Origin of the sequence: Microbacterium testaceum StLB037 (assembly GCF_900104345.1) — a bacterium.
GTDB lineage: Bacteria > Actinomycetota > Actinomycetes > Actinomycetales > Microbacteriaceae > Microbacterium > Microbacterium testaceum_A.
Genome location: NZ_FNJN01000003.1, coordinates 1 through 115343, shown reverse-complemented (window position 1 = coordinate 115343; position 115343 = coordinate 1). Strand labels below are relative to the sequence as shown.

Annotated in this window: 99 protein-coding genes; 49 read left to right on the top strand and 50 right to left on the bottom strand. The window is 70.1% G+C overall.

What is annotated here, in order from left to right; translation table 11 throughout:
- The first annotated feature begins 306 nt into the window (after positions 1-306).
- The 9 genes from BLS25_RS16860 to BLS25_RS06705 all read left to right on the top strand — a co-directional run bounded on the left by BLS25_RS16860 (position 307) and on the right by BLS25_RS06705 (position 13561).
- A complete protein-coding gene (locus tag BLS25_RS16860) occupies positions 307-477 on the top strand; it encodes an FDLD family class I lanthipeptide (RefSeq protein ID WP_176786333.1) in 171 nt (56 codons plus the stop codon).
- Positions 478-542: 65 nt separating this feature from the next.
- Complete coding sequence (locus tag BLS25_RS06735; protein WP_074694891.1) at positions 543-1853, top strand: lanthionine synthetase LanC family protein; 1311 nt, start codon at positions 543-545, stop codon at positions 1851-1853.
- Positions 1854-1914: 61 nt separating this feature from the next.
- On the top strand, positions 1915-5043 hold the full coding sequence (locus tag BLS25_RS06730; RefSeq protein WP_176786332.1) for a lantibiotic dehydratase: 3129 nt from the start codon (positions 1915-1917) through the stop codon (positions 5041-5043).
- Positions 5040-6803, top strand: coding sequence for an ABC transporter ATP-binding protein (locus tag BLS25_RS06725; RefSeq protein ID WP_074694889.1), 1764 nt, complete (start codon positions 5040-5042; stop codon positions 6801-6803). Before BLS25_RS06730 ends, BLS25_RS06725 begins: the two co-directional genes overlap by 4 nt.
- Complete coding sequence (locus BLS25_RS06720; RefSeq protein WP_074694888.1) at positions 6793-7203, top strand: hypothetical protein; 411 nt, start codon at positions 6793-6795, stop codon at positions 7201-7203. Before BLS25_RS06725 ends, BLS25_RS06720 begins: the two co-directional genes overlap by 11 nt.
- Complete coding sequence (locus tag BLS25_RS16855) at positions 7200-7364, top strand: hypothetical protein (protein WP_176786331.1); 165 nt, start codon at positions 7200-7202, stop codon at positions 7362-7364. The genes BLS25_RS06720 and BLS25_RS16855 overlap by 4 nt, the downstream gene beginning before the upstream one ends.
- Positions 7331-8659, top strand: a complete 1329-nt coding sequence (locus BLS25_RS06715) for a lanthionine synthetase LanC family protein (protein WP_074694887.1) — start codon at positions 7331-7333, stop codon at positions 8657-8659. The genes BLS25_RS16855 and BLS25_RS06715 overlap by 34 nt, the downstream gene beginning before the upstream one ends.
- Positions 8652-11711, top strand: coding sequence for a lantibiotic dehydratase (locus BLS25_RS06710; protein ID WP_074694886.1), 3060 nt, complete (start codon positions 8652-8654; stop codon positions 11709-11711). Before BLS25_RS06715 ends, BLS25_RS06710 begins: the two co-directional genes overlap by 8 nt.
- A gap of 65 nt (positions 11712-11776) precedes the next feature.
- The gene (locus tag BLS25_RS06705; RefSeq protein ID WP_143017848.1) at positions 11777-13561 is read left to right on the top strand and encodes an ATP-binding cassette domain-containing protein; all 1785 of its coding nucleotides are present in this window, start codon (positions 11777-11779) and stop codon (positions 13559-13561) included.
- A gap of 13 nt (positions 13562-13574) precedes the next feature.
- Here the strand turns inward: BLS25_RS06705 and BLS25_RS06700 are convergent, their stop codons facing one another.
- On the bottom strand, positions 13575-14753 hold the full coding sequence (locus tag BLS25_RS06700; RefSeq protein ID WP_074694884.1) for a sensor histidine kinase: 1179 nt from the start codon (positions 14751-14753) through the stop codon (positions 13575-13577).
- A 253-nt stretch (positions 14754-15006) separates the two neighbouring features.
- Between BLS25_RS06700 and BLS25_RS06695 the strand changes: the two genes are divergently transcribed.
- Together BLS25_RS06695 and BLS25_RS06690 are read left to right on the top strand one after the other, a co-directional pair.
- A complete protein-coding gene (locus tag BLS25_RS06695; RefSeq protein ID WP_074694883.1) occupies positions 15007-15714 on the top strand; it encodes a response regulator in 708 nt (235 codons plus the stop codon).
- 89 nt (positions 15715-15803) lie between these two features.
- The gene (locus BLS25_RS06690) at positions 15804-16850 is read left to right on the top strand and encodes an isopenicillin N synthase family dioxygenase (RefSeq protein ID WP_074694882.1); all 1047 of its coding nucleotides are present in this window, start codon (positions 15804-15806) and stop codon (positions 16848-16850) included.
- 169 nt (positions 16851-17019) lie between these two features.
- On the opposite strand, the gene BLS25_RS06685 is transcribed toward BLS25_RS06690, so the two are convergent.
- Positions 17020-18099, bottom strand: coding sequence for a VIT1/CCC1 transporter family protein (locus tag BLS25_RS06685; protein WP_056231992.1), 1080 nt, complete (start codon positions 18097-18099; stop codon positions 17020-17022).
- A gap of 202 nt (positions 18100-18301) precedes the next feature.
- On the bottom strand, positions 18302-20461 hold the full coding sequence (locus BLS25_RS06680) for a DEAD/DEAH box helicase family protein (protein WP_256335551.1): 2160 nt from the start codon (positions 20459-20461) through the stop codon (positions 18302-18304).
- Positions 20462-20810: 349 nt separating this feature from the next.
- Here BLS25_RS06680 and BLS25_RS06675 point away from each other — a divergent pair, with 349 nt between their 5' ends.
- Both BLS25_RS06675 and BLS25_RS06670 read left to right on the top strand, forming a co-directional pair.
- On the top strand, positions 20811-21671 hold the full coding sequence (locus BLS25_RS06675; protein ID WP_074694881.1) for an SGNH/GDSL hydrolase family protein: 861 nt from the start codon (positions 20811-20813) through the stop codon (positions 21669-21671).
- Positions 21668-22348 (top strand): hypothetical protein, encoded by a 681-nt coding sequence (locus BLS25_RS06670; RefSeq protein WP_074694880.1) that lies wholly within the window; start codon positions 21668-21670, stop codon positions 22346-22348. Before BLS25_RS06675 ends, BLS25_RS06670 begins: the two co-directional genes overlap by 4 nt.
- 21 nt (positions 22349-22369) lie before the next feature.
- Here the strand turns inward: BLS25_RS06670 and BLS25_RS06665 are convergent, their stop codons facing one another.
- Positions 22370-23179: a TrmH family RNA methyltransferase gene (locus BLS25_RS06665; RefSeq protein WP_074694879.1), complete on the bottom strand. Its 810-nt coding sequence runs from the start codon at positions 23177-23179 to the stop codon at positions 22370-22372.
- A gap of 34 nt (positions 23180-23213) precedes the next feature.
- On the bottom strand, positions 23214-24416 hold the full coding sequence (locus tag BLS25_RS06660; RefSeq protein WP_074694878.1) for an amidohydrolase family protein: 1203 nt from the start codon (positions 24414-24416) through the stop codon (positions 23214-23216).
- Positions 24417-24541: 125 nt separating this feature from the next.
- Here BLS25_RS06660 and BLS25_RS06655 point away from each other — a divergent pair, with 125 nt between their 5' ends.
- The 3 genes from BLS25_RS06655 to BLS25_RS06645 all read left to right on the top strand — a co-directional run bounded on the left by BLS25_RS06655 (position 24542) and on the right by BLS25_RS06645 (position 26590).
- Positions 24542-25390: a Sir2 family NAD-dependent protein deacetylase gene (locus BLS25_RS06655; protein WP_056232018.1), complete on the top strand. Its 849-nt coding sequence runs from the start codon at positions 24542-24544 to the stop codon at positions 25388-25390.
- Between the two features lie 73 nt (positions 25391-25463).
- Positions 25464-26006, top strand: coding sequence for a hypothetical protein (locus tag BLS25_RS06650; protein ID WP_074694877.1), 543 nt, complete (start codon positions 25464-25466; stop codon positions 26004-26006).
- Positions 26003-26590, top strand: coding sequence for a histidine phosphatase family protein (locus BLS25_RS06645; protein WP_074694876.1), 588 nt, complete (start codon positions 26003-26005; stop codon positions 26588-26590). Before BLS25_RS06650 ends, BLS25_RS06645 begins: the two co-directional genes overlap by 4 nt.
- Here the strand turns inward: BLS25_RS06645 and BLS25_RS06640 are convergent.
- The 5 genes from BLS25_RS06640 to BLS25_RS06620 all read right to left on the bottom strand — a co-directional run bounded on the left by BLS25_RS06640 (position 26587) and on the right by BLS25_RS06620 (position 32677).
- Positions 26587-27402: an HpcH/HpaI aldolase/citrate lyase family protein gene (locus tag BLS25_RS06640; protein ID WP_074695151.1), complete on the bottom strand. Its 816-nt coding sequence runs from the start codon at positions 27400-27402 to the stop codon at positions 26587-26589. The two genes, BLS25_RS06645 and BLS25_RS06640, sit on opposite strands and share 4 nt — an antisense overlap.
- Positions 27403-27481: 79 nt before the next feature.
- Positions 27482-27949, bottom strand: coding sequence for a MaoC family dehydratase (locus BLS25_RS06635; protein ID WP_056232031.1), 468 nt, complete (start codon positions 27947-27949; stop codon positions 27482-27484).
- Positions 27946-29124 carry an acyl-CoA dehydrogenase family protein gene (locus BLS25_RS06630; RefSeq protein WP_056232034.1) on the bottom strand — a complete coding sequence of 393 codons (1179 nt, stop codon included), beginning with the start codon at positions 29122-29124 and terminating at the stop codon, positions 27946-27948. The genes BLS25_RS06635 and BLS25_RS06630 overlap by 4 nt, the downstream gene beginning before the upstream one ends.
- Positions 29121-31058: an acetyl/propionyl/methylcrotonyl-CoA carboxylase subunit alpha gene (locus BLS25_RS06625; RefSeq protein WP_074694875.1), complete on the bottom strand. Its 1938-nt coding sequence runs from the start codon at positions 31056-31058 to the stop codon at positions 29121-29123. Before BLS25_RS06625 ends, BLS25_RS06630 begins: the two co-directional genes overlap by 4 nt.
- A gap of 2 nt (positions 31059-31060) precedes the next feature.
- Entirely contained in the window at positions 31061-32677 is a 1617-nt protein-coding gene (locus BLS25_RS06620) for a carboxyl transferase domain-containing protein (protein ID WP_074694874.1), read from the bottom strand.
- Positions 32678-33047: 370 nt separating this feature from the next.
- On the opposite strand from BLS25_RS06620, the gene BLS25_RS17145 reads away from it, so the two are divergent.
- A complete protein-coding gene (locus tag BLS25_RS17145) occupies positions 33048-33698 on the top strand; it encodes a TetR/AcrR family transcriptional regulator (RefSeq protein WP_442586994.1) in 651 nt (216 codons plus the stop codon).
- A gap of 127 nt (positions 33699-33825) precedes the next feature.
- Here BLS25_RS17145 and BLS25_RS06610 read toward each other — a convergent pair whose 3' ends face one another.
- The 3 genes from BLS25_RS06610 to pdhA are packed head-to-tail and all read right to left on the bottom strand — an operon-like array spanning position 33826 to position 37489.
- The gene (locus BLS25_RS06610) at positions 33826-35316 is read right to left on the bottom strand and encodes a dihydrolipoamide acetyltransferase family protein (RefSeq protein WP_074694873.1); all 1491 of its coding nucleotides are present in this window, start codon (positions 35314-35316) and stop codon (positions 33826-33828) included.
- Positions 35313-36356: an alpha-ketoacid dehydrogenase subunit beta gene (locus tag BLS25_RS06605; protein WP_056232049.1), complete on the bottom strand. Its 1044-nt coding sequence runs from the start codon at positions 36354-36356 to the stop codon at positions 35313-35315. The genes BLS25_RS06610 and BLS25_RS06605 overlap by 4 nt, the downstream gene beginning before the upstream one ends.
- Positions 36353-37489, bottom strand: a complete 1137-nt coding sequence (gene pdhA, locus BLS25_RS06600) for a pyruvate dehydrogenase (acetyl-transferring) E1 component subunit alpha (RefSeq protein ID WP_056232422.1) — start codon at positions 37487-37489, stop codon at positions 36353-36355. Before pdhA ends, BLS25_RS06605 begins: the two co-directional genes overlap by 4 nt.
- 174 nt (positions 37490-37663) lie before the next feature.
- On the opposite strand from pdhA, the gene BLS25_RS06595 reads away from it, so the two are divergent.
- Positions 37664-38137: an Lrp/AsnC family transcriptional regulator gene (locus BLS25_RS06595; RefSeq protein ID WP_056232426.1), complete on the top strand. Its 474-nt coding sequence runs from the start codon at positions 37664-37666 to the stop codon at positions 38135-38137.
- 15 nt (positions 38138-38152) lie between these two features.
- Here the strand turns inward: BLS25_RS06595 and BLS25_RS06590 are convergent, their stop codons facing one another.
- On the bottom strand, positions 38153-39145 hold the full coding sequence (locus BLS25_RS06590) for an EamA family transporter (protein WP_074694872.1): 993 nt from the start codon (positions 39143-39145) through the stop codon (positions 38153-38155).
- Positions 39146-39216: 71 nt separating this feature from the next.
- Between BLS25_RS06590 and BLS25_RS06585 the strand changes: the two genes are divergently transcribed.
- Positions 39217-39771 carry a CGNR zinc finger domain-containing protein gene (locus BLS25_RS06585; RefSeq protein WP_056232055.1) on the top strand — a complete coding sequence of 185 codons (555 nt, stop codon included), beginning with the start codon at positions 39217-39219 and terminating at the stop codon, positions 39769-39771.
- On the opposite strand, the gene BLS25_RS06580 is transcribed toward BLS25_RS06585, so the two are convergent.
- A complete protein-coding gene (locus tag BLS25_RS06580; RefSeq protein ID WP_056232059.1) occupies positions 39768-40640 on the bottom strand; it encodes an alpha/beta fold hydrolase in 873 nt (290 codons plus the stop codon). The genes BLS25_RS06585 and BLS25_RS06580 overlap by 4 nt on opposite strands.
- A 247-nt stretch (positions 40641-40887) precedes the next feature.
- On the opposite strand from BLS25_RS06580, the gene BLS25_RS06575 reads away from it, so the two are divergent.
- The 3 genes from BLS25_RS06575 to BLS25_RS17140 all read left to right on the top strand — a co-directional run bounded on the left by BLS25_RS06575 (position 40888) and on the right by BLS25_RS17140 (position 46005).
- Positions 40888-41622 (top strand): exonuclease domain-containing protein, encoded by a 735-nt coding sequence (locus tag BLS25_RS06575; protein WP_074694871.1) that lies wholly within the window; start codon positions 40888-40890, stop codon positions 41620-41622.
- A 344-nt stretch (positions 41623-41966) separates the two neighbouring features.
- Entirely contained in the window at positions 41967-44261 is a 2295-nt protein-coding gene (locus tag BLS25_RS06570; RefSeq protein ID WP_176786330.1) for a M1 family metallopeptidase, read from the top strand.
- Between the two features lie 412 nt (positions 44262-44673).
- On the top strand, positions 44674-46005 hold the full coding sequence (locus BLS25_RS17140; RefSeq protein ID WP_256335549.1) for a carbon-nitrogen hydrolase family protein: 1332 nt from the start codon (positions 44674-44676) through the stop codon (positions 46003-46005).
- A gap of 75 nt (positions 46006-46080) precedes the next feature.
- On the opposite strand, the gene BLS25_RS06560 is transcribed toward BLS25_RS17140, so the two are convergent.
- The 3 genes from BLS25_RS06560 to glgA form a co-directional block, all read right to left on the bottom strand.
- Positions 46081-46332 (bottom strand): type B 50S ribosomal protein L31, encoded by a 252-nt coding sequence (locus BLS25_RS06560; protein ID WP_013586710.1) that lies wholly within the window; start codon positions 46330-46332, stop codon positions 46081-46083.
- Between the two features lie 135 nt (positions 46333-46467).
- A complete protein-coding gene (locus tag BLS25_RS06555; RefSeq protein WP_056232080.1) occupies positions 46468-47250 on the bottom strand; it encodes an ABC transporter ATP-binding protein in 783 nt (260 codons plus the stop codon).
- A gap of 148 nt (positions 47251-47398) precedes the next feature.
- Entirely contained in the window at positions 47399-48589 is a 1191-nt protein-coding gene (gene glgA / locus BLS25_RS06550; RefSeq protein WP_074694869.1) for a glycogen synthase, read from the bottom strand.
- Positions 48590-48665: 76 nt separating this feature from the next.
- Here glgA and glgC point away from each other — a divergent pair, with 76 nt between their 5' ends.
- A complete protein-coding gene (glgC, locus tag BLS25_RS06545; RefSeq protein ID WP_056232086.1) occupies positions 48666-49910 on the top strand; it encodes a glucose-1-phosphate adenylyltransferase in 1245 nt (414 codons plus the stop codon).
- A gap of 83 nt (positions 49911-49993) precedes the next feature.
- Here glgC and BLS25_RS06540 read toward each other — a convergent pair whose 3' ends face one another.
- Positions 49994-50467: an S-ribosylhomocysteine lyase gene (locus BLS25_RS06540; RefSeq protein ID WP_056232089.1), complete on the bottom strand. Its 474-nt coding sequence runs from the start codon at positions 50465-50467 to the stop codon at positions 49994-49996.
- Between the two features lie 327 nt (positions 50468-50794).
- On the opposite strand from BLS25_RS06540, the gene serB reads away from it, so the two are divergent.
- Both serB and BLS25_RS06530 read left to right on the top strand, forming a co-directional pair.
- Positions 50795-51436 carry a phosphoserine phosphatase SerB gene (gene serB, locus BLS25_RS06535; protein WP_074694868.1) on the top strand — a complete coding sequence of 214 codons (642 nt, stop codon included), beginning with the start codon at positions 50795-50797 and terminating at the stop codon, positions 51434-51436.
- A gap of 95 nt (positions 51437-51531) precedes the next feature.
- Complete coding sequence (locus tag BLS25_RS06530; RefSeq protein WP_074694867.1) at positions 51532-52209, top strand: alpha/beta fold hydrolase; 678 nt, start codon at positions 51532-51534, stop codon at positions 52207-52209.
- A gap of 299 nt (positions 52210-52508) precedes the next feature.
- Here BLS25_RS06530 and fabG read toward each other — a convergent pair whose 3' ends face one another.
- Complete coding sequence (gene fabG / locus BLS25_RS06525; RefSeq protein WP_056232098.1) at positions 52509-53219, bottom strand: 3-oxoacyl-ACP reductase FabG; 711 nt, start codon at positions 53217-53219, stop codon at positions 52509-52511.
- 135 nt (positions 53220-53354) lie between these two features.
- Between fabG and BLS25_RS06520 the strand changes: the two genes are divergently transcribed.
- The 4 genes from BLS25_RS06520 to BLS25_RS06505 all read left to right on the top strand — a co-directional run bounded on the left by BLS25_RS06520 (position 53355) and on the right by BLS25_RS06505 (position 55776).
- Positions 53355-54068, top strand: coding sequence for a DUF4190 domain-containing protein (locus tag BLS25_RS06520; RefSeq protein ID WP_081349721.1), 714 nt, complete (start codon positions 53355-53357; stop codon positions 54066-54068).
- A gap of 128 nt (positions 54069-54196) precedes the next feature.
- A complete protein-coding gene (locus BLS25_RS06515) occupies positions 54197-54565 on the top strand; it encodes a DUF3099 domain-containing protein (RefSeq protein WP_074694866.1) in 369 nt (122 codons plus the stop codon).
- Positions 54562-54768, top strand: a complete 207-nt coding sequence (locus tag BLS25_RS06510) for a hypothetical protein (RefSeq protein ID WP_056232102.1) — start codon at positions 54562-54564, stop codon at positions 54766-54768. The genes BLS25_RS06515 and BLS25_RS06510 overlap by 4 nt, the downstream gene beginning before the upstream one ends.
- 123 nt (positions 54769-54891) lie before the next feature.
- Positions 54892-55776 carry an SURF1 family cytochrome oxidase biogenesis protein gene (locus BLS25_RS06505; protein WP_074695149.1) on the top strand — a complete coding sequence of 295 codons (885 nt, stop codon included), beginning with the start codon at positions 54892-54894 and terminating at the stop codon, positions 55774-55776.
- Positions 55777-55924: 148 nt separating this feature from the next.
- Here the strand turns inward: BLS25_RS06505 and BLS25_RS06500 are convergent, their stop codons facing one another.
- A complete protein-coding gene (locus tag BLS25_RS06500; protein WP_056232437.1) occupies positions 55925-57523 on the bottom strand; it encodes an ABC-F family ATP-binding cassette domain-containing protein in 1599 nt (532 codons plus the stop codon).
- 267 nt (positions 57524-57790) lie between these two features.
- On the opposite strand from BLS25_RS06500, the gene BLS25_RS06495 reads away from it, so the two are divergent.
- The 4 genes from BLS25_RS06495 to BLS25_RS06480 all read left to right on the top strand — a co-directional run bounded on the left by BLS25_RS06495 (position 57791) and on the right by BLS25_RS06480 (position 61934).
- The gene (locus BLS25_RS06495; RefSeq protein WP_056232106.1) at positions 57791-58828 is read left to right on the top strand and encodes an iron-siderophore ABC transporter substrate-binding protein; all 1038 of its coding nucleotides are present in this window, start codon (positions 57791-57793) and stop codon (positions 58826-58828) included.
- A gap of 100 nt (positions 58829-58928) precedes the next feature.
- Positions 58929-59975, top strand: coding sequence for a FecCD family ABC transporter permease (locus BLS25_RS06490; protein ID WP_074694865.1), 1047 nt, complete (start codon positions 58929-58931; stop codon positions 59973-59975).
- Positions 59972-61048 carry a FecCD family ABC transporter permease gene (locus BLS25_RS06485; protein WP_176786329.1) on the top strand — a complete coding sequence of 359 codons (1077 nt, stop codon included), beginning with the start codon at positions 59972-59974 and terminating at the stop codon, positions 61046-61048. The genes BLS25_RS06490 and BLS25_RS06485 overlap by 4 nt, the downstream gene beginning before the upstream one ends.
- A 52-nt stretch (positions 61049-61100) precedes the next feature.
- Entirely contained in the window at positions 61101-61934 is an 834-nt protein-coding gene (locus BLS25_RS06480) for an ABC transporter ATP-binding protein (protein WP_056232114.1), read from the top strand.
- Between the two features lie 67 nt (positions 61935-62001).
- Here the strand turns inward: BLS25_RS06480 and BLS25_RS06475 are convergent, their stop codons facing one another.
- From BLS25_RS06475 to sufB, 7 genes are all read right to left on the bottom strand, one after another.
- Entirely contained in the window at positions 62002-62931 is a 930-nt protein-coding gene (locus BLS25_RS06475; RefSeq protein WP_074694864.1) for a siderophore-interacting protein, read from the bottom strand.
- 70 nt (positions 62932-63001) lie between these two features.
- Positions 63002-64165 (bottom strand): MalY/PatB family protein, encoded by a 1164-nt coding sequence (locus BLS25_RS06470; RefSeq protein WP_074694863.1) that lies wholly within the window; start codon positions 64163-64165, stop codon positions 63002-63004.
- 143 nt (positions 64166-64308) lie between these two features.
- Positions 64309-64638, bottom strand: a complete 330-nt coding sequence (locus tag BLS25_RS06465; protein WP_056232125.1) for a metal-sulfur cluster assembly factor — start codon at positions 64636-64638, stop codon at positions 64309-64311.
- 9 nt (positions 64639-64647) lie between these two features.
- Positions 64648-65418: a Fe-S cluster assembly ATPase SufC gene (sufC, locus tag BLS25_RS06460; RefSeq protein WP_056232130.1), complete on the bottom strand. Its 771-nt coding sequence runs from the start codon at positions 65416-65418 to the stop codon at positions 64648-64650.
- Positions 65419-65469: 51 nt separating this feature from the next.
- Positions 65470-65799 carry a non-heme iron oxygenase ferredoxin subunit gene (locus tag BLS25_RS06455; protein WP_056232135.1) on the bottom strand — a complete coding sequence of 110 codons (330 nt, stop codon included), beginning with the start codon at positions 65797-65799 and terminating at the stop codon, positions 65470-65472.
- On the bottom strand, positions 65796-67001 hold the full coding sequence (gene sufD / locus BLS25_RS06450) for a Fe-S cluster assembly protein SufD (protein ID WP_074694862.1): 1206 nt from the start codon (positions 66999-67001) through the stop codon (positions 65796-65798). Before sufD ends, BLS25_RS06455 begins: the two co-directional genes overlap by 4 nt.
- On the bottom strand, positions 67002-68420 hold the full coding sequence (sufB, locus tag BLS25_RS06445) for a Fe-S cluster assembly protein SufB (protein WP_056232442.1): 1419 nt from the start codon (positions 68418-68420) through the stop codon (positions 67002-67004).
- Between the two features lie 249 nt (positions 68421-68669).
- Here sufB and BLS25_RS06440 point away from each other — a divergent pair, with 249 nt between their 5' ends.
- Together BLS25_RS06440 and BLS25_RS06435 are read left to right on the top strand one after the other, a co-directional pair.
- The gene (locus BLS25_RS06440) at positions 68670-69656 is read left to right on the top strand and encodes a COX15/CtaA family protein (protein WP_074694861.1); all 987 of its coding nucleotides are present in this window, start codon (positions 68670-68672) and stop codon (positions 69654-69656) included.
- Positions 69657-69885: 229 nt separating this feature from the next.
- Positions 69886-70374, top strand: a complete 489-nt coding sequence (locus tag BLS25_RS06435; protein ID WP_074694860.1) for a hypothetical protein — start codon at positions 69886-69888, stop codon at positions 70372-70374.
- Positions 70375-70783: 409 nt separating this feature from the next.
- Here BLS25_RS06435 and BLS25_RS06430 read toward each other — a convergent pair whose 3' ends face one another.
- The gene (locus BLS25_RS06430; protein ID WP_074694859.1) at positions 70784-71710 is read right to left on the bottom strand and encodes a heme o synthase; all 927 of its coding nucleotides are present in this window, start codon (positions 71708-71710) and stop codon (positions 70784-70786) included.
- Positions 71711-71940: 230 nt separating this feature from the next.
- Here BLS25_RS06430 and tkt point away from each other — a divergent pair, with 230 nt between their 5' ends.
- The 7 genes from tkt (at position 71941) to BLS25_RS06395 (ending at position 82887) form a co-directional block, all read left to right on the top strand.
- A complete protein-coding gene (gene tkt / locus BLS25_RS06425) occupies positions 71941-74040 on the top strand; it encodes a transketolase (protein WP_074694858.1) in 2100 nt (699 codons plus the stop codon).
- Between the two features lie 19 nt (positions 74041-74059).
- The gene (gene tal, locus BLS25_RS06420; RefSeq protein WP_056232154.1) at positions 74060-75181 is read left to right on the top strand and encodes a transaldolase; all 1122 of its coding nucleotides are present in this window, start codon (positions 74060-74062) and stop codon (positions 75179-75181) included.
- Complete coding sequence (locus tag BLS25_RS06415) at positions 75178-76803, top strand: glucose-6-phosphate isomerase (RefSeq protein ID WP_074694857.1); 1626 nt, start codon at positions 75178-75180, stop codon at positions 76801-76803. The genes tal and BLS25_RS06415 overlap by 4 nt, the downstream gene beginning before the upstream one ends.
- Positions 76804-76806: 3 nt before the next feature.
- Positions 76807-78357 (top strand): glucose-6-phosphate dehydrogenase, encoded by a 1551-nt coding sequence (gene zwf / locus BLS25_RS06410; protein WP_056232160.1) that lies wholly within the window; start codon positions 76807-76809, stop codon positions 78355-78357.
- A complete protein-coding gene (locus BLS25_RS06405; protein WP_056232163.1) occupies positions 78354-79301 on the top strand; it encodes a glucose-6-phosphate dehydrogenase assembly protein OpcA in 948 nt (315 codons plus the stop codon). Before zwf ends, BLS25_RS06405 begins: the two co-directional genes overlap by 4 nt.
- Positions 79298-80089 (top strand): 6-phosphogluconolactonase, encoded by a 792-nt coding sequence (gene pgl, locus BLS25_RS06400; RefSeq protein WP_056232168.1) that lies wholly within the window; start codon positions 79298-79300, stop codon positions 80087-80089. Before BLS25_RS06405 ends, pgl begins: the two co-directional genes overlap by 4 nt.
- A gap of 254 nt (positions 80090-80343) precedes the next feature.
- On the top strand, positions 80344-82887 hold the full coding sequence (locus BLS25_RS06395) for a helix-turn-helix transcriptional regulator (protein WP_176786328.1): 2544 nt from the start codon (positions 80344-80346) through the stop codon (positions 82885-82887).
- On the opposite strand, the gene BLS25_RS06390 is transcribed toward BLS25_RS06395, so the two are convergent.
- Positions 82838-84172: a glycosyltransferase family 2 protein gene (locus BLS25_RS06390; RefSeq protein WP_074694855.1), complete on the bottom strand. Its 1335-nt coding sequence runs from the start codon at positions 84170-84172 to the stop codon at positions 82838-82840. The two genes, BLS25_RS06395 and BLS25_RS06390, sit on opposite strands and share 50 nt — an antisense overlap.
- Before the next feature lie 328 nt (positions 84173-84500).
- On the opposite strand from BLS25_RS06390, the gene BLS25_RS06385 reads away from it, so the two are divergent.
- The 5 genes from BLS25_RS06385 to BLS25_RS06365 all read left to right on the top strand — a co-directional run bounded on the left by BLS25_RS06385 (position 84501) and on the right by BLS25_RS06365 (position 90985).
- On the top strand, positions 84501-85832 hold the full coding sequence (locus BLS25_RS06385) for a nucleotide sugar dehydrogenase (protein WP_081349718.1): 1332 nt from the start codon (positions 84501-84503) through the stop codon (positions 85830-85832).
- Positions 85829-86893 carry an NAD-dependent epimerase/dehydratase family protein gene (locus BLS25_RS06380; RefSeq protein ID WP_235557019.1) on the top strand — a complete coding sequence of 355 codons (1065 nt, stop codon included), beginning with the start codon at positions 85829-85831 and terminating at the stop codon, positions 86891-86893. The genes BLS25_RS06385 and BLS25_RS06380 overlap by 4 nt, the downstream gene beginning before the upstream one ends.
- Positions 86893-88707: a glutamine--fructose-6-phosphate transaminase (isomerizing) gene (glmS, locus tag BLS25_RS06375; protein ID WP_056232178.1), complete on the top strand. Its 1815-nt coding sequence runs from the start codon at positions 86893-86895 to the stop codon at positions 88705-88707. The genes BLS25_RS06380 and glmS overlap by 1 nt, the downstream gene beginning before the upstream one ends.
- 80 nt (positions 88708-88787) lie before the next feature.
- On the top strand, positions 88788-90239 hold the full coding sequence (locus BLS25_RS06370; protein WP_056232181.1) for a polysaccharide deacetylase family protein: 1452 nt from the start codon (positions 88788-88790) through the stop codon (positions 90237-90239).
- Positions 90236-90985: a hypothetical protein gene (locus BLS25_RS06365; RefSeq protein WP_056232185.1), complete on the top strand. Its 750-nt coding sequence runs from the start codon at positions 90236-90238 to the stop codon at positions 90983-90985. The genes BLS25_RS06370 and BLS25_RS06365 overlap by 4 nt, the downstream gene beginning before the upstream one ends.
- Before the next feature lie 116 nt (positions 90986-91101).
- Here BLS25_RS06365 and BLS25_RS06360 read toward each other — a convergent pair whose 3' ends face one another.
- The 11 genes from BLS25_RS06360 to BLS25_RS06310 all read right to left on the bottom strand — a co-directional run bounded on the left by BLS25_RS06360 (position 91102) and on the right by BLS25_RS06310 (position 103309).
- Positions 91102-91455: an RNA polymerase-binding protein RbpA gene (locus BLS25_RS06360; protein ID WP_055955187.1), complete on the bottom strand. Its 354-nt coding sequence runs from the start codon at positions 91453-91455 to the stop codon at positions 91102-91104.
- A gap of 1 nt (position 91456) precedes the next feature.
- Positions 91457-91705 (bottom strand): preprotein translocase subunit SecG, encoded by a 249-nt coding sequence (gene secG / locus BLS25_RS06355; protein WP_056232190.1) that lies wholly within the window; start codon positions 91703-91705, stop codon positions 91457-91459.
- A 113-nt stretch (positions 91706-91818) separates the two neighbouring features.
- Positions 91819-92607, bottom strand: a complete 789-nt coding sequence (tpiA, locus tag BLS25_RS06350; protein WP_056232195.1) for a triose-phosphate isomerase — start codon at positions 92605-92607, stop codon at positions 91819-91821.
- On the bottom strand, positions 92598-93812 hold the full coding sequence (locus tag BLS25_RS06345) for a phosphoglycerate kinase (protein ID WP_056232199.1): 1215 nt from the start codon (positions 93810-93812) through the stop codon (positions 92598-92600). Before BLS25_RS06345 ends, tpiA begins: the two co-directional genes overlap by 10 nt.
- Before the next feature lie 6 nt (positions 93813-93818).
- Positions 93819-94829, bottom strand: coding sequence for a type I glyceraldehyde-3-phosphate dehydrogenase (gene gap / locus BLS25_RS06340; protein WP_056232202.1), 1011 nt, complete (start codon positions 94827-94829; stop codon positions 93819-93821).
- A gap of 103 nt (positions 94830-94932) precedes the next feature.
- Positions 94933-95559: a superoxide dismutase gene (locus BLS25_RS06335; protein ID WP_074695146.1), complete on the bottom strand. Its 627-nt coding sequence runs from the start codon at positions 95557-95559 to the stop codon at positions 94933-94935.
- Between the two features lie 351 nt (positions 95560-95910).
- Complete coding sequence (gene whiA / locus BLS25_RS06330) at positions 95911-96888, bottom strand: DNA-binding protein WhiA (RefSeq protein ID WP_074694854.1); 978 nt, start codon at positions 96886-96888, stop codon at positions 95911-95913.
- Positions 96889-96928: 40 nt separating this feature from the next.
- The gene (rapZ, locus tag BLS25_RS06325; RefSeq protein ID WP_056232207.1) at positions 96929-97810 is read right to left on the bottom strand and encodes an RNase adapter RapZ; all 882 of its coding nucleotides are present in this window, start codon (positions 97808-97810) and stop codon (positions 96929-96931) included.
- A 31-nt stretch (positions 97811-97841) separates the two neighbouring features.
- Positions 97842-99785, bottom strand: coding sequence for an excinuclease ABC subunit UvrC (gene uvrC, locus BLS25_RS06320; RefSeq protein WP_056232210.1), 1944 nt, complete (start codon positions 99783-99785; stop codon positions 97842-97844).
- A gap of 2 nt (positions 99786-99787) precedes the next feature.
- The gene (uvrA, locus tag BLS25_RS06315; RefSeq protein WP_074694853.1) at positions 99788-102757 is read right to left on the bottom strand and encodes an excinuclease ABC subunit UvrA; all 2970 of its coding nucleotides are present in this window, start codon (positions 102755-102757) and stop codon (positions 99788-99790) included.
- A 123-nt stretch (positions 102758-102880) separates the two neighbouring features.
- Positions 102881-103309, bottom strand: coding sequence for a MarR family winged helix-turn-helix transcriptional regulator (locus tag BLS25_RS06310; protein WP_074694852.1), 429 nt, complete (start codon positions 103307-103309; stop codon positions 102881-102883).
- A 36-nt stretch (positions 103310-103345) separates the two neighbouring features.
- On the opposite strand from BLS25_RS06310, the gene BLS25_RS06305 reads away from it, so the two are divergent.
- Positions 103346-103582, top strand: coding sequence for a hypothetical protein (locus tag BLS25_RS06305; protein ID WP_074694851.1), 237 nt, complete (start codon positions 103346-103348; stop codon positions 103580-103582).
- Positions 103583-103601: 19 nt separating this feature from the next.
- On the opposite strand, the gene BLS25_RS06300 is transcribed toward BLS25_RS06305, so the two are convergent.
- From BLS25_RS06300 to coaE, 3 genes are all read right to left on the bottom strand, one after another.
- Positions 103602-104027 (bottom strand): VOC family protein, encoded by a 426-nt coding sequence (locus BLS25_RS06300; RefSeq protein WP_074694850.1) that lies wholly within the window; start codon positions 104025-104027, stop codon positions 103602-103604.
- 31 nt (positions 104028-104058) lie between these two features.
- On the bottom strand, positions 104059-106128 hold the full coding sequence (uvrB, locus tag BLS25_RS06295) for an excinuclease ABC subunit UvrB (protein ID WP_074694849.1): 2070 nt from the start codon (positions 106126-106128) through the stop codon (positions 104059-104061).
- An 82-nt stretch (positions 106129-106210) separates the two neighbouring features.
- Positions 106211-106813, bottom strand: a complete 603-nt coding sequence (coaE, locus tag BLS25_RS06290) for a dephospho-CoA kinase (protein ID WP_074694848.1) — start codon at positions 106811-106813, stop codon at positions 106211-106213.
- Between the two features lie 112 nt (positions 106814-106925).
- Between coaE and BLS25_RS06285 the strand changes: the two genes are divergently transcribed.
- Positions 106926-107300, top strand: a complete 375-nt coding sequence (locus tag BLS25_RS06285; protein WP_081349717.1) for a response regulator transcription factor — start codon at positions 106926-106928, stop codon at positions 107298-107300.
- 8 nt (positions 107301-107308) lie between these two features.
- Here the strand turns inward: BLS25_RS06285 and BLS25_RS06280 are convergent, their stop codons facing one another.
- From BLS25_RS06280 to BLS25_RS06255, 6 genes are all read right to left on the bottom strand, one after another.
- Entirely contained in the window at positions 107309-108466 is a 1158-nt protein-coding gene (locus tag BLS25_RS06280) for a diguanylate cyclase domain-containing protein (protein ID WP_074694846.1), read from the bottom strand.
- Positions 108463-110082, bottom strand: coding sequence for a sensor histidine kinase (locus tag BLS25_RS06275; RefSeq protein WP_176786327.1), 1620 nt, complete (start codon positions 110080-110082; stop codon positions 108463-108465). Before BLS25_RS06275 ends, BLS25_RS06280 begins: the two co-directional genes overlap by 4 nt.
- A 90-nt stretch (positions 110083-110172) precedes the next feature.
- Positions 110173-110850: a hypothetical protein gene (locus tag BLS25_RS06270; RefSeq protein ID WP_074694844.1), complete on the bottom strand. Its 678-nt coding sequence runs from the start codon at positions 110848-110850 to the stop codon at positions 110173-110175.
- Positions 110851-110967: 117 nt separating this feature from the next.
- The gene (locus BLS25_RS06265) at positions 110968-111519 is read right to left on the bottom strand and encodes a GIY-YIG nuclease family protein (protein ID WP_056232249.1); all 552 of its coding nucleotides are present in this window, start codon (positions 111517-111519) and stop codon (positions 110968-110970) included.
- 34 nt (positions 111520-111553) lie between these two features.
- Complete coding sequence (treS, locus tag BLS25_RS06260) at positions 111554-113827, bottom strand: maltose alpha-D-glucosyltransferase (protein ID WP_074695145.1); 2274 nt, start codon at positions 113825-113827, stop codon at positions 111554-111556.
- A gap of 143 nt (positions 113828-113970) precedes the next feature.
- Positions 113971-115185 (bottom strand): MFS transporter, encoded by a 1215-nt coding sequence (locus BLS25_RS06255; protein ID WP_143017847.1) that lies wholly within the window; start codon positions 115183-115185, stop codon positions 113971-113973.
- Between the last annotated feature and the right edge of the window lie 158 nt (positions 115186-115343).

The following is a 115343-nucleotide window of genomic DNA, read 5'->3' as shown; positions in this document are numbered from 1 at the left end:
TTTGGTCGCGGTCTTCCTCGCCTGGGTCGCTTATCGAAATCAGGCGGGACAGTCCCTCTTCGGGATGGACACGGTCGCTGGCTGGGTCGGTCACGGCGCTGCGATCCTCGTCCTTCTCGCGGGCCTGGCTCTTCTCGCTCGCGGAATTTTCCTCCGTCCCGAGAAAAGGGATGCCGCGGATCACGAATCATTCGATTGACTATCGATGCGATACAAAAGAACCGATTGACCATTGAATTCCTTGATCAATAACGTCGCGATTGCTTGCATGTGCTCACAACGAGCAGCAACCGAAAGGGAATTCAAATGAACGCATTCACCATCGATGTCCGCGTGCAGTCCAACTCGGCGAGCGCGGACGTCGAACCCGCCTCGCTGGGATTGGTCACTCGAGCCATCTGCACCCGTGTGACCTGTAAGGCCACCTGCGGCTGCACGCCGCTCTGCATCACGCAGAGCCCGCTCGCCTGCTGGTGAGTCACCCGATCGCCCGCCCGCAGAGACGCGGGTGGGCGATCCCCGGAACGGAGAGGAGACGAGGCGTGCCGCTGACACTCAGCAGTGATCTCACCGTCGAGGCCATCGCCCGCCGTCTCGCGGACCCTGAGACGGTGCGATCGTCTCGACGACAGGTGCGGCAGACGGCGAGGTTCCCCACGGGCTGGAACCCGCAGTCCGTCGCCATGGGGCCACTGGGAAGCGCCCTCGTGTTCGAGGAGCTCACCGCCGCCTCGGATTCAGACGCCGACGAATGGTCGCTCCGCGCGGATGCCATCCTCGAGGAGTGCCACGACCCCGTCGCCGCAGCGGCCGGTGAGGACGCCTCGCTCTTCGGTGGCACTCCAGGCGCGGTGCTGGCCTATCTCTCGGCCGCCCGTCGAGACCCTCGACGTTGGCACGCGCGGGCGTCGGCCCTCGCCGACGAGGTGGCGGAACAGGCTCTCAGCGCCGAGCTCCTTCCCGCGGTCGATGACGTCGCGGACGCTGACTACGACATCATCAGCGGTCGCGCCGGGGTGTTGATGGCGTTGACGGCGATTCGCAGCGCCCTACCCGAGGTGGAGGCCGTCGGCGCCGCCATCAATCGAGTGTTCGACGATCTGCACGAGCTCCTGCGTCGGGGTGAGCTCGTGGGAGACGGCGCCATGATCTCCCCCCGTCACTACCCTCTCCCCGAATACGCGGAGGAGTTCCCGCTGGGCTACCTCAACACGGGACTCGCCCACGGTCTGCCCGGAGTGCTGCTGGCGCTATCCTCGGTCGAAACGGCGGGTGGACGCGACGAGAAGAGGCGATCGCTCGTCAAGGATCTGTCCGCCCGCATCCTCGACGTCGCCGATCGCGACCGTTTCGGTCTGATCTGGTCGACGGGCATCCCCCGTTCGACGTCCTCCCCCGGTCCTCGACCGCGGCACAGGGCTCGCGCTCCGCACGCCTGGTGCTATGGGGCGCCGGGTGTCGCTCTCGCGCTTCACCGCGCGGGCGCATCCGTGCGGGAACCCGCTCTGGTCGCGCAGGCCCGAGAGATCATGCGGGGCGCCCTCGATCGCCACCCGCAACCGAGCGAGGTCCTCAGTCCGTCGATCTGCCACGGGGTAGCCGGAATTCTGGCATGTGCCGACACCGTGCTCGGCGTGTGCCGGGATCCGGAGAGCACCCATGCCGCCCTGCGACGCGACCTGCTCGAGAGGGGCGACGTCGACGCTCCGCTGCTCTATCGCGACGTCGAAGAACCTGCCCAGGAGTTGGACGACCCGTCCGTCATCCAGGGAGCTGCGGGCATCGCCCTCGTGCTGGCTGCCGGTGGGGGACGCGCCCCGCGCTCACCGTGGCGACACCTGTTCGGATTCTGAGAGGAACACCATGATCGCACCGCGACCGACGCACGGATATCGGGCACATGACCGATTCGTCGTGAGGACTCCTCTCTGGAGCCGGAGCCGGTTCTCCGCGCTCTCCTCCTACGAGTCGTTGAGGGCGGCGATTCCGCAGCTCCTCTCGGATGATCGCATCGTCGCCGCGCTGTCGACGGCGAGTCCTCGTCTGGTCGATCAGCTCCGCCGACTCCATGAAGCCGCTCCTTTCTCGAGCGACGAGCGGAAAGAACTCGGTGCTCTGCGCAGCCTGCGCAAGTACCTCTTGCGGATGTCGAACCGTCCGACGCCCTTCGGGCTCTTCGCGGGAGTGGCGTTGGGGACCTTCGGTGCGCACACGGATCTGCGCCTCGAGGACGACCCCATCGGCAGAGTGGAAGCCTTCGCGGACTTCGCCTGGCTGATGGCCTTCGCCACGTCGCTGTCGACCGGCGGTGGAGCCCGGCGGCTGCCGCTCGCCGTGAACCCCTACGCCCAGCAGATCGCGGGCCGCCTGGACGTCGCGCAGTCGAACGTGTTCGGCACCTCGGTGAGCAACCACGTCGACCTCCTGGTGACGACCCCCGTGCAGCAGGCTCTGACTGCTGCGGCAGAGGGCGCGAGCGCGGACGAGGTCGTCGAACTGCTGCGCGCCGCCCACCCCGGCATCGCGCCCGAGACCATCGAGGGACTTGTGGACACTCTGTTGACCCAGGGTGTGCTGTACCCGGCCGTCGTGCCGAGCCTCATTCCGGGGAACGAGGGCGTACCGATACTCGACGCCCTGACCCGGGGCGGAGCCGAATTCCGGGTCGAGCGCGGCGAACTGGATCGCATCCTCTCCTCCCTGTCCGCCGTCCGGGACATCGAGGGCCTGAACGCCACGCTGCCGACCGCGAGAAGCAGCCAGAGCGCCCTGCTCTCCGATTTCTCCGACTCGACCGTGACGGTGAACGCCGGACTCGCGCTGGCCTCGGCGACGCTCTCCGAGAAAGTGGCACGTCGTGTCGAAGACGTCGCCGACGTCCTCGTGCGCACGAGCTTCTTCCCGCCGCGTCCCGCCTCCATCGTCGAGTACGAGCAGCACTTCCTCGAGCGCTACGGCGTCGGCGGCGAGGTCCCCGTTCTCGAGCTCCTAAGCGCGAGCCGGGGACTCGAGGCGCCCGCGGGCTACCAGCTCCCCCTTCGTACCTACCCCCTTCCCGGCTTCCCCGCCCCCACGGACTCCGCGGGCGCTTCGGCCCTCCTGGGGGCCTACACGGCTGCTCTTCTGTCCGGCACGCCCCTGGAGCTCACCGACGACATCCTGACCGCCTACGAGACGGAGGACACGCGGCCCCCGTCCGCCTCCTTCGATCTGTTCGTCCGTGTCCTCGCGCGCTCGGCGGCACACGTGGACCGCGGCGACTTCGATCTCGCCGTCCTGCCGGAGGGCCTCGCGCTCGGCGGACGTTCGACGGGGCGCTTCACGGGTGTGCTCGACGACGCGGCCGACCTCGTCGACGCGATGCTCGCGAGGGAGTCACGCCACAGCGCGCCCGATACGCGCCTCGTCCTGCTGCGCTACCTGCCGGACAAAGCGCGGATGGCCAACGTCGCCCGTACGTCCGCGCCCTCTCTGGACGTCCTCGACGTCGGCGTGGCATCCGACACATCGACGGGGATGAGCCTCGCGGACGTGCTGGTCGGTAACGACGGCTCGTCGTTCTACCTCGTGGACCGGCGCCGTGGTGACCGCGTGAGATTCGTGGAGAATCACATGCTGTCGCCCCTGTCGGCGCCGAACGTCATCCGGCTGCTCATCGAGTTGTCCAGGGACGGCCTCCGGGGCTTCAACATCTTCGACTGGGGCCGTCTCTCCGGCGCTCCCTACCTCCCGCGGGTCGTTCGGAACCGGGTCATCTTCAGCCCCGCGCGGTGGAACATCCATCCCGCCCTCCTCGCCGCGGCGGAAGGTTCGGTGGGCTTCGCCTCCACCTTGCGCGCGACGCGCGACGAGCTACGGATGCCGGCTCGCGTGACCCTCGTGCGCGACGACAACCGACTGCCGCTGGATCTGGACGCGGAGATCGACGTCGCCATCCTCGCCGAGGAGCAGTCCCGCGCGCTCACGAGTGGGACAGCGCTCGTCTTCGAAGAATCACTGGACGCGGATGAGGATGACCGGGACGGCGGGCATCCGGGCCTGGTCACCGATCCCGCAGGAGCGTCGTTCGCTCACGAACTCGTCGTCTCGGTGGCCCTCCCCGCGCCCGAGGAGTCGGAGTCCCCTCACCGGCACCCGAGTGCGAGGCGCACGGCTCCGGCGGGGATCCGCACCAGCCAGGAATGGGACCCGCGGTGGGTGTGCATCGATGTCCAGGCGAGCCTCGCCGACCTCGAACTCGTCCTCTCCTCGCATCTCGGTCTGCTTCTCGAGGCCACGCGTTCGCTTCGAGACCGATGGTTCTTCGTGCGATACCCCCTCCCGGGCCATGCGCTTCGCATCCGGTTGCGTGCTCGCACCCCCCGTCACCTCGATCGGCTGCGCACTGCCGTCGCCCGATGGGCGGATGCTCTGGTCGCACAGCGCGTCGTGCGGGAAAGCTCACTCACCGGCTACGTCCCGGAGTTCCAGCGTTATGGAGGCGAGGCGCTGTACGTCAAAGCCCTTCCCGTCTTCGAAGCCACGTCGCGCCTCGCCATCGCGCTCGCTGCGGCCAGGGCGACGGCCACCCCGTCGGAGGCGAGCGACGATGTGGTGGGAGTCGCGCTGCTCGCCCACCTGCACGAGGCGATCGGCGTGTCGCACTCCGCGCTCGGTGTCGAGCCGAGCACGGATGCCTCCTTCCGGCGCTTCTACCGCGAGAACCGTCCGGCGCTCCTTTCGGCCCTTCGCGACCCGGGCGAGGCTCTCCGCAGCGTCGGATTCGCCGAGACCGCGGAACTCCGTCTGGCGCTCGACGAGTGCCGGGCGACGCTGCGCGCGTTCGCGGAGGCCTTCCGGCGCGAGCACGGTGTCGACGACCTCGCGGCAGCTGCGGCCACGATCATGCACATGACCTTCAACCGGGTCTACCCGATCGGTAATGCGATCGAACCCCGGGCGCTCGGGCTCTGGGCGCTGACGGCAGAAGCCGCCGCGAGACGCGAGCGGGCCTTCGCCGACATCGAGCCCCCGCACACCGACACGAGGGAGAGCGTCCGATGAACAACTGGTCTCGCGTGCTGCGACTCGTGTGGGAGACGAACCCGCGCGGCGTCCTCGGCATTCTGCTGACCACTGCCTGTGACGCCGTGATCCCCGTCGCGCAGGTGGTTCTGCTCGGCCTCACGGTGAACGCCGTGCAGTCGGCGACGGACCCGTCCTCGCTGCTGATCTATCCCGCACTGTTCGCGGGTCTCGCCCTGCTCGGACTGATCCTCACGACTCTTCAGGGGTACTGGCAGGCGGCTCTCGAACAACGGGTCTCGAATGCCTTCAACGTGCGCCTGATGGAGAAATCGGGGACGCTTTCGCTCCGTGATTTCGAGAACCCCGACGTCTACAACCGTCTCCAACTGGCGACCCGCGAAGCAACCGGACGACCGTATCAATTCTTCGCCCAACTGATCGCGGCGGTATCGGGCGCCGTCTCGCTCGTGCTCCTCATGGGCGTGCTCGTGACATGGAGTCCACTGGTCGCGCTCTTCGTCCTTCTCGCCCCGATCCTTCCGGTCGTCGCCAATCAGATCTTCGTCCGAAGATTGTGGGCCGTCGAGCGGGATCGTTCGGAGGAACGGCGGAGGGGCCAATATCTGCTGGCACTCGTGACGAACGACAAGACCTACAAAGAGACCCGCCTCTTCGGCCTGGTGACGCACTTCATCGATTCTTATCGCGCGATGCTCGGGCGGTTCTACACGGTCGACATGGCGATCGAACGACGCCGGAGCCGGGCCACGGCACTCTCCGGTCTGGCGGGAGTCGCGGTGACCGCCGTGGCCGTCTTCCTCGCGATCGGCGACGCCTTCAACGCCGGTGACCTGGGACGACTCGCCGCCTACATCGGGGCGATCGGTGCGGTGACCGTTGCGGCGCAGATGCTGATCGGCGGACTGGGGCAGCTCGTGGAGCACACCCTGTTCCTCGGGAACCTGTTCGCCTTCCTGGACCTGCCCGTGACGGATGCGGCTCCTGCCGGACCGGGGCAGGTCGACGTGCCGGATTCACCCGCCCACGAGATCGTCTTCGAGGACGTGACGTTCGCCTACCCCGGGCAGCAACAGCCCGCCCTGAACGGATTCTCCGCCACGATCGCCGCCGGGCGCACCGTCGCGCTGGTCGGAGAGAACGGAGCCGGCAAGTCGACCATCGTCAAGCTCCTCGCGCGGCTGTACGAGCCCACGTCCGGACGAATCCTGCTCGACGGAGTCGACATTCGGACCTTCGACCGCGACCAGTACCGGGATCACCTCACCGTGCTCTTCCAGGACTTCATCCAGTACGAAGCGTCCGTCCGCCACAACGTCGCCTTCGGCAGGATCTCGAGGGCCGACGACGACGAGGGCGTCCGCGAAGCGCTCCATCGCGCGGAGATGACCTCGACGGTCCGTACCCTCGAGCACGGGATCGATACGCAGCTCGGCAAATGGTTCGCCGACGGCAAGCAACTCTCCGGCGGGCAGTGGCAGCGGATCGCACTGGCTCGCGCGCTGTTCCGACGCTCCCCGGTCATCGTCTTGGACGAGCCCACCGCCTCTCTGGATGCGCGCGCGGAGGAGGCCGTCTTCTCCCGACTCACCGAAGAGAGCCACCTTGCGACGAAGATCCTGATCTCGCACCGGTTCTCGACGGTTCGCACCGCCGACGAGGTCCTGGTGCTGCAGGGCGGCCAGCTCGTGGAGAAAGGCGATCACCACTCCCTCATGGACGACAACGGTCTCTATGCCCAGATGTTCCGGCTGCAGGCGAGTGGTTATGTCAACTGAGAACGATCGGACCCTCCGCAGAGGCTTCGCCCTTGCCGACGGTCTCTTCGTCGCGGCGATCGTCCTCCTGACGACGACCATCACGCCGTCCTTCACGCCGGGGACCACCGCGACGGGCGGCGCCCTGCTGCTGATCTCGGGCGCTGGTCTGGCGATCCTGCACGTCAGGGCGCGCGCGCGATCACGCGAAGCCGGCGCGCGCCCTCGCGCAGGAGGCCGAGTGGTCGCGCAATGGTCGGCCGAGCTCGTGGTCGTCGCCGGTGCCGTCGCGATCATCCTCGGGGGCGTCCCGGCCGTGTGGGCGGCCGTGGGAGCAGCGCTCGTCGGGGCTTGGGTGTCCTACGCCGTCTTTGGCGCCGGGACCGACAGAAACACAGAGAAAGTGGGGAAACTGACATGACGGACGCACTGGAGGATTTCGACCTCGACCCGCAGCTCGGTGCCCGTGGCGCCGCGGTCCAACCCGCATCCACGCCGGTCATCCGATTGAGCCGGATCATCTGCAAGACGATCCTGATCACCGGGGCGTGCGGGTCGACGCAGACGACGGGGCGGTGCTGACCCCGCCGTCGCCCGCGGGGCTCCCCGGTCACGACCGGGGAGCCCTCGCGACCTCGGGGGACGCGTCCACGGAACCGATCCTCGACGTCGACCGAGAGGCGATCTCCTCGTGCCTGGACCGTCTCTCCGACGCACCAGCGGTGTCGGACCTCGTATCGCGTGGACTCGCCTCAGGCGCCGAGGTGTCCTGGGATGCTCGGACCCTCGGCAACGGGTTCGCGGGCATCGCGTACGCTCACCTCCTCCTGCAGCGTGGCCCGACCGGGGTGGGCTCAGCGGCGCACGAGCTGTTGTCCGCCGCCATCGGCGCGACGAAGGTGCACCCGCTGACATCACTGGGGCTCTACGACGGAGCCAGCGGAGTGGACCGCGTGCTCGCAGCCTTCGCCGCGCGCGATGACCGCTACGCCGCGGCATCCGTGCGATTCCGCGATCGGGTTCGAGCATCGATGCTCGAGGACGTCAGGAGGCGGCCACCCTCTCACGAGTCCGATATCGACGTCATCTCGGGGCGTGCAGGCTGGCTGCTCCATCTGAGCTCAGCGGCGGCCGGCGGCGATTCGTCGGCACGGGAGGTCGCGCGCGCGGTGAGCAGCGACCTGGGGGCGATCGTGCGGAGGTCCTCGAGACCCATCCACGTCCTGCACGCCCGGACGCCGACCCGTCAGGACACGCCCGGCGAGGTCGTCGATCGGCTGGGGATCGCCCACGGAGCCGCCGGCATCCTCCTCGCCCTCTCGACCTCGGTGATCGCCGAAGTCGGCGACGGCGCGGTGCGCGAACAGGTGGCACGACTGACACACGAAGTGTTCGCGGTGCGCGTCGGCGAGGGGCTCTCCGCGGACGAGACCGCACGTCCCGGGACGCCCGCGTGGTGCACAGGCGACGCGGGGGTGGATCTGGCCGTGATCCGCGCGGGAGAGGCGCTCGGCGATGGTCGGCTCCGCGACCACGCCGCGGCATCCCTCCTCGCCCGTCTCGAACGGCTCGCGTCCGCGGCACCCGACACCGCGAACGATGCGAGCCTCTGCCACGGGAGCGCGGGTCTCCTGGCCCTGGCGCGGGCCGCACGGCCCTACGTCCATCCGGACAGGTGGGCTGCCCTGCATCTCACCCTCACCCGACGCCTTCTCCGGTCTTTCGACCCGGACGCGCCGCTCGGCTTCTCCCTCGCCTCGCACGACGACCCGGCGTTCCTGATGGGGGCCGCAGGAGCTCTGGTGATGCTGGGAGGCGACGACCGTGCGCGGGGAGCCTGTACGGAGCTCCTGACGGGCGGCGCGGTCCATGGCTGAGCCGAGATATCTCTACCGCTCGGCGGATCGATTCCTCCTGCGCGTGAACCGATGGCGATCCGGCCTCGCCACGCCGGAGCCACCGGATACGCCCTCGAAGATCCTCGCCGACCCCGACCTCGATCTCGCCGTCCTCCACGCCGCACCGGGGCTGCACGCATGGGCGCGCCGTTCGACGAAGACGGCGTCCCCGGACCCGGCGAAGCTCCTGAGCCTTCAGCGCTACTACGTCCGCGCGCACACGCGACCGACACCCTTCGGCCTGTTCTCGGCGGTGGGTGCGGGGATCTTCGCCGACACCACGGACCTCGCCGCGATGGTCCCACGATCAGAGCGAACCCGCATCCACATACGCCCCGATCTCGGCCTGGTGGCCGCGATCGCCCGAGAGACGGACACGGGTGCGGGGAGCTATCGGGCGAACGATCTGATCCGTCGCGAAGCCGACCGCTTCATCCTTCCCGGCGTCTTCGCCCTGGGCCGGCACGAGGATCGCGAAGCGCGCGTGCGTGTGACGGACGCGGTCGCCCTCCTGATCGAGCGTGCCCGGACATCTCCGCGCACGCTCGCGGATCTCGAGAGCTTCATCGGCACGCGATATCCGACTGTCGACCCCGCACGTATCCGTCGGACGATCCAGGATCTCGTCGATCTCGGGTTCCTCATCCCGAACGCCCAGGTACGGCTCTCGCACCGGGGATCGCCCCCGGTGGAGCTCGCCCCCGCCGCCGCCGAGATCCTGCAGTCGTTGACCTCCGACGTCGCGGCGGCGGATCGGGGGAGGCTCGCCGACGCCCTGGGCGTGGGGAACCGCACCGCGCGAGAGCACTCTCACGACGGCGACGCGGTCGAGATGCACGTCGGTCTCACCGGCACGGCGGGCATCCTTCCGAGGAGGATCGGCGCCGCGATCGCCGACGCCGCCACCTTCCTCACGGCCGTCGCCCCCGGTGCGGGCGACGGAGCCCTGTCGAACCGGGAGGCGATGATCGAGTATCACCGCCTCTTCCTCGAACGCTTCGGGTTCGGGTCCGCCGTGCGCCTCGCCGACCTCCTCGATCCCGTGCGGGGTCTCGGGAGCGTGGCGCAGGCGATCGATGCAACGGGGCGCACCGCGCGCGAGCTCACGCCGTACGAATGGGTCCTCCACGATCTGCTGACCTCCGCTCTCCACGACGGCGCGGCGGAGATCCGCATCACGGCCGACGTCGAGGCACGGCTCGTGGCGGCCGTCCCGACCGTGGACACCGATCCTCCTCAGCCGAGCATCGATGTCTTCGCCCAGATCGCGGAGGACGACACGGCCATCGAGGGATTCCGGGTCATCCTGAACCACGCCCCCGTCGCCGAGGGCGGGACGACGTTCGGCCGTTTCGCGCACCTGCTCGACCCGGACTTCCGGGCGGAGATCCTCGGTCTGCGCAGGTATGCCGTGACCGCACCGCCCGATACGGCACGCGAGGTGCAGTTCTCGTACCTGCCACGCGATGCTCGAGCCGGAAATGTCGCCGTCGCTCCGACGACCGGCGATCACCTGCTGGCCATCAACGCGCCGCTCGGGACGGAGACGACGTCGCCGATGGGTCTGGACGACCTCTGGGTCGTCGCCGACTACGAGCGCCTCCGGATCTGGTCACGGAGCCTGGGGGAGGAAGTCCATCCGACGCAATCCCACTTGCTGACCGCGCAGTTGGCTCCCGACATCGTGCAGGTGGCCCTGCAGATCGGCGCGGTGCGACGCCGTCCCCTCGGAGGATTCTCGTGGGGGCCGTTCGAGCGGAGCCTGAGACTCCCCCGGGTCGTCCGCGGAGATGTCGTGATCCGATCCGCGGAGTGGACGATCACCGTCCCCGAACACCTCGATCCTTCGGACGCGCTGACGTTTCGACGTTCCCTGGATGAATGGCGGCGGACCTTCGACGTTCCGGCCCACGTCTACGACGTTCAGGATGACAACCGCCTTCTCCTCGATCTCGACTCGGAGTTCGCCGAACGGCATCTGCGGTCGGAGGCGCGGCGTCGCACGGTGATCCGCCTCCAAGAGGCGCTCCCTCATCCGGAGCAGCACGTGGTCACGGACGAACGGGGCGGACGGTACGCAGCGGAGTTCGTCGTGCCGGTCCGATTGGCGCAGTCCTCGCGCCGACGAGGAACGCTGCGGTACGACGCTCCTGCCGCATCGGCGGCCGTCCACGCCCCCTTCTTCGTCGACGACACGCTGGCTACACGAGACGGATGGATGTCCTTCCACCTGTACACCCCGGCCCGGGTCGGCGACGCGGTACTGGGCCGCCTGGCAGGGGCCATGACCGCGGATCCGCGGCTCCGCTCGTCTGTGGACCGCTGGTATTTCGTGCGGTATCGCGATCAGCGCAGCCACCTCCGCCTCCGCCTCCGGGTTCGACCGGGCCGAGAGAACGACGTGCGCGCGGCAGTGCGGGACCTTCACGAAGAGCTCCGTCGACGCGGCATGAGTTCGGACGTGCTCGAGATGCCGTACCGCCCGGAATACGGCCGCTATGCGACCCCCGAGCACTTCGATCGCTTCGAAACCCTCTTCTGCCTCGAGTCCGCCATGGTCGCCGGACCCGCCACCTCCTTCGGCACGGGGGATCGCCGCGTGCTCGCCCTCGGCCTCATGGCGCTCTACGTGCGTGCGCTCGTCCCGGATGCCGACGAAGCGGAGTCGTTCCTTTCCCGCCTGCGCTCCGAAGAAATCCGTTCGTCGGATCGCGGCTATGTGCGGGCGAACATGCCGCTGCTCACCCGGGCTCTCGCCGCAGACGCAACACTCGATGAGGACGGGCCCCTCGGAGCGCTCGCTGGTGCCGCGCCCTCGCTGCAGGACGCGATGGACGACGTCGTCGCCTCGTGCGGTCTCGGGCGCAGCGGCCTCGACGACCGAGCGGAGGGGATCCTGCGCAGCGTCCTCCACATGACCTGCAACCGCCTGCTCCCGCCCGACGGCGACGAGGAAGGGCGCGTGTACGACATCTGGTGGTTGACAGCGCGACGGTTGCGCGGCGTCGACGCCCACGCGCGGCGATCGTGAAGCCCATCGGACGGGTATGGCGCGTCTGGCGTCTGGACCCCCTGCGCCATTCGATCGGAGCGGTCGTGAGCTGGATCGCTGCTCTCGTCCCGGGCGCGCAGGTCCTGTTCACCGCCGCCGTCGTGAATGCCGCCGCCGGCTTGCTCACCGGCGCCGTCTCCGCGGATCGGGCGCTGCTCACCGTCGGTGCGCCGCTGGCGGCCCTTCTGGCCGCGCAGGTGATCGGGCGCGGGATGACCGCTGTCGCGCAATATGTGCTGTCGCGCGCCGAATTGCAGGTGCGGCAACGTCTCGCCGACGACACCATGGGCGCGGGACTGTCGATGTCGCAGTGCGACTACGAGGACGCTGATCATTACAACCGTGCGAAACGCGCGCTGCAGGAGGTGCAGTCCGGACGCGTGTCGGCCCTCCCCGGCGACGCCGTCGAACTCGTCGCGTCGGTCGTGTCGATCGCCGCGGTGGCGGGAGCGTTGATCGCCTGGATGCCGATCGCCGCTCTTCTCATCCTGGTCTCCCCCGTTCCGGGGGCCATCGCGGCCGCGGTGTACGGACGCAAGCGATGGGATCTCGACATCCGCCAGTCCGAACGGCGACGTTTCTCGGCCTACCTGCAAGCGCTCACGATGAGCGATCACTCTCACAAGGAGATCGCGCACTATCGCCTCGGGGACGTTCTGCGAGGGCGGTTCCGCCGTGTGCTCGAAGATCTCCTGCAGCAGGACGCGGCAGCATTGCGGAAGAACCACCTCGCCGTGGCGAGTGCGGACGTCTTCGGCATCGTCCTCACCTGCGTCGCATTGGGCCTCGTGGTGGTGGCCGTTGCACACGATCCCGCCGGGAACAGCCTCGGCGTGCTCACCGGATTCGTTCAGGGGATGAACACCCTGTACGGCATCACTCTCTCCACCCTCGGGGGGATCGCTGCGGTGTACCAGAGCTCGCTCTATGCGGGCAACGTCTTCGGGTACCTCGATTCGGCGTCGCGTCCCCACGCCGCCCCGACCTCGCACCGAGCCCTCGGGCAGGCTCCCGAGATCCACTGCGAGGCCGTGAGCTTCACGTACCCCGGGACCGATCGCGTGGTGTTGAGCGACGTCGACGTGGTCTTTCCCGCCGGCCTCTGCTCGGTGGTCGTCGGAGCGAACGGCAGCGGGAAGTCCACCCTGCTGAAGCTGGTGGCCGGGGTATACGCACCCACGGGCGGGGCGGTGCGATTCGACGGCGCCCCCGCGGACGAGTTCGACAGCGCTGAGCTGAATGCGTCCATCGGCGTGGTCTTCCAGGACTACGTGAAGTACGAACTGCCCGCATACGACAACGTGGCGTTCGGACGAATCGAACAGTTCGACGATCAGATCGCCGTGCGGGAGGCGCTGCGATCGGTGGAGATGGACGACCACGTGCGGTCTCTGTCACGGGGATGGAACACCCGCCTCGGTCGCCGGTTCGCCGGGGCGGAGCAACTGTCCATCGGCCAGTGGCAACGTCTCGCGTTCGCGCGAGCGTTTCGCGGCGCCCCGTCCGTGCTCCTGGCGGACGAGCCCGCGGCATCCCTCGACGCCGAAGGTGAGCACGCCGTCCTCCGCGCCATCGAGGAGCGACGTGGGCGGATGACGACGATCCTGATCTCGCACAGCCTCGCCGCGATCCATGCGGCCGACAGGATCGTCTACGTGGATGCCGAGCACGGAACGGTCCACGGACCGGCGCCCCACGACGTGCTGCTCTCCTGCTCGACGGGGTACGCCTCGATGTACCGGCGACTGCGGACCAATGCGGCATCCGAGGGAGCTCCCGTATCGGCCGTCCCCTTCACGGACCGGTTTCGTGAGGTCGGACGTCGGTGAAGGCGCGACAGCCTCACCGGAGCGGGAGGTGGACGCGGAGAACCCAGGACCCCGAGCGCGACTCGGACACGAGCTGACCATCGAGGAGCGTGACCCGCTCGCGCAACCGATCCAGACCGTATCCGGACGATGGCACGTACGGCGCTCGTGCGACGTCACCGACGGTGTTCGTCAGCTCGACGCGGATCTCGTCGTCGACGGTCTCGACGACGACGGACACCACAGGAGCCCCCGCACCATGCTTCGCGATGTTGGTGGCGCCCTCTCGGAGGACGTGAACGATCGTCTGCTCGATCGCAGCCGACATCTCCGCCGCGAGGCGCGCGCGCACGGTCACCTGGGCGCCCAGACGACGCAGGGCCGACGTGACCTCGTCGAGAGCACTCGCCACGCTGGCGTGAGCGCCGTGATCCGCCGGGGTGCCCGGCCGGTCGTCACGGACGATACGCAGCATCCGCCGGATATCGGCGAGAGCCTGGTCCGCACTGGAGCGGATGGCTCTGATGGACTGTTCGCGCAGGGCCTGATCGTCGACACGTTCGAGCACCCGGGCGTGCATCGACACCAGCGTGACGTCGTGGGCGATGATGTCGTGCAGCTCGTCGGCGATCCGCTCGCGTTCGACGTGGATCGCCTCCCGGCGCGCCTGCTCGAGCTGCTCGATGTCTCTGGCGAACCGACGCACGCGTCGGTGGGCTGTGCGCAACGCCCAACCGATGCCGGCGGACACGACCATCACCATGGCCAGCACGGGCAGAGCCGCACTCGAGAAAGCACCCGGAACCGTCGCCGTGAGTCCCGCGAGGGCGACGGTGCACACGACATAGGCGCCGATGAACCACCCGGGACAGGTGTAGACGACCAGGCCGGCGACGACCACGAGATGGAGCAGCTGCGGTCCGCCCTCGTTCGTCGCGGTCTCCAGGAGGGCGGTCAGCGACAACATCACGACCGCCGCCGGCGGCCACCAGGCGAAGAGCGCGGTGGCGAGCGTGGCCGCGAGACCGAGCGCGATGCTCCGCCACGTCTGGTCCGGTTCGCTCAGGTAGAGGGAGACATCGACGACCAGGACGAGCCCCAGCAGGACGAGCAGGGCGTTGCGCCCCCGTCGAGGAAGACGCGTGAACCCGGAGACCCTCTCTGCCGGTGACCGCGCACGATCGTGGGACGCGCCCGGTGCAGTGGTGTTCACCGTCCCATCATGACCGCTCCGATCGACGGATCAGGCGCAGATACGCAAGAACCTGCAGAGCTCCGTCATGATCGGCCCGGCCGGGGCCACGTGCGAAGCGAACAGGGTGAAGACGTCGAACATGGTTCCTCCTCGGTGCGAATGCCCCGTCCACACTCGCCGAGCAGCCCCGATCGCGCCGCAGACGAAGGGATACCGAGAGGGATACTTTCGTATCGTCTCGGCCGCGGGCCCGCCGTCTAGAGTGGTCGAAATGCAAGCGATCCGAGTGCTCATCGCCGACGACGAGAAGCTCGTCCGCCACGCGCTGCGAATCTTCGTCGACACGAGCGGTGACATGGAGGTCGTCGGGGAAGCCACGGACGGCGACGAAGCGGTCGCCCTCGCCGCACAATTGCTTCCCGACGTGGTCCTCATGGATCTGCAGATGCCGCGGGTATCGGGCATCGAAGCGACCCGTCGCATCATGCGTGTCACCTCCGAGGTCCGAGTGCTGGCTGTCACCACCTTCTCGACGGAGCGGCACGTGGTACCCGCCCTGCGGGCCGGAGCATCCGGCTATCTGGTGAAGGACACCGATCCCGACGACATCCTGAACGCCATCAGAGAAGTGGCCGCAGGGCGTTCGGCGATGTCGCCGCGCCTCACGCGAGACCTGATCCTCTCCCTCCGCGACAACCCCGCTGAGGAATCGGTCACGGTCGCACGCCCCGAGCCCCTCACCCCGCGCGAGCTCTCGATCGTGAAGGCCATCGCCCACGGCCGCTCGAACGCCGAGATCGCGCGGGAACTGCATCTCGCCGAGCCGACGGTCAAGGCGAACCTCGGTCGCGTGATGTCGAAGTGGGGGGTGCGAGATCGCGTGCAGGTCTTGATCTACGCCATCACGAACAACCTCGTCGAGCTGGGATCGCTCGACTCCTGCGGCCACCGTGGACACGGCCCCGCCGATCGGGAGTGACGGTCCGGGATGCCGGGATGCCGGTGCCGTCGCGCATCCCGTGACCCCGCGGTAATACGAGCGTGACATCGGCCGCTTAGCGTCGGAGCATGCCCGCATTCTCCGTCCCGACGATCGACATGTCCGCCTGGGTGGGTCCCGGCTCCCCCGACGCGCGAGCGGCCGTGGTCGCCGCCGTCGACCACGCCTGTCGCACCGTGGGCTTCATGCAAGTGGTGGGGCACGGCATCCCGGATGCCGTGATGCATGATCTCGAAGACGCGCTCGACGAGTTCTTCGCCCTGCCCCTCGAGGCGAAGAAGGCGTACGTGCGACCCGCGTCCGAGAACCGCGGCTACAGCCCGCCCAAGAGCGAGTCGCTGAGCTACAGCCTCGGCGTGGACCCGGTGACGCGTATGAACGACTTCTTCGAGGCGTTCAACGTGGGCGCCTCGGCCGCCGAGTACCCCGGCAGCACGGCGACGGCCGCCGACTACGCCGAGAACACCTGGCCCCGCGAGACGAGGGTCTTCGAGCCGTCGGTCCGCTCGTACTACGACGAGGCCCGGCGCGTCGCCCATACCCTCACACGCATCTTCGCGGCCGCCCTGCGCGTGCGCGACGACTTCTTCGACGACGTCACGGATCACTCGATCGACGTGCTGCGCCTGAACAACTACGCCCTTCCGCCCGGAGAGATCGAGCTCGGCGCCGAGCTCACGGGGATGGGCGAGCACACCGACTTCGGTCTGGTCACCGTCCTGTGGGCCGATCAGGTCGCGGGTCTCCAGGTCCTCGGGCTCGACGGCTCGTGGAACGACGTCTCGCCCGCCCGCGGGGCACTGCTCGTCAACCTCGGCGACGTCGCGGCCCGCCTGACCAACGACCGGTGGATGTCGACCCTGCACCGGGTGAAGCCGCCCGTGATCGACGGAACGATCGAGCGCCGCCGCTCGGCGGCGTTCTTCCACGACGGCAACGCCGACGCGGTGATCGCCCCGCTGCCGCACTTCGTCTCGGCCGACTCTCCCGCGCTGTACGACCCCGTGACGGTGAGCGAGCACATCGCCGCGAAGCTCGCCGGATCACGTGCGGGACGCAAGAACGTCAGCGCGGAACGCGAAGCGGCGCGCGTCGCCGCGGCGAGCCGGGGCTGACGGCCGCGCGCGCGGCGCGGCGCGCGCGGTTGCCGGGCCCGGCCGTGCGCGGCTCCCCCGCCTTCCGCGGCGCACCGGCCCATCCGCCCGCCGTGCCCCGGCCCGGCCCGGCCGCACAAGGCCTGAACCGCGCCCGGCACCGCGCCGGCGCGCGATGCATGCTCGCGCGTCAGCCCGCCGACACGCCGAACAACAGACCCAGCACGTAGGTGACCGCGGCCGCGCCGAAACCGATCGCGAGCTGGCGGAGTCCGCGCTTGATCGGCGAGGCGCCGGAGAGCAGACCGACCATGGCGCCGGTCCCGATCAGCGCGATGCCGACGAGACCCAGGGCGAGGGCCACGGCCGGGAAGCCGGCCATGCCGAAGATCCACGGCAGCACCGGGATGATCGCGCCCGAGGCGAAGAACAGGAAGCTCGACAGGGCCGCACCCCAGGCGCTGCCGACGACCTCGTGCGACGACTCCCCCGGTGCGGCCGCGGCGGGTGCGGTACCGGCCTGCGCCGCGGTGACCACGTCGCGGGCCTTGTCGAGAGCGGCATCCGGGTCCATACCGCGCGTGCGGTAGACGAGCGCGAGCTCGTTGGCATCCAGGTCGAGGTGAGGAAGAGCGGAGTCGGCGAAGTCGCTCTCCTCGGTGGCTTCGAGCAGCTCGCGCTGCGACCGCACCGAGACGAACTCCCCCGCGCCCATCGACAGGGCGCCGGCGAGCAGGCCCGCGATACCGCTGAAGAGCACGAAGCTGGGGGCCACGCCGGTCGCCCCGACGCCCATCACCAGGGCGAGGTTCGACACGAGACCGTCGTTCGCACCGAAGACGGCGGCGCGGAAGGTGCCCGAGAGGCGTCGGCGCCCGCGCGCGGCGAGACCGCGGACGACTTCGTGGTGCACGCGTTCGTCGGCGGCCATCGCGGGGGTCGCGTAGGGCTCGTCGGCGTAGGGCGAGCGGGCCTCGGCGTTCTGCGCGAGGGCGAGCACGAAGATCGAGCCGAAGCGGCGGGCCATCCACGCCAGGAGGCGGGTGCCGATGCCCGGCGCGGGCAGGCGCTTGGGCGCTTCGCCGAGGAGATCGACCCAGTGCTGCTCGTGGCGGCCCTCGGCCTCGGCGAGGGCGAGCAGGATGTCGCGTTCCTCCCCGGTGCGGCGCGAGGCGAGCTCGCGGTACACGCGCGCCTCGGCGCGTTCGTCGACGAGATAGCGCGCCCAGCGGCGGCGATCGCGGGCGGTGGGTGTGGCGGGGGTCGTCACGGGTGCTCCTTCGGGTCGTCCCCACCGTAGTGAGGCGGGTTCACCCCCTCGGGCGCGTCGGCCCACACTGACAGCATTTCGGCCCCCCGAAGGCCGGAAAGACGCGGATGCCGAGGGCTCGGTGCCAGCATTTCGGGGTCGCGAAACCGGGGGTCGCGGGCGGCGGGGAGGCGGGGCGGGGCCGAGCCGTTCCGGATCCGGGTCAGGAGTGCACGCGCTTGCGCAGCACGTCGATGCGCGCCTGCAGCTGCGCGACCGTCGCGTGCGAGACGGCGGGGCCGCCGCAGATGCGGCGGAGCTCGGCGTGCACCAGGCCGTGCGGCTCGCCGCTCTGGCGGGCGTACAGACCGACCATCGTGTTGAGCAACTGGCGCTGCTCCTTGAGGGTGCGGTGCAGAGGCGCCGGGAGCCCGCCGTCGTCGACCGAGGGCGGCTCACCGCTCTCCTTCTCGGTCGCCTCGCGGGTGGAGCGGTGGCGCGACTGCCGCGTCGCCCGCGACATGAGCACCTCGTGCACCTGTTCGGGTTCGAGAAGACCCGGGATGCCGAGGAACTCCTCCTCCTCGATGGTTCCCGGAACCGCGAGCTGGCCGAACTCCTGCCCGTCGAACAGCACGCGGTCGAAGTGCGCGAGCGAGCCGAGCGCCTGGTACTCGAATTCCTGCTCGAGCGCGTCGGAGGCTTTGTCCTCTCGCTCGGCGGCATCCATCATGTCTTCTTCGGCGTTCCACTGGTCTTCCGCGTCGCTGTCACGGTCGAGGGCGTGGTCGCGCTGCGCCTCCATCTCGCCGGCGAGGGCGAGCAGCTGCGGGACGTTCGGCAGGAACACGCTCGCGGTCTCACCGCGGCGGCGTGCGCGCACGAAACGGCCGATGGCCTGGGCGAAGAACAGCGGCGTCGACGCGCTCGTGGCGTACACGCCGACGGCGAGGCGCGGGACGTCGACGCCCTCGGACACCATGCGCACGGCGACCATCCAGCGGCTCGTGCCCTTCGAGAACGTCTCGATGCGTCCCGATGCTTCGGCCTCGTCCGAGAGCACGATGGTGACCTTCTCACCGCTGATGTCCTCGAGGATGGCGGCGTAGGCGCGCGCGGCGGTCTGATCCGTCGCGATGACCAGGCCACCGGCATCCGGAACCGTCTCGCGTACCTCGGTGAGGCGGCGGTCGGCGGAGCGCAGGACCGCGGGGATCCAGTCGCCGTTCGGATCGAGCGCCGTGCGCCAGGCCTGCGAGGTGATGTCCTTGGTGTTGTCCTGGCCGAGCTGGGCCTCCATCTCCTCGCCCGCCTTGGTGCGCCAGCGCATCTGACCGGCATAGACGAGGAAGAAGACGGGGCGCACGACCCCGTCGTCGAGGGCACGGCGGTAGCCGTAGGCGTAGTCGGTGCGCGAGAGGCGGATGCCCTTCGAGTTCGGGTGGTACTCCACGAACGGGATGGGCGCGGTGTCGCTGCGGAACGGGGTTCCCGACAGCAGCAGGCGGCGCGTCGCGCGGTTGTAGGCCTCGCGCAGGGCGTCGCCCCAGCTGAGCGCGTCGCCACCGTGGTGCACCTCGTCGAGGATCACGAGGGTCCGGGCATCCATGGTGAGGCGCTGGTGCACCTCGGCCTTCACCGCGACCTGCGCGTACGTGACCGCGACGCCGTGGTACTGCCGCGAGGGCGTGGCGTGCCGGTTGGAGAAGAACGGATCGAGCCGGATGCCGACACGCGCGGCCGCCTCGGCCCACTGGGTCTTGAGGTGCTCGGTGGGGGCGACGACGACGATGCGGTCGACCACGCGACGACGCATGAGCTCGGACGCGAGACGAAGGGCGAAGGTCGTCTTACCGGCGCCCGGGGTGGCCGCCGCGAGGAAGTCGCGCGGACCCTTGCCGACGCCGTCGGGCCCGTCGGAGCCGAAGTACTGATCCAGCGCCTCGGCCTGCCAGGCGCGCAGGCGCTGCGCGGTTCCCCACGGCGCGCGCTGCGGGAACGACGGCGAGAGGTGCTCGGCGGCGAAGGAGCCGAAGTGCGGCTCGACCCCGTCGAGAGCAGGGTCGGGAATCGCCCCGGGCGCCGGTTCGTCGGCGACGGGCGCGGTCGCGTGGGACGGGTCGACGACGGGGGCCGCGTCGGCGGGCGCGGATGCCGGGACGGCGGGCGCGGAGGAGCTCGTGACTGGACCGGGAGTGGCAACCGGACCGGGGTTGGCGACGGGACCCGGGCTGGCAACGGGACCCGGGCTGGCAACGGGACCCGGGCTGGCAACCGGGCCGGGGCTCGCGACCGGGCCGGGAGAGGCGATGCGCGGAGTCACCGCTTCGGCGGCCGGGCTCGTGTGCGGGAGGGCCGAGGTGCGGGCTTCTTCTTCCAGCATCGAACCTCCATCCTTCGCGAGCGCGAACATCCACGATAGGCGACAGCGGAGCCCGCCACGCCCGACCCGGAGGCGGATACGTCGCACCACCGGCCATAAACGCGATTCGTACCGAGAAACGCGTGCAGACGGCGTTTATCCGACGAAATCGCGTTTATGGATGTCCCCCGGGAGGCCGGACGCCGGTGGGTCGCGCGGGGACGTGACCCGCGCACGCTCACGCGAGGAGCACTCGTTCACGCGACGGGATCGCGTTCCTGCGCGACCGGCCACGCGGATGCCGCTACCTCGCGCGCCCGCTCTCTCGCGGTGTCGGAGGCCGGGGGTACCGTGGAAGCCGGAGGTTTCGATGACACTCGATCCGCATTCGCCCCGCACCCCGTCCGCGTCCGACAACCCCGGCCCCCACCCCTGGCGGCGCTACGTCGCCCTCGGCGACTCGTTCACCGAGGGAATCGGCGACCCACTGCCCGACGGCGGTCACCGCGGGTGGGCCGACCGGGTCGCCGAGGTCCTCGGCGCGCAGGTCGACGATTTCGCCTACGCCAACCTCGCGGTGCGCGGAAAGCTCATCGCGCAGATCGTCGCCGACCAGATCGAGCCGGCGCTCGCGCTCAAACCCGACCTCATCACCATCTCCGCGGGCGGAAATGACGTCATCCGCCCGGGCAGCGATCCCGATGCCGTGTCGCGGCAATTCGAAGACGCCGTCGCGCGTCTGCGCGCCAGCGGGGCCACCATCGTCGTCTTCACGGCGATCGACACCGAGTTCACGCCGGTGTTCCGCGGCATCCGGGGCAAGGTCGCGATCTACAACGAGAACATCCGCTCGATCGCCGACCGCTACGACTGCGTGGTCGCCGACCAGTGGGGCCTCAAAGAGGTGCAGGACATGCGCTTCTTCGACGACGATCGCCTGCACTACAACTCCCTCGGTCATCACGAGGTCGCCCGCATGGTGTTGCGGGCCCTCAACGTGCCCAACGACCTCGAGCCGATGAAGGCCGAGACCAGGGCGATCACGACGTGGCGCGCCGCCCGCGAGAAGGACTTCGTGTGGGCGCGCGAGTACCTCGTGCCCTGGGTGCTGCGGCGTCTGCGACACCAGTCGTCCGGCGACCACATCCAGCCCAAGCGTCCCGAGCCGCTTCCGGTGGTGACCCTCGCCCCGGGTCGGGATGCCGCGGGCTCCCGCGAGACGCAGGCGTGACGCCCGTGCACGCCCTTCCCGACGCGGTCGTCGCCCTGCTGCGCGTGGCCGACGCCGACACCCTCCTGCGAGACGCCGATGCGCTCGCCGAGACCCTCGCCGACACCGGGTGGGCGCCCGAGGTCGAAAGCGGTCGCTTCAGCGCCGCGGGGTGGGATGTCGTGTCGTCGGCGTGGCCGCCGAACCTGTCGGTGTTCCGCGACGGGGAGCTTTCCGACGTGCGCCGCGACGCGCTCGCGATCGCCGAGACGCTCAACGCCGAGCCGCAACGATGGGCCTTCGACACCGAGGGGCCGGACTGGTCGGGCTGGAACGCCGACGACCCGCGGTGGGACGACGAGCAGATCGACTGGCTCGAGTGGCGCGGCCGGGGTGTCGTCGTGCAACTGTTCACGGCGCCGGAGGCGCAGATCGGCCCCGACGCGCTCCCTCCGCATCTGCACCTCGCGATCGAACGGGAGGATTCCCCGCCCGAGGGCCTGCCGCGCGACGCCGCCCGCGACCGCCGCGTCGCCGCGGACGGAAGCGTCGTCGAGAGGTGGTTCCTGGTCGGCGAGAGCGATCTGCCCGACGATCTGCTCGCGGCGCTTGGCGCCGACCCCGACCAGCGCGTGAGCGCCGCTGCCGCGTCGGAGCTCCGCATGCGTGCGGGCGGGTTCGATGACCCGACCGGCTGAGCCGGTTCGAAATCCCCCGCCTCAGGCCCGGCGTCCCCGTCCAAGTTCCCACAGCGCCACCGCGCTCGCCGCGGCGACGTTGAGCGAGTCCACTCCCCCGGCCATCGGGATCGTCACGACGGTGTCCGCCGCGGCGAGCGCGCCCCGGCTGAGTCCATCGCCCTCGGATCCCATCAGCAGGGCGACGCGCTCGTGCCCCGCGGCAGAGAAGGCGTCGAGGGTCACCGCGTCGTCCGACAACGCGAGTGCGGCGAGGTGGAATCCGGCGTCGTGCAGCAGGGGGGCGGCATCCGACCACTCCGGCAGTCGCGTCCACGGCACCTGGAACACGGTGCCCATGCTGACGCGGACGCTGCGTCGGTACAGCGGGTCGGCGCAGCGCGGGGTGACGAGCACCGCGTCGGCGCCGAGGGCCGCCGCCGAACGGAACGCCGCTCCGATGTTGGTGTGATCGACCACGTCTTCGAGAACGACGACGAGCCGGGCGTCGCGCACGACTTCTTCGACGGATGCCAGCGCGGGGCGATGCATGGACGCCAGGAGCCCCCGGTGCACGGTGTATCCGGTCACCCGTTCGGCGACCTCGGCCGGGACGACGTAGACCTCGGCGTCCTCACCGACGAGCGCGAGCGCATCGGCGAGGAACTTCTCCTGCACGAGGACGGAGCGCGGCCGGTGCCCCGCGCGAAGGGCGCGATCGAGGACCTTCGAGGACTCGGCGATGTAGAGCCCGCCAGCCGGCTCCGACACCCGCCGCAGCGACACGTCGGTGAGATCGCGATAGTCGGCGAGGCGCGGGTCGGCGGCGGAGTCGAGGGGGATGACGGGCATCCCCCCATGGTGCCAGCAGCCCGCGCGCCAGACCTCACGCCACGTGCAGCGCCCGACCCCCGGCGATCACCAGGGCCCGCTCGGGCTGACGCACGAGCGCATCCATGGGGTTCTCGGCATCCACGAGGACGATGTCTGCGCGGGCTCCCTGGACGAGGTCGTGCACCTCTCGACCGACCGCCCACGCACCCGCGCGGGTAGCGAGCTCGACGACGCGGAGCAGCTCCTCGTCGCGCACGAGCCCTCCCGCGCGGGCGTACTGCCAGGCGATGCCGAGCGTGTCGCCGGTGCCGAAGGGGCTCCAGAGATCCCGGATGCCGTCGGTGCCGAGCCCCAGCCGGACACCGGCCGCGTCGAGCTCGGCGAGGGGAAGCTGCGCCAGCCGCAGCGGGGCGACGGTGGTCATCGATACGCCGGCCGCGCCCATCGCGGCGAGGAGGTCGCGCCGGCGGGCGGGGTCGAGCTGGGCGACGGCGAACCCGTGGGCGATGTTCACCCGTCCGCCGAGTCCCAGGCGCTGCGTGCGCTCGATGAGCAGCTCGATCTGGAACGCGCCGAGCTCGGCCGCGTCGTGCAGGTGGATGTCGAGGTCGACCCCGGTGTCGGCGGCGAGCGCGGTCAGGGCGTCGATCTGTCCCACCGGGTCGCGGTCGATCGACGCGGGGTCGAGACCGCCGATCCCCGTGACGCTGTCGCGGCCTGCGGCCTCGCGCAGCAGCTCGAGGACACCCGGGCGTCGAAGCACCCCATCCTGCGGGAAGGCCACGATCTGCACGTCGAGGGCGCCCCCGTAGGCGGCGGCGGCTTCTTCGACCGCCTCGATCCCGCGCAGGCCCACCCCGTTGTCGACGTCGACGTGGGTGCGGATCGCGGTCGTTCCCTGGCGGACGAGCTCGCGGAGCACGAACGCGGAGCGCTCGAGCGAGGGGATGCCGAGCGCCTCGCGCTGCTCCCGTTCGTGTCGGATGCGCCCCTCGGTCGACCCCTCGCCGCCGTACGACTGCCACGGCAGTCCCCACCACGACTTGTCCACGTGCGCGTGGGCGTTCACGAGCCCCGGCAGGGCGAGCAGCCCGCGTCCGTCGAATTCCCGGATGCCGATGGGGTCGGCGGCGGCGGGGGTGATCGCGGTGATCCGTCCCCCGTCGATGGCGATGTCGACGAGATCACCGCCCCAGGGACGCACGCGGCGGAGGGAGGTGACGTCGAGCATGGCGGGCCGGGGGAAGGAGCTCATTCCCCCAGTCTCCCTTTCGCGCGCTCCTCCCCGCGACACGGACCCGTCGACGGGACGGGAGGAGGGGCTGCCGGCGCGAGCCGGTGTCGGCGCCCCGCCATAGACTCGACGGGACGGAGGTGTGCATGACCGACACGACGCAGGACGCCGAGTTCTCGGCATCCATCGATCGCGCCGTCGAGGTCCTCGCCGGGCGCAAGATCGCCGTCCTCACGGGCGCGGGCGTGTCGACCGATTCGGGGATACCCGACTATCGGGGCAAGGGGGCGCCGACGCGCACGCCCATGACGGCTCAGCAGTTCCTCTCGAGTGCCGACGCGCGCCGCCGCTACTGGGTGGGCAGCCACCTGGGGTGGAAGGTGTTCGCCGCCGCGCAGCCGAACGACGGTCATCGCGCCCTCGCCGATCTCGAGTCCGCCGGAGTCGCCAACGGCGTGATCACGCAGAACGTCGACGGTCTGCACGTACGGGCCGGCAGCGGACGCGTCGTCGAGTTGCACGGCACGATGCGCCGCGTCGGCTGTCTGCAGTGCGGGCAGGTGTTCGACCGCCGCGACCTGGCCGAACGCGTCGAGGCCGACAACCCCTGGATCTCGCTCCCCGAGAATGTCGAGCTCGGCCCCGACGGCGATGTCACCCCGGCGAGCGCCGACGGTTTCGTCGTGCCGGTGTGCTCGGTGTGCGAGGGCACGCTCAAGCCCGATGTCGTGTTCTTCGGCGAGTACATCCCGGTCGAGAAGTTCCGCGAGGCGGAGCAGCTCGTGCACACCAGCGATGCGCTGGTCGTCGCCGGCTCGTCCCTGGTGGTCAACTCGGGCATCCGGCTCGTCGAGCGGGCGCGACGCAAGCGCCTCCCCGTGGTCATCGTCAATCGCGGCGAGACGCGCGCCGACCAGCGCGCGGCGGTCAAGATCGACGGGGGCACGACACACGTGCTGCGGGCGTTCGCCGATCGGCTGCCGGGGCTGCTCTGATGACTCGCGCTCCGGCTCGTCGTCGGGGCGTCGGGTCGTGACCGCGCCCAGGAAACCCCGGCAGGCGACGCCGGTGGGCCGTCCGCGCCGGAAGGTCGTCCTGCTGCTCGTCGCTCTCGCGACCGTGATCGCCGTGGGACGCCTCGTCGGCGAACCACCCGGCGTCCTCGAGGACGAGGAGGCGGCGGGCTTCGCCGACCACGGCCTGTTGACGGCGATCTCGGTCACCGCCATCGCACCCGACCGCATGGACGCGGTGTCGGCGGCGCTGCAGCAGGGTGTCATCGCGGGGAGGGCGAACGAGAGCCCGTATGGATGGTCGCTCCTCTCGGCAACGGACGACGCGATCTCGGTCGCGGCGTACTACCACTGGGGGAAGGGCGGTCCCCTGGATCTCACCGCCCGCCCCGATTGGGGACGCGCCTGCCGCGTCTACGATCTCGGCACGAAACCCGTGATCGTGCACCCGATCGACTGCCCCGAGGACGCCCCCGACCACCCCTCGGGTGATCGGGCCCGGCCCCGTCCGGAACGACAGGGTCTCGCACGGCCCCGTCGCGCGCGGGCGCCGCCGTGGGGGCTGGCTCCGCCCCCGCCGGTTAGGCTCGACGCGTGACGATTCTGACTCTGGTGCGGCATGGCGAGACGGCGTGGAACTACGAGGGACGCATTCAGGGGTCGACCGACATCCCCCTGAACGACACCGGTCGTCTGCAAGCACGCGGCATCGCCGAGACCCTCGCCGCGGAGTACGCCGGCCGTGAGGTCGTCGTCGTCTCGAGCGACCTGGGTCGCGCGGCCGAGACGGCCGACATCATCGCTGCGGCCCTGGGCATGTCGGTGACCCTGCGCCTCCCCGGCCTGCAGGAGCGCTCGTACGGCGAGGCTGAGGGCATGGACGCGCCCACGTTCTCCGACACCTACGGCCCCTGGCACGCGGCCGATGTGCCCGGCGCCGAGACCTGGCCGGTCGTGCGCGAGCGCGCGCTGGCCGCGCTCGCCGAGGCCGTGGCATCCGCCCACGACGGCGTCGACGTGATCGCCGTCGCGCACGGGGCGCTCATCCGCGAGGTCATCATGTTCGCCACCGACGGCGAGTTCCCCCGCGAGGGCGAGCGTCTGCCGAACTGCTCGGCGACGACGTTCCGACTCGACGGCGACCGCTGGGAGATGCTGGCCTACGCCGGCGTCGCCAGCTAAGAGGTTTCCGCCCGCGCGACGAGCGACCGGGCGTGGCGCAGGATCGGCTCATCGATCATGCGCCCCTCGAAACGGAACACTCCCCGCTTCCCCTCGGCCGCAGCGAGCACCCCACGCGCCCACGCGACCTGCTCGGCGGGTGGCGCGTACGCCTCGCGAATGGTCGCGACCTGCCCCGGGTGAATGCACGCGGTGGCGGCGAATCCGGATGCCACGGCATCCCGCGCCTCGTCCGAGAGGCCGTCGAGGTCGGCGATGTCGACGTGCACGGCGTCGATCGCCTGCTTGCCGAAGGCTCCGGCGGCGAGCAGCACCCGAGCCCGCGCGAGGCGTGCGACGTCGCGATACCCGCCGTCGTCGCTGCGGCTCGAAGTTCCGCCGAGGCTCGCGACGAGGTCTTCGGCACCCCACATGAGCGCGATCACCTGCGGCAGGGCGGCGAGCTGCTCGGCGGCGACCACCCCACGAGCCGTCTCGCACAGGGCGATCACCTCGTACCCCTCGAGCCGCGCGAGCGCGGCAGGATCCTCGGCCTTGGCGACCATCACGCGCCGCACGCGGGTCTCGGCGAGGGCGTCGAGGTCGAGCGCGAAGTCGGGCGTCTCGGGTCCGTTGACCCGCACGATGACGCGTTCGGGGTCGGGGTCGGCGGCGATCAACTCCGCGCGGGCGTGAGCCTTGGCATCCGGGGCGACGGCGTCTTCGAGGTCGAGGATCGCGGCATCCGCCCGCTCGAGAGCCTTCGACAGCCGTTCCGGCCGGTCGCCGGGTACGAACAGGAGTGCGGGACCGAGCGAGAACGATGCGCTCACGCCGCCCACCCCCGCAGCACCGCGGAGATACCCGCGGGGCCCTCGTCGAACGCGCCGCACGGCTCGGGAAGGGCCCCGCTCACGCCGCCGCCTCCTGCGCCCACACCAGTACCGTGCGGGTCGCGGTGGCGACCACCTCGTCGTTCTGCGAGCGTCCGGTGTGCTCCATGACGACGATCCCCTGACCGGGCCTCGACGCGGAGGGGCGCACCGAGACGATCTCGGTCTCGGCGATCAGGGTGTCACCGACGAACAGCGGAGCCGGGAAGCTCACGTCGGTCAGCCCGAGCTGCGCGACGAGCGTGCCCTGGGTGAGCTGCCCCACCGAGAGCCCCACGAGGGTCGACAGCGTCCACATCGAGTTCACCAGCGGACGACCGAACGGCTGGGTCGCCGCGTACGCCGCATCGAGGTGCAGGGCCTGCGGATTCATCGTCAGGGTCGTGAACACGACGTTGTCGGCATCCGTCACCGTCCGCCCGGGACGGTGCGCGTACTTCTCACCGACGACGAACTCCTCCAGATACAGGCCGCGCTGCTCGATCATGCCGCAACGGTACCCGTGAGCCCCAGCGCACGCGAGATCACCATGAGCTGCACCTCGGTCGTGCCCTCGCCGATCTCGAGGATCTTCGAGTCGCGGTAATGCCGCGCGACCGGGTACTCGTTGATGAAGCCGTTGCCGCCGAACACCTGGGTCGCGTCGCGCGCGTTCGCCATGGCGGCGTCGCTCGCGGTCATCTTCGCGACGGCGGCGTCGACCGTGAAGGGCTTGCCGGCGTCGCACAGGCGCGCGGCGTGCACCCACGCGAGGCGGGCGGTGTGCACGCGGGCGTGCATGCGCGCGAGCAGGAACTGCATGTTCTGGCGCGTCGACAGGCGCTCGCCGAAGACGGTGCGGCTGCGGGCGTAGTCGACGGCGGCTTCGAGGCAGCCCTCGGCGGCGCCGGTGGCGAGGGCGGCGATCGCGACGCGGCCCTCGTCGAGGGTGCGGAGGAAGTTCTTGAACCCGTGCCCGCGCTGGCCGAGCAGGTTCGCCTCGGGAACTCGCACGCCGTCGAAGGTGAGCGGATGCGTGTCGGAGGCGTTCCAACCGACCTTGTCGTACGCGGGACCCACGGTGAAGCCGGGCGTGCCGTTGGGCACGATGATCGTCGAGATCTCGGGGCGGCCCGCGTCGGTGCGGCCGGTAACCGCGGTGACGGTCACGAATCGGGTGATGTCGGTGCCGGAGTTGGTGATGAACTGCTTCGTCCCGTCGATGACCCATTCGCCGCCCTCGAGCTTCGCGGTCGTGCGGGTGGCGCCGGCGTCGCTGCCGGCCTCGGCTTCGGTGAGTCCGAATCCGGCGAGCGCGCGACCGGCGACGAGGTCGGGAAGGTACTCCGCCTTCTGCGCGTCGGTGCCGTAACGGTAGATCGGCATGGCGCCGAGGCCGACGCCTGCTTCCAGCGTGATGGCCATCGACTGGTCGACGCGCGCCACCCCCTCGATCGCGACGCACAGGCTCGCGTAGTCGCCGCCCTGGCCACCGACCTCTTCGGGGAACGGCAGACCGAACAGTCCCAGGTCGCCCATCTGCTCAACGAGGTCGAGGGGCAGCTGGTGCGCGCGGTCGGCTTCGTACGAGCGTGGCGCGATCACCTCGTCGGCGAACTCGCGCACCATCGCGCTCAGTTCGCGCTCGTCGTCGGTGAATACCTGCTGGCTGTCGATGCTCACGAGAGGGTCTCCTTGTGGGATGAAGCGGGGTGGGATGCCGGGCTGCCGGCGGAATCGTGGGACTGGGGGATCTCAGGGCTCACCGTCGCGACCACCGCGTCTCGCGCGACCTGCGAGCCCGCGGAGGTGCGCAGCCGCACCGTCCCGGCGTGCGGGGCCACGACCGTGTGCTCCATCTTCATCGCCTCGATCGTGAGGAGCCGGGCGCCGGCCTCGACGCTGTCTCCATCGACGACGTGCACGGCGACGACGGTTCCGGGGAGAGGGGCGACCAGGTCGGGATCGACGGCCCCGGGCGCGCGGCCCGCGGCGGTCCGGCGGCGCTGGGCGGCATCTCGCCGCGACACGACTCGCAACCGGTGCGCTCCCCCGTCGGCGTGCACCCAGTACTCATTCGGGCCCCCGACGACCACGGCCCTGCCAGACGCGGGCGCCACCGCGTGCACCTGCCCGGCGTCGTCTTCGAGCGACACCGGGCGAGCGGCCGCCGCTCCCCCGGCCCGCCACGCCCCGACGCGTCCCCAGACGGAGCCGTCGGCCGGGGTCCCGGCATCCGCGGCTCTCTGCGCCACGGCGGCGAGCGCGGCCTGCGACGGTTCCGGAGCCTCCGGAGTCCCCCGCCGATCGAGCAACCCCGTGTCGAGGTCGCCCGCGCGCACGGCCGGGTCGGCCAGCAGGGCGCGAAGATCCGCGATGTTCGTGTCGACGCCGAGCACGACCGTGTCGGCGAGGGCCGCGTCGAGTCGGGCGAGGGCCGTCTTGCGGTCGGGGCCGTGTGCGATGACCTTGGCGATCATCGGGTCGTACAGCGAGCTGATGACGCTGCCGGTCTCGACGGCGCTGTCGACGCGGGCGGATCCCGGATGCCACAGGCTCACGGTCCCGGTCGCCGGGAGGTATCCGCGGGCGGGCGTCTCGGCGTACACGCGCGCCTCGATCGCGTGACCGTCGAGGCGGATCTCGCCGAGCTCGAGCGCGAAGCCCGCCGCGACCCGCAGCTGCTGCTCGACGAGGTCGATGCCGGTGACCATCTCGGTCACGGGGTGCTCGACCTGCAGGCGCGTGTTCATCTCGATGAAGAACGGCTCGTCGAGCCGGTCGCCCGCGACGAGGAACTCCACGGTTCCCGCGCCGAGGTATTCGACGCTGCGGGCGGCGGCGACGGCGGCCTCGCCCAGGCGGGCACGGGTGGCGGGGTCGACGACGGGTGAGGGAGCCTCTTCGATCACCTTCTGATGCCGCCGCTGCAGGGTGCACTCGCGCTCGCCGAGCGAGAGGGTCGTGCCGTGCGTGTCGGCGAGAACCTGCACCTCGATGTGGCGCGGACGCTCCAGCAGCCGCTCGAGCAGCAGGGTGTCGTCGCCGAAGGCCGCGGCGGCGACGCGGCGCGCGGTCGCGAGGGCGTCGGAGAGGTCGGCGGGACCGGTGGCCACGGTCATGCCCTTGCCGCCCCCACCGGCGGAGGGCTTCACGAGCAGGGGGTATCCGGCGCGGTCGGCCTCAGCGGCGATCTCGTCGTCGCTCAGCCCCGTCGCGGAGAATCCCGGCACCGTGGGCACGTCATGCGCGGCGACGTGCTCCTTGGCGCGGATCTTGTCGCCCATCACCTCGAGCGCCTCAACTCCGGGGCCGACGAACACGATTCCGCCCGCGGCGCACGCGCGGGCGAAGCCGGCGTTCTCGCTGAGGAAGCCGTAGCCCGGGTGAACGGCGTCCGCCCCCGACGACACGGCGGCTTCGACCACCGCGTCGACGTCGAGGTACGAGGGCACGCGCACCGCGTGATCGGCCTCGCGGGCGTGGGGCGCGTCGGCATCCGCGTCGGTGAAGACGGCGACCGAGCGGATGCCGAGACGCCGCAACGTCCGAAACACCCGGCGCGCGATCTCACCGCGGTTGGCGACGAGAACGCAGGAGAAGGGGGGAATGCTCATGTTCACATCCGGAAGAGGCCGAAGCCCCGGTCGGCCAGCGGCACCCGGCTGACGACATCGAGCGCAAGCCCGAGCATCGTGCGCGTGTCGGCGGGGTCGATCACGCCGTCGTCCCAGAGCCGGGCGGTGGCGTAGTACGGACTGCCCTGCTCTTCGTAGCGGTCGCGGATGGGTTTCTGGAAGGCCTGGTCGTCGGCATCCGTCCACTCCTCCCCGCGCGCGGCGCGCTGGTCGCGCGTGACGGTCGAGAGCACGGATGCCGCTTGCGCACCCCCCATGACCGAGATGCGGCTCGAGGGCCAGCTCCAGAGGAACCGCGGGTCGTACGCGCGACCGCACATGGCGTAGTTGCCGGCGCCGTACGACCCGCCGACGAGGACCGTGAGTTTGGGGACGCGGGTGGTCGCGACGGCGGTGACCATCTTGGCGCCGTCTTTCGCGATGCCTCCGGCCTCGGCATCCCGCCCCACCATGAACCCGGTGATGTTTTGCAGGAAGAGCAGGGGGATGCCGCGCTGATCGGCGAGCTCGATGAAGTGCGCGGCCTTGAGAGCCGACTCGCTGAAGAGCACGCCGTCGTTGGCGATGATCGCGACCGGGTGCCCGTGCAGGCGCGCGAAGGTCGTGATGACGCTCTCGCCGTACAGCGCCTTGAACTCGTGCAGGGTGCCCGCGTCGACGAGGGTGTCGATGATCGCGCGCATGTCGACGGGCTGTGCGACGTCGGCGGGGACGATGTCGTAGAGCTCCTGCGGGTCGCGTGCGGGATCGGTCGGCGCCTCGACCTGCCAGACCGGCGCGGGGGTCGGCGGGAAGGTCGCGACGATGTCGCGGACGATCTCGAGCGCGTGCTCGTCGTCGTCGGCGAGGTGGTCGACCACTCCCGACCGGCGGGCGTGCAGGTCGCCGCCGCCGAGCTGCTCCGCGGTGACGTCTTCGCCGATTGCGGCCTTCACCAGGGGCGGTCCGCCGAGGAACACCGTGCCCTGGTTCCGCACGATCACGCTCTCGTCGCTCATCGCCGGGACGTACGCCCCGCCCGCGGTGCACGAGCCCATGACGGCGGCGATCTGCGGAATGCCGCGGGCCGACAGCTGCGCCTGGTTGCGGAAGATCCGGCCGAAGTGCTCGCGGTCGGGGAACACCTCGTCCTGCATGGGCAAGAACGCCCCGCCCGAGTCGACGAGGTAGATGCAGGGCAGGCGGTTGTCGAGGGCGATCTCCTGCGCGCGCAGGTGCTTCTTCACCGTCAGGGGGAAGTACGCCCCGCCCTTGACGGTGGCGTCGTTGGCGACGACCATGGCGTGGCGTCCGTGCACGAGGCCGATACCGGCGACGACTCCCGCGCCGGGAGCCCCGCCGTCGTAGAGGCCGTGAGCGGCGAGGGGGGCGACCTCGAGGAACGGGCTGCCCTCATCGAGAAGTCGGTCGATGCGGTCGCGGGCGAGGAGCTTGCCGCGAGCGGTGTGACGCTCTCGCGCGGCGTCGGACCCACCGCGGGCGGCCGTGGCGAGCGTCACGCGGAGCTCTTGCGCGAGGTCGCGCTGGGTGGGGGCGGCGGCGGGCGCGGCGTTCTGTGACGTCTCGGGCGCTGCCGCGGTGACCGGTGCTGTGCTCATGGCGGCTCCGTCTCGGTGCCGCATCGTCGACGGCACCGTCGTTCCGGTCGGGGTCGTTCCCGCCGGAGGGGTTTTCAGTTAATGTTGGCTAACTGAGATTCCAGGCTAGTCCGAGCGGATGCCGATGACAAGAGCGAACGACGAGCCCCCCGCGGTCGCCGGCGCGGCGCGCGCTGACACGGTGACGGCGGTCGCCCCCGCCCGCGAAGACATCTCTCCGGACGACTCTGTCGGCGCCGCCCGCGAAGGCGTGAGGGGTCATACGCCTGACCCCACGTCACGCCCGACGCCTGCCCACTCCTCCGGCACCGCGCCCGACCGCTCCCCCGGCACCGCCCGCGACCGCGCGAAGGCCGATCGTCGCGCCGCCCTGCTCGCCGCCGCGGCGCGCCTGTTCGCCGAGCGCGGCTTCGACGGTGTGACCCTCGGCGACATCGGCGAAGCGGCCGGGGTGAGCGGGCCGGCGGTATACCGCCACGTCGCGGGCAAACAGGCGTTGCTCGGTGCGATCCTCGTCGACGTCAGCGAGCGGCTGCTCGAGGGCGGGCGCCGAGTCGCGAAATCCGCCGCCGCGAACACATCCGCGGAGCCCCCGCCCGACACGCCGCCCGCGACCACCCCCACCCGGCGTGTCGCCGAATCCCCCCGCGATCGTGCATACAAGGCATCCGCCCCGCATGGTGCCGATGACTCCGACGCCGTGCTCCGCGCGCTCGTCGACTTCCACGTCGCGTTCGCGCTCGCCGAGGCCGACGTGATCCGCGTGCAGGACCGCGACCTCGACCGCCTCTCCCCCGACGACCGCCGCACGGTGCGCCGCCTGCAGAACGCGTACGTCGCCGTGTGGACCGAGGCGCTCGCCACCGCGCATCCCGATGCCGAAACTCCCGCCGAGCGGCGCGTGCGAGCCCTGGCGTGCTTCGGTCTGATCAACTCGACGCCGCACAGCGTGCGCGGCGTGCCCGCGGCTCGCGTGCGCCCGACCCTGACCCGCATGGCGCTGGCCGCGCTGACGGCCTGACTCCCCGACGCGCGCCCCGGAGCCTGCACCCGCCCGCAACCGCAGCAGAACAAAGGTGCCGAGGGCGACCACTCCCTCGGCACCCCGTCGGTGCACCGCGCGACGGACTCACCGCCGCGGGGTTCGCTCAGCGCAGCAGCATCGCCCGCCCGGGCTCGCGCAGCACGCCGGCGACGTCGGTGAGGAATCGCGCCGCCTCGGCTCCGTCGACCAAACGGTGGTCGAACGAGAGGCTGAGGGTCAGCACGTCGCGCAGGGCGATCTCGCCGTGGTGCTCCCACGGCGTGCGCCGCACGGCGCCGACCGCGAGGATTCCCGCTTCGCCGGGGTTGAGGATCGGCGTCCCGGCATCCACTCCGAACACGCCGACGTTGGTGATCGAGAAGGTCCCTCCGGTCATGGCGGCCGGAGCGGTGCGTCCGGCGCGAGCCGTGGCGGCGAGCTCGGCGATCGCGTCGGCGAGGTCGACGAGGTCGAGCCGGTCGGCATCCGGGATCACCGGAACCACGAGACCGCGATCGGTCGCGGCGGCGATCCCCAGGTTCACGTAGTGGTGCTCGACGATCTCACCCGCCGCCTCATCCCACTTCGCGTTGAGCGCGGGCGTGCGCCCGAGCGCCAGGCACACGGCCTTCGCGACGATCGCGAGCACGCCGATGCGGTGCCCGTCGAGCGCGCGGTCGGTCTTGAGCGAGGCGAGCAGCTCGGTCGTCGCGGTGACGTCGAGGGTGAGGAACGTCGTCGCGTGCGGAGCCGTGAACGCGCTCTGCACCATCGCCGCGGCCGTGTGCTTGCGCACGCCGCGGATCGGCGTGCGCGTCACCCGGTCGCCGGACAGGCTGGTCGGGGGGACCGTCGACGTGGGAGCGGGGGCGGAGGCCGTGGCCGCGCTCACCGGGCCGCGCGCCACCGTCCCACCGGGGTGCACTACGGCGGATGCTGTGACCTCGGGCATCGCCGAAGTGCGCGCCGCGAACTCCTCGACGTGGCCGCGCGTCACCATCTCGCCCGGGTGCGCGGCGGCGACCAGCACGAGGTCGACCCCGAGGTCCTTCGCGAGCTTGCGCACCGGCGGGGTCGAGCGCGGACGCTCGAGCGGCAAGTCGATCGGCCCGGTCTTGACGACGTCGTGCGGAGCGGCCTCGCGCACGGCGTGGTCGGACTCGATCACCGCGGTCCCGCCTCCGCGCGCGCGTCGCTTCGGACGGTTGCCGGATGCCGGAGCGGCGCCGTACCCGACGAGATTCGGGGTCGCGCGGGCGGCGATGTCGTCGGCGGGAGCGTCGAGCGGCGCGTCGGCGACCGTCTCGACGGCCGCGCCCGCCCCGGCCTCTCGGGTCGTCGCAGCAGAGGGGGCCGCCGGGGTAGCGGCATCCGCCCCGCCCAGGTCGAACGACACCAGGGGCGATCCGACCTCGACGACGTCTCCGGCCGCGGCGTGCAGACCCTGCACGGTGCCGGCGTACGGCGAGGGGATCTCGACGATCGCCTTCGCCGTCTCGACCTCGGCGATCGTCTGGTTGAGGGTGACCGTGTCGCCCTCGGCCACATGCCACTGCACGATCTCGGCCTCGGGAAGGCCCTCGCCGAGGTCGGGAAGTAAGAACTCCGCGATCATCGAACGCCTCCTTCGACGGTCACGGCGGATGCGCCGCCGGTGGGCGAAGAGCCCGCACCGCGCTCGAGCACCAGGTCCACCGCGTGCAGGATCCGATCCAGGTCGGGCACGTGGTGCTTCTCGAGCTTCGACGGCGGATAGGGGATGTCGTGCCCGGTGACGCGCCGCGGCGGCGTCTCGAGGTAGTGGAAGCACTCCTCGGTGATGCTCGCGATCAGCTCCGCGCCGACTCCCGCTTCGCGCGCGGCCTCGTGCGTGACGACGACGCGTCCGGTCTTGCGGACGGATGCCGCGACCGTGTTCATGTCGATCGGCGACAGCGAGCGCAGGTCGATGACCTCGAGCGAGATGCCGTCGTCTTCGGCGGCGACGGCGGCATCGAGGGCGGTGCGCACCTGGGCGCCGTAGGTGACGATCGTGGCATCCGTGCCCTCGCGGGCGACGCGCGCGAGGTGCATCGGCGGGGCGTCGGCGAGGTCGGCGTCGAGGTCGACCTCACCCTTGGAGTGGTACAGGCGCTTGGGCTCGAAGAAGATCACCGGGTCGTCGGAGGCGATCGCCTGCTGCAGCATGACGTAGGCATCCTGCGGGTTCGAGGGGGCGATCACGCGGAGTCCGGCGGTGTGCACGAAGTACGCCTCGGGCGACTCGGAGTGGTGCTCGGCCGCGCCGACGCCCCCGGCCCACGGGATGCGGATGACCAGTGGCATCCGGATGCGACCGTTGCTGCGGTAGTGGAGCTTCGCGACCTGGCAGACGATCTGGTCGAAGGCCGGGTAGACGAAGCCGTCGAACTGGATCTCGACGACGGGCCGGTAGCCGCGCAGCGCGAGTCCGACGGCCGTACCGACGATGCCGGCCTCGGCGAGCGGGGTGTCGACGACGCGCTGCGCGCCGAAGCGCTTCTGCAGGCCGTCGGTGACGCGAAAGACACCGCCGAGCTTCCCGATGTCCTCGCCCATGAGCAGGACTTTGTCGTCGTTCTCGAGCGCCTTAGACAGGCCCGCGTTGATCGCGGACCCGAGGGTGAGGGAAGTCATCGCGCGCCCTCCTGCTCGAACCCCGCGAGGTAGTCCATGTACTCGGCTTTCTGCCGTTCGACCGCTGCATGCGGTTCCGCGTACACGTGGTCGAACATGGTCTCGGGGGCCCGGGTGGTGGCCCCGATGCACGCGGCGCGCACCTCTGCGGCGAGAGCGTCGGCGGCACGGGCGACCTCGTCCGTTCCGGAGTCGTCGAGCATCCCCTCGGCGCGCAGGTAGGCCTCGAGCCGGGCGATCGGGTCGCGCTGCGCCCACTCGTCGACCTCGGCGGCGTCGCGGTAGCGCGTGGGGTCGTCGCTCGTGGTGTGCGGACCCATGCGGTAGGTCACGGCCTCGATGAACGAGGGTCCTTCGCCACGACGGGCGCGGTCGAGGGCCCAGCGCATGGCCGCGACGCAAGCGAGGGCGTCGTTGCCGTCGATGCGGAGGCTCGGGATGCCGAACCCCGGCGCCCGGCCCGCGATCGGGTACTTGGCTTGGACGGTGACGGGCTCCGAGATAGCCCATTGGTTGTTCGAGCACACGAACACCACGGGGGCGCGGAACGACGAGGCGAAGACCATCGCCTCGTTGACGTCGCCCTGGCTCGTCGCCCCGTCGCCGTAGTACGCGACGGCGACGTCGGTCGAGCCGTCGCGTTGAGCGCCCATCGCCCAGCCGGTGGCGTGCAGTGACTGCGCGCCGATGATGATCTGGGGAGGCGCCGCGTTGATGGTGGTGTGGTCGTAGGCGGAGTGCTCTTCGCCGCGCCAGGCCAGGACGTAGTCAGCGGGCTTGGCACCGCGGCCCAGCAGCACTCCGTGCTCGCGGTAACTGGGGAAGACGAAGTCTCCCGGGGCGAGGGCGTGGGCTGTGCCGACCTGGGTGGCCTCCTGTCCACGGCACGGTGCCCAGAGGGCGAGCTGTCCTTGGCGCTGCAGGGCGACGCCCTCGGCATCCAGCCGACGGGTGAGGACCATGTCGCGGTGGAGGGCGCGCAACTCGTGCGGCGAGAGATCGGCGACCCAGGGATCGAGGGTGTCGTCGGCGATCCGGGAGCCGTCCGGCTCGAGGAGGCGGAGCACGTCGTCGACGGCGTCGTGGTCGTCGGCTCGTCCTGTCGAAGAGCCTCGGGTCTGGGTGTACGTCATCGTCATCCCTCCAGTGCGGCCCGGGCTCCTCGTGAGAGCCGGGGCGTACGGATGCCGGCAGCACCGCCGACGAGGCCGACCGTACGCGCGGAACGCACCCCGCTCAAGACCTCGCCGTCATATTGAGCATCGTGCCCACCGTGACCGACCTTCACACTGCTAATGTTTCGCACCATGAGCAAGCTCGACGCGGTCGACCTCGACCTCCTCCGCGCCCTGTCCGCCGATCCGCGCGCCACCGTCGTCGCGCTCGCCGAGAAACTCGGACTCTCCCGGAACACCGTCCAAGCGCGCATGAGCCGCCTGGAACGCGGGGGCGTCTTCCTCTCGTACGAACGCACGCTGTCGGCCGAGGCTCTGGGCTTCCCCATCGAGGCGTTCCTGCAGGTGACCGTTCGGCAGGCGGAGCTGCCGGCGATCCGTGCGGAGCTCGCCAAGGTGCCCGAGGTCCTGCAGGCGCACGGACTCAGCGGTCAGGTCGACCTGCTCGTGCGCGTGGCGTGCCGCGACACCCAGCACCTGTTCGACACCGACGCCCGGATCCTGGCCATCGAGGGTGTCGAGCGCACCGAGACGTCGCTCGTGATGGGCGAGGTCATCGGCTACCGCGTCGGCCCACTGATGCAGCTGGCACGCGAGGAGATTTAGTTTTCTCCGGCGTTTCTACGGCGCCGGCACCACCGGGATGCTTGCCGTCTCCGTGCTCTGCTCGCTCGGGCTCCCGGCATCCATGCGCACGAGCACCACGCCCACGAGGATCAGCGCGCCGCCCACGAACTGGACCGGCGCCGGCGTCTCACCGAGCAGCAGCCACGCGAACCCGAGCGCGAACAGCACCTCGCTGAGTCCCACGAACGATGCGAGACGCGAGCCGATGAGCGGCACCGCGATCACCCCGAGCGCGTAGCCGACGGTCGTCGCCACGCCGCCCACCCACAGCAGCGGCAGGATGCCGGGGAGCTCGAGTCCCGCAAGCGACACGGTGATCGAGGGGGCGGCGAAGGGCAGGACCCCGGTGGCCACCAGCACGCCCATGAGCAGGGTTCCGGTGAGCAAACCGCCCGCGGCGAGGGCGAGCGGGGGGAGGTCGTCGCCCGCGCGCCCGGCGATGACGAAGTAGGCCGCGGCGCAGACCGCCGCGCACAGCGCGAAGATCGTGCCGAGAAGGTCGAAGCGCGCCCCGCTGATGTCGACGACGAGCACGAGACCGGCCATCGCGACGACGGAGCCGATGAGCACCGCCTTCGACGGGGAGCGTCGGGTGCGCACCCAGACCGCGATGACGATGAGCACCGGCGCGATGTACTGGATGAGCAGGGCGACGGCGACCGGCATCCGCTGCATCGCGGCGAAGTAGAAGAGCTGGCAGCCGGCCACGGCCGTGAGCCCGAACGCGACGATGAGCAGCCCGTGTCGGCGGAGGAATCCGCGCTGACGGCGGATGGCGAGGATCAGCGCGGGCGAGAGCAGTAGGGCGGCGAGGCCCATGCGCACGAGGAGCACCGCGCCGAGAGACCAGCCGCCGTCGAGCAGCGGTTTGACGAACGGGCCGCTGGAAGAGAACGCCAGGGCCGAGGCGACGGCGATCGCGAGGCCGGTGACGGCGGTGGATCCGCGGTGGGTGGGACGCGGAAGGGTCACGGGAGACGTGGTCATGGGGGCCTGCTGTCACGAGTGAAGGGGGTTTACACTCGTGACAGTACGGCCTCTACCTGTCAGGAGTCAACGTGGTCTTCATTCGTGACACCGAACTGGTGCTGCGCGCCGCCGTCGAACTTGTGAACACCCTGCCGCACACCGAGGTGAGCGGGGTCGACACCCTCGTCGACGTCGCGGAGCTCGAGGCCTTCACCGACCGTCACGGCTACACCGGTTCGCGCACGCGCGACGCCCGCGAGCTCGCCGCCGTCCGCGGCATCCGCCCCCGTCTGCTGGAGCTGTGGAGTGCGGATCGCGACGGGGCCGTCCCCCTGGTGAACGCCATGCTCGCCGATGGGCGCGCGCTCCCCCAGCTCGTGCGCCACGACGGACTCGACTGGCACATCCACGCGAGCGACCCCGCGGATCCCCTGGCGACGCGCATCCTGGTGGAGTCGGCATTGGCCTTCGTCGACGTCATCCGCGCCGATGAGTACGCGCGCGTGCGCGTCTGCGAGGCGGACGACTGCGAGGGCGTGTACGTCGACTTCTCGAAGAACGGATCGAAGCGCTACTGCGACGCGGGCAACTGCGGCAACCGGATGAACGTGAACGCGTACCGCAAGCGCCGAGCCGAGGCCTAACCGAGGAACTCCGCGATCGCCCGCGCCGCGGCCTGCGGGGTCTCGTAGTGGATCAGGTGGCCGACCTCGGGAATCTCGACGAGCCGGGCGTCGGGGAACAGCGTCGCCAGGTGCCGCTCGGCCTCGATCGGGGTGATGTCGTCCTTCTCGGCCGCGATGAGCAGCGTCGGCTGCGCGATGCGCGGGGCGAACTCGCGCACGTCGTGCGAGACGCTCGTGACGAAGGCCTCGTGCAGCACGTCGCGGTCGGCGAAGCGCGAGAAGTACTCGTCGTGCTGTTCGTGCACGAAGCGCCGCAGGCCGGGGTCGCGCGTCTTGGCCATGGCGTTGCTCATGACGCGCACGATGAGCCCGTTGCGCAGCAGTCCCTCGCCGATCGCGCGTGGCAGCTTCGCCCCGGCGAGGTAGTAGAACACCGCGAGACGGGTCAGGATCCCGCGAGGACCCTCGAGCGCGGGTGCCCCGATCGGGTTGACGAGGATGAGCCGGGGCGTCGACAACCCGCCCGCCACCGCCGCGGACGACACGATCGAACCGAACGAGTGGCCGAGCACGACGGCATCCGGAGCGACGCTCTCGACGAACGCGCGCAGCCAGGCGGCGTAGGTGTCGAGGTCGTGCGGGCGTCCGTCGAGGGGCGCGGTCTCGCCGAACCCGGGAAGGTCGGGAGAGACCACCCGGATGCCGGGAAGATGCGCGACCACCGGATCGAGCCCGTGGTGCTCGCCGCGGAAGCCGTGCACCGCGACGATCGTCGTCTCGGCGGCGTCGTCACCGTAGACCCAGTACGCCGTGGTGCCCCCGAGAACACTCGCCTCGCGCCGCACGACGGGGATCTGAGCGAGGCGGTCGGCGTAGGGGTTCGGCATGGGTCGAGTCTACGAGGGGGGATCCGACATCTCTTCTCCGGACCACCGCCGGTGGCACGCTTCGGCCCTCCCCACCTCGCGGAGGCGTCCGTGGAATGCCCTTCACCGCGGGGTCTGCGCCGCGCCCTCGCCCCACCCACGACGACTCCGGCCGCGTGGGACCTGCGTCGCGCCCGAGCCCACGGCATCCACCCCCGTTCCTGCGCGCCTCGACGGCGATGTCGGAGGCCCGCTCTAGCGTGAGCGCATGACCACGTGGCAGGCCGAGCCGCTCCCCCTCTTCCAGACGCCCGAGTGGGCGCGCCTCGTGGGCGTGTTCGACCTCGAGACGACCGGGATCGACGTCGAGAACGATCGCATCGTGACCGCGCACGTGGGTGTCCTCGACGCCGACGGCCGCGTCGTCGACGCCCGCGACTGGCTCGCCGACCCGGGCGTCGAGATCCCCGCGGGGGCCGCGGCGATCCACGGGATCTCGACCGAACGCGCTCGTGCCGAGGGCGCCCCCGCACCGCGGGTGGTGGCCGAGGTCGTCGAGGCTTTGGGGGCGCTCTTCGCCGCCGGCATTCCGGTCGTCGCCTACAACGCGCCCTTCGATTTCTCGATGCTCAAGAACGAGGCCGTGCGCCACGGCGTGGCACCGATCGCCGCCCCTTCCCCCGTCATCGACCCCCTCGTCGTCGACAAGACCTTCGACCGCTACCGCCGCGGCAAGCGCACGCTCTCCGTCGTCGCCGAGCACTACGCGGTTCCCCTCGAGTCCGCGCACGAGGCCTGCGCCGACGCCGTCGCCGCGGGCCGGCTCGCCCTCGCACTCGCCGAAAAGTTCGGCCCGTGGCTGCCCCCGACCCTCGACGAGCTCCACACCCGCCAGATCGGCTGGGCGCGCGCCCAAGCCGAGAGCCTCACGGAGTACTTCGTGAAGATCGGTCGGCTGGATGCCACGGCTCCCGCGATCGACGGGGCGTGGCCGATTCGCTGAGCCCGGTCGGTGCGCTCCCGCCGCATCGCGCGGCGTCGTCGTCGGCCGTGACGTCTCCGCCTCGTCCGCCCACGCCGCCGAGCTGATCCGAGGCTGCGCGACTCAGCATCCCCTATGCATCACCTGTGACAGATCCTGTCCTCGTTCGACACGCCGCCGAAACGTGCCGCCCCTACGGTGGCGACAACCATCTCGGCGGCGCTCTTTCGGACGACGCTGCCGCATCTTCTGAACGGACGACAGAACCCATGCGCCAGGCTCCGCCAGCTCCGCCCTCGCACCCTCCCCTTCTCCACCAGTCCGTCCGGTTCCTCGGAACCGCCGCGCTCGCGGCGGGGCTCGTCGTGTCATCAGTCGCCGCGGTCACCCCGGCGCTCGCTGCCGACCCCGTGGACGGCGCGCGCACCTCGGGCGACGCCATGTTCCCGAACGTGGGCAACGGCGGCTACGACGCCCTCGACTACGACATCGACCTCGCGTGGACCCCCGACGCGGTTCAAACCGGCTCCGTCGTGGCCGGCTCCATCGTCGCGACCTCGACCATGACCGCCCGCGCCGCCGAACCGCTGCGCAGCTTCTCTCTCGACTTCGAGGGACTCGTGGTCGACTCCGTGACGGTGGACGGCGCGCCCGCTGCGTGGCTGCGTGAGACCGACGCCGCTGCGATCGCACACAAGCTCGTCGTGACCCCCGCCACCCCGGTTTCCGGTGAGTTCCGCGTCACGGTCGCCTATCACGGAGTCCCGCAGGCCCACGTCGACGCCGACGGCTCGTACGAAGGGTGGAACCCCACGACCGACGGGGCGACGATGCTCGGTCAACCGGTCGGCAACATGACCGGGTTCCCGCACAACAACACTCCGGGCGACAAGGCGACCTACTCGATCTCGCTCGATGTCCCGACCACCCTCTCTGACGCGACCGGCGCGGGAGCGGCCCCGGCCGCCGCCGTCAGCAACGGCGAGCTGCTCTCGAAGACGCCGTCGACCGACGGCACCCGCACGACCTGGGCCTGGCAGCAGACGAAGCAGATGGCATCCGAGCTGCTCATCATCTCGATCGGCCGCTACGACGTCATCGAATCATCGGTGACGCTCACCGACGGCAGCACCATTCCCGCGTGGTCCTTCGTCGACTCGACGTCGACGACCGCCAACAAGGCGACCGTGACCACGGCGGTGAGCCAGCTCGGCCCGATCATCCGCAACCTCGAGTCCGTGTACGGGCCCTACCCGGGCCGCAGCGCCGGCGTCGTCGTGGACCGCGTGCCGCGCGGCATCAACTACGCGCTCGAGACGCAGGACCGCTCCTTCTTCCCGACGCGTATCGGTTTCAGCACCCTCGTGCACGAGCTCGCGCACCAGTGGTACGGCAACAATGTGTCTCCCACGACGTGGACCGACATCTGGATCGCCGAGGGCATGGCGACCTGGTCCGAAAGCTATTACGCCGGCAGCGACGGGTTCGGTGCGGGCACTCCGTCGCGCGAGGCGCAGTTCGACGCGTGGAACAGCGCCCCCGCGGGCGATGACAGGTGGACCATTGCGCCGGGTGCGCAGACCGACTCGGCTTCGCTGTACGACTACCAGACCTATGATCGCTCGGCGCAGTTCTGGGCGGCGCTGCGCGTCGCGATCGGCGACGACGCGTTCTTCCCGGTCGTCACGCAGTGGCAGCTGCGCAACGCTGGCACGAGCAGGACCGGCGCCGACCTCCTCGCTCTCGCCGAGGAGCTCTCCGGCCGTGACCTGCAGGCGTTCTACCGGGACTGGATCCTGAATGCCGACAAGCCCGCGTGGCCCGACCAGTTCACGCTCGCGCTGTCCACGAGCGCGACCGCCCCACTCGAGCGCGGCGGCTCGGCGAGCTACACCCTCACGGCGGAGAACACCGGACTCGTCCCGCTCGCCTCGTCGACCGCGAGGCTCGATGTCCGCGGCATCCTGGATCGGGCCTCCATCGACCAGACGGCTTTGCCCGCCGGCGTGACCCTGACCGGCGATGTTCTCGTCTGGACCATTCCGGCGACGGATCCGGGACGGACGGCCACGACGACGTTCGCGGCGACAGTGGCCGAAGACGCCTCGGGCGGAGCGCTGACCACCGAGGCCGCCGCCAGCCTCGGCGGAACGTGCGCATCGTGCGCGAGCACCCTTGCCGTGCAGGAGTACCCGGTCGACGCGCAGGCGCCGATCATCACGGGCGACACGGCGGCCGGTGCGACGCTCACGGCGACCACCCCCGGGTGGACCGAAGGCACGTCGTTCGCGTATTCCTGGGCGGTCGACGGAACCCCGATCCCGGATGCCATGACCCCGACCTTCACGATCCCCGCCGCCGCCGTCGGACGGACGGTGACGGTGACCGTCACGGGCAGCCTCGCCGGGTATGTCGCCCAGTCGCGCACGAGCGCGCCCTTCGGCCCGGTCGTCGCAGCGATCGTGCCCGCGCCTTCACCTTCGCCGTCGGCATCGGGAGCCGCCGTCGCCTCGCCCCCTCGCGGGCAGCTCGGAGCGACCGGCTCCGAAGCACCGATGGCGGCGATCATGTGGGCTCTCGCGGCTCTCGTCGGCGGCTCGGTGCTGTCGGTGGCAGCGGTACGACGCCGGCGTGGCGCTCGTCGGGTCGAATCGGTCTGAGCATGTCGTGAGGATCGCCCCCGCCCCGGGTTGCCGGGTCCGGGGGCGATCCGTCGTGAGTCGGCCGGCTGTAGCCGCCTCCGTCACCCGTCTCACCCCGGAAGCGGGCGAGGCGGTGGCGATCGAGGGAACGGTCGCGCTCTGGTTCGCGGCGCGGCGCTCGCCTCTCGGCGAGCAGGACACGGCTGTCCCCTTTACGGAACGGTCGATGCTTCTCGATCGGCGCGGCGGAAGGTCGCCTCGCGGCGCGGTCCCGATGCGCGACGCGCGAGGCTGAGGCCCTTGCGACGGGCGCCCGCGCCAGGGGCTGACGGAGCGACCCGAGGTGCTCGATCGGACGCCCTCCCCACGGCCGTGGCTCCGCCGAACCGACCCTCGACTCAATGTCGGAGGTCACCGATAGCGCTCTGCCATGACCCGCACCGCACACTCCGAAGGCCGGCCGACGCCGGTGTTCCGGGAGTGCGACGGGGCCCCGTGGCCGAGCGACGACGAGCTCGAACTCGAGACAGAGTGGGCGGCTTTCCACGAGAGCGGCGATGTCGAGTGGTGGACGGGCGAAGAACCCGCGCAGTCGGGCGAGGCATCTTCTGCAGCCGTCCCGGCCGCCACTCCGGGCGGAGCGACGTCGTCCGGCACCAGCGACAGTGACGACGGCTGGTCGATAGACGACCTGCTCTCGCCGCTCGACGGTGGCGCCGCCGCGGTCTCTGACATCGATGCGCGGCTGGGCCACCTCGAGTGCGTCGTCAACGACAGGCAGCGGGCAACCGCCGACGAGTACCGCTTGATTCTGGCGATCCTCGACGACGCCGCCTTCGACCCCACTCCCTGGGTCGGTCCCGACCCTACTCTCGACCGCGCGTGGAACGATCCCCGCGGATGTACCCCCGGCGCTGTGCGTCGCGATCGCATCGACCTCGCTGAGCGCGCCGCCGTCGCCGAGGTCGCCGTCCGCCTGCGTCTGTCCGAGCAGACCGTTCGGACGAGGGCCGCCCACGTGCGGACGCTGGCCGTCGGTTGCCCGCAGCTGTGGACCGCCTTCAGCGAAGGCCGCGTCTCCGAGAAGCACGCGGTCGACGCAGCTCGACTGGCGTCGACGCTCCCCGCGGGCGATGACGCCGCCTTCCAGCGCTTCGACGACGAAGCGTGTCCGCAATCGCTCGTCCTCCCCCCGGCGAAATTCGCGGTTGCTGCTCGCGCGATCCGCTTCTTGTTCATGCCCGGTCGACCCGCGCACCCGGTCTACGCCAAGCAACACCTGCATGCGCCCGAGCGCGCGATCTTCAGTCCGGGCACCGGCGGGTTCTCGTTTCGGGTGGGCGACGTCGAGCTCGCCCTGTCCGTCTGCTACGACGCCAATTTTCCCGAACACGCCGCCGCCGCGGCCGCCGCCGGAGCCACGGTCTATCTCAACAGCGGGGCGTACTTCCCAGGCGGGGAGCGCCGTCGGGACCTTCACCTCGCGGCTCGCGCCCTCGATAACGGCATTTATGTCGTGTTCAGCGGTCTCGTCGGTGCTCCGAGCGACTTCATCGGAGGCTCAGCGATTTTCGACCCTCTCGGGCGTCGTGTCGCCCACGTCGTCGAACGCGAGGGTCTGGCCATCGCCGACATCGACCCCGCCGTCGTGCAAGAGGTCCGTCGCGATCAGCGCATGTGGATCGACCGCCGAGACGACCTGGGGTCCTTCGATCGCTCCGGACTCGTCGCACTGCAACCCGGCAGCGCGCCACGCTCCTGAAGCGAGCCCCCGCACACAACGCGAAAGCCCCCCGTCCCAAAGGACGAGGGGCTTTCGCTGCGAGAACCGCTGGGCTCAACGACCGCCGAAGTTCTTGAAGCGCTGGTTGAACTTCTCGACGCGACCGGCCGAGTCCATGATGCGCTGCTTGCCCGTGTAGAAGGGGTGCGAAGCGGACGAGATTTCCACGTCGATGACGGGGTACTCCACGCCGTCGAGCTCGATCGTCTTGTCGCTGGACACGGTCGAACGGGTGAGGAACGTGTCGCCCGAACCGAGGTCGCGGAACACGACGGCCTTGTACGTGGGGTGGATGTCAGTCTTCATGGGAGGTCCTTTGAGAAGTGGTGTCCTGGATTCTGCCAGGACGTCAAAGTCTGCGGCGCCGATGGCACCAACGGGAGAGTCTACCAGGCCCGAACGCTGCCCCGACACGAAGGCGCCGCCGCGAGGTGAAGCGGCTCAGACGGCTCGCGCCGCGTACCGCCCGGCTTCGTGCGTGAGTGCGATCTCGAGCCCGAACGTCTTCGTGAGGTTCTCGGCCGTGAGGGCTTCCTGGAGGGGCCCGGATGCCACGACCTCGCCGTCACGCAGCAGCAGAACGTGCGTGAAGCCGACGGGGATCTCTTCCACGTGGTGCGTGACCATCACCATCGCGGGCGTTGTCGGCGCCTGCGCGTAGCCCGACAGCAGGGCGAGCAGCTCTTCGCGCGCGCCGAGGTCGAGGCTCGCGGTGGGCTCGTCGAGCAACAGCAGCTCGGGGTCGGTCATCACGGCTCGCGCGATCTGCACGCGCTTCTGCTCGCCGTCGCTGAGGGTTCCGAACGTGCGGTCGGCGAGGTGATCGAGCTTCCACTCGGCGAGCACGCGCAGCGCGCGACGCTCGTCGATGTCGTCGTAGTCCTCGCGCCAGCGACCCACGACCGAGAACGCGGCCGTCAGCACGACGTCGAGCACGGTCTCTTCCGGCGGCACGCGACGCGCCATCGCCGACGAGGCGAAGCCGATGCGCGGACGCAGCTCGAACACGTCGGTGCGGCCGAGACGCTCACCGAGGATCGTCACCGAACCCGAGGTCGGGTGAAGCAGGGTGTCGGCGAGCTGGAGCACCGTCGTCTTGCCCGCGCCGTTCGGCCCGAGCACGACCCACCGCTGGTCGTCCGACACCTCCCAGTCGAGGTGGGACACGATGTCCCGCGCGTTCCGGCGGACGACGACGTCGGAGAACTCGAGCACCTGGGGCATGGCTCTAGCCTACTGTCCGAGACAGCGGCATCCGGATGCCACGCGGCCCCTGTGGACAGTGCCTGACACATCCGCGCGCGTCGCGCATGACCGCCCCGGCGATCCGCCACTGCGCCGCCGAAACGCCCCGGCCACCGAGGCGGACGCCCTACTTTCCTGCGACCTCCGCGTACAGCGCGGCGGTGGTCTCCGCGATCGCGGCCCAGCTGAAGTCCTCGACGGCTCGCGTGCGCCCGGCCTCTCCATAGGCCCGGGCCTTCTCGGCATCCATCACGACCTCCGTGAGGACGCGGGCGAGGTCGTCGACGAACCGCTCGGGATCGACGGGCGTTCCCGTTCCGTCCTGCACCTGCTCGATCGGCACCAGGCGCCCGGTCACGCCGTCGACGACGACCTCGGGAATGCCCCCGGTCGCCGTTCCGACGACCGCAGCCCCGCACGCCATGGCCTCGAGGTTCACGATGCCGAGCGGCTCGTACACCGAGGGGCAGACGAACGTGGTCGCCGCGGTGAGGATCGCGCTGAGCTCGTTGCGCGGCAGGAGCTTCTCGATCCACACGACCCCGTCGCGGGTCGCCTGCAGCCCGCGCACCAACTCCTGCACCTCGGCCATGATCTGCGGGGTGTCGGGAGCACCGGCGCACAGGATCAGCTGCACCTCGGGCGGCAGCTGCTCCGCCGCGCGCAGAAGGTACGGCAGCCCCTTCTGACGGGTGATGCGACCGACGAAGACGACCGAGGGGCGCGACGGATCGATGCCCTGCGACGCCAGGAACGCGTCATCCGACACCGGATGCCACGACTCGGTGTCGATGCCGTTGTAGATGACGCGCACCTTGTCGGGATCCAGCGAGGGGTAGCTGCGCAGGATGTCGTCGCGCATGCCGGAGCTCACCGCGACGACGGCGGCCGCCCCCTCGTACGCGGTCTTCTCGATGTAGCTCGACACGGCGTATCCGCCGCCGAGCTGCTCGGCCTTCCACGGGCGCAGCGGTTCGAGGCTGTGCGCGGTGACCACGTGGGGAATGCCGTGGAGGAGGGATGCCAGGTGCCCGGCGAAGTTCGCGTACCAGGTGTGCGAGTGCACGACGTCGGCGCCCGCGATGTCCGAGACGATCGCGAGGTCGGTGCCGAGGGTCTGGATCGCACCGTTCGCCGACGCCAATTCGGCGGGCACGCCGTAGGAGGTCGTGTCGGACTCGTCGCGCGACGCGCCGAACGCGCGGACCTGCACCTCGGTGCCCTCGGCGCGCAGCGCCTTGACGAGTTCGGTGGCGTGGACCCCGGCTCCCCCGTAGATCTCCGGCGGGTACTCCTTGGTCACGATGTCGACGCGCATGAGACGAACCGTAGTACAGCGCAAGGCGCGCCGCAGACGTGTTTCCGCTCGCCCGCCGGAGCCCTAGGGTGGTGCCATGCCTGCAGCGCCGAAGGTCTTCGGAATCATCCTCGCCGGCGGCGAGGGAAAGCGACTCATGCCCCTGACGGCTGACCGCGCCAAACCCGCCGTGCCCTTCGGCGGTCAATACCGCCTCATCGACTTCGCGATCTCGAATCTCATCAATTCGGGGCTGCGTCAGCTCGTCGTGCTGACGCAGTACAAGTCGCACAGCCTCGACCGACACATCTCGCAGACGTGGCGCATGTCGCCGATGCTCGGCTCGTACGTCGCCTCGGTCCCCGCCCAGCAGCGTCTCGGCAAGCGGTGGTTCTCGGGTTCGGCCGACGCGATCCTGCAGTCGATGAACCTCATCCGCGACGAGAAACCCGACATCGTCGTCGTCATCGGCGCCGACCACGTGTACCGCATGGACTTCAAACAGATGCTCGACGCCCATATCGCCTCCGATGCACGCGCGACGGTCGCCGGCATCCGTCAGCCGATCTCGCTCGCGAACCAGTTCGGCGTCATCGACACCGACCCCAGCGACCCGACGAAGATCCGCGCGTTCCTCGAGAAGCCGCAGAGCCCCGCGGGCCTCGCCGACTCGCCGCACGAGGTGCTCGCCTCGATGGGCAATTACATCTTCGACGCCGACGCTCTCGTCGACGCCGTCACGCACGACGGCGAGCTGCCCACCTCGGCGCACGACATGGGCGGCGACATCGTCCCCTACTTCGTCGACCGCGGTGAGGCGGCCGTCTACGACTTCCAGCGCAACGACGTGCCCGGGTCCACGCCGCGTGACCGGTCGTACTGGCGCGACGTCGGCACGATCGAGTCGTTCTACGACGCGCACATGGATCTGATCTCGACCCTGCCGATCTTCAACCTCTACAACAACGACTGGCCGATCTTCTCGCAGACCTTCAACGCCCCTCCGGCGAAGTTCGTGCGCGACTCGGTCGGCCGCATCGGCAACGCGATCGACTCGATCGTGTCGCTGGGCTCGGTGCTGTCGGGAACCCACCTCGAACGCAGCGTCGTCGGACCGTGGGCCCTCGCCGGGGGTGGCTCGACCATCACCGACTCGGTGCTGTTCGACAGCGTCCAGGTGGGCGCCGGGGCGCGCATCCACCGCGCGATCCTCGACAAGAACGTGGTCCTCGAGCCCGGGGCGACCATCGGCGTCGATCGCGAGCGCGACCTGGCCCGTGGTTTCACCGTCACCGAGACGGGCATCACCGTCGTCGGCAAGGATGTCCACGTCCACGCGTGATTCCCGCTGCCGGGGATTCCGGATGCCAGAAGGGGCGGTGACCGGGATGGTCACCGCCCCTTCTGGCATCCGGAACCGAGGTTCTACACTCCGACGCGCTCGAACGCGTCGCGCGAGATGCCCTTGGCGAGGACCTCCTTGGACCACTCCTTGGCGGTGTGCAGGCTGTGGTCGCGGTAGTTGCCGCAGCTGAACGCGTCGGTTCCGGGGACGTCGTCCCACTGCACGTCGTCGACGATGGCGCGGAGCGAGCCGGTGATCGCGTCGACGAGGTCGCCCACCGAGGGCTCTCCCCACATGATCACGTGGAAGCCCGTGCGGCAGCCGAACGGCGAGATGTCGATGAGGCCGTCGATCCGGTCGCGCACGAGGCTCGCGAGCAGGTGCTCGATCGTGTGGAGACCGGCCGTGGGGATCTCCTGCTCGTTCGGCTGCACGAGGCGCAGGTCGAAATTCGAGATGACGTCACCTCGCGGGCCCGACTCTGTGCCGATGAGGCGCACGTAGGGCGCCAGGACGGCGGTGTGATCGAGGGTGAAGCTTTCGACGTCGGCCATGCGAGGTCCCTTCTGGAGAAGCGGGGTACCGCAGAAGCCTACGGTGGGTGCGGTGCGAGATGACCCCGCGTGACGCCGCCCGGATGCGTGGCGCGGGGTCCTCGGGAACCCGCGCGTCGGCTCGCTGGCGTCGGGCACGTGCCCGCGACCGCAGGTCACCCGCACGACGGACCACCGTGCCGACCCGCTGGCGTCGGGCACGTGCCCGCGACCGCAGGTGACCATCACGACACGCGACCGCACCGACCCGCTCGCGTCGAGCACGTGCCCGTGACCGCAGGTCACCCGCACGACGGACCACCGTGCCGACCCGCTAGCGTTGAGCGCGTGCCTGTGACCGCCCGATTCCTCGTCGTCCTCGACGCCGATTCCACGCTGATCCGCAACGAGGTCATCGAACTCCTCGCCGACGAAGCCGGCCGAGGCCCCGAGGTGGCCGCCGCCACCGAGGCCGCCATGCGCGGTGAGGTCGACTTCGCGACGAGCCTGCGCTCCCGCGTGCAGGCGCTCACCGGCGTGCCCACCGAGGCCTTCGCGCGTGCCATCGCCCGTATCGAGCCCACGCCCGGCGTCCGCGATCTGATCACTGCCGTTCACGTGCGCGGCGGAATCGTCGGCGTCGTGTCGGGCGGCTTCCACGAAGTCCTCGACACGGTCGCCCCCGAGCTCGGCGTCGACCTCTGGCGCGCGAACAGGCTCGGCGCCGTCGACGGCACCCTCACGGGAGAGGTCGAGGGAGAGATCGTGGATGCCACGGCCAAGGCCGACACGCTCCGTCGCTGGGCAGAAGAGCTCGGCGTCCCCCTCCCCCTCACGTTCGCGATCGGCGACGGGGCGAACGACCTCGAGATGATGGCGACCGCGGGGCTCGGACTGGCGTTCAACGCCAAGCCGGCCGTGCGCGAGCGGGCGGATCTGGTGATCGGCCCCGTCGACCTCGCCCACGTCGTCGCACTGCTCCCCCGCTGAGCGGATCGGGCTCGGTTCCTCGCCGGCGCGCGCGGAGTCGCCTGCCTCCGCACGGTACCCTTCCCGATGTCGAAGGCCCGTTCTACGCTCGCCGCATGGACGTCATTCTGGTTCCCGGTCTCTGGCTCGACGCGTCGTCGTGGGACGACATCACCCCCGCCCTCGAGGCGGCAGGTCATCGTCCGCACCCCGTGACCCTGCCCGGGCCCGCGGTGGGCGACCTCGTGATCGACGACTGGGTCGACGCCGTCGTCAGCGAGATCGACCGTCTCGGCGAGAACGTGGTGCTCGTCGGGCACTCGGGCGGCGGCAACGTCGTGTGGGGCGCGGCGGATCGGCGACCCGCACAGGTCGCGCGCGTCATCCTCGTCGACACGATCGTCCCGCACCCGGGCGCGATGATCTCGGAGTTCCCCGTCGAAGACGGAGTCGTGCCCTTCCCCGGGTGGGATTTCTTCGACGATGACGACGTCGCCGACATCGACGACGAGACACGTCGGCGGACCGCGCAGCAGGTCGTCGACGTTCCGGGCCGCGTTCCGACGTCGCCGATCACGTTGACCGACGAGCGGCGGTTCGCGATCCCCGTCACGATCCTGTCAGGGCAGCTCGATGCCGAGTCGCTCCACCGCGTCCTGGCCGACTGGGGGGCCTACGCCGAAGAGGTCGAATGCATCGAGAGCGTCGAAGTCGTCACGCTCGACTCCGGCCATTGGCCGCAGTTCTCGCAGCCGCAGAAGTTCGCCGAGACGCTCGCCGCCGCCGTGCGGTGAGACGGGCACTGCGCCGCACGAGAGCTCTCCCGGCGGCGAGGCGCGACGCGAGCCCCGACGCGAACCCCAGGACGCCGGAGAGCACCCCGGCGAGTCTCGCGGTCAGTGGCCCATGCCCATATGGCGCCCGGGAACCGCCGCGGTCACGACTCGGCGGAGCGCGCGGATCAGCGCCCTACGCCCAGCCGCCAACGCGAATCACTGCGCCGGACACCCCGGCGAGTCTCGCGGTCAGTGACCCATGCCCAGCTGGCGCACCCGGGGATCGTCGCGGTCACGCCTCGGGAGAGCGCTCGCGGTCAGTGGCCCATGCCCAGGCCGCCGTCGACGGGGATCACGGCGCCCGAGATGTAGGCGGCGTCATCGCCGGCGAGCCAGGTCACGACGCCGGCCACCTCGTCGGCCGACGCGAAGCGCCCGGCGGGGATGTTCTTCTTGTACTCGGCCTGCGTGTCAGCGGGGAGCTCGGCGGTCATGTCGGTCTCGATGAAGCCCGGGGCCACCACGTTCGCGGTGATCCCGCGACCTCCGAGTTCGCGGGTCAGCGACCTCGCGAAACCGACGAGAGCACTCTTCGAGGCGGCGTAGTTGATCTGACCGGCCGAGCCATACAGACCGACGACGCTCGAGATGAGGATGACGCGACCCCAGCGGGCCTTGAGCATGCCCTTCGAGGCGCGCTTGACCACGCGGAACGCACCCCCGAGGTTCGTGTTCACCACGCTGTCGAAGTCGTCTTCGCTCATGCGCAGCAGCAGGGTGTCCTTCGTGACCCCGGCGTTGGCCACGACCACGGCGATCGGGCCGAGCTCAGCCTCGACCTGGGTGAAAGCGGCGTCGACGGTGGCGGCGTCGGTCACGTCGGCACGCACGGTCAGCGTTCCCTCGGGGCCCTCACCCGAGCGGGCGGTCACGGCGACCTTCCACCCCTCGGCGACGAAACGCTCGGCGATGGCTCGACCGATGCCCCGGTTTCCTCCGGTGACGACGACGACGCGGTCCTGGGACATGGTGAGACTCCTGCGCTTGCGATGACGGAACCGGCCCAGCCTACCGAGGCCGCCCCGATCGCCTCGCGCAGCAAGGTTTGACACGGGGTCAGCGGCGCTGGAACGCTGGGAGGACGCGCGACGAAAGGGGCTCCCGTGAGCGACGACCGCACCACCGACCCGCAGCATCCCGACAACACCGGGTCCGACAGCAGCTCGGGAGGCGACAACTCGTCGTCCCCGTACGCTCCGCAGAGCGACGGCGTCCCCGGGTACGACTCCCCCGCGGCACCGGCGACTCCGCCCTACGAGGCGGCCGGGTCATCGGCATCCGCTCCGCCCTACGGCTCCTCGACGGAGGGCTCCGCGACCGGCGGCGCTGCCCCCTGCGGCACCCCGGCCCCGGACGCCCCGGCGTACGGCACCCCCGCCGCCCCGGCATACGGCACCCCCGCGCCCCCGGCCTCCGGCACGCCCGCACCCGAGGCACCCGCCTACGGAGCCCCGGCGTACGGTCAGCCCACGACCTCGACCTACGGGCAGCCCGCGTACGGCACCCCGAACGCGGGGTACGGCTACGGCGGCGGCTACATCGCCCCCGCGCGCACCAACGTCCTCGCGATCATCTCGCTCGTGGCATCCCTCGTCGGTTTCGTCCTCATCCTCCCGGTGGTCGGATCGATCGCCGGTGTGATCATGGGCCACATCTCGCTCAAGCAGATCAAGGATCGGGGCGAGCGCGGCCGCGGCATGGCGCTCGCCGGCGTCATCATCGGGTACGTCACGCTGCTGTTCGTCATCCTGTTCGTGATCGGGATCTCGATCCTCATCGCGAGCGCAGGGACCAGCGGCGCGCGCTACGGCGCCTGACCTTCGGCGGCGGGTCCGCCGGGTGCCTCGCGCCCCGGCGACCCGCCCTCGACGGCTTGTTACGACGTCGAACGGTCCGCGCAAGGCCGCGCCCTGCCCCACCGCCGCGGGCGTACCCTGATACCACTGTGAAGACATCGCACACCGCCCAGTCCGCGACGTCGCTCCCCAAGGCACCGAGGGAGGACGCCGACTCCCGCTTCGCCAAATACATGGTGATGATGGGCATCCGTATTGCGTGCTTCATCGCGATGGCCGTGATCACGCCCTACGGCTGGTACACCTTCGTGTTCGCCGCCGGGGCGATTTTCCTTCCCTACCTCGCGGTCATCGTCGCCAATGTCGGCGCCGATCAGGGGTCCGCCGAGGCGATCAACCCCGAACGGGCGATCGAAGCTCCCGCGGCGACTCCCGCCCCCGCGGCGGCGGCCGATGGCCCCATCGTCATCCGCATCGCAGAGACCCCGCGCCTCGAGTCACCGCGCGACCCGTCGTGACCGACGAGCCCGCGGAGTGCTCGCGGGCCGGATGCCGAGACACCGCCGCCTGGGCGATCCGCTGGCGCAACCCGCGCATCCACTCCGCTGACCGCCGCAAGACCTGGGTCGCGTGCGACGAACACGTGTCCTACCTCAGGGAGTTCCTCAGCGCCCGCGACTTCCCCGTCGAGGTGTCAGCCCTTTCGAGAGATCGCGCGTGAGCGCCGCGCCGACCGACGTACCCTGGAAGACGTGGTCAGCTCTGTCGAAGTGCATGCGCGCGGTCGCCTCACGCCCGTGAGCTCCGCGGCGGCGAACGGAGACGCCTCGTGAGCGCGCGAGAGATGCCGGCCGCCGGGCGCTGGGCCATCTACGTCGGAATCGCGATCCTGTTCGCGATCGCGTGCGGGTTCTTGTCGAACTGGCAGTTCTCGCGCAACGCCGAACGCAGCGAGCAGTTGCAACTCGTGGCCGACAATTACGACGCCGCCCCCGTCCCGCTCGGCGAGCTCCTCGCCCCGGGGGCCGAGATGAACCCCGGCGACGAGTGGCGCCCCGTGCGCATGGAGGGGCAATACCTCGCCGACGAGCAGCTCCTGGTCCGCAACCGCGCGCACGGCGGTTCGGCGGCCTACGAGCAGCTCGTCCCCTTCCGCCTCGACGACGGCCGGACGTTCCTGGTCGATCGCGGGTGGCTGCCGCCGGGCAACCGGCAAGCGGAACCCGACGAGATCCCCGCGCCGCCCCAGGGCCAGGTGAGCGTCGAGGTGCGCCTCCGCCCCGAAGAGGCCGCGCCGACCTCGGGGCGGACCGCTGAGGCCGGTCAGGTCCCGACGATCAACCTCGGTCTCGTCGCGGAACAGACCGGACCCCTCGAGCAGGGTGCCTACGGTCTGCTCATGTCCGAGACGCCGGCGCCGGCGACCACGCCCAACACGGTCGACCCGCCGAGCAACGACCCCGGGCCGTACCTGTCCTACGCCGTGCAGTGGATCCTGTTCGCCGTGATGGGGTTCGGCTTCATCACCTACGTCATCGTGAGCGAGCGCAAGCTCCGCCGCGAGGAAGCGGATGACGAGGACGACGACGTTCTGCCCGAACCGATCCCCGCGCCCGAGAGACCCGCGGGCGAGAAGCGCCGCGTCGATCCGGTCGCCCTTCACCGGGCGCGGAAGCGGCCGAAAGATCGCGACGCCGACGACGAGGATGCCCTGCTCGACGCGCGGTGAGCGCGGGAGGGGATCCCGAGGAATCGGCGGACCCGCACAGCGATCGGTCTCGAGCGGAGGGCCGAAGGCCCCGACGCCAGCGTGATCACACCCGCGTGATCGCGGTCCCAGATGTCCTCGACAGCACCGACCCCGAGGACGATCCCGATTACGCCAGCGTGATGAGGTCCGCGTAATCGCGACCCCAGATGTCCTCGACACCGTCGGGCAGGATCAGCACGCGCTCGGGGTTGAGCGCCTCGACGGCGCCCTCATCGTGCGAGACGAGCACGACGGCGCCCTCGTAGTGCGACAGGGCGCCGAGGATCTCCTCGCGCGAGGCGGGGTCGAGGTTGTTCGTGGGCTCGTCGAGCAGCAGCATGTTCGCCGACGACACCACGAGCGTCGCGAGCGACAGGCGCGTCTTCTCTCCGCCCGACAGGACACCCGCGGGCTTCAGCACGTCGTCGCCGACGAAGAGGAACGAGCCGAGCACCTTGCGGGCCTCGGTCGCGGTGATGTGCGGCGCCGACGACATCATGTTCTCAAGCACCGAGCGATTCACGTCGAGGTTCTCGTGCTCCTGCGCGTAGTACCCGATCTTCAGGCCGTGGCCCGGCTCGAGCTGTCCGGTGTCGGGCTGGTCGACGCCGGCGAGGATGCGCAGCAGCGTCGTCTTTCCCGCACCGTTCAGGCCCAGGATGACCACGCGCGAGCCGCGGTCGATCGCGAGGTCGACGTCGGTGAAGATCTCGAGCGACCCGTACGACTTCGACAGACCGGATGCCATGAGCGGGGTCTTGCCGCACGGTGCGGGCTTCGGGAAGCGCAGCTTGGCGACGCGCTCGTCCTGACGAACGTCGTCGAGGCCCGACAGCATCTTCTCGGCGCGGGCGACCATCTGGTGCGCGGCCGCGGCCTTCGAGGCCTTCGCGCCGAAGCGCGCGGCCTGCAGCTGCAGCGCCGTGGCCTTCTTCTCGACGTTGACGCGCTCCTTCTTGCGGCGCTCCTCGTCGGCCACGCGCTGGCGCAGGTAGTTCTTCCAGTTCATGTTGTAGACGTCGATGACCTGGCGATTGGCATCCAGGTAGAAGACCCGGTTGACGGTCTCGCCGACGAGCTCGACGTCGTGCGAGATCACGATGAGCCCGCCCTTGTAGCCCTTCAGGAACTCGCGCAGCCACACGACGCTGTCGGCGTCGAGGTGGTTGGTCGGCTCGTCGAGGATCATCGTCTGGGCGTCCGAGAAGAGGATGCGCGCGAGCTCGATGCGGCGGCGCTGACCACCCGAGAGGGTCTTCAACGGCTGGTCGAGGATGCGGTCGGGAAGAGAGAGGTTGTGGGCGATGGATGCCGCTTCGGCCTCGGCCGCGTATCCGCCGGCCGACTCGAACTCCTCGGTGAGGCGGCCGTACTTCTTCATCGCCTTCGCCGCGACGGCGGGGTCGTCGTCGCCCATCGCCATCGACGCCTCGTGCATGCCGAGGGCGAGCGAGCCGAGCCCGCGCGCGTCGAGGATGCGCGTGCGCGCGAGCATCTCGGGGTCGCCCGAGCGGGGGTCCTGCGGCAGGTAGCCGAGCTCGCCGACGCGGTCGACGCCGCCGTTCGAGGGGAGCAGATCGCCGGCGAGCACCTTGGTCAAGGTGGTCTTCCCGGCTCCGTTGCGCCCGACGAGGCCGATCTTGTCGCCGTCGGAGACGCGGAACGCCACGTCTGACATGAGCACGCGGGCACCCACGCGGATCTCGAGGTCGTGCACGGCGAGCACAGCGAACGTCCGTTCTTCGGGGATGAGGAAGCAGGCCGACATGGCCAGCCACCCAGTATAAGACGCGCCCCTGCATGCCCGCCGACAGCGTGGATTTCCCGCGGGCCCGAGGACCCACCGCGGCCGGATGTGCCGAGAAGCCGATGCCGGATGCCGTTACCTCGACGCCGAGACGTTCGCCCGGGTTCGCGGCATCCCGGTTTGCGTTCTCCCCCGAGGCCTGAACTAAACTAAGCCTATCCTTACCTAACACGCAGGAGGCTCTTCGTGTCCCGATTCCGCGCACTGGCGGCACTCGCCGTCGGTACCGCCCTCGTCCTGACCGGCTGCGCCGGTACCTCAGCCGCCCCCGGCGCGCAGGAAGGGTCGTCGACGTCCGCAACGGGGTCCTTCCCCGTCACGATCGACCACGCCTTCGGCGAGACCACGATCGAGGCGGAGCCGAAGCGCGTCGTCACGGTCAGCTGGGGCAACCAAGAGGCCGCGCTCGCGCTCGGCGTCGTGCCCGTCGCCATGCCGAAGGTCACCTGGGGTGACGAAGACGGTGACGGCATGCTCCCCTGGGTCAAGGACAAGCTCGACGAGCTCGGCGCCCAGACGCCCACGCTCATGGACGAGACCAACGGCTTCGACTACGAGGCGATCGCCGACGCGAAGCCCGACGTCATCCTGGGCGCGTACTCGGGCATGACGCAGGAGCAGTACGACACGCTCAGCAAGATCGCCCCCGTCGTCGCCTTCCCCGAGATCGCCTGGGGCACCACATGGCAGCAGATGACCCTGACGGATGCCAAGGCCCTCGGCCGCGAAGACCAGGCGCAGCAGCTGGTCTCCGACCTCGAGAAGCACGTGACCGACGAGTCCGCCACCTACCCGGCTCTGGCGGGGAAGAAGGCGCTGTTCACTTACATCGACCCGACGGACCTCAGCACCGTCGGCTACTACTCGACCAAGGACCCGCGCGCGACGTACCTCGACGAGCTCGGCCTGGTGCCCTCGTCGGCCGTCGAAGCCTCCAGCGCCACCGGTGACACCTTCTGGTTCACCGAGAGCACCGAGAAGATCGAGAACTTCTCGGACGTCCAGGTCCTCACCGGCTACGGCACGGACGCGACCCTCGCGCAGCTGCAGGCCGACCCGCTGTGGTCGCGCATCCCCGCGATCGCGAACGGTGCGGTGGCGTTCCTGCCCGACAACACCACTATGGCCGCGGCCGGCAACCCCAGCCCGCTGTCGATCGGCACGTCCTACGGCGACGACTACATCGCCCTCGTGGGCAAGGCCGCCGAGAAGGCCGCGTCCTGATGAGCGCGCTTCCGGTGCGGGCCGTCCCGACGCCGAAGGCCTCGGCGCGGTCCGTCCGGACGCCGCTCGTCACGATGCACGCTCCTCGCCCGTCGGCGCGATGACCGCTCTCGCACCGGCTCCGACCGCCCCCGGCGACGCCCGCCCGCGTCGCTGGGGGCGGCGACGCGTCGTCGGCGTCACGGCCCTCGTCGCCGTGCTCGTCGTCGCCGTGGTGCTGTCCGTGACCTTCGGCGCCCGCGACGTCACCGCCGCGGACGTGTGGGCGGGGCTCACCGGCTCCACCGACACGACGTCGGCTGCCGCCGTCGCCAAGCGCGTCCCCCGCACCATCCTCGCGGTCCTGGTGGGCGCGGCCCTGGCCGTGTCGGGCGCCGTGTTGCAGGGGGCGACGCGGAACCCGCTCGCCGATCCGCAGATTCTCGGAATCAACGGCGGAGCGGGACTCGCGATCGTCACGGGGATCGCCTTCTTCGGCCTGAGCTCGCCGTCGATGTACATCTGGACGGGCATGCTGGGCGCGGCAGCCGCGGCCGTCCTCGTGTACACGATCGGTTCACTCGGCCGCGGCGGGGCGACACCCCTGCGCCTGGCCCTCGCCGGCGCGGTGACCGCTGTCGCGTTCAGCTCGCTGACGAGCGCGATCCTGCTCCCCCGGACCGACGTGATGAACGTCTTCCGTTTCTGGCAGATCGGCGGCGTCGGCGGAGCCACGGTCGAGACCATCGGCCAGGTGCTCCCCTTCCTGCTCGCCGGCCTGATCATCTGCCTCGCAAGCGCCCCGGCGCTGAATACCCTCGCGCTCGGCGACGAACTCGCCGCGGGCCTGGGCGCCCGCGTGCGCACCGCGCGTCTGGTCGCGACCCTCGGAGCGGTTGTGCTCTGCGGAGCCGCGACCGCCGTCGCCGGCCCCATCGGCTTCGTGGGCCTCATCGTGCCCCACATGCTCCGCCTCGTCGTGGGCGTCGACCACCGATGGCTTCTTCCCGTCTCGGCCCTGGGCGGCGCGACCCTACTGACCCTCGCCGACGTCGTCGGTCGTGTCGTGGCCCGTCCCGAAGAGATCGAGGTCGGCATCGTGACCGCCCTCATCGGAGCCCCGTTCTTCATCGCCCTCGTCCGCCGTCAGAAGATGAGGGCCCTGTGACCACGCACGTCTCCCCCCGGGCCGCCGCGCCCATCACGGCACCGGACGCCCTGGCATCCGTCATCGCCGGACGCCGCCGTCGCCGCCGCCGGTGGACCCTCGTCACCGCGACCCTGGCAGCGGCCGTCGTCGCCGCGTTCACCCTCTCGCTCATGCTGGGCCAGACGTTCTACTCGCCCGCCGAAGTGTGGGGCGTCCTCACCGGGCAGCGCGTCGCCGGAGCCTCGTTCACCGTCGGCGAGCTGCGCCTGCCCCGCGCGATGACGGCCCTGCTGACGGGGCTCTGCTTCGGCATGGGCGGTGTCGTCTTCCAGACCATGCTGCGCAACGCCCTCGCCAGCCCCGACGTGATCGGCATCAACACCGGCGCGAGTGCGGCGGCCGTCATCGGCATCGTCGTGCTCGGCTGGGGCGAGACCGCGGTGTCGTTCCTCGCGATGGCGGCGGCTCTGGCCGCGGCGCTCGCGATCTACCTGCTCTCGTATCGCAACGGCAGCTCGGGCGCGCGACTCATCCTCGTCGGCATCGGTGTCGCCGCGATGTGTCAGGCGGTCGTCTCGTACGTCGTCGCGCGCGCCGCGCAGTACGACCTCCCCGCCGCGATGCGCTGGATCACCGGCAACCTGAACGACGCCACGTGGGATCGAGCGATGCCGGTCCTCTTCGCGGTCGTCGTGCTGGGTCCGGTGCTGCTGGTCCTGGCCGGGCGCCTCGAGATCCTCCGCATGGGAGACGACACCGCCGCCGCCATCGGCCTCCCCGTCGAACGCAGCCGCCTGCTGCTGATCGTGGCGGCCGTCGGCCTCCTCGCCTTCGGCACGGCCGCCGCCGGTCCTATCGCGTTCGTCTCGTTCCTCGCCGGCCCCATCGCTGTGCGCCTGCTCGGCTCGGTCGGCTCGCCGATCCTGCCCGCGGGCCTCGTCGGAGCCCTGCTCGTGCTGGTCGCCGACTTCGCCGCGCAGTACGCCTTCGGCACCCGCCTGCCGGTCGGCGTCATCACCGGCGTGCTGGGCGCGCCGTACCTCATCTTCCTGCTCGTCCGCAGCAGCCGATCCGAAGGGACATCGCCATGAGCGCCGACCGCACCCCGGTCCACCCCGTCCCCCAGCACCGAGGAGTCACCCGATGACCATCGAGCGCACCCTGACCGCCGAGAGCGTCACGCTCGGCTACGGCGATCGGACGATCGTCGACTCCCTGGACCTCGCCCTGCCGCCGGGGCGTGTGACCGCCATCGTCGGCGCGAACGCCTGCGGCAAGTCGACGCTGCTGAAGGCGATGGCCCGTCTGCTGACGCCCTCGGCGGGGCAGGTCCTGCTCGACGGCAAGTCGATCCATCGCCTGCCGACGAAACAGGTCGCCCGCGTTCTCGGGCTGCTTCCGCAGTCGCCGATCGCCCCCGACGGCATCGCCGTCAGCGACCTCGTCAGCCGGGGTCGTCACCCGCACCAGGGCGCCCTCTCGCGCTGGACGAGCACCGATGACGCAGCGGTCGCCCGCGCGCTCGAGGCCACCGACGTCACGCACCTCGCCGACCGTCCCGTCGACGAGCTCAGCGGCGGTCAACGCCAGCGCGTCTGGATCGCGATGGCCCTCGCGCAAGAGACCGACGTGCTCCTGCTCGACGAGCCGACGACCTTCCTCGACATCAGCCACCAGATCGACGTCCTCGACCTGCTCACCGACCTCAATCGCGACCGCGGCACCACCGTGGCCATGGTCCTCCACGACCTCAACCTCGCCGCCCGCTACGCCGACCACCTCGTGGCCATGGCCCAGGGGGAGGTGATCGCGGCCGGCGACCCCTCCGACGTCCTCACCGAAGAGACCGTGCGCCGCGTCTTCGGCCTCGACAGTCGCGTCGTGCCCGATCCCCTGACCGGGCGACCGATGGTGGTCCCGATCGGCCGTCACCACACCGTGGCCGAGCCCGAGCAGTCGCGGGCGCAGACGGCCTGAGACGTCGCGAGAACCACGAAGAGCCCCGGCCGCGGCCGGGGCTCTTCGTCGTCGTCATGCCGGGTGATTACGCCGTACGCTCGACCTGCCCGGCGCGCCAGTAGCCCATGAAGGCGACGCGACCGCGGTCGACGCCGCACCCCGAGACGAGCATGCGCCGCAGGAGCTTCACGGTCGACGACTCCCCCGCGATCCACGCGTAAAACTCGCCTTCGGCGTCGGCGGGGCTGTCCCACAGCAGGTCGACATCGAGGTCGATCTCTTCGAGAACCTGCGGACGGGGCGCGGCCGCGCGCTCCAGAACGTCACCGGATGCCGCGGCCCAGGCCTCCATCGCTTCGATCAGCGCCTCGCCGTGCGGGCGTTCGCCCCGCGGGAGCCAGTGGACGCGCGCGTCTCCGCTGCGCACGGGGAGAGCGTCGTCGACGTCGGGCACTTCGATGAACGCGTCGACGTCGAGACCGGGCTCGAGCCCCTCGAGCACGGCGCAGATCGCAGGAGCGGCGGTCTCGTCACCGGCGAGCAGAATGCGCCGCGCCGTGCCGGGGTGGAAGTCGATCCCCTGCGCCGAGTCGGCGCTGCGCGCGTCGGGGCCGACGACCACCAGGTGGTCCCCCGCCGTCGCCGCTTCGGCCCAGGACCCGGCCGGACCGGCGTCGTGGTGCACGACGAAGTCGATGTCGAGTTCGAGGGCCTCGGGGTCGATGCGGCGCACGGTATAGGTGCGGAAGGGCATGCGCTCCTCGTCGGGCAGGTCGCGCCAGCGCGTGTACCAGTCGCCGTTGGCGATGGCCTCGGGGTCGTCCTGTCCGATGTCGCAGACGGTGCCGTCGCCGCCGGGCAGCACCAGCTTGACGCGCTGGTCACGGCGGTCGGTGCCGAAGACGTCGAAGTCGGGTGAGGTGAACGTCACGCGCACGAAGTGCGGCGAGAGACGTCGCGCGGTCTTCACCACGGCGACGTACGGGCGGTAGGCGGGACGCGTGGCAGTGATCACGAGATAAGGATATCCTTACCTTGCTTCCGGATGCCACGCCGCTGCCTCGACGGCGAGCTACCCGAGACGGCTACGCGCGATCGACGAGCTTCCCGATCCTCTCGATCGCCTCGCTCAGCACCTCGGGAGCGCAGCCCACGTTGATGCGCACGTGGCCGATCCCCTCGACCCCGAACAGCGGGCCGTGGTGCAGGGCGACCTGCGCCTCGCGACGGATGAACGGGGCGGGATTGTCGCCCCAGCCGTACGACGAGACGTCGACCCACGCGAGGAACCCCGCCTCGGGGATCCGATACCGCGCGAGCGGCAGATGCTCGGCGAGCAGGTCGGCGAGCAGACGACGGTTGTCGTCCAGGGCCACGAGCAGAGAGGCCAGCCATTCGTCGCTCTCGGCCGAGAACGCAGCCCGGTTCGCGATGACGCCGAACAACCCGGCCCGCCACTCGACCTCCCACGGCAGGGCGCGCACCACCGCCGCGGTTTCCTCCGAGCCGGTCACGATGACGGCGCACTTCAATCCGGCGAGGTTGTAGGTCTTGCTCGCGCTCGTCACGATGTACCCGACCGCGGCCGCCTCGTCACCGGCATCCAGGAAGGGAGTGAAGACCGCGGGGGCGTGCGTGAGCGGCGCGTGGATCTCGTCGCTGACCACGCTGGCGCCGTACCGCTTCGCGAGATGCGCGAGAGAAGCGAGGGAGTCCCGGGAGTGGACGGTCCCGGTGGGGTTGTGCGGGTTGCACAGCAACACGGCGCGCGCTCCGCCCGCCAGGGCCGCCTCGATGCCCTCAAGGTCGAGATGCCAGCGCTCCCCGTCGTCGATCAGCGGGACGCGCTCCACGACCGCCCCCGCCTCTTCGACCGTGTCGTAGAACGGCGGGTACACGGGGGGCGTCACGATCACCCGATCGCCGGGCGAGGTCACCCCCCGCAACACCTCGACGACGCCCATCATCACGTCGCCCGTCCAGCGGATGCGCGCCGGGTCCGGTCGCCACCCCCACTGCCGCTCGGCGAAGTCGGCGAAATCGAGGTCGATGCCGGGACGCGGAGGCGTGTAGCCCGTGTCGCCGATCTCGACCGCCCGATGCAGCGCCAAGGTGATCGCCGGCGCCAGCGGGAAGTCGGTCTCGGCCACGAACATCGGGATGACGTCGTCGTCGTAGGAGCGCCACTTCGTGCTGCTGCGCTGACGCAGGAGCTCGAGCGGCAGGGCCTGCAACGGAGGAACGCTCATGCAAAAAGCCTAACGAGGACCCCGGATGCCGGCACCCTGCGCGTCAGAGGAGGACACACGGGCGCGAGAAGGGCACCGTTCCCCTCACTGGAACACCGAACGCCCACCCCCGGAGGGATGGGCGTTCAGGACGGATTCTGCGGTCAGATCGCGAAGCCGAGCGCGCGCATCATGTCGCGGCCGTCGTCGGTGATCCGCTCGGGACCCCACGGCGGCATCCACACCCAGTTGATGCGGAAGCGTTCCACGACGTTGTCGAGGGCCTGGGCGGTCTGCTCTTCGAGCACGTCCGTCAGCGGGCAGCCGGCCGAGGTGAGGGTCATGTGGATGACGAGCGCGTCGTTCTCGTCGTCCCACGCGAGATCGTAGATGAGGCCGAGGTCGACGACGTTGATCCCCAGTTCGGGGTCCATGACGTCTTTGAGAGCCTCGGTGACCTCGTCGTACTTCTCGGGAGCGAGGGTTGCGGTCATGTAACGATCCTACGCGTCGATCGGCGTACCGGCCTCGAGGAAGCGGTCGTAACCCTCTTCTTCGAGTCGGTCGGCGAGCTCGGGCCCGCCCTCCTCGACGATCCGCCCCTTGACGACCACGTGCACGAAGTCGGGGCGGATGTAGCGCAGGATGCGCGTGTAGTGCGTGATGAGCAGCACACCGAGGTCGGTCTGCTCCTTGGCGCGGTTCACGCCCTCGGACACGATCTTCAGCGCGTCGACGTCGAGGCCGGAGTCGGTCTCGTCGAGCACGGCGATCTTCGGCTTGAGCAGCTCGAGCTGGAGGATCTCGTGACGCTTCTTCTCGCCGCCCGAGAAGCCCTCGTTGACGTTGCGCGAGGCGAACTTCGGGTCCATACGGAGGTTCTCCATGGCGCCCTTGACGTCCTTCGTCCACGAGCGGATGGCCGGAGCCTCGCCGTCGATGGCCGTCTTGGCCGTGCGGAGGAAGTTCGTCACCGTGACGCCGGGGATCTCGACCGGGTACTGCATCGCGAGGAAGAGGCCCGCGCGAGCGCGCTCGTCGACGCTCATCTCGAGCACGTCTTCACCGTCGAGGGTGATCGAGCCGCTCGTGACGGTGTACTTGGGGTGACCGGCGATCGTGTACGCCAGGGTCGACTTGCCGGAGCCGTTGGGGCCCATGATGGCGTGGGTCTCACCGGTGCGCATGGTCAGCGTCACGCCGTTGAGGATCGGGGTCGTACCGTTCTCCGTCTCGACCGTCACGTGGAGGTCGCGGATCTCGAGGACAGACATGGTGTTCCTTACTCGTAAGTCTTCAGGTCGTGGGCGTTGTCGTGGGGGCGCTCAGGCCGTCGCCTTGGTGACGGCGGGATCGATGAGCACGTCGTCTCCGTCGATCACGACCTCGTACACGGGGACCGGCTCGTAGGCCGGGAGGTTCAGGGGGCGGCCGGTCTTCAGCGAGAACGCCGAGCCGTGGGCCCAGCACTCCAGCGTCTCGCCCTCGACGAAGCCGTCCGACAGCGAGATGTCGCCGTGCGTGCAGACGTCGCCGATCGCGTGGACCTCGCCGTTGCCGTCGAGCACGACCGCCATGGCGACGCCGTCGATCTCGACGCGACGGGCCTCGTCCTGCACGAGCTCACTCAGGGCGCAGACGCGCGAAGCGCTCACGCGGCAGCTCCTTCGGCCAGCTCGTGCTCGATGGCCTCGATGAGCTCGGTCTCGAGCTCGGGGATGCCGATGCGCTGCACGATCTCGCTGAGGAAGCCGAGCACGACCAGGCGACGCGCCTCGTCTTCGGCGATGCCGCGAGCCTGCAGGTAGAACAGCTGCTCGTCGTCGAAACGACCCGTGGCGCTGGCGTGGCCGGCGCCCTGGATGTCGCCGGTCTCGATCTCGAGGTTCGGGATCGAGTCGGCGCGGGCGCCGTCGGTGAGCACGAGGTTGCGGTTCGCCTCGTACGAGTCGGTGCCCGTGGCATCCGGTCCGATCAGCACGTCGCCGATCCAGACGCTGCGCGCGCTCTCGCCCTGCAGCGCGCCCTTGTAGAGCACGTCGCCGACGGTGTGCGGACCCTTGTGGTGCAGGTAGACCTGCGACTCGAGGTGCTGACCGGCGTCCGAGAACGACAGGCCGTACAGGCGTCCCTCGGCGCCGGGGCCCGAGAGCTCCACCGAGGGGTTCACGCGCACGACACCGCCGCCGAAGCTCACCACGACGTGCGTGAGCTTGGCGTCGCGGTCGACACGGGCCTGGTGGGATGCCGCGTGCACGGCGTCGTCATGCCAGCGCTGCACCGACACGACCGTGAGGTCGGCGCCGTCGCGCACGATGATCTCGACGTTCTGCGCGTGATTCGCGGTGCCCTCGTGACGCAGCACCACGGTGCCGCGCGAGTTGGGCTGAGCCTCGATCACGACGTGGGCGTGCGCGAGGCCGCCCGTGCCGGTCAAGCGCACCACGACGGGCTCGTCGAGCTCGACGTTCGCGGGGATCCGCAAGAGCGGAGCCTCGGTCTCGTGCGTCCAGGCGAGGGCCGCGGGCAGGTCTTCGGGCCGGAAGTGCTCACCGCGCGGCGCGTCGCCGGCCGCGAGACGCAGCTGCTCCACGGCGTCCGGCGCCTGCACGTCGACGGAGATGACACCGGACGGACCGGCCTCGTCGACGAACAGCGGAGCCAGGCGCGTGATCGGGCTGAGCTTCCAGTTGACCTCGCGCCCCGTGGGGGTGCCGAAGTCGGCCGGGTCGAACGAGGTCAGACGCTCCGAGCGCGTCTGAACCGGAACGACGGATGCCACGAGGGCTGCCGGGTCGATGTGACCCGTACCGGCGCCAGTCGACTGTGCCGTGGGTGATTCGGTCGCAGTCGTCATTTAGCCTACGGATCCTTCCATGCCCATTTCGATGAGCTTGTTGAGTTCGAGCGCGTACTCCATGGGGAGCTCCCGCGCGATGGGCTCGATGAACCCGCGGACGATCATGGCCATGGCCTCGTCTTCGGGCATGCCGCGCGACTGCAGGTAGAACAGCTGCTCTTCGCTGACCTTCGAGACCGTGGCCTCGTGGCCGAGCTGCACGTCGTCGACGCGGATGTCGATCGCGGGGTAGGTGTCGCTGCGCGAGATGGTGTCGACGAGCAGGGCGTCGCAGCGCACGGTGTTGGCGGAGTGGTGCGCGTTGGCGTCCACCCGCACCTCGCCGCGGTATCCGGCGCGACCGCCGCCGCGGGCGATCGACTTCGAGACGATCGACGACTGCGTGTACGGCGCCATGTGGATCATCTTGGCGCCGGCGTCCTGGTGCTGACCGGGACCGGCGAAGGCGACCGACAGGGTCTCGCCCTTGGCGTGCTCGCCCATCAGGTAGATGGAGGGGTACTTCATCGTCACCTTGGAGCCGATGTTGCCGTCGACCCATTCCATGGTCGCTCCCTCGTGGGCGACGGCGCGCTTGGTGACGAGGTTGTAGACGTTGTTCGACCAGTTCTGGATCGTCGTGTAGCGCACGCGGGCGTTCTTCTTCACGATGATCTCGACCACGGCCGAGTGCAGCGAGTCGCTCTTGTAGATCGGAGCGGTGCAGCCCTCGATGTAGTGGACGTAGCTGTCCTCGTCGGCGATGATCAGCGTCCGCTCGAACTGACCCATGTTCTCGGTGTTGATGCGGAAGTACGCCTGCAGCGGGATCTCGACGTGAACACCCTTGGGGACGTAGACGAACGAGCCGCCCGACCAGACGGCCGTGTTCAACGCCGCGAACTTGTTGTCACCGGCGGGGATGACGGTGCCGAAGTACTCCTCGAAGAACTCGGGGTGCTCGCGCAGGGCGGTGTCGGTGTCCATGAAGATGACACCCTGCTGCTCGAGGTCCTCGCGGATCTGGTGGTAGACCACCTCGGACTCGTACTGGGCGGCGACGCCGGCGACCAGGCGCTGACGCTCGGCCTCGGGGATGCCCAGCTTCTCGTAGGTGTTGCGGATCTCTTCCGGAAGGTCTTCCCAGGTCTGGGCCTGCTTCTCGGTCGAGCGCACGAAGTACTTGATGTTGTCGAAGTCGATCTCCGACAGGTCGGCGCCCCACGTGGGCATCGGCTTCTTGCCGAAGAGCTGGTAGCCCTTCAGGCGCGTCTTGAGCATCCACTCGGGCTCGGACTTCAGCGCCGAGATGCCGCGGACGACGTCTTCGTTGATGCCGCGCTGCGCGATCGCGCCCGCCGCGTCGGTGTCGTGCCAGCCGAACTCGTATTGCCCCAGGCTTTCGAGCTCTGGTCGGTCGATGAGGACATCGGACATGGTGATCACTCTCCTTCTCGGGCCACAACGGTGTCATCCGCCCCGACATTCCGGACTCCGGTCGAAGTCCCAGGAAGGTCGCTGGTGGGCCCGCTCGAAGGCGCTGGCTGCGCGCCTAGACTGTCGTGGGTGCGGTTCGCGCGAGCGCTGCACCCGGACCCTTCGATTCTACAGGTAACACCCGCTCCCGGCATGGCAGGCCCGCTCTCCCGACAGCCCGGAGCACCTCGACGCCAGGAAGCCGTACGCATGCCCTCCGCCTCGTCCCCCACCGCCTCGACGCGCGTCCCCGCACCCCTGCGACGGATCGTCGAGTGGCTCCCGACCGACGTCGACCGCCGTGTGCGCGTCTTCGCGTGGCTGTCGTTCATCGCCGAAGTGCTGATCATCGGCACCGGCGGGGCCGTCCGACTGACGGGTTCGGGCCTGGGCTGCCCCACCTGGCCGCGCTGCACCCCCGACTCCCTCGTGAACACCCCCGAGATGGGCATCCACGGCATCATCGAGTTCGGCAACCGCACACTGACCGGGCTCGTCGGCATCCTGGCCCTCGCCGTGGTCGTGCTGGTGTGGCGCATGCGTCACGAGCGCCGCGTGCTGTTCGTACTCTCGCTCGTCGTGCTCGTCGGCATCGTCGCGCAGGCGGTCGTGGGCGGCATCACGGTGCTCACCGGCCTGAACCCCTTCATCGTCGGGTTCCACTACATCGCGTCGGTGTCGATCGTGGCGGTGTGCGCGGCGTTCCTCGTGCGCATGAATCAGCCGGTCGGGCCGCGCCTGCTCGCCGCCCCGCGCTGGTTCGCCGGGCTCGTCCACGCGACGACCGGCGTCCTCGCCCTCACCATCGTCTTCGGCGTTCTCACCACCGGCGCCGGCCCGCACTCGGGCGACGCCTCGGCCGGACGCAACGGTTTCGATGCCGAGGTGCTCGAGCACGTGCACTCCTGGCCGGGATACGCCCTGTTCGCCCTGACGCTCGTCGTGGTCATCGCGTCCTGGCGCCTGCGCCTGCCGGTGCGCCGCTGGGCCGTCGCCCTGCTGGCCGTCGAGCTGGTGCAGATCGCCGTGGGGCTCTACCAGGCCCGCAACGGCCTGCCCGAGTGGGCCGTGGGCACCCACATGGTCCTGGCCGCTCTGGCCGCCGCGACCATGACGGTCGTCGTTCTGCGCCTCAAGGTGTCCGCGGTCGCGGGGCGTCAGGGTGCCGAGCGCGAGACGGCGGCTGCTCACGGCTGAGGCGCCGACGACGCGCGACCGAGTTGCGCCGAACGGACCGCGTTCCCCCGCGTAAGGCCCACGAGACCCCCTTATACGCTCATAGGCGATTCATCGGCGACCCCTACACGGAGCACTGGCTCGTAGGTCATCGTTGATTGTGGCACTTCCGTGCCCACCGTCCCGTCGTCCCCCGCTTCGGGACCCGCCGCCCGACAACCCCCTGTCGGAACGACAAGGAGTACTCCCCATGAAGACTCGTCCCCGCCTGGTGACCAGCATCCCGTTCTGGGTGCTCGTCGTCGCATCCCTGGCCGCCATCGCCGGCGGACTCGCGATCGTCCTGAACGGGATCGACGCGATGGAGCAGGTGCTCAACGACCCGAACGCCACCGTCGTGCAGGTCTACGTCGGCCAGTCGTGGGTCGTCGTCGGCGCCGCCGTCCTCGGCGCCGGTGCCATCGGCATCGTCGCGGTCCTGGCGCTCGCCGCCGCGGCCACGCTGACCCGCCGCCCCGACGTCGCGATCGAGACGATCGACTGGAACAGCGACGACGAGACGGCCGCCGAGAGCGCCGTCCCCGCCGCTCCGTTCGCTCCGGCGACCACCGCAACCCCCCTCGCGGTCGAGGACGCTGACGTCGAGGTGCCCTCGACGACCCCCGCTCCGCCGCAGGCCGCCGCCGCGACTCACGACGCGCCCAAGCTCGACACGGGTGACGGTTCGACCGGCCGCTGACTCGCGACGAGAAAGCGCCCGCTCCCTTCGGGGGGCGGGCGCTTTCGCGTACGGGAGTCCTCCACCCGCGGGCGCGGGATCACGACCGAACAGCATCGTGGGCACCGCGGGTCGCTCGAGGACATCCTCCCTCCCCGCAGCACCATCGCCTCGCACCACCGCGGGGTCTGACCGCACGAGTCGGGTCCGCCTCGCCACGCCGATCGCGCGCACTTCGCTGGTGGCGGAACCGCGCGCGCACCGTGTCGCGGCGCGAGATCAGCGGAGGACCGCGCCGTCGCCGCGCTGCCCCGGGGCCCGTCGACCGCCGGTTGAACCGGTCGACCAACCCGACGGACGCGCGGGCAGCCGGCATCCCGAAACGACGAAGCGCCCGCCCCGCAGACGGGACGGGCGCTGTCGAATCCGATCAGAACGGAAGTAGCGGGTCGACGGCGATCGCGACGAACAGCAGCGTCAGGTACGTGATCGAGGCGTGGAACACGCGCATCGGGCGGGGCTCGCCCCCGCGCACGGCGCGCGAGTAGAGGCGGTGCGATTCGTAGATGAACCAGCCACCGAAGACGAGGGCCGACACGGTGTAGACGAGACCCATCGGCGCGACCGGGATCAGCAGGAGCGAGCACGCGACGGTCGCCCACGCGTACAGGATGACCTGCAGTCCGACCTGCGAACCGCTGCGGGTGGCGCCCAGCATGGGCACGTCGACCTCGTCGTACTGCGCCGCGTACTTCATCGACAGCGGCCAGTAGTGCGGCGGTGTCCACAGGAACACCAGCGCGAAGAGGATGAACGGCGCCCACGACAGCGAGCCCGTCACGGCCGACCAGCCGATGAGGACCGGGAAGCACCCGGCGATCCCGCCCCAGACGATGTTCTGCTCGGTGCGGCGCTTGAGGATGATCGTGTAGATCACCACGTAGAAGAAGATCGCCGTGGCCGACAGACCCGCCGCGAGGACGTTGGTGAAAGCCCACAGCCACACCGTCGACACGACGGCCAACGTCCACGCAAAGACCAGCGCGCCGCGGGGCGAGACCTCGCCCGTCACGAGCGGCCGGTTGACCGTGCGCTGCATGTGCGCGTCGATGTCGCGATCGAGATACATGTTGAACGCCGCGGCCGAGCCCGCGCTCAGCGAGCCGCCGATCACGGTGGCCAGGATCAGCCACAGATTCGGCAGACCACCCTGCGCCAGGATCATCACCGGCACGGTGGTCACGAGCAGCAGCTCGAGGACGCGGGGCTTCGTCAGAGCGACGTAGGCCCGGAGGGTGCGTCCGACGGAGCGGCGATCGGTCGTCGCAATGACGTGCGACGTCGTCGAGATGTCCATCGTCCCCCGGGGTAAGCGCGTATAGAACCTTCACGATTCTATGCCATCTCCACCACACGACCGGCCGTCTGTCGAGCCCCGTCACGCACCGCAACCTGCACCGGCGTTCTCGCTATGCTGGCGATGAACGCGCGCCCCGCGCCGACACCCCACCCCTCTCCCACTCCTACGGTGGTGAGTGCGGCGTCGGAAGTGAACCCGGGCGCTCAGTATCGAGAAAGGCGACCCAGTTGTCGGACTTCGAATGGGATGACATCGATCGGCGCGCGGTGGACACCGCGCGCATCCTCGCGGCGGATGCCGTGGAGAAGGTGGGCAACGGCCACCCCGGAACCGCGATGTCGCTCGCACCCGCGGCCTACCTGCTCTACCAGCGCGTCATGCGCCACGATCCCGCCGACACGCACTGGCCGGGCCGCGACCGCTTCATCCTGTCGGTCGGTCACTCCTCGCTGACCCAGTACGTCCAGCTCTACCTCGGCGGCTTCGGCCTCGAGAAGAAGGACCTCGAGGCGCTGCGCACCTGGGGCTCGCTGACCCCCGGTCACCCCGAGTATGGCCACACCGACGGTGTCGAGATCACCACGGGCCCCCTCGGCCAGGGCCTCGCCTCGTCCGTCGGCTTCGCCTACGCCGCCCGCTACGAGCGCGGCCTGTTCGACCCGGAGTCGCCGGCCGGCGAGAGCCCCTTCGACCACTACGTCTACGTGATCGCCGGCGACGGCGACCTGCAGGAGGGCGTGACCAGCGAGGCCTCCTCGCTCGCCGGCCACCAGGAGCTCGGCAACCTCATCGCCATCTACGACTCCAACCAGATCTCGATCGAGGACGACACCAACGTCGCCTTCACCGAGGACGTCCAGAAGCGTTACGAGGCCTACGGCTGGCACGTGCAGACGGTCGACTGGAAGAAGACCGGCGAGTACGTCGAAGACGTCGCCGAACTCCACGCCGCGATCGAGCGCGCGAAGGGCGAGACGAGCAAGCCCTCGCTCATCGTCCTCAAGACGATCATCGGCTGGCCCTCCCCCGGCAAGCAGAACTCCGGCAAGATCCACGGCTCGGCCCTCGGCGCCGACGAGCTGAAGGCCACGAAGGAGGTGCTCGGCTTCGACCCCGAGCAGCACTTCGCCGTCGCCGACGACGTCATCGCCCACACGCGCAAGCTCGTCGAGCGCGGCGAGGCCGAGAAGGCCGCCTGGCAGCAGAAGTTCGACGCGTGGGCCGAGGCCCACCCCGAGCGCAAGCAGCTGTGGGACCGCCTGCAGGCGCGCGAGCTCCCCGAGGGCATCGCCGACGCGCTCCCCGCCTTCGAGGCGGGCAAGGACGTCTCGACACGCGCCGCCAGCGGCACGGTCATCAACGCCCTCGCCGCCGAGCTCCCCGAGCTCTGGGGCGGTTCGGCCGACCTCGCCGAGTCGAACCTGACGACGATCAAGGATGCCAAGTCCTTCATCCCCGCCAGCTGGTCGACGCACGAGTGGTCGGGCGACCCCTACGGCCGCGTGCTCCACTTCGGCATCCGCGAGCACGCCATGGGTGCGATCCTCAACGGCATCGTGCTCCACGGCCCCACGCGCCCCTTCGGCGGCACGTTCCTCATCTTCAGCGACTACATGCGCCCGCCGGTGCGTCTGGCCGCCCTGATGAACATCCCCACGATCTTCGTCTGGACGCACGACTCCGTCGCCCTCGGCGAGGACGGCCCCACGCACCAGCCGATCGAGCAGATCGCCACGCTCCGCGCCATCCCCAACTTCGCCCTCGTGCGTCCCGCGGATGCCAACGAGACCAGCGTCGTCTGGCTCGAGATGCTGCGCCGCACCGCCGGTCCCGCCGGCATCGCCCTGACCCGCCAGAACATCCCCGTCTTCGCCCGCGGCGAGGGTGCGGCATCCGGAGATGAGTTCGCCTCCGCCGAAGGCGCGGTCAAGGGAGCGTACGTACTGGCCGAGGCCAAGAACGGCGAGCCCGACGTGATCCTGATCGCCACCGGCTCCGAGGTGCAGCTGGCCGTCGAGGCGCGCGAGAAGCTCGCCGCCGAGGGCGTGCACGCCCGCGTCGTGTCGGCCCCCTCGCTCGAGTGGTTCGCCGAGCAGGACGAGGCGTACCGCGAGTCGGTGCTGCCGTCGTCGGTCAAGGCCCGCGTGTCGGTCGAAGCCGGTTCCGCGCTCAGCTGGGCGGGCATCGTCGGCGACGCCGGCCGCTCCGTCGCGATCGACCACTTCGGCGCGTCGGCCGACTACAAGACCCTTTTCCAGAAGTTCGGCATCACCACCGAGCACGTCGTCGAGGCCGCGCACGAGTCGCTGGCCGCCGCGAAGAAGTAATCAGAGGAGAACCAGAACCATGAGCACTCCCACCGCAGACCTCTCGGCCGCCGGCGTCAGCATCTGGCTGGACGACCTGTCGCGTCAGCGCATCCAGTCCGGCAACCTCGCCGAGCTCATCGAGTCGCGCAACGTCTCGGGTGTCACCACGAACCCGACCATCTTCGCCGGCGCCCTGTCGAAGGGCGAGGCGTACGAGGGCCAGGTCAAGGAGCTCGCGGCCGCCGACGCCAGCGTCGACGAGGCGATCTTCTCGATCACCACCGACGACGTGCGCGACGCGTGCGACATCTTCCTTCCGGTCTTCGAGGCCACCAACGGCGTCGACGGCCGCGTGTCGATCGAGGTCTCGCCCGACCTCGCCCACGACACCGAGGGGACCATCGCCCAGGCGAAGGACTTGTCGGCCCGCGTCGACCGCAAGAACGTCCTCATCAAGATCCCCGCGACCAAGGCCGGCCTCCCCGCCATCACCGAGGTCATCGGTGCGGGCATCTCGGTCAACGTCACGCTGATCTTCAGCCTCGAGCGCTACGAAGAGGTCATCGACGCGTACCTCGCCGGTGTCGAGAAGGCGCAGGCCGCCGGTCACGACATCTCGACCCTGCAGTCGGTGGCGTCGTTCTTCGTCTCGCGCGTCGACACCGAGATCGACAAGCGCCTCTCCGCGATCGGCACCGACGAGGCCGCAGCCCTCAAGGGCAAGGCCGGCATCGCGAACGCGCGCCTGGCGTACGAGCTCTACGAGAAGAAGTTCTCGGAGGACCGCGCCACGAAGCTGCTGGATGCCGGTGCCACGGTGCAGCGTCCGCTCTGGGCGTCGACCGGCGTCAAGGACCCCGCGCTGCCCGACACGCTGTACGTCACCGAGCTCGTCGCCCCCGGCACCGTCAACACGATGCCCGAGAAGACGCTCGAGGCGACCTTCGACCACGGCGTCATCGCGGGTGACACGGTCACCGGTGCCTACGCCGAGGCGCACGAGGTCTTCGACCGCCTGGCAGCGGCCGGCGTCGACGTGGCCGACGCCACGCAGGTGCTCGAGGACGAGGGTGTCGAGAAGTTCATCGCCTCGTGGCACGAGCTGCAGGACACCGTGAAGACCGCGCTGCAGGCCGGAAGCGCCCAGGCCGCGCAGTGACTCTCGCCGTCAAGGTCACCGGCCACGTCAAGTCGGTCGTCGACGCGGAGCTGCCGGGCCTGACCGGCTCGCTCATCGCGTCGGGGATCACGGCGGCCGACCCCACCCTGTGGGGCGCGGCGGCCGAGGACGAGGCGTCGCGTCGACTCGGGTGGGTGCGGGCGGTCACCGTCTCGCGCCCGCTCGTGGCCGAGATCACGGCCCTGCGCGACGAACTCGTCGCGCAGGGCGTGACCCGCGTCGTCCTCGCCGGAATGGGCGGGTCCTCGCTCGCTCCCGAGGTCATCGCGCAGTCGGCGGGCGTGCCGCTCGTCATCCTCGACTCGACCGCTCCGGGCCAGGTGCTCGCCGCGATCGACGGCGACGCCGAGTCCGGCGGTCTCGAGCAGACCGTGCTGGTGGTCTCGAGCAAGTCGGGCGCGACCATCGAGACCGACTCCGCCAAGCGGGCCTTCGAGGCCGCCTTCCGCGACCTCGGCATCGACCCCGCCGGTCGCATCGTGGTGGTCACCGACCCCGGCTCCCCACTCGAGCAGTCGGCTCGCGCCGACGGCTACCGGGTGTTCACCGCCGATCCGACCGTGGGCGGACGCTACTCGGCGCTCACAGCGTTCGGGCTCGTCCCCACCGGCCTCGCCGGCGTCGACATCGAGGACCTCCTCGACGAGGCGGATGCCACTCTGCTCGAGGTCGCGATCGACTCCCCCGAGAACCCGGCCCTCGTGCTCGCCGCGGCGATCGCGGGCGGCGGGGTACACCGCCGCGACAAGCTCGGTCTGGTCACCGACGGAAGCCACATCATCGGCCTGCCCGACTGGATCGAGCAGCTCGTCGCTGAATCGACCGGGAAGGAGGGCACCGGCATCCTGCCCGTCGTCCTGCTCCCCGTGTCGCCCGAGCTCGAGTCGAAGCCCGACGACCTTCAGGTCGTGCGGTTCGTCGACGACGCCGAGGCATTCCACCTGTTCGAGCGGCACACCGGCGAAGTGCTCATGAGCGGTTCGCTCGGTGCGCAGTTCGTCGTGTGGGAGTACGCCACCGCGATCGCCGGCCGACTGCTCGGGATCGATCCCTTCGATCAGCCCGACGTCGAGTCGGCGAAAGAGGCGACGCGCGGCCTGCTCGACGCGCAGCCCGCTCCCACCGCCCCGGTCTTCGTCGACCGCGGCGTCGAGGTGCGCGTGTCCGACCGCGCCCTCGCGGCGAGCGGCACGGTCGCGGGCGTCCTGGAAGCGCTGTGGCGGACAGTCCCGGCCGATGGCTACGTCAGCGTCCAGGCGTACGTGAACCGTCTCGAACTGGCGCAGCTCGCGGGACTCCGCGAACTCGTGGCGGCCGACTCGGGTCGCCCCACCACGTTCGGCTGGGGACCGCGGTTCCTGCACTCCACCGGACAGTTCCACAAGGGAGGACCCGCCAGCGGCGTGTTCCTCCAGATCATCGAACGCACCGACGTCGACCTCGAGATCCCCGGTCGACCGTTCACGTTCGGACAACTCATCCAGGCACAGGCCGCGGGCGACGCGAGCGTGCTGGCGGAGGGCCACGGCCGTCCCGTCGTCACGCTGACGCTGACCGACCCGCAGGTCGACGTGCTCTCACTCTTCGAGGCGGCGCAGTAAAGCATGGTCGTAGAGATCACTCCGGGTCACAATCCGTTGCGCGATCCCGAGGATCGCCGTCTGAGCCGGATCGCGGGGCCCAGCGCCCTCGTGATCTTCGGCGTCACCGGCGACCTCTCGCGTAAGAAACTCATGCCGGCGGTCTACGACCTCGCCAACCGCGGCCTGCTGCCCCCGGGCTTCGCGCTCGTGGGCTTCGCGCGTCGCGACTGGGAGGACCAGGACTTCGCCGAGGTCGTGTACGAGTCGGTCAAGAAGTACGCCCGTACGGAGTTCCGCGAGGAGACGTGGAAGGAGCTCCTCGAGGGCATCCGCTTCGTCCAGGGCGAGTTCGACGACCCCGAGGCGTTCGGTCGTCTGCGCGAGACCGTCGACAAGCTCGACACCGAGCGCGGCACGATGGGCAACCACGCGTACTACCTGTCGATCCCGCCGAAGGCCTTCCCGCTGGTCACCACCCAGCTGAAGGCGTCGGGGCTCGTGGGTGACGACGAGACGAAGACCTCGGGCTGGCGCCGCGTCGTCATCGAGAAGCCGTTCGGTCACGACCTCGCCTCGGCGCGCGAGCTGAACGAGGTCGTCGAGAGCGCTTTCCCCGCCGACGCGATCTTCCGCATCGACCACTACCTCGGTAAAGAGACGGTGCAGAACATCCTCGCGCTGCGCTTCGCGAACGAGCTGTACGAGCCGATCTGGAACCGCAACTACGTCGACCACGTGCAGATCACCATGGCCGAGGACATCGGCGTCGGTGGTCGCGCCGGGTACTACGACGGCATCGGCGCGGCGCGCGACGTCATTCAGAACCACCTGCTGCAGCTGCTCGCGCTCACGGCGATGGAAGAGCCCATCAGCTTCAACGCCGCCGACCTGCGCGCCGAGAAAGAGAAGGTCCTGGCCGCGGTCCGCGTGCCCGAGAACCTCGCCGAGGCGACCGCTCGCGGTCAGTACGCCGGCGGCTGGCAGGGCGGCGAGCAGGTGCTCGGCTTCCTCGAGGAAGACGGCATGAACCCCGAGTCGGTCACCGAGACGTACGCGGCGATCAAGCTCGAGATCAACACCCGCCGCTGGTCAGGGGTCCCCTTCTACGTCCGCAGCGGAAAGCGTCTGGGTCGCCGCGTGACCGAGGTCGCCGTGGTGTTCAAGCGCGCGCCGCAGCAGCTGTTCTCGCAGAGTCAGACGCAGGAGCTGGGGCAGAACGCCCTCGTCATCCGCGTCCAGCCCGACGAGGGCGTGACGATCCGCTTCGGGTCGAAGGTCCCCGGCGACGGCACCCAGGTGCGCGACGTCACGATGGACTTCGGCTACGGGCACGCCTTCACCGAGGCGAGCCCCGAGGCCTACGAGCGCCTCATCCTCGACGTGCTGCTGGGCGATCCGCCGCTGTTCCCCCGGCACGAAGAGGTGGAGCTCAGCTGGAAGATCCTCGACCCGATCGAGGAGTTCTGGTCCGCCCAGGGCGGTCCGCTCGAACAGTATTCGCCCGGTTCGTGGGGTCCGGCATCCGCCGACGAACTCCTCGCCCGCGACGGTCGCACCTGGAGACGCCCGTGATCATCGATCTGCCCGACACCACCGTCAGCGCCATCTCGAAGAAGCTTGTCAGCGTGCGCGAAGAGGGCGGCGCCGTCGCCCTCGGCCGCGTGCTGACGCTCATCATCGTCACGCACCACGGCGCCGAAGAAGAGGTCATCGAAGCGGCCAACGACGCCTCGCGCGAACACCCGATGCGCGTGATCGCCGTGCTGTTCGGCGACGACGACGACGAGCCCCGCCTCGACGCCCAGATCCGCGTGGGCGGCGACGCCGGCGCGAGCGAGGTCGTGGTGCTGCGCGCCCACGGCGCCGCGGGCTCGAACGCCGAGAGCCTCGTCACCGGCCTGCTGCTCCCCGATGCCCCGGTCGTGGCCTGGTGGCCGGCCGACGCGCCCGAGGACCCCTCGCACTCCGCGATCGGTCGGATCGCGCAGCGTCGCATCACCGACGCGTCGTCGCAGGCCGACCCGGCCGCCTGGGTCGCCCGGCTCGGCGAGCACTACTCCCCCGGTGACACCGACTTCGCCTGGACCCGTGTGACGCGCTGGCGCGAGCAGCTCGCGGCCGTGCTCGATCAGCCCCCGTACGAGCCGGTCACCGCGATCGAGGTCCGCGGCGCCGCCGACTCCCCCTCCACCGCCCTGCTGGCGGCCTGGTTGGGGATGAAGCTCGAGGCTCCCGTCGACTACGCCTACCTGCCGGCCGAGGAGTGGGCGAGCGGCATCAAGTCGGTGCGTCTCACCCGTCCGAGCGGCGACACGCTGCTCGAGCGGCCCGAGGCGGGGGTCGCGGTGCTCACGCAGCCCGGTCAGCCCACCCACGACCTGGCGTTCCCGCGCCGCACGTTGCGCGAGTGCCTCGCCGAGGAGCTGCGCCGCCTCGACCCCGACCTCCTCTACGGTCGCGTGATCACCGAGGGGCACGACCTGCTGCTCGCCGCGAGCGAGCGGGACGACGCATGACCGACAACGGCTCGGTCAAGCAGGTCATCATCAAGCCGGACGCCGAGACCCTCGCCTCGTACGTCGCCACGCGCTTCGTGAACCGCATCGTCAAGCGGGTCGCCGAGGGCAAGCGCATGCACGTGTGCCTCACCGGCGGCACGATGGGCGGAGCGGTGCTGCGCACCGCAGCGAAGGACGCGCGGGTCGGCGAGATCGACTGGTCGCTCGTGCACTTCTGGTTCGGCGACGAGCGGTTCGTTCCGCGCGACTCGGACGACCGCAACGAGAAGCAGGCCCGCGAGGCGTTCCTCGACCACCTCGACATCCCGGCCGAGAACATCCACACCGTCGCCTCGAGCGAGGACGGTCTCGACCTCGATGCCGCGGCGATCGCGTACGCCGACGAGTTGGCGCAGTTCGCTCCCTCGGACCGCAGCGAGACGGGACCCTGGCCCGCTTTCGACATCTGCTTCCTCGGGGTCGGACCCGACGCGCACATCGCCTCGCTGTTCCCCGATCGTCCCGAGATCTCGGTGACCGATCGGGCCACCGTCCCGGTGCGCAACTCCCCCAAGCCGCCGAGCGATCGCGTCTCGCTGACGCGGCCGGTCATCAACTCGTCGAAGCGCGTGTGGATGGTCGTCGCGGGCGCCGACAAGGCCGCCGCCCTGGGTCTCGCCCTCGCCGGTGCGAGCTATCAGAGCGTTCCCGCGGCCGGGGCGAAGGGCCGCCGTCGCACGGCGTTCTTCGTCGACGAGGTCGCGGCTGATCAGGTTCCGCCGCAGCTCATCGACCGCGAGTACTGAGGAGCGGGAGCTCGCCCGACGGGGACTCTCCCCCGCACGCGCCGCGAGTTCACACGCTCGAGCCGGAGGACCGGATGCCACACGGCATCCGGTCCTCTGCGTTGTCCGCGCACGTCTGTAGGGGACTTCCACCCATTGTCTTCCGCGTGGCGCCGATTTACTCTCTTCGTGGGGGGCATCCTGGTCCGCTCGGCGGGGCTCGATCCGTGAGGGTCGATCCGCGACGAACGGCCGACGCAGTAGGGAGCGTTCGGATGCCATTTGTCGGTCGAGATCGAGAGTTGCACGTCGCCGCGAACCTGATCGGTTCGGGCAGCGGCTCCGCGGGTTTGTTCGTCGGTGAAAGCGGGTCGGGCAAGTCCGCCCTGGCACGCGAGGTCGCCGCGCGCCACGACGCCGTGGTGGTCACGGCCAGTCCGAGCGAGCGCATGTGGCCGCTCTCGGGCGTGACCGCGGTGGTGGCGGCGCTCGACGACGGGCGACGAGATGCGGTCGACAGCGTCCTGTCCCGCAGCGGTGACTGGCCGGAGCACCTCCTCGCCGAGGAGATCAGCCGCACCCTCCACCTGCTGCGAGCCGATCCGTGCGTCGTCGTCGTCGACGACCTCGACGAGATGGACAGCGCGAGCATCACCGTGCTGTCGTACGTCTTCGGACGCCTCCGCGGCACCGGCGTCAGCGTCATCGCCACGAGCGGTTCGTTCGAGGGACGCCACGACTTCGCCGGCATGCTGCAGACCCGCATACAGCGGTTATCGTTCGACGAGTCCGTGGATCTCGCGCGCACCGTCCTCGGGGCGGGTGCCGACCGCGCCGTGCTGCGGATCGTGGCGGACCTCGCCGCCGGCGACCCCGGCGTGCTGGTGGGGTTGCGCCTCACCCCCGCCGAGGCGAACGGCGAGGAGCCGCTCAGCGTCCCGCTGCGCGTGCGCGAGCAGCGACCCCACCGGCGACAGCAGCGCAAGTGCCGCGTCATCGACCCGCGCTGGGCGCACGTGCTCGATCTGCTCGCCGTGGGTCCCGTGTACGGCCTCGACCGGCTGCGCGCCACCGCCGGCGAGCACGATGTCGACATCGACGATCTACTCGATCACGGCATCGTCTCCGTCCACGGCGGTCTCGCCCGCATCGCCGACCCGGCTCGCCGACTGCGCCTGCACGCCGGATTGAGTCCGGAGGAGCGTCGCGCCCTCCACGCGCGGGGAGCGGCCGACCACGCCGGCGCGTACCCGGCGACGCGTCGCTGGCACGAGAGCTTCCTCGACCCGACCGCGGACCGCAGCGCCCTTCTCGGAGGTGCCATCCTGCTCGCTCGAGACGCTGAGACCGCCGCCGCCGTGGAGTTCGCCGAGCGGGCGTTGGCCGGGGAGATGGACGAAGCACGTCGCTGCGAGCTCCTCGTCGACCTCGGCGAGGCGCTCGTGCTCGGAGGACACGACCTCCTCGGTCAGCACTACCTCCGGCGGGCCGGGGTGAGCGCCGATCCCGCGACCCGCACGCGCGCCGCGATCGCCCGCCTCCGCGCCGTCGCGGCGGTGGATCACACGGTCGACGACACCGTCCTCGATCACGTCGATCCGCTCGTCGGCGCCGAGGCCGCGGCATCCGAGAGGCTTCTCTGCGAGAGCGCCTGCCTGCACCTGCACCGGGGAGAGGTCGACCTCGCCGTCGAACGGATCGCCCTCGCCGTGAAGCTCGGCGTCGCGTCCACCCAGACGGCGCTGCTCGCCGGCATCGCCGAAGAAATGGGCGGGCGCTCCCACGCCGCGGCGGCCATCCGTCTCGAAGACGACGGCGACGACGTCCAGATCGACCACGCCCTGCTGTACGCGGGGCTCACCCTGCTGCGCGAGGACTACAGCACGGCGAGACGGATCATCCGCGCCGAGCTCGATCGTTCCCCGCGACACGCGCCGATGTGGCGAGAGCATCTTCTGCGCCAGCTCGTCACCGTCGAGGTCCGCGCCGGAGACCCGATCGCCGCGCGCGACGCCGTCATCGCCTGGCAGCGCGAGTGGATTCCGGGACGCAGCACCGACGCCGCCAGCACGCTCATCCTCGCCGCCGAGGCGGCAATGCATGAACCGCCCACCGGTGCCGCCGACCTCGTCGAGCGGGGGCGGGAACGAGCCCGTCGCGAAGGCGCGAGCACCCTGACGCCGTGGTTCGCGGCGATCGAGGGATCCCTCGCCCTCGGCGAGGGGCGGCACACCGAGGCCATCCTGCACCTGCGCGAAGCCCGCTCCCTCCACGCCGACGACGACCCCGCCGTGATGCGCCTCGACGCCGACCTCATCGAAGCCCTCTGGCTCGACGGTCGGCACGACGAGGCCCTCGAAGAACTGCAACGCCTCGAGCGCGCGGCCGCCGATTCGACGAGAAGGTGGACCCACCTCGCCCTCGCGCGTTCGCGGGCCGTCTGCCGGTCCGCCCGCGAGGGCGCGGCGGCTTTCCGTGACGCGGAAACGCTCTTTCGCGGCGACGACTCTCCTCTCGAGCGGGAACGCCTCCGCCGGGCGGAGGAACGGTGCCTGCCGGACGTCCGCGTGTCGGCCGTCCGCGCGATCGGTGGCGACGCCGTCCCGAACCCCCGACCGAGTCTCAACGCGCGAGAGCTCACCGGCCACGAACGCGAGATCGTCGCCCTCGTCGAGCGCGGGCTGCGCAACCGCGAGATCGCGGCTGCCCTGTTCATCTCACTCCGGACGGTCGAGCTGCGCCTGACCGGCATCTACCGCAAGCTCGGCATCACCTCGCGGGTACAGCTCGTGGCCCACCTTCGCGGAGCGGCGAGCTGAGCGGAGCGGCCGCCGGTTCGACCGACGGCTGCGACATCCGGCGATCGGGGCTGCGCCAGCGCCCGTCGGACGGACGCCCGAGCGCGGCGACGAGGGCACGCAGGCACACGGTCGCATCCCACACCCGCAGGAGGGGGAACACGAGCATCCGGGGGTGCGGGCGCGTGCGGGACACCGCACAGGTGAACGCACTCATCACAAAGTCGACGATCAGGAACCCCGCGGCCAGGGGAAGCACCGGAAGCGCCGCGGCCACCCCGGCCGCCGTCGCGGCCACGGTGCCGTCGGCCGTCGCGGCGATCAGCGCCGCCAGAGCTCCCACGACCAGGAGCGGGAGCATCGCCACCAGGACCAGACTGGACAAGACGGTCTCGACCGCGAAGACGCCGACCGATGACCAGAAGAGGCCCGGATGGGGACCGTGGCGGCGCACCGTCTGCCAGAACCCCAGGCTCCAGCGCCGGACCTGCGCCGAGTAGTCGCGCAGCACCGCGGGATCCTGCGTCTCGGCGACGGCGCACTCCGGGTGGAAGGCGATCCGTCCGAGCCTCTTGGCGTGGACCTCGAAGGTCATGTTGAAGTCCTCGATCGACAGCCCGGGGGCGTCGATGTCGATGCGATCCAGCACATCGGTGCGGTACAGGCTGGCGAACCCGGGCACGATCGCCACGGCATCCGCTCCCCGCGCCGCCTGCCCGAACTTGTGCAGGTACTGCGTGCACACGTAGGTGCGCTCGCGATACGAGGTGAGGAGGCGCCCCACGCCCGTGGGCGGAGAATCCGCCGACGTGGTCGCCCGACCGGCCACCGCGACGACACCGTCGTCCGTGAACTGCGGAAGCGCGGTACGCAGGTAGTCGGGGCGGGGCCGGGAGTCCGCGTCGAGCAGGAGGAGCAGGGGGAACCGCTCCGGGATCCGGAAGTGGTCGAGACCCGCCCGGATGGCGCCCGCCTTCCCCCGATTCGGCGTGAGATCCCAGGCCTCGGCACCGGCGGCCCGCGCCCGCTCGACGGTGCCGTCGCGGGAGCCGTCCGACACGACGAACACGTTGCCCGCGGGCACGAGCCGGCGCGCCGCACGCACGGCGTCGGCGATCACGAGCTCCTCGTCGTGCGCGGCGATGAGGATCGCCACCTCGGCGCTGCGGAAGAACATCGACGGGTTCAGCAGTGCGGCGGACGGTCGACGCTCGGCGACGAGACGGCACACCGCTGCCGTGCCCCACACGAGCGTCGAGACGCCGATCGTGCACACCGCGACGAGCACGACGAGTGCAGGGGTCATGGCATCCCACCTCTTCGGGTCGAGGGTTCGGGTCGCGCCTCCGGATCGGGCGACCGGATGACGCGTCGAAGGCGACCGTACGTGACCGGGCGCCCGTCGAGGCCGCCTCGACCCGCAGTTGCGGTTGCGGTTTCCCGCAGATCGCGATGCGGGGAGCGGGACCCCGCAGGATCGTCCGAGATTGCTTGACCCGACCCGCGCCGACGACGCACTGTGATCCCGGATCAGCGTCGATACCCGATCGGACGCCGTCCCACCACCCGAAATCGTCCGAGGGGGCGCTGCATTTCCCCCGCCGCCCCCTCGGACCCTGCCTTGGAGGATGAAGATGTCCACTCTCGATGTCCGGCCCGACGTGATGACCACGCCGCGGCCCCCGGCTCCCGCCCCGACGCGGACGTTCGACTTCGACGTCGCCATCGTCGGACTCGGGTACGTGGGCCTGCCGACCGCCTTGGCCTATCACGCCAGCGGGTCGCGCGTTCTCGCCCTCGACGTCTCGCCGCGACGCCTGCGCGATATCGCCGCGCGCAGCGCCGATCTCATCGACTCCGACCGGCAGCGCCTGGAGACCGCCCTGCACGCTCCGGCCAGCTTCCGCCTCACGAGCGACACCTCCGAGCTCGGCCGCGCGGCCGCCATCGTCGTGTGCGTCCCCACGCCCGTCGACCACCAGCAGGTCCCGGACCTCACCGCACTCCGGGCGGCGTGCGCCACCGTCGTCGCCGCCGTCCGGCCCGGGCAGCTCATCATGCTCACCTCGACCACGTACGTCGGCTGCACCCACGACCTCGTCGAGAAGCCGCTCCGCGAGCGCGGGATGCAGATCGGACGCGACGTCTTCGTCACCTTCAGCGCCGAGCGCATCGACCCCGGCAACGTGGGCTTCGCCCAGGAGATCGTTCCCCGCGTGGTGGGAGGCGCCACCGCGCAGTGCGAAGAAGAGGGCGCGCGCCTGCTCGCCCGCTACGCGGCGCGCGTGCACCGGGTGTCGAGCCTCGCCACCGCCGAGATGACGAAGCTGCTCGAGAACACCTTCCGCGCCGTCAACATCGCCCTCGCCAACGAGTTCGCCGACATCTGCGGTGCCCTCGACGTCCCGGTCACCGAGGTGATCGAAGCCGCGAGCACCAAGCCCTACGGCTTCATGGCGTTCTACCCCGGCCCCGGCGTCGGTGGACACTGCATCCCCTGCGACCCGCACTACCTGCTCTGGCAGCTCAAGGCGCTGCACGTCGACGCGGGCGTCATCACCGAGGCCATGACGCGCATCGCCGCCCGCCCGCGCCGTGTCGTCGATCGCATCCGTGATGTCCTCGGACGCGCCGGCAAGGGCACGCTCGGCGCCCGCGTGCTCGTTGTCGGCGTCACCTACAAGCCCGACGTCGCCGACCTGCGCGAATCCCCCGCCCTCGAGATCATCGACCACCTGATCGACGTGGGCGCCGAGGTGCAGTACGTCGACACCCACGCCCCGCACATCCGCCTCGATTCCGGGCGGGAACGCGATTCGCTGCCCGACCCGGCGGCCTTCCATCCCGACATCGTGCTCGTGCACACCCGCCACCACGACGCCGACCTGGGTTGGCTCGACGGCGACGCGGTCGTCGTCGACGGCACCTACCGCAGCGCCGACATCGCGGGGCGGGTGCTCCTGTGAGCGGCGTGACGGTCTACCCGGGTTCCGCCTCGCCCCGGACGCGCACGCTGGTGACCGGGGGCGCCGGGTTCGTCGGCAGCCACCTCGTCGAGCACCTGCTGACCCTGGGTGACGAGGTCGTCGTCCTCGACGACCTCTCGACCGGCTCGGCCCGCAACCTCGCGGGCGTCGCCGACAACCCCCGCCTCGAGATGATCCACGGCTCGATCCTCAACACCAAGACGGTGGGCGCGGCGATCCAGGGATGCGACCGCGTGTTCCACCTGGCCGCGGCCGTGGGGGTGAAGCTCATCGTGGAGCAGCCCCTGCGGGGTCTGCGCATCAACATCCACGGCACCGAGAACGTGCTGACGGCGGCCATCGAGCACCAGGCCTCGGTGCTCATGGTGTCCACGAGCGAGGTGTACGGCAAGAACACCGCCGATCGCCTGCGCGAGGACTCCGACCGCGTCCTCGGTGACCCGCTGCTCTCGCGTTGGACCTATGCGGGAGCCAAGGGCATCGACGAGGCCTTCGCCAAGGCCTACTGCGATCAGGAGGGCCTCGACGTCTCGATCGTCCGCCTGTTCAACACCGTCGGGCCCCGCCAGACCGGTCGCTACGGCATGGTGCTGCCCAACCTCGTGGGGCAGGCCCTACGCGGCGCTCCCCTCACCGTGTTCGGCGACGGCCAGCAGACGCGCTGCTTCTCCGCGGTCGAGGACGTCGTGCCCGCGATGGTGCTCATCGAGAGGGACCCGCGCGCCCGGGGTCAGGCCTACAACCTGGGCGGCGCGCGCGAGATCTCGATCTTCGAGCTCGCGACAGAGATCATCCGCACCCTCGACAGTCGGAGCACGATCGAGCTCGTCCCCTACGAGCAGGCGTACGCCCCCGGCTTCGAGGACATGCGGCGCCGCGTCCCCGACAACACCAAGGCGCACGACCTCGTGGGCTACGAGCCGCACACCTCGCTGACCTCCACGATCATGCGGGTCGCCGCCGACCTGCTCTCGCGCGAACGCCTCGGCTCTGACGCCATGCCGCTGGCCGGCGCAGGCGCCTTCCGCGGGGTCCTCTGATGTGCGGCATCACCGCGTACCGCGGTCCGACGTCCGCCGCCTCGCGCGCCCGCAGCGCCCTCGAGCGTCTGGAGTACCGGGGCTATGACTCCGCGGGCATCGCCGCGCGGTACGTCGACGGCACGGCCCTGCACGTGCGCACTCTGAACGGCGTGGCATCCCTCACCGACGCAGTGCGTTCGGGCGAATCGGGGACGGATGCCACGACCTCGGCGATCGGTCACACCCGCTGGGCCACCCACGGCGGCGTCAGCGAGCGCAACGCCCACCCGATCGAGGACTGCAGCGGTCGGTTGTTCCTGGTGCACAACGGGATCATCGAGAACGCCGATCTGCTGCGGGCGCGGCTCGTCGCCGACGGGCACCGGTTCGCCACCGACGTCGACAGCGAGGTGATCGTCCACCTGCTCGAGCAGGCGCTGCGCCCCGGGGTGGGCCTCGGCGACGCGCTCGCCGACATCGTCACGCGCCTCGAGGGGTCATGGGCGATCGTCGCCCTCGACAGCCGGTCGGGATCGCTCGCGGGAACGGCGCACGGTTCGCCCCTCATCTTCGCCGAGGGCGAGGAAGGGGTCTACTTCGCGAGCGACGTGGGTGCGATCACTCCGGTGGTCGAGACGTTCCGCGTGCTGGAGGACGACGACGTGGTCGAGGTGGACGCGGGAGGCATGCGTTGGCACCGCGCGGGCGGTAGTTGTCGCCCGCGGGGACTGTGGCCCGTCCCGCAGACGGCGTACCTGTCGAGCAAGGGACGCCACCGCGACCACATGGGCAACGAGATCGACGAGCAGCCCGCCGTGGCGCGCCGCGTGCTCGAGGTCCTCACCCCCGGGATCGCCGACGGCGTCCTGTGGCGAGGGGCGGGCCTTCCCCCGCTCGACGAGGTCGATCGGGTGACGGTCATCGGGTGCGGGACGTCGCTGCACGCCGGCCGTGCGGTGGCCGGAGTGTTCTCCCGCCTCGGCGGCCTTCCCACTCGCACGCTCGTCGCGAGCGAGGCGGCGCACGAGGTCTGGGAGCCGCGCACGCTGGTGATCGCGCTGAGCCAGTCGGGTGAGACGGCCGACGTCCTGCGGGCGCTCGACGGTCTCCCGGCCCGCGGGCGCACCGTGTTGGCCCTGACGAACAATCCGTCGTCGACGCTGGCCCGTCGCGCGGATGCGACGCTCGATTGCCTCGCCGGTCCCGAGATCGGGGTCGCCGCGACGAAGACGTTCATCGCCCAGGTCCTCACGGGCGCCTGCCTCGCCCTCTCGGGATTGTCGGTCTCGTCGCGGGCCGACGCGATGGCCCTCGACGGTGACCTGCGCGCGCTCGCCGCGACCCCGGAGGCCCTGTCGGCCGCACTCGACACCTGGCGTGGCCCCGCGGCGAAGATGGCCGCCGAATTCGTCAACGCCCCCGGCTTCCTCTTCATCGGACGCGGCTCGGGTCTCGTCTACGCCGCCGAGGGGGCGCTCAAGCTGAAAGAGCTGTCGTACCGGTGGACCGAGCACCAGCCGGCGGGCGAGCTGAAGCACGGCCCCCTCGCCCTGGTGGATGCCGGCACCCCGGTCTTCGTCGTCGACAACGGCGATCCGCGGCTCGACGTCGACGTCGCCGAGGTGCTCGCCCGCGGCGGCCGCGTGCTCCGCGTGGGAGAACGCGTGCTGAACGTGGGCGGCATCCCCCTGCACCTGCCGCGGACGGGCCCCTCGTGGGGACCGCTCGAGACGGTGGTGCCCCTGCAGATGTTCGCTCGCGAGCTCGCCCTGCGCCTGCGCCGCGACGTGGACAAGCCCCGCAATCTCGCCAAGTCGGTGACGGTCTCGTGACCGGCCGCGACTCCGAGGTCCCCGGCCCGGACGACTCACGGATCCGCCGACGGACCCGCCCCACCCGAAAGGACGCCCCCATGATCCACCGCCACGTCGCCCCCGGGCGTCGGCGACTCCGGGCCCTCGCGGTCCTCGCCGCCGTCGCCGTCGGAGCGGGCGGGCTGATCGCCGCGGCACCGCCCGCCGCGGCACCGGCCCAGGCCGCGACCCGCACGATCGTCAGCCTCACGTTCGACGACGCCAACTCCGACCAGCTCAACGCTCTCCCCGCCCTTCAGGCCAACGGCATGAAGGGGACGTTCTACATCAACTCCGGGTTCATCGGCGCGGCGGGGCACATGACCCGCACCGACCTGACGAATCTCAAGAACGCGGGGCACGAGATTGGCGGGCACACCGTCAACCACCCCGACCTCGCGCAGGTCAGTGTCGACGAGGCGACGCGCCAGATCTGCACCGACCGCAAGAACCTCACCTCGTGGGGCTTCACGGTGCGCAGCTTCGCCTACCCGTTCGCCTCGTCGACCCCCGCCGTTGAGAAGGCCGTGGCGAATTGCGGGTACAGCAGCGGGCGCCTCCTCGGCGACATCCGGAGCCGCTTCGGCTGCCCCGACTGCGCCTACGCGGAGTCCACCCGCCCGGCCGACAAGTACGCGCTCAAGGCCCTCGACCAGGTCGACGCCGCCTGGACCCTCGACGACCTCAAGGCGGGGGTCACGAACGCCGAGAAGAACGGCGGCGGGTGGGTGCAGTACACCTTCCACGATGTCTGCGACGACGCGTGCAGCGACCTGGCGGTGACCACGTCGCTGTTCAGTCAGTTCACCTCGTGGCTGAAGACGCGACAGGCGGCGGGGACGGTGGTCAAGACGATCGGCGACGTCATCGGCGGCACGGCCAAGCCCGTCGTCGACGGCCCCTCGGTGCCCGCCGTGACGGGGTCGACCAACGGCATCGTCAATCCGAGCATGGAGACCGGTGCCCCCGACTGCTGGATGAGGGGCGGTTACGGCAACAACTCCCCCGCGTTCAGCACGGGCTCCCCCGCGCACACGGGGAACATCTCCAGCGGAATCGTCATGTCCGCGTACGTCGACGGCGATGCCAAACTCCTCCCGCAGTTCGACCTCGGCCAGTGCTCCCCCACTGTCACACCAGGCAAGACCTATACGCTGCGCGAGTGGTACCAGTCGAGCGGGGTGACGCAGTTCGCGGTCTACCTCCGGTCGACGAGCGGTTCGTGGTCGTACTGGACCTCGAGCCCGTGGTTCTCCTCGGCCGCCGACTGGACGCAGGCCGACTGGACGACGGCAGCGATCCCCGCCGGCTACAACGGCATCAGTTTCGCACTGACGATCTTCGGCAACGGCACCCTCCGCACTGATGATCTGCAGCTCTACGACAGCGCCGGTGCCCCGTCCCTGGCCCCCGCCACCGTGACCGCTCCGTCGTTCGCTCCGATGACCGCGACGCCTCCCCAGGGCCCGGTGGAGAAGGTCCACCCCACCGAGAGCGACGTCACCGGATGACGCGGACGCTGCGGCCGGCGGCGGCGATCACCCTCGTGGTGGTCGCCGCCGTCGGCCTGTCGGCGTGCGCCCCACCCGCCGTGCCGCGCCCCGACACCGGCTACCCGTGGCATACCGACATCGTGGCGACGACCTTCTGGGTGGGCGAGGTGTTCGACCCGAACGCCTCCGACGGCAGCCAGCGCATCTCGGCGTACGACTCGGACTGGCTGGGGTCCTACGGCGGATGCGATGGGATCGTCGACGGCACCGATTGCCGCACCGAGGCCCGTACCGCCGACGCCGGCTACTTCCCCACCGCCATGACTCCGCGCGAGAACCCGTTCTACCTCGACCTGCCGTTCGACGACGTCAACGACGACCAGGGCTTCGCCACGCGCGGCTCGGTCATCCCGTGGGCGAAGGAGCCCGCGTACTCCTCGGCCGTCGACGACCCCTCGCAAAGCCTCATGAAGAACCGGTGGGTGGTCCTGCGCAAGGACGGACACGTCTGCTACGGCCAGATCGAGGACGCGGGGCCGGGCGAGTATCGCGACGCCGCCTACGTGTTCGGCTCAGACGATCGTCGTCCCGCGAACACGCGGTACAACGGCGCGGGCCTCGACGTGTCGCCCGCCCTGAACGGCTGCCTGGGCTTCTCTGATCTCAACGGGGAGGACGACCGCGTCGACTGGGCTTTCGTCGACGACGCCGACGTCCCCGCGGGCCCGTGGACGAGGATCGTCACCGACTCCCCGGTCCGCTGAACAGACTCGGACCGCCGACGCGCGCGCTAGCGCCCGCACCCTCTCACGTAGGTGTGGAAAGGAAAAGGGCCGGATGCCATGGCATCCGGCCCTTCTCTCGTTCGCGCGGTGAGGACTTACTGTCCGCGACGCTCGCGCAGCTGCTGCAGAGCGTCATCGAGGAGCGAAGCGGCTTCTTCGTCGCTGCGGCGCTCCTTCACGTAGGCGAGGTGCGTCTTGTACGGCTCCGCCTTGGCGAGAGCCGGCGGGTTGGCCTTGTCGCGCCCGGCGGGGAGCCCGGAGTGCGGGGAGTCGATCGTCTCGGGAATCTCGTCGTCGGGGATTCCCGCGGCGAAATACCGGACGGTCTCGTTGCCGAGGGCGTCCCAGTACGAGACGGCGACGCGGTCGGCGTGGAAGCCGTGATCCTGCTCGCCCATGGGGCCCGCGCCGACGCGCGAGCCACGGATGGCATTGCCGCCAGTGGCCATGTCAGATCTCCGCGAACTTGGTGAGGAGACCGAGACCCACGATGGTGACGAACCACACCAGCGCGAGCACGATCGTGAAACGGTTGAGGTTGCGCTCGGCCAGGCCCGACGAACCGAGGGCGGAACTCATGCCGCCGCCGAACATGTCGGACAGACCGCCACCGCGACCCTTGTGGAGCAGGATGAGCAGGGTCAGCAGGAGGCTGGTGATACCCAGGAGCACCTGCAGGACGAACTCGAGAATCTGCACAGTCGAAAGCCTTTCGTAGCGATCAGGTCGACCGCACAAGCGTCAAGTATACGGGGAGGCGCCCCAGACGCACGGATGCCCGCGGCGAAGCGCCGCGGGCACCCATGTCGGCGTCAGACGCCGACGTGCTTCTGGAAGCGGACGATCGCGGCGAACTCGTCGACGACGAGGCTCGCGCCACCCACCAGGGCGCCGTCCACATCGGGCTCGCGCATGAAGCCGGCGATGTTCCCCGACTTCACCGAACCGCCGTAGAGGACGCGCGTGCGAGCAGCCGCATCGGCGCCCAGCTTGTCGGCGACGACCGCACGGAGCTTGGCGCAGACCTCCTGGGCCTGGTCGGGCGTCGCCGCCTGACCCGAACCGATGGCCCATACCGGCTCGTAGGCCACGACGATGTCGGCGTCCGCCGCCACGCCCTCGAGCGCGACCTCGAGCTGACCGACCGGAACGGCGCTGGCGCCGAACTTCTCGAGGTCCTCCGAGGTCTCGCCGACGCAGATGACCGGCGCGAGACCGTGGCGAAGGGCCGCCTGGGTCTTCGCCGCGACGACCTCGTCGGTCTCGTGGTGGAACTGACGACGCTCCGAGTGCCCGATGATCACGTACTTCGCGTCGAGCTTGGCCAAGAACTGACCCGAGATCTCGCCGGTGTACGCACCGGAGTCGTGGGCCGACAGGTCCTGACCGCCGAGGGCGAAGTCGATCTTGTCGGCGTCGAGCAGCGTCTGCACGGTGCGCAGATCGGTGAACGGCGGGAAGACCGCGACCTCGACGCTTCCGGCCTCGTGCTTGGCTTCCTTCAACGTCCAGTGCAGCTTCTGAACGAACGCGACCGCCTGCAGGTGGTCGAGGTTCATCTTCCAGTTGCCGGCGATGAGAGGGGTTCTGGTCACTGCCATCCGAGGACCTCCAGTCCGGGGAGCTTCTTGCCTTCGAGGAACTCCAGGCTGGCGCCGCCACCCGTGGAGATGTGGCCGAACGCCTCGTCGGCGAAGCCGAGCTGACGCACGGCTGCGGCGGAGTCGCCACCGCCGACGACGCTGAGGCCGTCGACCTCGGTGAGTGCCTGGGCGACGGTCTTGGTGCCGGACTCGAACGCCTTCATCTCGAACACGCCCATCGGGCCGTTCCAGAAGACGGTGCGCGAGCCGCGGACGGCGTCGGCGAACATCTCCGCCGTGCGGGGGCCGATGTCGAGGCCGAGACCGGACGCACCGAAGGCGGTGTCTTCGAGGGCGTCCGCGTCGGCGACCACGTGATCGGCGTCCGCCGAGAACGAGGCGGCGACGACCGCATCCACCGGCAGCACGATCTCGACGCCGCGCTCCTTCGCCGAAGCGAGGTAACCCTTCACGGTGTCGATCTGGTCCTGCTCGAGCAGGCTCGAGCCGACCTTGTGCCCCTCGGCGACGAGGAAGGTGAACATCATGCCGCCACCGACGAGAAGCTTGTCCACGCGCGGCAGCAGGTGCTCGATGACGCCCAGCTTGTCGCTGACCTTCGAACCGCCGAGAACGACCGTGTAGGGCCGCTCGGGGTTCTCGGTGAGACGGTCGAGGACCTCGAGCTCCTTCTGGATGAGAAGGCCGGCGGCCGAGGGCACCAGCTGAGCGAGGTCGTAGACGCTCGCCTGCTTGCGATGCACGACGCCGAAGCCGTCCGACACGAGGGCATCGCCGAGAGCGGCGAGCTCTCGGGCGAAGGCCTGGCGCTCGGACTCGTCCTTCGAGGTCTCGCCCGCGTTGAAGCGGAGGTTCTCGATGACGGCGACCTCACCGTTCTCGAGCGAGGCCACGGCATCCTGAGCCGACTCGCCCACCGTGTCGCGCGCGAACGCGACCGGCTGGCCGAGGAGCTCGGACAGGCGCTGCGCGACCGGCTCGAGGGAGTACTTCGGGTCGGGGGCCCCGTCGGGGCGGCCCAGGTGCGAGCACACGATCACACGCGCGCCGGCGTTGATCAGTGCGTTGAGGGTCGGCAGCGACGCGCGCACGCGGCCATCGTCCGTGATGATCCCGTCCTTGAGAGGAACGTTGAGGTCACAACGGACGATGACGCGCGTGCCGGCCAGCGACCCCAGCGAATCGAGGGTGCGCAGAGCCATGGAGGGTCAGAGACGCTCGGCGACGTACTCGGTCAGGTCGACGAGACGGTTCGAGTAGCCCCACTCGTTGTCGTACCACGACGAGACCTTGACGAGGTTGCCGCTGACGTTGGTCAGCTCGGCGTCGAAGATCGACGAGTGCGGGTTGCCCTGGATGTCGCTCGAGACGATCGGGTCTTCGGTGTACTGGAGGATGCCGTTGAGGCGACCCTCGGCAGCGGCCTTCTTGTAGACCTCGTTGACCTGGTCGACGGTCAGACCATCGGTGGGCGTGACGATCGTGAGATCGACGATCGAGCCGGTGGGAACCGGAACGCGGTACGACGAGCCGCTGAGCTTGCCGTTGAGCTCGGGCAGCACCAGGCCGATGGCCTTGGCGGCACCGGTCGAGGCGGGAACGATGTTGATCGCCGCGCCGCGCGCACGACGCAGGTCGCTGTGCGGGCCGTCCTGGAGGTTCTGGTCGGCGGTGTAGGCGTGAGCGGTCATCATGAAGCCGCGCTCGATGCCGAAGGCCTCGTTGAACACCTGGGCGAGGGGCGCCAGGCAGTTCGTGGTGCAGGACGCGTTCGAGATGATGACGTCGGTCTCGGGGTTGTACGTCTCTTCGTTGACGCCCATGACGATCGTGGCGTCGTCGCCCGTGGCGGGAGCCGAGATGAGGACCTTCTTGGCCCCACCGGTGATGTGCTTCTTGGCGTCTTCGGCCTTGGTGAAGCGACCGGTCGACTCGATGACGATGTCGACGCCCAGCTCGCCCCAGGGGAGGTTCGCGGGGTCGCGCTCTTCGAAGACCTTGATGGTCTTGTCGCCGACGGTGATGGAGTCTGCGGTGTACGAGACGTCCTCGGTCAGCACGCCGCCGACGGAGTCGTACTTGAGGAGGTGCGCCAGCGACTTGTTGTCGGTGAGGTCGTTCACCGCCACGATTTCGAGGTCGGCACCCTGCGCGAGAGCCGCGCGGAGGTAGTTGCGTCCGATACGGCCGAAGCCGTTGATTCCGATCTTGACGGTCACGGAATATCTCCTGAATCAGTTGTGCGCGAGAAGCGCGTGATTGCGGTGTTCGCTGGCGGACAACGGCGTCCCGGTGAGGTGTCCCACCGGGACGCCGCACCGTTTACGACAGTACCAGCAGACCCGCGGTCTTCTCTCGGGCGGCGGCGAAGCGCTGCTGGGCGTCATCCCAGTTCGCGATGTTCCAGAACGCCTTCACGTAGTCGGCGCGGACGTTCTTGTAGTCGAGGTAGTACGCGTGCTCCCAGACGTCGAGGAGCAGGATCGGCACGGTGCCCGCGACGATCTGACCCTGCTGGTCGAAGAACTGCTGAATGACGAGGTTCTCGCCGATCGAGTCCCAGAACAGACCCGCCCAGCCGGAGCCCTGCACGCCGAGGGCGGCGGCGGCGAACTGCGCACGGAAGGCGTCGAACGAGCCGAACTGGTCGTCGATGGCCGACTCGAGGTCGCCGGTGGGCTTGTCTCCACCGTTGGGCGAGAGGTTCGTCCAGAAGATCGAGTGGTTCGTGTGACCGCCGAGGTTGAACGCGAGGTCCTTCTGCAGGCGGTTGATGTTGGCGAAATCGCCCTTCTCGCGCGCTTCGGCGAGGAGGTCGAGAGTGGTGTTGGCACCGTTGACGTAGGTCTGGTGGTGCTTGCTGTGGTGCAGCTCCATGATGGTCGCACTGATGTGCGGCTCCAGCGCCGAGTAGTCGTAGGGCAGTTCGGGCAGCGTGTAGTTCGCCATGATCTCAACTTCCGAATCGGGCGCTGCCGAAACCTCTTCGCCGAGACGACGTGCCGAGGGATCGAGCAGCGAGGGTGACGAGTTCATCCTACTGAGGGGTAACCACGGCGCACCGGGGTTGCTTCCCCGGATGACGGAAGATAAACGCCCGGGCGCGTCGGAAGGGGGCGATGGATGCCGTGACCCGCGGAGCCCGGACGAGCGAGGTCGCACTCAGCGGGCGTCGGTGATCGCAACAGCCCGAGCGTCACCGGGGCGCCCCGAGGACGGCATCCCCCCTCCGCCCCCGGATCTCTCCGGAACAGCGGCCTCGATCCCGGGATGCCCGCAACGGCGGCGCCCCACCCAGGCTCAGTCCTCGGCACCCACCGGAACAGCAGCCTCGGTTCCCGGGATGCCCTCGACGTCGGCCTTCTTGTCGGCCATGGCGAGGAGGCGGCGGATACGGCCGGCGACGGCGTCCTTGGTGAGGGGCGGGTCGGCGTGGTGGCCGAGCTCGTCGAGGCTCGCGTCGCGGTGCTCCAAGCGCAGCTCACCCGCCTGCTGAAGGTGCGCGGGAACGTCGTCGCCGAGGATCTCGAGAGCGCGCTCGACACGCGCGCACGCCGCGACGGCGGCCTGCGCGGAGCGGCGGAGGTTCGCGTCGTCGAAGTTCACGAGACGGTTGACCCCGGCCCGCACCTCGCGGCGCTGGCGCATCTGGTCCCACTCCCCCGCGGTGCGGCGGGCACCCATCTCGTACAGGGCTCCGCGGATCGCCTCGCCGTCGCGGACGACGACGCGCGGCACTCCGCGCACCTCGCGGGCCTTGGCGGGGATGCCGATGCGGTGGCCCGCACCCACGAGCGCCATCGCCGCCTCCGACGAGGGGCACGAGATCTCGAGGGCCGCGGAACGACCGGGGTCGCTCAGGGTGCCGGCGGCGAGGAATGCTCCACGCCAGATGGCGCTCAGGTCGGGACGCGAACCGGTGGTCAGCTTGTTCGGCAGGCCGCGCACGGGGCGACGGCGCTGGTCGAGGAGTCCGGTCTGCCGCGCGAGGGTCTCGCCCGCCTCGATCACGCGCACCGCGTAGAGCCCGCCCGCACGCCCGCCGGAACCCTGCACGTGGTGCAGTTCGGGACGGACGCCGTAGAGCTCCATGAGGTCGCGGGCCACGCGGCGCGCGAGGATGTCGGAGTCGAGTTCGGCCTCGACCGCGACGCGGTTGGCGATGGAGTGCAGACCACCGGAGAAGCGCAGGAGGGCCGTCAGCTCGGCGACGCGCGCGGTCGGGCGCGGGTCGCGAACGGTGATGAGTTCGGCCTTCACGTCGGCGGTCAGCGGCACGGTTCTCCTCGGGTGGGGGCGGCGGGGACGACGGTACAGCCTACTCGCGACCGAGGTCGCGGTGAGCCACACGGACGGCCACCCCGGGCACATCGGACAGACGTGCAGCCAACTCCCGGGCCATCACCACCGAACGATGCTTGCCCCCCGTGCAGCCCACAGCCACGACGGAATGCCGCTTGTTCTCGCGCTGATACCCCTCCATCACGGGGCGCAGCGCCGCCGCGTACGCATCGAGGAACTCCGCCGCGCCCTGCTGACCCAGCACGTATTCCCGCACGCGGGGATCCTCTCCGGTGAGCGCGCGCAGATCGTCGTTCCAGAACGGATTCGGCAGGAAGCGCATGTCGGCGACGAGATCGACGTCGGGCGGCAAGCCGTACTTGAACCCGAAACTCATCAGCGTGACGGTGTGACGCGCAGCGCCCTCTTCGCCGAACAGCTCGACCGCCCGCAACGACAACTGATGGACGTTCAGGGCGGAGGTGTCGATCACGACGTCGGCGGCCTCGCGGACCGGAGCCAATCGCTCGCGCTCGCGACGGATGCCGTCGAGGATCGTGCCGTCGTGCTGCAGGGGGTGCGGCCGGCGCACCGCCTCGAACCTGCGCACGAGCACCGCGTCACTGGCATCCAGGAACACCACCCTCACCTGCCGGTTCGCCTGCAGGGTGCGCATGGCCTCGGGAAGGTCGCCGAACAGCGATCGGCCGCGGACGTCGACCACGACCGCGACGCGCGGAACCGCCCCACCGGCGAGCTCCGTGAGCTCGAGAAGCGGCCTCAGCATGCGCGGGGGCAGGTTGTCGACCACGTACCAGTCGAGGTCTTCGAGGGCGTTGGCGACCGTGGATCGCCCGGCGCCCGACATGCCCGTGACGATCAGCACCTCGCCTGGCTCGTCGTCGCGTGCCGGTTCCATGGGCGATCGCCTCCCGTCGTGTCGGTCCAGCCTACCGAGCCAGATGGCTGTGGATGTTCTCGGCGAGCGTCGGCCCGATGCCGGGGAGCTCCATGATCTCTTCGGGCGTGGCGTTCTTCAACGCCGAGACCGACCCGAAATGCCGCAGCAGCGCCTTGATGCGCGTATCGCCGAGTCCGGGCACCTCGGTGAGCACGCTCGTGATGTCGCGCTTGCGGCGCTTGCGCTGGTGGACGATCGCGAAGCGGTGGGCCTCGTCGCGCAGACGCTGCAGCAAGTACAGCGCCTCCGAGGTACGCGGAAGGATCACCGGGTACTCCTCCCCCGGCAGCCACACTTCTTCGAGACGTTTGGCGATGCCGCACAGCGCGATCTCCTCGTGCCCCGCGTCGGCGAGGGCACGGGCCGCGGCGGCGACCTGGGGCTGACCGCCGTCGACCACGAGCAGCTGCGGGCGGTAGGCGAAGCGCGGCCTCTTGCGGGCCGTGACGACCTCGCCGTCGGCCGTCGCCTCCTCGGAGTCGGGATCGGCCACGATCGCCCCGTCGATGGTCTCGGGCTCGATCTCGTCGGGCCGGTCGAGGTACGCCAGCCGGCGACTGAGCACCTGGTACATCGAATCGGTGTCGTCGGTCGTCTCGGCGACGCCGAAGGAGCGGTACTGGTCCTTGCGCGGAAGGCCGTCCTCGAACACGACCATGGATGCCACCACGTTGGTGCCCGACAGGTGCGAGATGTCGAAGCACTCGATGCGCAACGGCGCCTCGGTCATGCCGAGAGCCTCTTGCAGGTCGGTGAGGGCCTGCGACCGGGCGACGTAGTCGCTCGTCCGGCGCGTCTTGTGAAGCATGAGGGCCTGTTGCGCGTTGAGCGTCGCGGTCTTCAGCAGGTCGGCCTTGCGGCCCCGCTGGGCGACCTGCAGGGTCACCGGGCGGCCCCGGCGTTCGCGCAGCCAGTCCTCGAGCTGCTCCGCGTCGTCGGGGAGTTCGGGAACGAGCACCTGACGGGGGATGTCGCTCGAGTCCGCGTCTCCGTAGGTGCGCTGGAGGACCTGGTCGACGAGATCGGCACCGGAGATGTCGATCTCTTTCTCGATCGTGGTGGCGCGGACTCCGCGCACGCGTCCGCCGCGCACCACGAAGTGCTGGACGGTCGCGGCGAGCTCGTCCTCGGCGATGCCGAAGAGATCGGCATCCGTGTCGGAGGCCAGCACGAGCGCGCTCTTGCCGAGCACGGCGTCGATGGCCTGCAGGCGGTCGCGGTAGTGCGCGGCCGACTCGTAGTCCATCGCGGCCGAGGCCTCTTTCATTCGCGACGTCAGCTCGCGCGCGAAGCGCTGGTCGCCGCCCGACATGAAGGCGACGAAGTCGTTGACGATCGCGCGGTGCTCCTCGATCGTCACCTTCATCGAACAGGGTCCACCGCAGCGCCCGATCTGACCCGGGAAGCACGGTCGACCGGAGGCCATCGCCTTCTTGTATGACGAGTCGCTGCACGTGCGGATCGGGAAGACCTTGATCATCAGGTCGATCGTGTCGTGCACCGCCCAGACCTTGGGGTACGGGCCGAAGTACTTTGCCCCGCGGATCTTCGGGTTGCGCGTGACGATCACCCGCGGCGCCTCGTCGGCGAGGGTGATCGCCATGAAGGGGTACGACTTGTCGTCCTTGTAGCGGACGTTGAACGGCGGATCGAACTCCTTGATCCACATGTACTCGAGCTGCAGAGAGTCGACGTCGCTGGGCACGACCGTCCACTCCACGCTCGCCGCCGTCGTGACCATGCGGCGCGTGCGCTCGTGCAGCGAGTGCAGCGGAGCGAAGTAGTTCGACAGGCGAGCGCGCAGGTTCTTCGCCTTGCCGACGTACAGCACGCGCCCCTCGGCGTCCCGGAACCGGTAGACCCCCGGATTGGTGGGGATCTCGCCGGCCTTGGGACGATACGGAAGGTGCGAGACCCGTTCGCGGGACGCCATGCTCAGCGCGCCGCGCTCACGAGCTCTCGCTCGGTGTCGCCGGTCTCGACCGTCGCCGCGTTGCGCTGCGCGCCGGTGCGACCGGTCTCGAGGAGCTCCGCGAGGAAGGCACCGGTGTGGCTGCCCTCGACCTTCGCGACCTGCTCGGGCGTGCCGGTGGCCACGATCGTTCCCCCGCCGGCGCCGCCCTCGGGGCCGAGGTCGATGACCCAGTCCGAGCTCTTGATGACGTCGAGGTTGTGCTCGATGACGATGACGGTGTTGCCCTTGTCGACGAGACCGTTGAGCACCTTCAGCAGCAGGGACACGTCTTCGAAGTGCAGACCGGTCGTCGGCTCGTCGAGCACGTAGATCGAGCGGCCGTTGCTCCGGCGCTGCAGCTCGGTCGCGAGCTTGACGCGTTGCGCCTCACCGCCCGACAGGGTAGTCGCCGACTGTCCGAGGCGCACGTAGCCCAGGCCGACATCGACGAGGGTCCGCAGGTAGCGGTGGATCGCCTGGATCGGCTCGAAGAAGTCCGCGGCCTCGGAGATGGGCATCTCGAGCACCTCGGCGATGTTCTTGCCCTTGTAGTGCACCGACAGGGTGTCGCGGTTGTAGCGCTTTCCGTGGCAGACCTCGCAGTCGACGTAGACGTCGGGCAGGAAGTTCATCTCGATCTTCAGCGTGCCGTCGCCGGAGCACGCCTCGCAGCGCCCGCCCTTGACGTTGAAGCTGAAGCGCCCGGCCTGGTAGCCGCGCACCTTGGCCTCGGGCGTCTCGGCGAACAGGCTGCGGATGCGGTCGAAGACGCCGGTGTAGGTGGCCGGGTTCGAGCGCGGCGTCCGGCCGATGGGCGCCTGATCGACGTGCACGACCTTGTCGAGGTTGTCGAGTCCGGTGACGCGGGTGTGCTTGCCGGGTACGCGCCGCGCGCCGTTCAGCTTGGAGGCGAGGACCTCGTACAGGATGCCGTTGACGAGCGTGGACTTGCCCGAGCCACTGACCCCGGTGACGGAGGTCAGCACACCGAGCGGGAAGTCGGCCGTCACATTCTGGAGATTGTTCTCGCGTGCCCCGACGACCGTGACCTGGCGCTTCTTGTCGATCTTGCGGCGCTTCTTGGGTGCCTCGATCGAACGGCGGCCCGAAAGGTAGGCACCGGTGAGGGAGCGCTCGTCTTCGAGGAGTTCGGCGAGAGGGCCGGAGTGGACGACGTTTCCGCCGTCGACGCCCGCGCGGGGTCCGATGTCGACCACCCAGTCGGCCGCGTGGATCGTCTCTTCGTCGTGCTCGACGACGATCAGCGTGTTGCCCAGGTCGCGAAGGGTCTCGAGGGTCTGGATGAGACGGCGGTTGTCGCGCTGGTGCAGGCCGATCGACGGCTCATCGAGGACGTAGAGCACACCCGTGAGGCCGGAACCGATCTGGGTGGCCAGGCGGATGCGCTGGGCCTCGCCGCCCGAGAGCGTACCGGCGGCGCGACCGAGGCTGAGGTAGTTCAGGCCGACCTGCAGCAGGAAGTCGAGACGAGCCCGGATCTCGCGCAGCACTGCGGCGGCGATCGTGGCCTCGCGGTCGGTCAGCGTGAGCTGCGAGAAGAAGTCCCGCGCGTCGGCGAGGCTCATGCGCGATGCCGCGGCGATCGAGGTGCCGTCGACGAGGACCGAGAGCACCTCGGGCTTGAGACGGTCGCCGTCGCAGACCGCGCAGGGAACCTCCCGCAGGTACTCCGACCAGCGCTGGCGCTGCGTGTCGGACTCGGCCTGGAGATACTGACGCTCGATGTACGGAACAACGCCCTCGAAGCCCGAGGAGTACCGCATCTCACGGCCGTAGCGGTTCTTCCATTTGACGGTCACCTTGTAGTTCTCGCCGCGGAGGACAGCCTGCTGGACGTCGTGGGAGAGGTCCTTCCACGGGGTGTCGAGCGAGAACTCCAGGTCGCGCGCGAGTCCTTCGAGCAGGCGCTCGTAGTACTGGAACAGGCCCTTGCCCTGCGTGGTCCACGGCAGGATCGCTCCGTCGCGGATGGAGAGTTCTTCATCGCCCAGCATGAGGTCGACGTCGACCGACATGCGCGTGCCGAGGCCCGAACACACGGGGCACGCACCGAACGGCGCGTTGAACGAGAACGTGCGCGGCTCGATCTCGGTCAGCTGCAGGGGATGGCCGTTGGGGCACGCGAGCTTCTCGGAGAACGACTGCCAGGCGTCGTCGCCCTCTTCGTCGACGTAGTTGACCTGCATGATGCCGCCGGCGAGGCCCATCGCGGTCTCGACCGAGTCGGTGACGCGGCTCAGGTTGTCACCGGAGGCTACGAGGCGGTCGACGACGACCGCGATGTCGTGCTTGTAGCTCTTCTTGAGTGTCGGGGGCTCGGCCAGCTGGACGAGCTCGCCGTCGACGACCGCGCGGGCGTAGCCCTTAGCGCTGAGCTCTTTGAAGAGGTCGACGAACTCGCCCTTCTTCTGAGTGACGACGGGGGCGACGATCTGGTAGCGCGTGCGCTCGGGCAACTCCATGAGCTGGTCGGCGATCTGCTGGATCGTCTGACGCTGGATGCGGGCGCCGCAATCGGGGCAGTGGGGAACGCCGACGCGCGCCCAGAGCAGGCGCATGTAGTCGTGGATCTCGGTGATCGTGCCGACCGTCGAGCGGGGGTTGCGGTTGGTCGACTTCTGATCGATCGAGACGGCCGGGCTGAGGCCCTCGATGAAGTCGACGTCGGGCCGGTCGACCTGTCCGAGGAACTGACGCGCGTACGCGCTCAGCGACTCGACGTACCGACGCTGCCCCTCGGCGAAGATCGTGTCGAAGGCGAGGCTCGACTTGCCAGAACCCGACAGACCGGTGAAGACGACGAGCGAATCGCGGGGGATGTCGAGGTCGACGTTCTTGAGGTTGTGGACACGCGCGCCCCGGACACTCAGCTTTCCGCTGGTACCGGAATTCGCGGATGACGAGGGCTGGGCGACAGGAACGATGGGCACCTGTTAAGTCTAGGTCGGACCTCCGACATCGGCCCCGGGTTCGCCCGGGGCGCACGGATGTGCGAGAGTGCGGGCCCCGCGGCGTCGCGCCCGGACGCCTCGGACGGTCGCCCGGGCCGGGCGTCAGTCGCGCGTCGGTCCCGCGAAGGGAGCCAGACCATCGCGCAGCGCCACGAGCGCATCGTGGTCGACCCCGACCCGCTCCATGATCTTGCCCGGAACTTCGAGCGCGGCCGCGCGCAGAGCGCGGCCCTCGTCCGTCAGCCCGATGTCGAGCACGCGCTCATCGTCGGCGCGTCGTGACCGCGCCACCCTCCCCTGAGCCTCGAGGCGCTTGACGAGCGGCGACAGCGTGGCGGGCTCCATCGCGAGTTCGACGGCCAGAGCGCCGAGGGAGCGCGGCTCCTCCTCCCAGAGCGCGAGCATCACCAGGTACTGCGGGTGCGTCAGTCCGAGCGGCTCGAGCACGGGGCGGTAGATCGAGACCACGTTCCGGGCGGCCGTGACCAACGCGAAGCACACCTGGTTCTCGAGCTTCAGGAGGTCGTCCACGTGCGCTCCTCTCCATTCGTTAGTACACTAACTATCATGACACGAAGGGATGCCGACCGCCCGCCTCTGCGCGAGCGCGTCCGCGACGCCGGCGGCTGGTACCAGTACCTCAACACGCGCCTCATCCGGGTCGCCGGACCCGCGTCGGTCGGCCCGTACGAGAACACCCCCGAGCCCGTCCGCACGGAGCGCCCCTGTCCGCTGTGCGGTCACGCGATGTCCGAGCACGCCGTCGATCGGTCGGGGCCGAAGCCCCTCCTGCACTGCCCCTGATCTCCGACGCGGACCCGACTCACTCGTCGAGCACGGGCCTCCCCCGGTCATCGAGTGGCCAGCCCGGGTTGACCGCGACCTCCCAGGGGTGGCCGTCGGGGTCGACGAAGACGCCGGAGTACCCGCCCCACGGGGTGTCCACGCCCGCGCGCGCGAGCCGGGCTCCCGCCGCCTCCGCCTCCGCGAGGATCGCATCGACGTCAGCCGGGTGATCCACGTTGTGGGCGAGGGTCACCCCGCCCCAGCCCCCGGCATCCGAGACCCCGGAGTCCTCGGCGAGCTTCGCCCTGTCCCACAACGCGACGACCATACCTCCGACGTCGAAGAACGCCACCTCTCCGGCGACCGACGACGGATGCGCTCGCCACCCGAGCGCCGTGTAGAAGGCCATCGCCCGTTCCAGATCGCTGACGCCGAGGGTGACGAGCGTGACGCGTTGTTCCATGACGACCTCCGTGCGCCGGACCCGATCAGGGTCAGGCGTGACCGGCGCGCTCCATGGCGCGCAGCTCTTTCTTCATGTCCTGCACCTCGTCGCGCAGGCGTCCGGCGAGCTCGAACTTGAGCTCGGCCGCGGCCGCGAGCATCTGCTGCGTGAGATCCGCGATCGTGGACTCGAGCTGATCGGCGCCCTCGGCCGCGATACCGGTGCGGCGCAGGGACGGCGTGGGCGATTTGCCCTTGCCGGACTTGTCGTTGCGTGCCAGGAGGTTCTTCGTGTCGGACGCCTCGCGGTTGAGCACCTCGGTGATGTCGGCGATCTTCTTGCGCAACGGCTGCGGGTCGATCCCGTGCTCGAGGTTGTAGGCGATCTGCTTCTCGCGACGACGCTCGGTCTCTTCAATGGCCTTGCTCATCGAGTCGGTCATCTTGTCGGCGTACATGTGCACCTCGCCCGAGACGTTTCGCGCCGCACGGCCGATGGTCTGGATGAGCGAGGTGCCGCTGCGCAGGAACCCCTCCTTGTCGGCATCGAGGATCGACACCAACGAGACCTCCGGAAGGTCGAGACCCTCCCGCAGGAGGTTGATGCCCACCAGCACGTCGTAGACGCCGGCGCGCAGTTCGGTGAGCAGCTCGACACGGCGCAGCGTGTCGACGTCGGAGTGCAGATACCGCACGCGGACCCCGTGCTCGCCGAGGAAATCCGTGAGCTCCTCCGCCATCTTCTTCGTGAGGGTGGTGACGAGCACGCGCTCGTCGCGCTCGACGCGGACGCGGATCTCTTCGAGCAGGTCGTCGATCTGTCCCTTCGAGGGCTTGACGATGATCTCCGGATCCACGAGACCGGTCGGACGGATGATCTGCTCGACCACGCCGTCGGCGATCCCCATCTCGTAGCGGCCCGGCGTCGCCGACAGGTAGACCGTCTGGCCGACGCGCTCCTTGAACTCGTCCCAGCGCAGCGGGCGGTTGTCCATCGCGCTCGGGAGGCGGAATCCATGCTCGACCAGCGTGCGCTTGCGCGAGGCGTCGCCCTCGTACATCGCCCCGATCTGCGGGACGGTCACGTGGGACTCGTCGATGACGAGAAGGAAGTCGTCGGGGAAGAAGTCGAGCAGGGTGTGCGGCGGGTCGCCGGGCATCCGGCCGTCCATGTGCCGCGAGTAGTTCTCGATGCCCGAGCAGAACCCGAGCTGCTGCAGCATCTCGAGGTCGAAGGTGGTGCGCATGCGCAGACGCTGCGCCTCGAGGAGCTTGCCCTGCGACTCGAATTCCTTCAGACGCTCCTCGAGTTCGTGCTCGATCGTTCCGATCGCACGCTGGACCGTCTCGGTCCCGGCGACGTAGTGCGATGCGGGGAAGATCGGCACGGAGTCCATCTTCTCGATCACATCGCCCGTCAGGGGGTGGAGGAGATACAGGGCCTCGATCTCGTCGCCGAACATCTCGATGCGGATGGCGTACTCCTCGTACACCGGGATGATCTCGATCGTGTCACCGCGCACGCGGAAGTTTCCGCGCGAGAAGTCGACATCGTTGCGGTTGTACTGCATCGAGATGAACTTGCGGATGAGGGCGTCGCGGTCGTACCGCTCCCCCACCTGCAGGGCCACCATCGCGCGGAGGTACTCTTCCGGCGCGCCGAGGCCGTAAATGCACGAGACCGTCGACACCACCACGACGTCGCGGCGCGAGAGCAGCGAGTTCGTCGTCGAGTGCCGAAGGCGCTCCACCTCTGCGTTGATCGAGCTGTCCTTCTCGATGAAGGTGTCCGTCTGCGGAACGTAGGCCTCGGGCTGGTAGTAGTCGTAATACGAGACGAAGTACTCGACGGCGTTGTTGGGCATCAGCTCGCGGAACTCGTTGGCCAGCTGGGCGGCCAGCGTCTTGTTGTGCGCGAGCACCAGCGTCGGGCGCTGCACCTGCTCCACCAGCCACGCCGTGGTCGCCGACTTGCCGGTACCCGTGGCACCCAGCAGCACGACGTCGGTTTCACCGGCGTTGATGCGCCCCGCGAGATCGGCGATCGCCTGTGGCTGATCACCGGAGGGCGTGTATTCGCTGATGACCTCGAAGGGGCGGACGGAGCGCGTGGCCTGCATACTTCCAGCGTAGGCGGGGCCTCCGACATCGGGGTCGGGTTGCGTTCGCCGTGGGCGAGCGCCCGGGTCCGCATCGGCCCGATCAGGCGGGACGGACCACCCGAGCCCAGAGCTCGTCGACCTGTCGACGCGTGGCATCCATGTCGGCCGCGGTGTCGATCACGACGTCCGCCAGAGCGAGTCGCTCCTCCTCGCTCGCCTGCGAACCCACGCGCGCGCGGGCGTCGGCCTCGCTCAGCCCCCGGTGCTCGACGAGGCGCCGCACGCGGAGCTCCGCGGGGCAGTGTGCCACGACCACCAGGTCCCACGAGTCGCCGCCGCGGGCCTCCGCGAGCAGGGGGACGTCGTACACGACCACCGCACCCGTGTCCGCGGCGAAGGCCTCCTCGAAACGCCGCTGCGACTCCTCGCGCACGGCCGGGTGCACGAGCGCGTTGAGGCGCGCGAGTCGATCGGGATGACCGAACACAAGGGTTCCGAGCGCGGCCCGATCGAGAGACCCGTCGGGTCGCACGACGCCCGCGCCGAACTCGTCGGCGATCGCGCCGAGCACCACGGACCCCGGGGCCTGCACCTCCCGCACGATCGCATCCGCGTCGACCACGACGGCTCCGCGGTCGGCGAGAAGGCCGGCGATGGTGGATTTGCCCGAGGCGATCCCACCCGTCAACGCGAGAAGAGGCACCCATCGAGGATGCCATAACCGCACGTCCTCTCACCGGGGAGGCGGATCGTCCACCTGTCGTCTACCATTTGCCCAGGCCGCACGCCCGTTCCGGCCCGACGAAAGCTCCGCCATGACCTCCCCACACACCACTGTGGTGATCGAGGACGACCTCGACATCCGCCTCCTCGTGACGGCGGTCCTCGAGAGCGCCGGATACGTCGTCCACGCGGCCGCGACCGGCCTCGACGGCATCGAACTCGTCCGTCGGCACGCCCCCGTTGTGACGACGTTGGACGTGAGCATGCCGGGGATCGACGGGTTCGAGACGGCGCGCCGCATCCGCGCGTTCAGCGACACCCGCATCCTCATGGTGAGTGCGCGGGCTGATGAGAACGAACAGCGGGCGGGCCGCGAGGCCGGCGCCGACGACTACCTCACCAAGCCGTTCCGTCCGCGCGAGCTCCGCCAGCGGGTCACCGACCTCGCCCAGTCCGTCCGGGACTGACCCCCGACTCAGGCCAGCCCGAAGGCCTGTTCGCCGGTCGCAGCCGCGTGCGCCGCGGCCTCGTCCGCTCGCGTCGTGAGGGCGACGGAGTGATAGCCGTGATCGGCGGTCAAAGCCATTCCGACGCCCACGGTGGGCACGACCGCGGCGCCCAGGCGCGCGAGGTCGGCGACCACGCGCTGATGAAGGACGCGAGCGGCGCGACGCACGTCCGTCGTCGGCGTCGTGGTGAACGCCACGGCGAGGCCGGCGGCATCCGTCTCCCCCACGAGAGCCATCGTGGGCGAGTGCCGACGCACGGACGCGCGCACCTCGAGGGCCAGCCGCTCGGCGTCATCGGGGCCGAAAGCGACCGCGACGCGCTTGAGATCGTCGATCCGGATGCCGATCACGCACACGCCCTCGCCCGCCTCCTCGGCCCGCGAGCAGATGATGGCGAGAGTGGCCTCGAACGATTCGCGGAAGAGCACGCCGTTCGCGTCCACCGACAGCCGTCGGGTCTCGGACGTCCCGCGCAGCGCCGACTCGTTCGCCCGGAGGACGGAGGTCACCACCACCGCCGCGATGACGAGCGAGATCGTGAGGATCGCCGACACCCGCGTGTCGAACGCGTCGCGGAACAGCGCGCTGTCGGGGCCGAGCGAGAGGAACACGATCGCGCGGGCGACGAACCACACCGTCTCGACCGCCAGGACGACGGTCAGTCCCGACGAGCTCCAGCGACGGGCGATCGCCCCTCGTCGTGTCTCGATCGCCCCCGTCGCGGCGAACACCGCGTTGCCGAGGAAGAACGGCACGGCCCCCGCCCACGATCCTCCCTCGGGCCCCGCGGCCAGAGCGGCGACGACGACCACGAGGACGGTCGCCGTGAGGATGAGCGCGGCGCGGCGAACCGATCCGCCGTTGAAGGCGACGCACCCCAGCCAGATGAAGCCGGTCGCGGCGACGAACGCGCCGTTGCCCACCGCGACCGCGACGTACACGTCGGGAAGCAGCAGCCAGGCCAGGTAGCACGTGGCCGAGAACGTCCCCGACAGGTAGGCGCTGGCCCACAGTCGCCCGGGGAGACCGTCTTTGAGCATGAGGGTGTCGAGCAGGTACATCACCGTCGACATGACGATCACGAGGGTCGCCGCGGCCTGCAGGGTGAGGACGTCGAGGTTCACGGGGTCTCCCTCGGATCGCGTGGCAGCCGCACGGTGAAGGTCGCCCCTTCGCCCGCTGCCGTGTGCACGGTGATCTCGCCGCCATGGGCGCGGACGAGGTCTCGGCTGATGGCGAGGCCCAGCCCGCTGCCGTGGGTCGAGGATTTGCGCACGGCGTCGCCCCGGAAGAACCTTTCGAACAGGCGCGCCTGTTCGCTCGCGCTGATGCCCGGCCCGTCGTCCGAGATGACGACCGTGATCGAGCGCGGTTCGTTTCCGACCGAGACGGCCACCGACCCCCCGCGCGGGTTGTACTTCACGGCGTTCGAGAGCAGATTGTCGATGACCTGGCGCACCCGGCGTCCGTCGACCAGCGCGTGCGCCGTCGGCAGGTCGCCGGCCTCGATCAGGATGCCGTGATCATGCGCCTTCAACGCGATCGACTCGATCGCGGAGCGGACGATGGCCGAGACGTCGGTCGGGCGCAGATCCAGGTCGACGCCGAAGCCTTCCCTCGACGTGGACGACACCGCGAGGATGTCGGCGACCAGCTCGAGCAGCCGCGAGGCGTTGCGCTCGGCCACCTCGAGCCTCTCCCGGGTCGCGGGATCGAGCTCGTCGTCGTCGAGCGCGAGGTCGAGGTAGCCGATGATCGAAGTGAGCGGGGTGCGCAGCTCGTGCGAGACGCTGGCGACCAGGTCTTCGCGGGCTCGACGGGCTTGCTCCTCCACCGTCACGTCGCGCGAGACGACCACCGCCCCGGCGTCGCCGGCGTCACTGCGGGGCAGACGGCGCGCGGTGACGTTGAGGGCGCGGCGGTCCTCCCCCGGGAGGCCGTACCAGACGATCTCGCCCTCGAACACCTCTCCCGAACGCGCGCGAGCGAGCGGAGCGGATTCGGGGGCGATCGCGGTGGACCCGTCGGCGGCGAACACCGCGACCTCCCGGCCGAAGGCGTCCGTGCTGTTCAACAGGAGCCCGTGGGCGGTGTTGGTGACGGAGAACTCCCCGGTCGGGGTGATGCGCGTGACGCCGAAGTCGACGGCATCCAGCACCTCGGTGACGAGGTCCTCCTGACGCCGGGCACGATCGAGGGCTCGACGCAGCTCGGCGGACTGCTTCTCGAGCAGGACCCGCTGGGCGCGGGATCGTCGAGCGGTGAACGCGGCCATCGACGACAGCGCCGTCACGGTGAAGGGCAGCACGAGGGTCGACGCGGTGAATCTCTGCAGGTCATCGGTCGAGAGCTGGTGGACCATCACGGCGGTCACCGTCAACGACACGGCGACGACGCCGCGCAGACCGAAGACCGTCCCGATCCAGATCGCGGGGAACGTCCACAACAGACCGACTCCGGCCAGCGGCGAGCTCTCGCGCATGACGGCGATCGCCACGACGTCGACGATCGGCAACAGCCCGACCACCCACCGGGGCATGCGCTGCCAGGGCAGGAGCACGGCGGCGATCGCACCCGCGAAGACGAGCGAGGTCCCTCCGAAGAACAGCGAGGCGTGGCCCACCTGCCCCACCGAGATCGACACCACGACACTCAGGAGGGTCGCTGCGGCGAGAAGCGTCTGGCTCGCCACGATGCTGCGGCGCAGACCGAAGCGCTCGCTCGAGGTCGGAGGCGCCATGGCCTCGACCATAGCGTTTCCCGAGTGCGCGACAGGGGCGGTGTGCTCTGGCACGCCGGTCAGGGGGTCGTGACGGCTCGCGCGAAGGGGTCAGAATCCGAAATCGCCGCCGAAATCTCCCCCGAGGTCCCCGCCGAAATCGGCCGCGCCCGCGTCCGTCTCCGACGCGTCCGCGACGCCGGCGGCATCCGCGTCGGCCTGGGCGTCGGCTGCCGCGCCGTCGGCGTATCCCGCGTCGTATCCGGGGTCGAACAGCGCCCCGACGAGAGCGGAACCGACGACGTATCCCCCGATGGTCCCGAGCATCGAGGCTCCGAGCATCGACCCGAAACCCGGCCCGTTCGAGAACCCGCGCCCGCCGAAGGTGCGCTCCATGAAACCCGGCTGCGAGTACTCGGCGCGGGTGGCCGCGCGGGCCAGGGATGCCGGATCATCGCTTGCGGGACGCTCGGCGGGTGCCAACCCGGCCGACATCTCGGCGAGCACCTGTTGACGCTGGGCCGGGGTCAATCGACCGAAGGCTTCGGCGTGCACCTGCTCGACCGTCTCGGGAGGCGCCGTCCGGAGCAGGTAGCGGTAGCGTTCGATCGCCTGGCGGTCCTCGTCGGACCCGGATGCGGCGGCCGGCGCCTGCTGCTGCGCGGGCGGAGGGGCGTACCGACCCTCGGCGTCGCGAGAGCCGCTCGCCGAACCGGGGGGCACCGGCGTCTCGGGGGCTCGTCGCGAGGCGTCGTCGCCGGAGCCGAACAGTCTGTCGAACAAACCCATGGGTGCGCCTCTCGGATCGTGTGTCTCGAACCGTAGACCGCTCGCCTCGGAGCGCCCTGAGGCTTGTGGACGGCGGAGCACTCGTGGCAGACGGGGCGGCGGAGCGTGCGACAGCCGTCAGCCCCGGCGCGCGATCGCCGCGCTCGTCCACCGGGCGTACAACGCCCAGGGGTCGTCGACGCCCGCCGCGAGCTCGGCCACGTGCGCGTCGAGCGCGGGACTGCGGTGGAACCACTCGGTCCTGCCGAATCGCTCGTCGCCGAACTGCGCGTGTCGACGCCGCTCGACGAGCCTGTCCCCCGGCTCGAAGGCGAGGAGTTCGTCGTGCCAGATCGCGGCCAGCCGCTGGCGGGGGCTCGCCGTGGTACCGATCTTGATGCGGTCGTCGAACCGGAGGTAGTAGACGACGTCGACGCGCGGCGGCGGCAGTTCGCCGTCGACGGGGTCGCCGTGCCGCCACTCGCACACCGCGCAGAGCCACCCGCTCGGCCACCGCACGCCCAGCCGCGACCCGCACAATCGGCAGGGCGCCGGGAGCACGTCGGTCACGCCGTCGTGTCCGGCGGCCCAGTCCGCGCTCACGCTCAGGTGCCAGGTGCACATGGCCACCGGGGCGGAGGAATCGCCCGCTCGCCGGCAATCGGGCACGAGGCAGTCGGGGTCGGACATGCGCTCACGCTACGCCCGACCCCCGACATCGCCGTCAGTCGTCGGCGGCCGGCGCCTCCAGAACGAGGAACAGACCGGCGTACGGCCCGAGCTCGAGAGAGAAGCTCTGCAGTTCGTCCACTCGGCCGACGGCCTCGCCGGTCGCGGCGCCGATCGCGGTGCTCTGCGGTACCAGCCACTCCGACCGGACCGTTCCCTCGATCGTCTCGCCCGAGAAGTTCAGCACCGTGATCTGCAAGGGCGCCGACTCGTCCCGTCGGTCGCCCCCGTCGAGACGATGGACCATGACGAGCATGCTCGGATGCCCGACCTGCGGGATGTCGACCTGAGAGGCGATGGCGATGCCGTGATCGCCGCGGATCCGCAGGATCTCTTTCAGCCCCGACAGGAAGGATTCGGGGTCTTCCTGCTGCCGGCCCAGCGAGCCGTAGAGCGAGCGCGCGCGCGGCACGCCCGACATCGACGACGCTGCGTCGGGGGCCACGTCGAGCAGGTCGTGCGCTCCCCGCTCGATCCAGCGTGTGTCGCCGGTCGAGATGAGGTGTCGCACGTCGTCCGCCGGAAGCGTGAGCGAGCCCGTGAGGTCCCAGCCCGAGAGGGCGAAGACCCCCGGCTGCCAGGAGTTGTACTTCGCGAGCAGCAGGTGCGCATCGCGGATGGCCGGGATGTCTTGGTCGGTGATCTCGTCGAGCGTCGCCTTGCCCTGCGTCGCGGCGATGAGGGATGCCGATGTGCAGGCGATCCCGTTCTGCGTGAAGACGAGGTTGTAATCGGCGTCGACGGTGAGCTTCTCGGTGAGCTCGGCGCGCACCATCTCGGCGATCTCTCCCCCGGTGTGCTCCTCGTGCCGGAAGGGGTAGACGGTGTCGCGGTGGGTCGTGGCCCAGTGCACGAGCTCGTAAGTCAACTCGTCGTGATTCTGCATGCCGTGCACGAGCTGCACGGGCTCGACGCCGGTCTCGAGCGCCGTGGTGAGCGCGAGCCGCAGGAACTCCGTGTTCGCCGTGGCGAGGGCGTGGTGATACCCGGGCCGCGTGACGAAGTCGTACGACAGGTCGGCGCCGACCGCACTTGTGTCGCGGATGTCCTCCATCGTGAGGTTCAGCTCTTGGAACGTGAACCCGCCGACCTTTCGGACCATCCCGGCGATGATGTGGTTGGCCGCGTGCGACAGCGGGTGCCCCTCCGACCACGCGGGCAGACCCTCTGCGCTCTTCTCCACACCAAGGAAGCCGTTCGCGTCGAGTCGCAGCGCGCTCGTCCCGAGATCGCCGAGGGAGTGCAGGGCGTCTCCGATCACGAGCCGCATCCCCGCGAAGGTGGGGTCGAGCCAGTTGATCGACGGCTGCCCCTCCTTGAAGTAGTGGAGGTACACCCAGCGTCGCTCGAGACCGTCGGTGCCGACGACCGGGGCGGTCGTACTCCAGTTCGTCTCTTTCACCCCCGGGGTGTAGAAGATGACGCGCTGCAGCTCGCCGATGATGTAGCCGCGTGCGCTGAGCTCGCGCTCGGTCTCGGCGTCGAGGTTGACCGAGTCGCGTCCGGCGGGCACCTCGGGAAGCAGGTCCCAGTCCTCACGCGGGATCTCGACCATGTGGTAGATGCCCGGGTAGTCCTTATAGGCCATCTCGGCGAGCCGGAAATCCGCGCCCTTACCGGTGTGACCGGGAACGATGTCGTCGATGACGCTGCCGCCGTGCGACTCCGCCACGTCGGCCACGCGGCGGAAGGCGTTCTCGTCACCGAATTCGGGGTCGATCTGCGTGCTGATGCGATCGAAGTGACCGTCGACGCTGGGGGTCTCCTGCCAGCCGGTGATGCCTCCGGCTCTCTTGACGGGACCGGTGTGGATGCCGTTGATCCCCACCCACTCGAAAGCCTCCCACAGCGCCTCATCGCCGAGTGCCTCGAGGAACGACTCCCCCGGGCGGGTGATGAGCGAGATCGGATAGGCCGTGAACCAGACGTCGGTCGATTCGATGGCTCGGCGCGCGTCCGGGCGCGCGTACGGATTACGCCACATCGAGGGCTGACCGGACAGCTGCCGGCTCAGCACATCGGCGTCTTTGAGCATCGACTGACGGACGAGCCACTCCACATAGGAGGGATTGCCGCCGTTCGCGTTGCGGGGATCGGTGAGGAATCGACGGAGAGTGCCACCGCGGAACTGGTCGCGGGGACGCAGCCGACGGGGTCGCGCCGGATAGCGCTGCTCGTCGTAGCTGATTTCGGTCGTCGTCTCGACCGCCTCTTCGGCATCAATGTCATCCGCGTCGTTCCGACCGGCATCGACCATCTCGTCGTCCATCACAGCGCGCTCATCGGCGTCGTCCACTCCCGACCTCCCTCACGTCATATCCGACGCTAGTCGCTTCCACCGACATCGACCTCGGGCATTGACCTCGACCCGCCGGGTGTCGACAGATCCGTCGTGCGCGTATTCCTCCGGGCTCACCGCGGACGCGACGGGGCCCCGCGCAGGGCCGACCAGGCGATCACCAGCGCGAGCAAGCACATCCCGAGCACCGCGGCGAGGAACACCCCCCACCCGACGGAGGAGAAGACCAGTCCCAGCAGCCATCCGAACAGGCTTGAGCCCGCGTAGTACCCGAGGTAATACAGCGACGACGCCTGCGCGCGGGCCTCGGGATCGGCGGCGACGGGTGTCCAGCCCGAGGCCACCGCGTGCGCTCCGAAAAAGCCGGCGGTGAAAGCGAGCAGCCCCACGATCACCGCGGCGATGAACGGCAGGAACATCACGATCACGCCCGCCGCCATGAGTCCGGTGCTGCCGAGCAGGAGGGGGAGCCTGCCGTACCGCACGGCCAGCGCGCCCGCCCGCGGAGACGAGACCGTCCCGGCCAGGTACGCGAGGAACAACAGCGTCACGATCGCCGGCGGCAGAGCGAACGGCGGGGCCGCCACGTGGAAGCCCAGATAGTTGTAGACCGCGACGAAGGCGCCCATCAGCAGGAACGCTTGCGCGTACAGCGCCATCTGCACCGGAGAGCAGAGGTTGAGCGCCAGACGCCGCCTCACCGACGGTCCCCTCACCGTCCGGGACCGACCGGGAACGAATCCCCTGGCGGCCGGCACAAGCCACAAGAAAACCACCGCCGCGACCACGCAGAGAAGGACGACGGATGCCACCCCCCACCGCCACCCGGCCAGTTCGGCGATCCAGCCCGAGGCCACGCGTCCCGACAGACCACCCACGGTCGTTCCCGCGATGTAGGAGCCAGCCGCGGCCGCCACGAAGCGGGGCGACACCTCCTCGCTCAGGTAGGCGAGAGCGACAGCCGGAACGGCGCCGAGCGCCGCCCCCTCGAGAAGGCGCAGCGCCAACAGCACGCCGAGGTCGTCGGCGAAGGGCGTGACAGCGCCGAGAAGCGTGGCCGCGATCAGGCCGATGGCCATGGCGGGCACGCGACCGATGCGATCGGCTACCAGCGACCAGGGGATGACCGCCACCGCCAGGCCCAGAGTGGATGCCGAGACGGTCAGCGCCGCCCCTGCCGGACCCGACGTCAGATCGTCGGCGATCGCCGGGAGGACGGCCTGCGTCGCGTACAACTGCGCGAAGGTCGCGACGCCACCGAAGAAGAGTCCGATCAGCAGGCGACGGTAGTCGCGACTCCCGGGGAGATGGCCCGAGAACTCGCTCACACCCTCGAGCCTATCGACCAGTGCCCCGGGGTAAGACGAAGCGCCGGTGCCCACACCACCTTCTCTGGGTGGTGTGGGCACCGGCGCTGAAACCCAATCCCCGGGCGGTCGACCGGGGTCGATCACCGGGGGATTGTGCCCGTAAATGCGAAATGGCC

What these genes read in the sequence shown, in the direction of transcription:
- glgC (WP_056232086.1), top strand. Translation starts at nt 48,666, where the DNA reads ATGCCTGCAGCGCCGAAGGTCTTCGGAATCATCCTCGCCGGCGGCGAG.
- BLS25_RS06440 (WP_074694861.1), top strand. Translation starts at nt 68,670, where the DNA reads ATGCCCTCCGCCTCGTCCCCCACCGCCTCGACGCGCGTCCCCGCACCC.
- BLS25_RS06300 (WP_074694850.1), bottom strand. Translation starts at nt 104,027, where the DNA reads ATGGAACAACGCGTCACGCTCGTCACCCTCGGCGTCAGCGATCTGGAA.
- BLS25_RS06480 (WP_056232114.1), top strand. Translation starts at nt 61,101, where the DNA reads ATGACCATCGAGCGCACCCTGACCGCCGAGAGCGTCACGCTCGGCTAC.
- rapZ (WP_056232207.1), bottom strand. Translation starts at nt 97,810, where the DNA reads ATGGAACCGGCACGCGACGACGAGCCAGGCGAGGTGCTGATCGTCACG.
- zwf (WP_056232160.1), top strand. Translation starts at nt 76,807, where the DNA reads ATGGTCGTAGAGATCACTCCGGGTCACAATCCGTTGCGCGATCCCGAG.
- BLS25_RS06725 (WP_074694889.1), top strand. Translation starts at nt 5,040, where the DNA reads ATGAACAACTGGTCTCGCGTGCTGCGACTCGTGTGGGAGACGAACCCG.
- BLS25_RS06335 (WP_074695146.1), bottom strand. Translation starts at nt 95,559, where the DNA reads ATGGCGAACTACACGCTGCCCGAACTGCCCTACGACTACTCGGCGCTG.
- sufC (WP_056232130.1), bottom strand. Translation starts at nt 65,418, where the DNA reads ATGTCTGTCCTCGAGATCCGCGACCTCCACGTGACGGTCGAGACGGAG.
- BLS25_RS06620 (WP_074694874.1), bottom strand. Translation starts at nt 32,677, where the DNA reads ATGAGCACAGCACCGGTCACCGCGGCAGCGCCCGAGACGTCACAGAAC.
- BLS25_RS16860 (WP_176786333.1), top strand. Translation starts at nt 307, where the DNA reads ATGAACGCATTCACCATCGATGTCCGCGTGCAGTCCAACTCGGCGAGC.
- uvrB (WP_074694849.1), bottom strand. Translation starts at nt 106,128, where the DNA reads ATGCAGGCCACGCGCTCCGTCCGCCCCTTCGAGGTCATCAGCGAATAC.
- BLS25_RS06285 (WP_081349717.1), top strand. Translation starts at nt 106,926, where the DNA reads ATGACCTCCCCACACACCACTGTGGTGATCGAGGACGACCTCGACATC.
- BLS25_RS06465 (WP_056232125.1), bottom strand. Translation starts at nt 64,638, where the DNA reads ATGACCGCAACCCTCGCTCCCGAGAAGTACGACGAGGTCACCGAGGCT.
- treS (WP_074695145.1), bottom strand. Translation starts at nt 113,827, where the DNA reads ATGGACGACGAGATGGTCGATGCCGGTCGGAACGACGCGGATGACATT.
- BLS25_RS06490 (WP_074694865.1), top strand. Translation starts at nt 58,929, where the DNA reads ATGACCGCTCTCGCACCGGCTCCGACCGCCCCCGGCGACGCCCGCCCG.
- BLS25_RS06430 (WP_074694859.1), bottom strand. Translation starts at nt 71,710, where the DNA reads ATGGACATCTCGACGACGTCGCACGTCATTGCGACGACCGATCGCCGC.
- BLS25_RS06435 (WP_074694860.1), top strand. Translation starts at nt 69,886, where the DNA reads ATGAAGACTCGTCCCCGCCTGGTGACCAGCATCCCGTTCTGGGTGCTC.
- BLS25_RS06575 (WP_074694871.1), top strand. Translation starts at nt 40,888, where the DNA reads ATGACCACGTGGCAGGCCGAGCCGCTCCCCCTCTTCCAGACGCCCGAG.
- glmS (WP_056232178.1), top strand. Translation starts at nt 86,893, where the DNA reads ATGTGCGGCATCACCGCGTACCGCGGTCCGACGTCCGCCGCCTCGCGC.
- BLS25_RS06655 (WP_056232018.1), top strand. Translation starts at nt 24,542, where the DNA reads ATGACCGACACGACGCAGGACGCCGAGTTCTCGGCATCCATCGATCGC.
- fabG (WP_056232098.1), bottom strand. Translation starts at nt 53,219, where the DNA reads ATGTCCCAGGACCGCGTCGTCGTCGTCACCGGAGGAAACCGGGGCATC.
- BLS25_RS06360 (WP_055955187.1), bottom strand. Translation starts at nt 91,455, where the DNA reads ATGGCCACTGGCGGCAATGCCATCCGTGGCTCGCGCGTCGGCGCGGGC.
- BLS25_RS06710 (WP_074694886.1), top strand. Translation starts at nt 8,652, where the DNA reads ATGGCTGAGCCGAGATATCTCTACCGCTCGGCGGATCGATTCCTCCTG.
- tpiA (WP_056232195.1), bottom strand. Translation starts at nt 92,607, where the DNA reads ATGGCAGTGACCAGAACCCCTCTCATCGCCGGCAACTGGAAGATGAAC.
- BLS25_RS06660 (WP_074694878.1), bottom strand. Translation starts at nt 24,416, where the DNA reads ATGAGCTCCTTCCCCCGGCCCGCCATGCTCGACGTCACCTCCCTCCGC.
- BLS25_RS06370 (WP_056232181.1), top strand. Translation starts at nt 88,788, where the DNA reads ATGATCCACCGCCACGTCGCCCCCGGGCGTCGGCGACTCCGGGCCCTC.
- BLS25_RS06695 (WP_074694883.1), top strand. Translation starts at nt 15,007, where the DNA reads ATGCAAGCGATCCGAGTGCTCATCGCCGACGACGAGAAGCTCGTCCGC.
- sufD (WP_074694862.1), bottom strand. Translation starts at nt 67,001, where the DNA reads ATGACGACTGCGACCGAATCACCCACGGCACAGTCGACTGGCGCCGGT.
- BLS25_RS17140 (WP_256335549.1), top strand. Translation starts at nt 44,674, where the DNA reads ATGACCCGCACCGCACACTCCGAAGGCCGGCCGACGCCGGTGTTCCGG.
- BLS25_RS06635 (WP_056232031.1), bottom strand. Translation starts at nt 27,949, where the DNA reads ATGATCGAGCAGCGCGGCCTGTATCTGGAGGAGTTCGTCGTCGGTGAG.
- BLS25_RS06270 (WP_074694844.1), bottom strand. Translation starts at nt 110,850, where the DNA reads ATGGGTTTGTTCGACAGACTGTTCGGCTCCGGCGACGACGCCTCGCGA.
- BLS25_RS06610 (WP_074694873.1), bottom strand. Translation starts at nt 35,316, where the DNA reads ATGATCGCGGAGTTCTTACTTCCCGACCTCGGCGAGGGCCTTCCCGAG.
- BLS25_RS06605 (WP_056232049.1), bottom strand. Translation starts at nt 36,356, where the DNA reads ATGACTTCCCTCACCCTCGGGTCCGCGATCAACGCGGGCCTGTCTAAG.
- pdhA (WP_056232422.1), bottom strand. Translation starts at nt 37,489, where the DNA reads ATGACGTACACCCAGACCCGAGGCTCTTCGACAGGACGAGCCGACGAC.
- BLS25_RS06590 (WP_074694872.1), bottom strand. Translation starts at nt 39,145, where the DNA reads ATGACCACGTCTCCCGTGACCCTTCCGCGTCCCACCCACCGCGGATCC.
- BLS25_RS06720 (WP_074694888.1), top strand. Translation starts at nt 6,793, where the DNA reads ATGTCAACTGAGAACGATCGGACCCTCCGCAGAGGCTTCGCCCTTGCC.
- BLS25_RS06275 (WP_176786327.1), bottom strand. Translation starts at nt 110,082, where the DNA reads ATGGCGCCTCCGACCTCGAGCGAGCGCTTCGGTCTGCGCCGCAGCATC.
- BLS25_RS06625 (WP_074694875.1), bottom strand. Translation starts at nt 31,058, where the DNA reads ATGAGCATTCCCCCCTTCTCCTGCGTTCTCGTCGCCAACCGCGGTGAG.
- BLS25_RS06390 (WP_074694855.1), bottom strand. Translation starts at nt 84,172, where the DNA reads ATGACCCCTGCACTCGTCGTGCTCGTCGCGGTGTGCACGATCGGCGTC.
- BLS25_RS06305 (WP_074694851.1), top strand. Translation starts at nt 103,346, where the DNA reads ATGACACGAAGGGATGCCGACCGCCCGCCTCTGCGCGAGCGCGTCCGC.
- BLS25_RS06680 (WP_256335551.1), bottom strand. Translation starts at nt 20,461, where the DNA reads ATGCTGGAAGAAGAAGCCCGCACCTCGGCCCTCCCGCACACGAGCCCG.
- BLS25_RS06385 (WP_081349718.1), top strand. Translation starts at nt 84,501, where the DNA reads ATGTCCACTCTCGATGTCCGGCCCGACGTGATGACCACGCCGCGGCCC.
- BLS25_RS06675 (WP_074694881.1), top strand. Translation starts at nt 20,811, where the DNA reads ATGACACTCGATCCGCATTCGCCCCGCACCCCGTCCGCGTCCGACAAC.
- BLS25_RS06365 (WP_056232185.1), top strand. Translation starts at nt 90,236, where the DNA reads ATGACGCGGACGCTGCGGCCGGCGGCGGCGATCACCCTCGTGGTGGTC.
- BLS25_RS06345 (WP_056232199.1), bottom strand. Translation starts at nt 93,812, where the DNA reads ATGGCTCTGCGCACCCTCGATTCGCTGGGGTCGCTGGCCGGCACGCGC.
- BLS25_RS06395 (WP_176786328.1), top strand. Translation starts at nt 80,344, where the DNA reads ATGCCATTTGTCGGTCGAGATCGAGAGTTGCACGTCGCCGCGAACCTG.
- glgA (WP_074694869.1), bottom strand. Translation starts at nt 48,589, where the DNA reads ATGCGCGTCGACATCGTGACCAAGGAGTACCCGCCGGAGATCTACGGG.
- BLS25_RS06530 (WP_074694867.1), top strand. Translation starts at nt 51,532, where the DNA reads ATGGACGTCATTCTGGTTCCCGGTCTCTGGCTCGACGCGTCGTCGTGG.
- tal (WP_056232154.1), top strand. Translation starts at nt 74,060, where the DNA reads ATGAGCACTCCCACCGCAGACCTCTCGGCCGCCGGCGTCAGCATCTGG.
- BLS25_RS06560 (WP_013586710.1), bottom strand. Translation starts at nt 46,332, where the DNA reads ATGAAGACTGACATCCACCCCACGTACAAGGCCGTCGTGTTCCGCGAC.
- BLS25_RS06665 (WP_074694879.1), bottom strand. Translation starts at nt 23,179, where the DNA reads ATGCCCGTCATCCCCCTCGACTCCGCCGCCGACCCGCGCCTCGCCGAC.
- BLS25_RS06265 (WP_056232249.1), bottom strand. Translation starts at nt 111,519, where the DNA reads ATGTCCGACCCCGACTGCCTCGTGCCCGATTGCCGGCGAGCGGGCGAT.
- BLS25_RS06555 (WP_056232080.1), bottom strand. Translation starts at nt 47,250, where the DNA reads ATGCCCCAGGTGCTCGAGTTCTCCGACGTCGTCGTCCGCCGGAACGCG.
- uvrC (WP_056232210.1), bottom strand. Translation starts at nt 99,785, where the DNA reads ATGGCGTCCCGCGAACGGGTCTCGCACCTTCCGTATCGTCCCAAGGCC.
- BLS25_RS06580 (WP_056232059.1), bottom strand. Translation starts at nt 40,640, where the DNA reads ATGCCGAACCCCTACGCCGACCGCCTCGCTCAGATCCCCGTCGTGCGG.
- pgl (WP_056232168.1), top strand. Translation starts at nt 79,298, where the DNA reads ATGACCGACAACGGCTCGGTCAAGCAGGTCATCATCAAGCCGGACGCC.
- BLS25_RS06595 (WP_056232426.1), top strand. Translation starts at nt 37,664, where the DNA reads ATGAGCAAGCTCGACGCGGTCGACCTCGACCTCCTCCGCGCCCTGTCC.
- sufB (WP_056232442.1), bottom strand. Translation starts at nt 68,420, where the DNA reads ATGTCCGATGTCCTCATCGACCGACCAGAGCTCGAAAGCCTGGGGCAA.
- BLS25_RS06505 (WP_074695149.1), top strand. Translation starts at nt 54,892, where the DNA reads ATGCCGGCCGCCGGGCGCTGGGCCATCTACGTCGGAATCGCGATCCTG.
- BLS25_RS06690 (WP_074694882.1), top strand. Translation starts at nt 15,804, where the DNA reads ATGCCCGCATTCTCCGTCCCGACGATCGACATGTCCGCCTGGGTGGGT.
- BLS25_RS06540 (WP_056232089.1), bottom strand. Translation starts at nt 50,467, where the DNA reads ATGGCCGACGTCGAAAGCTTCACCCTCGATCACACCGCCGTCCTGGCG.
- BLS25_RS06470 (WP_074694863.1), bottom strand. Translation starts at nt 64,165, where the DNA reads ATGAGCGTTCCTCCGTTGCAGGCCCTGCCGCTCGAGCTCCTGCGTCAG.
- BLS25_RS16855 (WP_176786331.1), top strand. Translation starts at nt 7,200, where the DNA reads ATGACGGACGCACTGGAGGATTTCGACCTCGACCCGCAGCTCGGTGCC.